103 protein-coding genes, 1 tRNA gene and 1 pseudogene (1 of these 105 running past the window's edge) are annotated in these 115,343 nt (G+C 34.1%); 55 read left to right on the top strand and 50 right to left on the bottom strand.

The annotated features are described in order from the left end of the window. On the top strand, window positions 1-497 hold the 3' end of the coding sequence (locus EGI22_RS18120) for a TonB-dependent receptor (protein ID WP_255069852.1). 1,936 nt of this gene lie to the left of the window's left edge; only the last 497 of its 2,433 coding nucleotides appear in the window; its start codon lies beyond the left edge, outside the window; it ends in the stop codon at window positions 495-497. A 70-nt stretch (window positions 498-567) separates the two neighbouring features. On the opposite strand, the gene EGI22_RS18115 is transcribed toward EGI22_RS18120, so the two are convergent. Genes EGI22_RS18115 through EGI22_RS18090 form a run of 6 tightly spaced genes read right to left on the bottom strand, consistent with a single transcriptional unit; the run spans window position 568 to window position 6,452 of the window. Beyond that, window positions 568-1,737, bottom strand: a complete 1,170-nt coding sequence (locus EGI22_RS18115; protein ID WP_255069850.1) for a PLP-dependent aspartate aminotransferase family protein — start codon at window positions 1,735-1,737, stop codon at window positions 568-570. Further along, the gene (locus EGI22_RS18110) at window positions 1,737-2,300 is read right to left on the bottom strand and encodes a 1-acyl-sn-glycerol-3-phosphate acyltransferase (protein ID WP_255069849.1); all 564 of its coding nucleotides are present in this window, start codon (window positions 2,298-2,300) and stop codon (window positions 1,737-1,739) included. Before EGI22_RS18110 ends, EGI22_RS18115 begins: the two co-directional genes overlap by 1 nt. A 2-nt stretch (window positions 2,301-2,302) precedes the next feature. Continuing rightward, window positions 2,303-3,433, bottom strand: coding sequence for a site-2 protease family protein (locus EGI22_RS18105; protein ID WP_255069848.1), 1,131 nt, complete (start codon window positions 3,431-3,433; stop codon window positions 2,303-2,305). Between the two features lies 1 nt (window position 3,434). Then, window positions 3,435-4,067, bottom strand: a complete 633-nt coding sequence (locus tag EGI22_RS18100) for an HAD family phosphatase (protein WP_255069847.1) — start codon at window positions 4,065-4,067, stop codon at window positions 3,435-3,437. Between the two features lie 2 nt (window positions 4,068-4,069). Further along, window positions 4,070-5,023 (bottom strand): acetyl-CoA carboxylase carboxyltransferase subunit alpha, encoded by a 954-nt coding sequence (locus tag EGI22_RS18095; RefSeq protein ID WP_255069846.1) that lies wholly within the window; start codon window positions 5,021-5,023, stop codon window positions 4,070-4,072. A gap of 10 nt (window positions 5,024-5,033) precedes the next feature. Next, entirely contained in the window at window positions 5,034-6,452 is a 1,419-nt protein-coding gene (locus EGI22_RS18090) for an MBL fold metallo-hydrolase RNA specificity domain-containing protein (protein WP_255069845.1), read from the bottom strand. Between the two features lie 232 nt (window positions 6,453-6,684). Between EGI22_RS18090 and dacB the strand changes: the two genes are divergently transcribed. The 4 genes from dacB (at window position 6,685) to EGI22_RS18070 (ending at window position 11,167) form a co-directional block, all read left to right on the top strand. Beyond that, window positions 6,685-8,085, top strand: coding sequence for a D-alanyl-D-alanine carboxypeptidase/D-alanyl-D-alanine-endopeptidase (gene dacB / locus EGI22_RS18085; RefSeq protein ID WP_255069844.1), 1,401 nt, complete (start codon window positions 6,685-6,687; stop codon window positions 8,083-8,085). A gap of 150 nt (window positions 8,086-8,235) precedes the next feature. Further along, the gene (locus tag EGI22_RS18080; RefSeq protein ID WP_255069843.1) at window positions 8,236-9,513 is read left to right on the top strand and encodes a pyridoxal phosphate-dependent aminotransferase family protein; all 1,278 of its coding nucleotides are present in this window, start codon (window positions 8,236-8,238) and stop codon (window positions 9,511-9,513) included. Between the two features lie 8 nt (window positions 9,514-9,521). Further along, window positions 9,522-10,322 (top strand): alpha/beta fold hydrolase, encoded by an 801-nt coding sequence (locus EGI22_RS18075; protein WP_255069842.1) that lies wholly within the window; start codon window positions 9,522-9,524, stop codon window positions 10,320-10,322. Window positions 10,323-10,351: 29 nt separating this feature from the next. Next, window positions 10,352-11,167 carry a hypothetical protein gene (locus EGI22_RS18070; RefSeq protein ID WP_255069841.1) on the top strand — a complete coding sequence of 272 codons (816 nt, stop codon included), beginning with the start codon at window positions 10,352-10,354 and terminating at the stop codon, window positions 11,165-11,167. On the opposite strand, the gene EGI22_RS18065 is transcribed toward EGI22_RS18070, so the two are convergent. Both EGI22_RS18065 and EGI22_RS18060 read right to left on the bottom strand, forming a co-directional pair. Then, a complete protein-coding gene (locus EGI22_RS18065; RefSeq protein WP_255069840.1) occupies window positions 11,141-11,332 on the bottom strand; it encodes a hypothetical protein in 192 nt (63 codons plus the stop codon). The genes EGI22_RS18070 and EGI22_RS18065 overlap by 27 nt on opposite strands. Before the next feature lie 2 nt (window positions 11,333-11,334). Next, window positions 11,335-11,571 (bottom strand): cytochrome b5 domain-containing protein, encoded by a 237-nt coding sequence (locus EGI22_RS18060; RefSeq protein ID WP_255069839.1) that lies wholly within the window; start codon window positions 11,569-11,571, stop codon window positions 11,335-11,337. A gap of 137 nt (window positions 11,572-11,708) precedes the next feature. Between EGI22_RS18060 and EGI22_RS18055 the strand changes: the two genes are divergently transcribed. The 6 genes from EGI22_RS18055 (at window position 11,709) to EGI22_RS18030 (ending at window position 19,032) form a co-directional block, all read left to right on the top strand. Further along, window positions 11,709-12,158 (top strand): hypothetical protein, encoded by a 450-nt coding sequence (locus EGI22_RS18055; protein ID WP_255069838.1) that lies wholly within the window; start codon window positions 11,709-11,711, stop codon window positions 12,156-12,158. A gap of 82 nt (window positions 12,159-12,240) precedes the next feature. Next, on the top strand, window positions 12,241-13,254 hold the full coding sequence (gene thiL, locus EGI22_RS18050) for a thiamine-phosphate kinase (protein WP_255069837.1): 1,014 nt from the start codon (window positions 12,241-12,243) through the stop codon (window positions 13,252-13,254). Further along, window positions 13,254-14,378: a C40 family peptidase gene (locus EGI22_RS18045; RefSeq protein ID WP_255069836.1), complete on the top strand. Its 1,125-nt coding sequence runs from the start codon at window positions 13,254-13,256 to the stop codon at window positions 14,376-14,378. Before thiL ends, EGI22_RS18045 begins: the two co-directional genes overlap by 1 nt. A gap of 63 nt (window positions 14,379-14,441) precedes the next feature. Then, window positions 14,442-17,426: a PVC-type heme-binding CxxCH protein gene (locus EGI22_RS18040; protein WP_255069835.1), complete on the top strand. Its 2,985-nt coding sequence runs from the start codon at window positions 14,442-14,444 to the stop codon at window positions 17,424-17,426. Beyond that, the gene (locus EGI22_RS18035; protein ID WP_255069834.1) at window positions 17,423-17,710 is read left to right on the top strand and encodes a SelT/SelW/SelH family protein; all 288 of its coding nucleotides are present in this window, start codon (window positions 17,423-17,425) and stop codon (window positions 17,708-17,710) included. The genes EGI22_RS18040 and EGI22_RS18035 overlap by 4 nt, the downstream gene beginning before the upstream one ends. Continuing rightward, a complete protein-coding gene (locus EGI22_RS18030; protein WP_255069833.1) occupies window positions 17,707-19,032 on the top strand; it encodes a chloride channel protein in 1,326 nt (441 codons plus the stop codon). The genes EGI22_RS18035 and EGI22_RS18030 overlap by 4 nt, the downstream gene beginning before the upstream one ends. On the opposite strand, the gene EGI22_RS18025 is transcribed toward EGI22_RS18030, so the two are convergent. Next, window positions 19,021-20,388: a cytochrome-c peroxidase gene (locus tag EGI22_RS18025; protein ID WP_255069832.1), complete on the bottom strand. Its 1,368-nt coding sequence runs from the start codon at window positions 20,386-20,388 to the stop codon at window positions 19,021-19,023. The genes EGI22_RS18030 and EGI22_RS18025 overlap by 12 nt on opposite strands. 85 nt (window positions 20,389-20,473) lie before the next feature. Further along, window positions 20,474-21,736, bottom strand: a complete 1,263-nt coding sequence (locus tag EGI22_RS18020) for an asparagine synthetase B (RefSeq protein WP_255069831.1) — start codon at window positions 21,734-21,736, stop codon at window positions 20,474-20,476. Between the two features lie 123 nt (window positions 21,737-21,859). On the opposite strand from EGI22_RS18020, the gene EGI22_RS18015 reads away from it, so the two are divergent. Both EGI22_RS18015 and EGI22_RS18010 read left to right on the top strand, forming a co-directional pair. Next, the gene (locus EGI22_RS18015; protein WP_255069830.1) at window positions 21,860-23,101 is read left to right on the top strand and encodes an ABC transporter permease; all 1,242 of its coding nucleotides are present in this window, start codon (window positions 21,860-21,862) and stop codon (window positions 23,099-23,101) included. Window positions 23,102-23,207: 106 nt separating this feature from the next. Continuing rightward, window positions 23,208-23,291: transfer RNA gene (locus EGI22_RS18010), tRNA-Leu, on the top strand. 652 nt (window positions 23,292-23,943) lie between these two features. Here the strand turns inward: EGI22_RS18010 and EGI22_RS18005 are convergent. After that, complete coding sequence (locus tag EGI22_RS18005) at window positions 23,944-24,744, bottom strand: MOSC domain-containing protein (RefSeq protein ID WP_255069829.1); 801 nt, start codon at window positions 24,742-24,744, stop codon at window positions 23,944-23,946. 45 nt (window positions 24,745-24,789) lie between these two features. Between EGI22_RS18005 and EGI22_RS18000 the strand changes: the two genes are divergently transcribed. Together EGI22_RS18000 and EGI22_RS17995 are read left to right on the top strand one after the other, a co-directional pair. Then, window positions 24,790-25,119 carry a tRNA-binding protein gene (locus tag EGI22_RS18000; protein WP_255069997.1) on the top strand — a complete coding sequence of 110 codons (330 nt, stop codon included), beginning with the start codon at window positions 24,790-24,792 and terminating at the stop codon, window positions 25,117-25,119. 159 nt (window positions 25,120-25,278) lie between these two features. Next, window positions 25,279-26,262 (top strand): pyruvate dehydrogenase complex E1 component subunit beta, encoded by a 984-nt coding sequence (locus tag EGI22_RS17995; RefSeq protein ID WP_255069828.1) that lies wholly within the window; start codon window positions 25,279-25,281, stop codon window positions 26,260-26,262. Between the two features lie 24 nt (window positions 26,263-26,286). On the opposite strand, the gene EGI22_RS17990 is transcribed toward EGI22_RS17995, so the two are convergent. Next, window positions 26,287-26,907, bottom strand: coding sequence for an inorganic pyrophosphatase (locus tag EGI22_RS17990; protein ID WP_255069827.1), 621 nt, complete (start codon window positions 26,905-26,907; stop codon window positions 26,287-26,289). Between the two features lie 258 nt (window positions 26,908-27,165). On the opposite strand from EGI22_RS17990, the gene EGI22_RS17985 reads away from it, so the two are divergent. The 3 genes from EGI22_RS17985 to EGI22_RS17975 all read left to right on the top strand — a co-directional run bounded on the left by EGI22_RS17985 (window position 27,166) and on the right by EGI22_RS17975 (window position 29,332). Further along, the gene (locus EGI22_RS17985) at window positions 27,166-27,510 is read left to right on the top strand and encodes a hypothetical protein (RefSeq protein ID WP_255069826.1); all 345 of its coding nucleotides are present in this window, start codon (window positions 27,166-27,168) and stop codon (window positions 27,508-27,510) included. Between the two features lie 84 nt (window positions 27,511-27,594). Continuing rightward, on the top strand, window positions 27,595-28,023 hold the full coding sequence (locus tag EGI22_RS17980; protein ID WP_255069825.1) for a thioredoxin fold domain-containing protein: 429 nt from the start codon (window positions 27,595-27,597) through the stop codon (window positions 28,021-28,023). 124 nt (window positions 28,024-28,147) lie between these two features. Then, a complete protein-coding gene (locus EGI22_RS17975; protein ID WP_255069824.1) occupies window positions 28,148-29,332 on the top strand; it encodes a thiolase family protein in 1,185 nt (394 codons plus the stop codon). Here the strand turns inward: EGI22_RS17975 and hisD are convergent. After that, window positions 29,321-30,583 carry a histidinol dehydrogenase gene (gene hisD, locus EGI22_RS17970; RefSeq protein ID WP_255069823.1) on the bottom strand — a complete coding sequence of 421 codons (1,263 nt, stop codon included), beginning with the start codon at window positions 30,581-30,583 and terminating at the stop codon, window positions 29,321-29,323. The two genes, EGI22_RS17975 and hisD, sit on opposite strands and share 12 nt — an antisense overlap. Before the next feature lie 2 nt (window positions 30,584-30,585). Further along, the gene (hisG, locus tag EGI22_RS17965) at window positions 30,586-31,443 is read right to left on the bottom strand and encodes an ATP phosphoribosyltransferase (protein ID WP_255069822.1); all 858 of its coding nucleotides are present in this window, start codon (window positions 31,441-31,443) and stop codon (window positions 30,586-30,588) included. 378 nt (window positions 31,444-31,821) lie between these two features. On the opposite strand from hisG, the gene EGI22_RS17960 reads away from it, so the two are divergent. Continuing rightward, window positions 31,822-33,453, top strand: a complete 1,632-nt coding sequence (locus tag EGI22_RS17960; protein WP_255069821.1) for a S8 family peptidase — start codon at window positions 31,822-31,824, stop codon at window positions 33,451-33,453. Between the two features lie 54 nt (window positions 33,454-33,507). On the opposite strand, the gene gldC is transcribed toward EGI22_RS17960, so the two are convergent. Together gldC and EGI22_RS17950 are read right to left on the bottom strand one after the other, a co-directional pair. After that, window positions 33,508-33,855, bottom strand: coding sequence for a gliding motility protein GldC (gene gldC, locus EGI22_RS17955; RefSeq protein ID WP_255069820.1), 348 nt, complete (start codon window positions 33,853-33,855; stop codon window positions 33,508-33,510). 30 nt (window positions 33,856-33,885) lie between these two features. Next, entirely contained in the window at window positions 33,886-34,602 is a 717-nt protein-coding gene (locus tag EGI22_RS17950; RefSeq protein WP_255069819.1) for a DUF4197 domain-containing protein, read from the bottom strand. Window positions 34,603-34,716: 114 nt separating this feature from the next. On the opposite strand from EGI22_RS17950, the gene EGI22_RS17945 reads away from it, so the two are divergent. The 4 genes from EGI22_RS17945 to EGI22_RS17930 are packed head-to-tail and all read left to right on the top strand — an operon-like array spanning window position 34,717 to window position 39,666. Next, window positions 34,717-35,967 (top strand): competence/damage-inducible protein A, encoded by a 1,251-nt coding sequence (locus EGI22_RS17945; protein ID WP_255069818.1) that lies wholly within the window; start codon window positions 34,717-34,719, stop codon window positions 35,965-35,967. 7 nt (window positions 35,968-35,974) lie between these two features. After that, window positions 35,975-37,228 (top strand): dihydrolipoamide acetyltransferase family protein, encoded by a 1,254-nt coding sequence (locus tag EGI22_RS17940; protein WP_255069817.1) that lies wholly within the window; start codon window positions 35,975-35,977, stop codon window positions 37,226-37,228. 5 nt (window positions 37,229-37,233) lie between these two features. After that, the gene (locus EGI22_RS17935) at window positions 37,234-38,664 is read left to right on the top strand and encodes an MBOAT family protein (RefSeq protein WP_255069816.1); all 1,431 of its coding nucleotides are present in this window, start codon (window positions 37,234-37,236) and stop codon (window positions 38,662-38,664) included. 3 nt (window positions 38,665-38,667) lie between these two features. Further along, window positions 38,668-39,666 (top strand): hypothetical protein, encoded by a 999-nt coding sequence (locus EGI22_RS17930; protein ID WP_255069815.1) that lies wholly within the window; start codon window positions 38,668-38,670, stop codon window positions 39,664-39,666. On the opposite strand, the gene EGI22_RS17925 is transcribed toward EGI22_RS17930, so the two are convergent. From EGI22_RS17925 to EGI22_RS17910, 4 genes are read right to left on the bottom strand one after another with little or no spacing between them, the layout of a single operon-like run. Continuing rightward, window positions 39,660-40,319 (bottom strand): DUF4159 domain-containing protein, encoded by a 660-nt coding sequence (locus tag EGI22_RS17925; protein ID WP_255069814.1) that lies wholly within the window; start codon window positions 40,317-40,319, stop codon window positions 39,660-39,662. The two genes, EGI22_RS17930 and EGI22_RS17925, sit on opposite strands and share 7 nt — an antisense overlap. Then, complete coding sequence (locus EGI22_RS17920; protein WP_255069813.1) at window positions 40,316-41,029, bottom strand: 16S rRNA (uracil(1498)-N(3))-methyltransferase; 714 nt, start codon at window positions 41,027-41,029, stop codon at window positions 40,316-40,318. Before EGI22_RS17920 ends, EGI22_RS17925 begins: the two co-directional genes overlap by 4 nt. Further along, entirely contained in the window at window positions 41,007-41,555 is a 549-nt protein-coding gene (locus EGI22_RS17915) for a hypothetical protein (RefSeq protein ID WP_310588186.1), read from the bottom strand. Before EGI22_RS17915 ends, EGI22_RS17920 begins: the two co-directional genes overlap by 23 nt. Further along, entirely contained in the window at window positions 41,552-43,744 is a 2,193-nt protein-coding gene (locus EGI22_RS17910) for a glutamine synthetase III (protein WP_255069812.1), read from the bottom strand. Before EGI22_RS17910 ends, EGI22_RS17915 begins: the two co-directional genes overlap by 4 nt. Window positions 43,745-44,102: 358 nt before the next feature. On the opposite strand from EGI22_RS17910, the gene EGI22_RS17905 reads away from it, so the two are divergent. From EGI22_RS17905 to mtaB, 3 genes are all read left to right on the top strand, one after another. Continuing rightward, the gene (locus EGI22_RS17905) at window positions 44,103-45,662 is read left to right on the top strand and encodes an LTA synthase family protein (protein ID WP_255069811.1); all 1,560 of its coding nucleotides are present in this window, start codon (window positions 44,103-44,105) and stop codon (window positions 45,660-45,662) included. A gap of 389 nt (window positions 45,663-46,051) precedes the next feature. Next, complete coding sequence (locus EGI22_RS17900; RefSeq protein WP_255069809.1) at window positions 46,052-47,077, top strand: glutamine synthetase beta-grasp domain-containing protein; 1,026 nt, start codon at window positions 46,052-46,054, stop codon at window positions 47,075-47,077. Window positions 47,078-47,222: 145 nt separating this feature from the next. Continuing rightward, a complete protein-coding gene (gene mtaB, locus EGI22_RS17895) occupies window positions 47,223-48,557 on the top strand; it encodes a tRNA (N(6)-L-threonylcarbamoyladenosine(37)-C(2))-methylthiotransferase MtaB (RefSeq protein ID WP_255069808.1) in 1,335 nt (444 codons plus the stop codon). Between the two features lie 84 nt (window positions 48,558-48,641). Here mtaB and EGI22_RS17890 read toward each other — a convergent pair whose 3' ends face one another. From EGI22_RS17890 to EGI22_RS17870, 5 genes are all read right to left on the bottom strand, one after another. After that, complete coding sequence (locus EGI22_RS17890; RefSeq protein ID WP_255069807.1) at window positions 48,642-49,883, bottom strand: ammonium transporter; 1,242 nt, start codon at window positions 49,881-49,883, stop codon at window positions 48,642-48,644. A 36-nt stretch (window positions 49,884-49,919) separates the two neighbouring features. After that, on the bottom strand, window positions 49,920-50,258 hold the full coding sequence (locus tag EGI22_RS17885) for a P-II family nitrogen regulator (RefSeq protein WP_255069806.1): 339 nt from the start codon (window positions 50,256-50,258) through the stop codon (window positions 49,920-49,922). A 751-nt stretch (window positions 50,259-51,009) separates the two neighbouring features. Then, complete coding sequence (locus EGI22_RS17880) at window positions 51,010-52,341, bottom strand: ammonium transporter (RefSeq protein ID WP_255069805.1); 1,332 nt, start codon at window positions 52,339-52,341, stop codon at window positions 51,010-51,012. Window positions 52,342-52,383: 42 nt separating this feature from the next. After that, window positions 52,384-53,550: a porin gene (locus tag EGI22_RS17875; RefSeq protein WP_255069804.1), complete on the bottom strand. Its 1,167-nt coding sequence runs from the start codon at window positions 53,548-53,550 to the stop codon at window positions 52,384-52,386. A 560-nt stretch (window positions 53,551-54,110) separates the two neighbouring features. After that, window positions 54,111-54,458, bottom strand: coding sequence for a 4Fe-4S dicluster domain-containing protein (locus tag EGI22_RS17870; RefSeq protein ID WP_255048090.1), 348 nt, complete (start codon window positions 54,456-54,458; stop codon window positions 54,111-54,113). Window positions 54,459-54,568: 110 nt separating this feature from the next. Between EGI22_RS17870 and EGI22_RS17865 the strand changes: the two genes are divergently transcribed. After that, window positions 54,569-55,594, top strand: coding sequence for an acyl-CoA reductase (locus tag EGI22_RS17865; RefSeq protein WP_255069803.1), 1,026 nt, complete (start codon window positions 54,569-54,571; stop codon window positions 55,592-55,594). Here EGI22_RS17865 and EGI22_RS17860 read toward each other — a convergent pair. Continuing rightward, the gene (locus tag EGI22_RS17860) at window positions 55,591-56,337 is read right to left on the bottom strand and encodes an esterase family protein (protein WP_255069802.1); all 747 of its coding nucleotides are present in this window, start codon (window positions 56,335-56,337) and stop codon (window positions 55,591-55,593) included. The genes EGI22_RS17865 and EGI22_RS17860 overlap by 4 nt on opposite strands. Window positions 56,338-56,487: 150 nt before the next feature. Here EGI22_RS17860 and EGI22_RS17855 point away from each other — a divergent pair, with 150 nt between their 5' ends. The 6 genes from EGI22_RS17855 to EGI22_RS17830 are packed head-to-tail and all read left to right on the top strand — an operon-like array spanning window position 56,488 to window position 62,585. Continuing rightward, window positions 56,488-57,201, top strand: a complete 714-nt coding sequence (locus EGI22_RS17855) for an alpha/beta hydrolase-fold protein (protein ID WP_255069801.1) — start codon at window positions 56,488-56,490, stop codon at window positions 57,199-57,201. 6 nt (window positions 57,202-57,207) lie between these two features. Next, the gene (locus tag EGI22_RS17850; protein ID WP_255069800.1) at window positions 57,208-58,215 is read left to right on the top strand and encodes a RimK family alpha-L-glutamate ligase; all 1,008 of its coding nucleotides are present in this window, start codon (window positions 57,208-57,210) and stop codon (window positions 58,213-58,215) included. Between the two features lies 1 nt (window position 58,216). Next, entirely contained in the window at window positions 58,217-59,314 is a 1,098-nt protein-coding gene (locus tag EGI22_RS17845; protein WP_255069798.1) for a carboxylate-amine ligase, read from the top strand. A 42-nt stretch (window positions 59,315-59,356) separates the two neighbouring features. Further along, on the top strand, window positions 59,357-60,187 hold the full coding sequence (locus EGI22_RS17840) for a type 1 glutamine amidotransferase (RefSeq protein WP_255069797.1): 831 nt from the start codon (window positions 59,357-59,359) through the stop codon (window positions 60,185-60,187). A 4-nt stretch (window positions 60,188-60,191) separates the two neighbouring features. After that, a complete protein-coding gene (locus EGI22_RS17835; protein ID WP_255069796.1) occupies window positions 60,192-61,391 on the top strand; it encodes a hypothetical protein in 1,200 nt (399 codons plus the stop codon). A 6-nt stretch (window positions 61,392-61,397) separates the two neighbouring features. Next, window positions 61,398-62,585 carry an aspartate aminotransferase family protein gene (locus EGI22_RS17830; protein WP_255069795.1) on the top strand — a complete coding sequence of 396 codons (1,188 nt, stop codon included), beginning with the start codon at window positions 61,398-61,400 and terminating at the stop codon, window positions 62,583-62,585. A 37-nt stretch (window positions 62,586-62,622) separates the two neighbouring features. Here the strand turns inward: EGI22_RS17830 and trxA are convergent, their stop codons facing one another. The 6 genes from trxA to ispG all read right to left on the bottom strand — a co-directional run bounded on the left by trxA (window position 62,623) and on the right by ispG (window position 67,054). Next, complete coding sequence (trxA, locus tag EGI22_RS17825; protein ID WP_255069794.1) at window positions 62,623-62,946, bottom strand: thioredoxin; 324 nt, start codon at window positions 62,944-62,946, stop codon at window positions 62,623-62,625. A 201-nt stretch (window positions 62,947-63,147) separates the two neighbouring features. Further along, window positions 63,148-64,059 (bottom strand): OmpA family protein, encoded by a 912-nt coding sequence (locus EGI22_RS17820; protein WP_255069793.1) that lies wholly within the window; start codon window positions 64,057-64,059, stop codon window positions 63,148-63,150. Between the two features lie 82 nt (window positions 64,060-64,141). Further along, window positions 64,142-64,549 (bottom strand): gamma-glutamylcyclotransferase, encoded by a 408-nt coding sequence (locus EGI22_RS17815; RefSeq protein ID WP_255069792.1) that lies wholly within the window; start codon window positions 64,547-64,549, stop codon window positions 64,142-64,144. 6 nt (window positions 64,550-64,555) lie between these two features. Further along, window positions 64,556-64,915 carry an MmcQ/YjbR family DNA-binding protein gene (locus EGI22_RS17810; protein WP_255069790.1) on the bottom strand — a complete coding sequence of 120 codons (360 nt, stop codon included), beginning with the start codon at window positions 64,913-64,915 and terminating at the stop codon, window positions 64,556-64,558. Next, the gene (locus EGI22_RS17805) at window positions 64,915-65,106 is read right to left on the bottom strand and encodes a DUF6728 family protein (protein WP_255069789.1); all 192 of its coding nucleotides are present in this window, start codon (window positions 65,104-65,106) and stop codon (window positions 64,915-64,917) included. The genes EGI22_RS17810 and EGI22_RS17805 overlap by 1 nt, the downstream gene beginning before the upstream one ends. Before the next feature lie 10 nt (window positions 65,107-65,116). Continuing rightward, window positions 65,117-67,054: a (E)-4-hydroxy-3-methylbut-2-enyl-diphosphate synthase gene (gene ispG / locus EGI22_RS17800; protein ID WP_255069788.1), complete on the bottom strand. Its 1,938-nt coding sequence runs from the start codon at window positions 67,052-67,054 to the stop codon at window positions 65,117-65,119. A gap of 122 nt (window positions 67,055-67,176) precedes the next feature. On the opposite strand from ispG, the gene EGI22_RS17795 reads away from it, so the two are divergent. From EGI22_RS17795 to EGI22_RS17785, 3 genes are all read left to right on the top strand, one after another. Then, window positions 67,177-67,800 carry a 7-carboxy-7-deazaguanine synthase QueE gene (locus EGI22_RS17795; RefSeq protein WP_255069787.1) on the top strand — a complete coding sequence of 208 codons (624 nt, stop codon included), beginning with the start codon at window positions 67,177-67,179 and terminating at the stop codon, window positions 67,798-67,800. A gap of 144 nt (window positions 67,801-67,944) precedes the next feature. Then, on the top strand, window positions 67,945-70,695 hold the full coding sequence (gene ppdK, locus EGI22_RS17790; RefSeq protein WP_255069786.1) for a pyruvate, phosphate dikinase: 2,751 nt from the start codon (window positions 67,945-67,947) through the stop codon (window positions 70,693-70,695). A gap of 63 nt (window positions 70,696-70,758) precedes the next feature. Then, a complete protein-coding gene (locus EGI22_RS17785) occupies window positions 70,759-71,253 on the top strand; it encodes a GNAT family N-acetyltransferase (RefSeq protein WP_255069785.1) in 495 nt (164 codons plus the stop codon). A gap of 17 nt (window positions 71,254-71,270) precedes the next feature. On the opposite strand, the gene EGI22_RS17780 is transcribed toward EGI22_RS17785, so the two are convergent. The 3 genes from EGI22_RS17780 to EGI22_RS17770 all read right to left on the bottom strand — a co-directional run bounded on the left by EGI22_RS17780 (window position 71,271) and on the right by EGI22_RS17770 (window position 74,362). Beyond that, entirely contained in the window at window positions 71,271-72,071 is an 801-nt protein-coding gene (locus EGI22_RS17780) for a hypothetical protein (protein ID WP_255069784.1), read from the bottom strand. Between the two features lie 141 nt (window positions 72,072-72,212). Beyond that, window positions 72,213-73,148, bottom strand: a complete 936-nt coding sequence (locus EGI22_RS17775; RefSeq protein ID WP_255069783.1) for an NAD(P)-dependent oxidoreductase — start codon at window positions 73,146-73,148, stop codon at window positions 72,213-72,215. After that, window positions 73,145-74,362, bottom strand: coding sequence for an RsmB/NOP family class I SAM-dependent RNA methyltransferase (locus tag EGI22_RS17770; protein WP_255069782.1), 1,218 nt, complete (start codon window positions 74,360-74,362; stop codon window positions 73,145-73,147). The genes EGI22_RS17775 and EGI22_RS17770 overlap by 4 nt, the downstream gene beginning before the upstream one ends. A 112-nt stretch (window positions 74,363-74,474) precedes the next feature. Here EGI22_RS17770 and EGI22_RS17765 point away from each other — a divergent pair, with 112 nt between their 5' ends. From EGI22_RS17765 to EGI22_RS24175, 7 genes are all read left to right on the top strand, one after another. Next, window positions 74,475-74,894, top strand: coding sequence for an Rrf2 family transcriptional regulator (locus EGI22_RS17765; protein WP_255069781.1), 420 nt, complete (start codon window positions 74,475-74,477; stop codon window positions 74,892-74,894). Beyond that, window positions 74,887-76,236, top strand: coding sequence for an aldehyde dehydrogenase family protein (locus EGI22_RS17760; protein WP_255069780.1), 1,350 nt, complete (start codon window positions 74,887-74,889; stop codon window positions 76,234-76,236). The genes EGI22_RS17765 and EGI22_RS17760 overlap by 8 nt, the downstream gene beginning before the upstream one ends. A 66-nt stretch (window positions 76,237-76,302) precedes the next feature. Further along, the gene (locus EGI22_RS17755; protein WP_255069779.1) at window positions 76,303-76,782 is read left to right on the top strand and encodes a hypothetical protein; all 480 of its coding nucleotides are present in this window, start codon (window positions 76,303-76,305) and stop codon (window positions 76,780-76,782) included. Window positions 76,783-76,841: 59 nt separating this feature from the next. Further along, window positions 76,842-78,266 (top strand): ATP-dependent RecD-like DNA helicase, encoded by a 1,425-nt coding sequence (locus EGI22_RS17750; protein ID WP_255069778.1) that lies wholly within the window; start codon window positions 76,842-76,844, stop codon window positions 78,264-78,266. Window positions 78,267-78,272: 6 nt separating this feature from the next. Next, window positions 78,273-79,361, top strand: a complete 1,089-nt coding sequence (gene corA / locus EGI22_RS17745) for a magnesium/cobalt transporter CorA (protein WP_255069777.1) — start codon at window positions 78,273-78,275, stop codon at window positions 79,359-79,361. A gap of 45 nt (window positions 79,362-79,406) precedes the next feature. Continuing rightward, window positions 79,407-79,628: a hypothetical protein gene (locus EGI22_RS17740; protein WP_255069776.1), complete on the top strand. Its 222-nt coding sequence runs from the start codon at window positions 79,407-79,409 to the stop codon at window positions 79,626-79,628. A 29-nt stretch (window positions 79,629-79,657) separates the two neighbouring features. Then, window positions 79,658-80,017, top strand: a complete 360-nt coding sequence (locus EGI22_RS24175; RefSeq protein WP_369010883.1) for a type II toxin-antitoxin system VapC family toxin — start codon at window positions 79,658-79,660, stop codon at window positions 80,015-80,017. On the opposite strand, the gene EGI22_RS17735 is transcribed toward EGI22_RS24175, so the two are convergent. The 4 genes from EGI22_RS17735 to dapA form a co-directional block, all read right to left on the bottom strand. Then, window positions 79,995-80,198: a heavy-metal-associated domain-containing protein gene (locus EGI22_RS17735; protein ID WP_255069775.1), complete on the bottom strand. Its 204-nt coding sequence runs from the start codon at window positions 80,196-80,198 to the stop codon at window positions 79,995-79,997. The genes EGI22_RS24175 and EGI22_RS17735 overlap by 23 nt on opposite strands. 654 nt (window positions 80,199-80,852) lie before the next feature. Continuing rightward, a complete protein-coding gene (locus EGI22_RS17730; protein WP_255069774.1) occupies window positions 80,853-83,207 on the bottom strand; it encodes a cation-translocating P-type ATPase in 2,355 nt (784 codons plus the stop codon). 192 nt (window positions 83,208-83,399) lie between these two features. Then, on the bottom strand, window positions 83,400-83,915 hold the full coding sequence (locus EGI22_RS17725) for a phosphatase PAP2 family protein (protein WP_255069773.1): 516 nt from the start codon (window positions 83,913-83,915) through the stop codon (window positions 83,400-83,402). A gap of 98 nt (window positions 83,916-84,013) precedes the next feature. Continuing rightward, the gene (gene dapA, locus EGI22_RS17720; RefSeq protein ID WP_255069772.1) at window positions 84,014-84,901 is read right to left on the bottom strand and encodes a 4-hydroxy-tetrahydrodipicolinate synthase; all 888 of its coding nucleotides are present in this window, start codon (window positions 84,899-84,901) and stop codon (window positions 84,014-84,016) included. 148 nt (window positions 84,902-85,049) lie between these two features. Here dapA and EGI22_RS17715 point away from each other — a divergent pair, with 148 nt between their 5' ends. Both EGI22_RS17715 and EGI22_RS17710 read left to right on the top strand, forming a co-directional pair. Then, a complete protein-coding gene (locus EGI22_RS17715; RefSeq protein ID WP_255069771.1) occupies window positions 85,050-85,691 on the top strand; it encodes a response regulator transcription factor in 642 nt (213 codons plus the stop codon). 63 nt (window positions 85,692-85,754) lie between these two features. Next, complete coding sequence (locus EGI22_RS17710; protein WP_255069770.1) at window positions 85,755-86,084, top strand: hypothetical protein; 330 nt, start codon at window positions 85,755-85,757, stop codon at window positions 86,082-86,084. Window positions 86,085-86,086: 2 nt separating this feature from the next. Here the strand turns inward: EGI22_RS17710 and EGI22_RS17705 are convergent, their stop codons facing one another. Further along, window positions 86,087-87,952 carry a tetratricopeptide repeat protein gene (locus EGI22_RS17705; RefSeq protein ID WP_255069769.1) on the bottom strand — a complete coding sequence of 622 codons (1,866 nt, stop codon included), beginning with the start codon at window positions 87,950-87,952 and terminating at the stop codon, window positions 86,087-86,089. 152 nt (window positions 87,953-88,104) lie between these two features. On the opposite strand from EGI22_RS17705, the gene EGI22_RS17700 reads away from it, so the two are divergent. Both EGI22_RS17700 and EGI22_RS17695 read left to right on the top strand, forming a co-directional pair. Then, window positions 88,105-89,382 carry a hypothetical protein gene (locus EGI22_RS17700; protein WP_255069768.1) on the top strand — a complete coding sequence of 426 codons (1,278 nt, stop codon included), beginning with the start codon at window positions 88,105-88,107 and terminating at the stop codon, window positions 89,380-89,382. Between the two features lie 12 nt (window positions 89,383-89,394). Next, window positions 89,395-89,718, top strand: coding sequence for a LytTR family DNA-binding domain-containing protein (locus EGI22_RS17695; protein WP_255069767.1), 324 nt, complete (start codon window positions 89,395-89,397; stop codon window positions 89,716-89,718). A gap of 73 nt (window positions 89,719-89,791) precedes the next feature. Here the strand turns inward: EGI22_RS17695 and ispF are convergent, their stop codons facing one another. Continuing rightward, window positions 89,792-90,271, bottom strand: coding sequence for a 2-C-methyl-D-erythritol 2,4-cyclodiphosphate synthase (gene ispF, locus EGI22_RS17690; protein WP_255069766.1), 480 nt, complete (start codon window positions 90,269-90,271; stop codon window positions 89,792-89,794). A 56-nt stretch (window positions 90,272-90,327) separates the two neighbouring features. Here ispF and EGI22_RS17685 point away from each other — a divergent pair, with 56 nt between their 5' ends. Together EGI22_RS17685 and EGI22_RS17680 are read left to right on the top strand one after the other, a co-directional pair. Further along, entirely contained in the window at window positions 90,328-91,563 is a 1,236-nt protein-coding gene (locus EGI22_RS17685; RefSeq protein WP_255069765.1) for a pitrilysin family protein, read from the top strand. A gap of 56 nt (window positions 91,564-91,619) precedes the next feature. Next, window positions 91,620-92,018: a hypothetical protein gene (locus EGI22_RS17680; RefSeq protein ID WP_255069764.1), complete on the top strand. Its 399-nt coding sequence runs from the start codon at window positions 91,620-91,622 to the stop codon at window positions 92,016-92,018. Window positions 92,019-92,082: 64 nt separating this feature from the next. On the opposite strand, the gene EGI22_RS17675 is transcribed toward EGI22_RS17680, so the two are convergent. After that, window positions 92,083-93,456: an alpha-L-fucosidase gene (locus EGI22_RS17675; protein ID WP_255069763.1), complete on the bottom strand. Its 1,374-nt coding sequence runs from the start codon at window positions 93,454-93,456 to the stop codon at window positions 92,083-92,085. Between the two features lie 125 nt (window positions 93,457-93,581). Here EGI22_RS17675 and EGI22_RS17670 point away from each other — a divergent pair, with 125 nt between their 5' ends. After that, on the top strand, window positions 93,582-94,706 hold the full coding sequence (locus EGI22_RS17670; RefSeq protein WP_255069761.1) for an endo-1,4-beta-xylanase: 1,125 nt from the start codon (window positions 93,582-93,584) through the stop codon (window positions 94,704-94,706). Between the two features lie 198 nt (window positions 94,707-94,904). Here the strand turns inward: EGI22_RS17670 and EGI22_RS17665 are convergent, their stop codons facing one another. From EGI22_RS17665 to EGI22_RS17655, 3 genes are read right to left on the bottom strand one after another with little or no spacing between them, the layout of a single operon-like run. Next, window positions 94,905-95,948 (bottom strand): N(4)-(beta-N-acetylglucosaminyl)-L-asparaginase, encoded by a 1,044-nt coding sequence (locus EGI22_RS17665; protein ID WP_255069760.1) that lies wholly within the window; start codon window positions 95,946-95,948, stop codon window positions 94,905-94,907. A 6-nt stretch (window positions 95,949-95,954) separates the two neighbouring features. Continuing rightward, window positions 95,955-97,376 carry a sulfatase gene (locus EGI22_RS17660; RefSeq protein WP_255069759.1) on the bottom strand — a complete coding sequence of 474 codons (1,422 nt, stop codon included), beginning with the start codon at window positions 97,374-97,376 and terminating at the stop codon, window positions 95,955-95,957. Further along, window positions 97,373-98,926 (bottom strand): sulfatase, encoded by a 1,554-nt coding sequence (locus tag EGI22_RS17655; RefSeq protein ID WP_255069758.1) that lies wholly within the window; start codon window positions 98,924-98,926, stop codon window positions 97,373-97,375. Before EGI22_RS17655 ends, EGI22_RS17660 begins: the two co-directional genes overlap by 4 nt. Before the next feature lie 167 nt (window positions 98,927-99,093). Here EGI22_RS17655 and gpmI point away from each other — a divergent pair, with 167 nt between their 5' ends. Beyond that, window positions 99,094-100,629 (top strand): 2,3-bisphosphoglycerate-independent phosphoglycerate mutase, encoded by a 1,536-nt coding sequence (gene gpmI / locus EGI22_RS17650; RefSeq protein ID WP_255069757.1) that lies wholly within the window; start codon window positions 99,094-99,096, stop codon window positions 100,627-100,629. Between the two features lie 58 nt (window positions 100,630-100,687). Here the strand turns inward: gpmI and EGI22_RS17645 are convergent, their stop codons facing one another. Both EGI22_RS17645 and EGI22_RS17640 read right to left on the bottom strand, forming a co-directional pair. Then, complete coding sequence (locus tag EGI22_RS17645; RefSeq protein ID WP_255069756.1) at window positions 100,688-101,431, bottom strand: hypothetical protein; 744 nt, start codon at window positions 101,429-101,431, stop codon at window positions 100,688-100,690. Window positions 101,432-101,582: 151 nt separating this feature from the next. Next, complete coding sequence (locus EGI22_RS17640; RefSeq protein WP_255069755.1) at window positions 101,583-102,488, bottom strand: prohibitin family protein; 906 nt, start codon at window positions 102,486-102,488, stop codon at window positions 101,583-101,585. 182 nt (window positions 102,489-102,670) lie between these two features. Here EGI22_RS17640 and EGI22_RS17635 point away from each other — a divergent pair, with 182 nt between their 5' ends. Then, window positions 102,671-104,686 carry a glycoside hydrolase family 127 protein gene (locus tag EGI22_RS17635; RefSeq protein ID WP_255069754.1) on the top strand — a complete coding sequence of 672 codons (2,016 nt, stop codon included), beginning with the start codon at window positions 102,671-102,673 and terminating at the stop codon, window positions 104,684-104,686. Between the two features lie 51 nt (window positions 104,687-104,737). Here EGI22_RS17635 and EGI22_RS17630 read toward each other — a convergent pair whose 3' ends face one another. Then, window positions 104,738-106,504: a RagB/SusD family nutrient uptake outer membrane protein gene (locus EGI22_RS17630; protein WP_255069753.1), complete on the bottom strand. Its 1,767-nt coding sequence runs from the start codon at window positions 106,502-106,504 to the stop codon at window positions 104,738-104,740. Between the two features lie 26 nt (window positions 106,505-106,530). Beyond that, the gene (locus tag EGI22_RS17625) at window positions 106,531-109,788 is read right to left on the bottom strand and encodes a TonB-dependent receptor (protein ID WP_255069752.1); all 3,258 of its coding nucleotides are present in this window, start codon (window positions 109,786-109,788) and stop codon (window positions 106,531-106,533) included. A gap of 162 nt (window positions 109,789-109,950) precedes the next feature. Between EGI22_RS17625 and EGI22_RS17620 the strand changes: the two genes are divergently transcribed. From EGI22_RS17620 to EGI22_RS17610, 3 genes are all read left to right on the top strand, one after another. Next, complete coding sequence (locus EGI22_RS17620) at window positions 109,951-111,633, top strand: GMC oxidoreductase (protein ID WP_255069751.1); 1,683 nt, start codon at window positions 109,951-109,953, stop codon at window positions 111,631-111,633. Further along, window positions 111,630-112,751, top strand: coding sequence for an FAD-binding oxidoreductase (locus tag EGI22_RS17615; RefSeq protein WP_255069750.1), 1,122 nt, complete (start codon window positions 111,630-111,632; stop codon window positions 112,749-112,751). Before EGI22_RS17620 ends, EGI22_RS17615 begins: the two co-directional genes overlap by 4 nt. A gap of 642 nt (window positions 112,752-113,393) precedes the next feature. After that, window positions 113,394-114,524: a hypothetical protein gene (locus tag EGI22_RS17610; protein WP_255069749.1), complete on the top strand. Its 1,131-nt coding sequence runs from the start codon at window positions 113,394-113,396 to the stop codon at window positions 114,522-114,524. A 255-nt stretch (window positions 114,525-114,779) separates the two neighbouring features. On the opposite strand, the pseudogene EGI22_RS17605 reads toward EGI22_RS17610, so the two are convergent. Beyond that, window positions 114,780-115,343 (bottom strand): annotated as a pseudogene (locus tag EGI22_RS17605) (hypothetical protein); the annotation flags it as partial.

Genomic DNA, 115,343 nt, shown 5'->3' with positions numbered 1-115,343 from the left:
TATTCAGTGGAACAGATGGTAAAATGATATCTAGTTCTTGGGACAACAGACATTTGATGAGTTTTGCGATGGGATATAAATTTAAGAAAAACTGGGAGTTAGGGCTCAAATTCAGATACCAAGGAGGTGCTCCCTACTCTCCTATCGACGAGACAACTTCAAAGCTTAATTATGTCACTCAAGGTGTTACTTTTTATGATTATTCAAGGCTAAATACCTTACGATTGGGAGCTTTTAATAGCAGTGATATAAGAATAGACAAAAAGATTAATTTCAAGAAAACTGCTCTGGATTTGTATATAGATGTAACCAACTGGTATTTGGCAAAATCTCCAGCTGTTCCAGAATTCACCTTAAAAAGAAACGAAAACAATACAGGTTTCCAAACTACAGATGGCTTGCCTTTAAAATCAGATGCATCAAATGGAGTTTCAGTAATAGTTAATGACCCATCAGCCTTGGTAACTCCAACGATAGGCTTCATTTGGGAATTTTAAGTTATCGATAAACAACAAAAAAGGCTAATGATCAACTCATTAGCCTTTTTTATAATTAAAATTTAATGTTTTAATTCGAACCTAAAATTGCTTGTGTAAAATCTTCAATTAGGTCATCGATATCTTCTAAACCAACAGAAACCCTCATACTTCCCTCAAATATTCCCAGTTTAATTTTATCTTCAACAGGCACTTTCGCATGGGTGGTTGTATTTGGATTTGTAATGGTAGTTCTGCTATCGCCTAGATTAGAAGTCAAAGAAGCGATTTTTATTAATTTTGTAAATTTCACCACTCTTTCAAAGCCACCTTCTAATTCAAAAGTTACCAAAGCTCCGCCCGCACTCATTTGTTTTTTTGCCAATTCGTACTGAGGATGAGATGGCAAAAACGGATAGTTAACTTTTTTTACTCCTTTTATAGATTCCAAAGCTATGGCCAACTTTTCGGCATTGCTACAATGTCTATCAAGTCTTAAGCCCAAAGTTTCTAAACCTTTTGTAAGCACCCAAGCATTAAATGGTGCTAAAGATGGACCGGTTTGACGACAGAAAAATCTTACTTTTTCTATCATTTCTTTGGTACCGACGATAATTCCACCCAAAACCCTGCCTTGGCCATCAAAAAATTTGGTGGCAGAATGCACTATCAAATTTGCTCCATATTGAGCAGGTGTTTGTAGCATTGGTGTAGCGAAACAATTATCTACAAAATATATCAAGTTATGCTTTTTGGCTATTTCTCCAATCATTTCCATATCCACCAATTCCAATCCAGGATTAGAAGGTGTTTCTAAGTAAATCATTTTTGTATTGGGCTGAATAGCTTTTTCCCAATCTTCTTTAGGAGCCGAGGCATCTATGTAAGTATGCGTTATTCCCCAATTTGGCAATATTTGCGTAATAACTTGGTGAGCAGAACCAAACAAAGCTTTTGAAGAAACGATATGGTCACCAGCAACTAAATGAGCTGCAAAGCCGGCAAAAACAGCCGCCATACCTGTAGCAGTAGCTATGCCTTCCTCAACTTCCTCTAACATACATACTTTATCAACAAACTCTTGTACTGTCGGATTTGAAAATCTTGAATAAATATTCCCTTCTAAAGTATTGTCAAATAAGTCTTTACCCATTTGTGCGTCTTCAAAACAAAAGCTGCTTGTCATATATAGAGGCGTAGAATGCTCTCTAAATTGCGTCTTTTCAGTCTGAATCCGAATGAGTTTGGTCTGTTTTTTCATTAAAAAATATCGTTTTTATAATTTTTTATCCATGATTTATTTGAGCCATTTATTTTTTCAAAATAGGGCACAAAATATTCTTTCATATCTTTTTTAAAATCCCCTGAAGGGTAAAAAGGTTCGGCAATTGTTACTACTTTCTCTTTTAAATCAAATCCTACTCTTAAGATGGGAATATGAGCACCATTGGCTATATAATAAAAGCCCGATTTAAGTTTTTCTACATCCTTCCTCGTTCCTTCTGGGGCTATTCCTACCAATATTCTTTCGTGAGAGTTTATTACAGCTACCTGACTTTCTACCATATTTAGTTTTTCGGATCTGTAAACAGGTGTGCCACCTAAGAACTTGAAAATAAAGCCAAAAGGCGGTTTGAATAATTCGGCCTTTCCTAAGTATCTAATTTGAATTCCCATAGCCGCACGAGCACTTATACCAATCAAGAAATCTTTCCAACTATTATGCGGAGCTACTGCCAAAATGGCTTTTTTGATAGTTGGATCAACTTTTCCCACTACTTTCCAGCCAAATACTTTAAAAAAAAACTTTAATAATATGTTCATCTTTAATTTATAGGATTAGGTGAAAAACATAAAATGAAAATCACAATAGCTAACCATCCCAAAACTATTCTAGTCATTCCTAAAGGTTTTGTGTCAAATGTAGCGGGATGATAAACACCTAGTATTCTGCCAATTAAAAATCCAAATGCTATGAATCCTGAATACCCAGTTAGTGAAGGAGTGATTTTTGAAAGTGTTAATTGAATAAAAATAACAGCAAGTGTTATAATCCAATTGTTGACTTTATTCTTAAAAATTCTTGAGAAACAAAGATAATTGAAATACACAAAAAATGCGAATTGTAGCAATAATGTGGCTTGCGTTTCAGAATAAGCCATTCCAAAATCTGACAATTTAAACATTCCTAGCCCTGAATAAGAAACTAACAATACCAAAAATGTAGGAGAAATGACATCAAAAGCCCTTTTGCCTATTAATGCGAACAATATGTGTCCACCATCTAATTGGCCAATTGGAAGTAAGTTTAATGCTGTAAATAATAAACCTAAAAATCCCGCCAAAATCAATGGGTAATGTGTAAGTTCATAAGGGTGTGGAATTAATTTTGGATCGGCAAAGGCACTCTCAAAAAAATTATATAACAAACTTTTTCCTAATGTAATAATCTCACCATTTGTTGCATAATTGTCGAGGAAGGCTCTGTAATTCCCTTGGAAATTCTTGTATTCTGGATGAATTCCATAAATATATTCATCGCTTGGTAAGTAATAAAATCCGCAAGCTAAAACTGTAGCTGCTACTACAAATCCTGCAAGAGGTCCAGCAATGCCAATATCAAAATAGTCATTTTTTGAATTTACTTGCTCTTTGATTTTTATAAATGCTCCAAATGTGCCGATGGATGTTAAAACCACAAACCAACCTGGAATATAATATGGCAGGGAAACTTCGATTTTTCTAATCTTTGCCATAAAATAATGGCCAAATTCATGGGTAGTTAAGAATCCTAGGAATGGAATAGAGTACCAAAACCCACGTTTAAACTCTGTCCAGCCCATTTCCTCCCATTGAAAAAAGAAGGACTTTCCAAATATCCATTCTGCACCAGCTAAAGTTGTTGTTATTAACGTAGCTATAAATAACAGTATATGAATATAAGGGGACTTTAACATATTAAAAGATATGATTTAAGATTTCAGTGAAACATTCAGGTGGATTTATTTTAATACAGTTTATTCTTAAGTCTTGAGCAGCAATGATATTCTCCTGATTATCGTCAATAAAAAGTACTTCTTCTGGTTTCAGATTTATTTCACTCAAGACTTTATCATATATTCTATAATCAGGTTTCCAAAGTCCCATTTTGTAGGATAAAAATGTTTCGGAAAACAGGTTTTGAAAGTTGTTTATTCCATGAGATTGTCTAAAATATTGCATACACTTTTCAATATGTATATTGTTAGTATTTGACAATAAATATATTGGATACTTGTATTTTAATTGCTCTAAAAATTCAATCCTATTTTTAGGTACATTAAGCAACAAAGCGTTCCAAGCCTTATCTATCTCTTGATCATTTAATGGATAACTCAAAACCTGTCTAATTACATCTCGAAATTCTTCATCGGAATAAAATCCAGATTCATATTTTCGAAAAACATCACTCTCTGCAAATAAAGCCTTGATTTTATTGGGAGATTTAAAAGTCAACTCCGCAAATGCTTCATAAGTTTTTTCTAAATCAATATTGATGATTACGTTACCAAAATCAAAAATTACAGCTTTAATAGTATCTTTTAGAACCATAATTATTCAACAACTACGCCCATCGAACAAAATTTATCTATCCTAGACGAAATTCTTTCTTGTGGACTCATTTTTTCTAGATTGGCTATTTCGGAAATAATTCTTTTTTTCAAAATTTCTGACATTTCATCCCATTTGAGATGAGCACCTCCTTGCGGTTCTGCTATTATTCCATCTACTAGTCCATTGTCACGCATATCTATTGCGGTTAGTTTAAGAGCTTCTGCTGCCTGTTCTTTAAACTCCCAAGTTCTCCAAAGGATGGTTGAGCAGTTTTCTGGTGAAATAACTGAATACCAAGAGTTTTCTAACATCAAAACTCTATCTCCTATCGCCATTCCAAGTGCTCCACCAGACGCACCTTCACCAATAATTATACATATTACAGGTACTTTTAAAATCATCATCTCTTTCAAGTTTCTAGCGATGGCCTCTCCTTGACCACGTTCTTCCGCTTCTAAACCTGGAAATGCTCCTGGAGTATCTATCAAAGTAACAATTGGAATGTTAAACTTTTCCGCCATTTTCATTAATCTTAAGGCTTTTCTATAGCCTTCAGGATTTGGCATTCCGAAGTTTCTGTGTTGTCTTTCCTTGGTTTTTCTTCCTTTTTGTTGTCCGATTACCATTACACTTACACCTTCTATTTGGGCCAAGCCGCCAACCACAGCCGGATCATCTCGAACCGTTCTATCACCGTGTAATTCGTGAAATTCAGAACAAATCCTTTCGATATAATCCAACGTATAAGGTCTATCTGGATGTCTTGAAAGTTGTACTCTTTGCCAACGTGTCAAGTTTTGAAAGGTTTCAACTCTTAGTGTATCAATAGCGGAGCTGAGATTCCTAACAGCATCAGAAACGTCCACATTGTTATCTAGGGCCAATTTTTTCATATCTTCAAGTTTGGCTTCAAGTTCGGCTATAGGCTTTTCGAATTCTAGCAAAGTTCTCATAGAAGTCTAATTATAATTCAAATGACTGGTTTTGTTCTGGTAATTCAATATTTGAGAATCCTCGATTGTTTAAAATTTCCTTAAAATTAAACATAGCTTCGACATCTCCATGAACTAAAAATATATTTTTCAATATATTTTTATCTTGGTTTTCTGCAAAGCTAATCAAATCGTTTAAATCTCCATGTCCACTAAAGACATCTATTTTTTTTATTTTGGCATTTACAGCCAGTTTTTTGTTTCTTATTTGCAAATCTTTTAAGTCTCCGGATAGTAATCTACCGCCTACTGAATCCTCTGTAGCATAACCAACCATCAAAATAGTGGCATAAGGATTCTCGATGTTTTTTTCTACATGATGCTCTACTCTCCCACCTTTTATCATTCCTGATGAGGAAATAATAATACAAGATTCGGTATGCAAAGATGCCGCCTTACTTTCTATGTCAGATTCTAAATAATGTAAATTTTCAAAATCAAAAAGCGAATCCGTTTCTTCAAAAAAATCCGTGGCTTCTTTATTTAAATGTTTCCTGTGTTTTTCATAAACCTTCGTACTTACCTTAGCTAAAGGACTATCTGTGAATACCTTAATAGGCTTAATGTCATAGTTTTGATAAAGTCGATTTAAGGTATAGAGTAAGCATTGGGTCCGTCCAACACTAAAGGAAGGCACTATTAACCTTCCAGTAATATCTATACAAGATTCTTGAATGACGTCTCTGAGCATTTCTTCAGGAGAGATTTTGTCGGTATGTTCTCGATTACCATACGTCGATTCCATCACTAAATAATCTACCTGAGGCATTGGCTTGGGATCTACTAATAAGGGGAAGTTTTTTCTACCTATATCTCCTGAAAAGCCGATTTTTTTCATCTGACCATTTTCCAATACTTCAACCACAATATGAGCAGCACCCAAAAGATGTCCAGCTGGGTAAAATGTCACATATCCATCATCTTTAAATCTAAACCTATGCCCAAATGCTAATGGAAGGAAACTATTTAAGGCTTCGTCTACCTGCTTTCTTAGATATAAACCTTGTGTTTCTATACTTTTCCACTTTTTAGATTTTTTGTGACTTTTTTCAATGTTCTTTACAATTCGAGAATTTAAAACTGCTGCATCATGTAGCAACAATTCTGTTAAATCCATGGTAGGAGAAGTACAAAGGACTTGCCCTTCAAAACCCGAAGAATATAAATTAGGAATTTGACCAGAGTGATCTATGTGAGCGTGAGTTAGAAATACAGTGTTTACTAAAGAGGCATCAAAAGGGAAATTTCCGTATTCTAATTTTTCATTTAGGTTTCTTGAACCATCTAGAGTTGTGCCACAATCTATGAGAATACGATAGTCATCCTCTAACTCTAAGAGAAACATACTACCCGTAACTTTTCTGGCAGCACCAAAAAATGTTAGCCTCATAAGAATCTTTTTATTATGGAAAATATATGTAAAAGGACTGCAAATATAGTATATTGAAAGGCTTTTATTTTAGAAATTGTGACGGAATTTTACATTTCGACTTACTGAAAGAGTATTTTTTAAAGGTTATATTTGATATTGTTAATTAATTTTGAATATTAAAACCTAATTACCAATATTTTATAATAATTTTCAAAATTCGAACTATACACCGATATTTATAATATTAAAGATGAAATTATTCTGTTTTATTTTTTTACAAATTACTTCTATTAATAGTCAATTGAATGAATTGATTACTAATTTTCTGGAGAAGCCTTCTGCTCAAAACATTAATGTTTCTATGAGTATTAGAGATATTGAAAGTAAAAATGAAGTTTATGCTTATCAATCCAAAATGGCACTTCCGCCTGCTTCTACTCTTAAGCTGTTAACAACAGGTACTTCAATAGATATTTTAGGGCCCAATTTTGAATTTAAAACGCTTATAGTAACGAATGGAAATATCCAAAATGGAATATTAAATGGTGATTTATTGATTATTCCTGAAGGAGATCCAAGTTTTGGCTCGCAAAGATTCAACCTAAATCCTACTGAGCAGATTGTGACCTTCTTGAAAGATAAAGGCATTCGTACAATAAATGGTAAAATTACTATTATAGGAAAAGATGAAAGAATTGTACCAAACGAATGGCTTGTTTCAGATATAGGTAATTATTATGGGGCGTTTCCGAGGCAGTTTAATTTTGGAGAAAACTTTTACACTGTTTATTTTAAAGGAGGAGATCAAATAGGTGACGCCTCAGAAATAAATAAAATAGTGCCTTTATCATCTAATTGGAAAATTAGGAATAATGTCAGAACAGGAGAGTCTGGAAGCGGGGATCAGGTAAATATTATTAACATGGCCCCTTCAGATGAAATTAGTTTAGAGGGAACAGTTCCACTAAAATCTAATAATTTCGGAGTAAAAGGGTCCATTCCAGAGCCTAAAAGTGTGTTTCTTGATATTTTGAAAAATGAGCTTTCTGGAAACAGTATAAATGTACTAGAAAATGTAATTTCTGAACCTTTAGGGAATGACACAATTGGTATAATTTTTTCTCCTAGTTTAGAGGAAATATCTCAGCACTGTAATTATCAGAGTGTTAATTTTTTTGCTGATGGAATGGCAAATTATATATTCACAAAACTTAAAGAGCCAAAGGAAAGTTTTGGGGATTTTATGAAAAGATATTGGAAAGCGAAAGGTTTAAATTTAGACAATTTTAATTTATACGACGGTAGCGGCCTCTCCACAATGAATACGATTTCAACCCAAACAATGACGGACTTTTTGTCAATAATGGTAAAAAGTAAGTATTTTGAATCTTTCTCAGAAACCATAGCTGTTGTAGGAAAGTCCGGAACTGTAAGATCGCTAGATCCTAAAGGTTTAACCAGGGGAAAAGTAGCGGCAAAGAGTGGCTCTATATCTGGTACAAGAAACTATGCTGGATACTTTAAAGGACAAGACGATAAGAAATATGCCTTTTGTGTTTTTGTAAATGGCATAAATGATACCGCTAAATTATTTTCCAGAGAATTACTGCAAAATTTAATATTCAAAATGATTGATTTAAATCAATTATAATTTTATTTGCCATCAAATATTGATGTTCCCAAATATAAAATTTTAACGGTAGAATATCTAAACCAATAATTTGATTTGGTGATGATTTCTATAATCTATTGTGTCCTTTTAACTATGCTCTCTCATATTTTCACCATAAAAAAGAAAACAATGGGAGTATCCATCTTCGACAAAATTTCAAAGGACATGGGTCCTTTAGGTGCCATTTCTCACTTTGGTCACCATTACTTTAGCTATCCTATTCTCGAAGGAGAGATTGGGCCACATATGACTTTCAATGGCAGGAAAGTCCTAAATTGGTCATTGAATAATTATTTGGGATTGTCCAACCATCCAGAAGTGAGGAAAGCCGACACTGAAGCGATTGAAAAATATGGTTTAAGTTATCCAATGGGCTCACGAATGATGAGTGCAAACTCTCATAATCATGAAAATTTTGAGGCACAATTGGCAGATTTTTCGGGAAACGAAGATGCATTTTTGATGAATTTTGGTTACCAGGGAATAATGTCAGTTATTGAAGCATTAGTAGATCATCGAGATGTAATTGTATATGATGGAGATTGTCATGCTTGTTTGATAGACGGGATACGCCTTCATAAGGCCAAAGGAGGTGCCTATTATCGGTTTAATCACAACGATATGGCAAGTTTAGATCTGAACCTTAGGAGGGCAACTAAACTTTCAAGTCAAAATGGAGGCGGTATATTGGTAATAACTGAAGGTGTTTTTGGGATGACAGGCCAAATCGGGAAAATTGATGAAATAGTTGAATTAAAGCAAAAATATGATTTTAAACTTTTGGTAGACGATGCTCATGGTTTTGGGGTTTTAGGTGAAAATGGAAAAGGGACGCCAGAACATTTTGGATGTCAGAACGAGGTAGACATTTATTTTGCCACTTTTACAAAAGCAATGTCTGCTATGGGAGCTTTTGTGGGTGCTGATGCAAATATTATAAAATTTCTTCGGTATAATGTTAGGTCTCAAATTTACGCTAAAGCATTACCAATGGGATATGTGATTGGTGGGATGAAACGCTTAGAGTTAATAAAATCCAATCCTGAATTTAGATTAAAACTTTGGGATATTGCGTCTCGGCTTCAAAACGGTTTGAAAGCTGAAGGTTTTAATCTAGAAACCACCAATAGCCATGTTACGCCGGTGTACTTTAACAAAGATTTTACTCAAAATGAAGTTGGCAATATGATAATTGATTTACGAGAAAATCTTAATATTTTTTGTTCGGTTGTAATTTATCCTGTTGTAAATAAGGGTGTTGTGATGCTTCGACTTATTCCTACTTCTATGCATACCCACGAAGAAGTGGATTACACCATTGAGGCATTTAAAAAAATAAGGGCAAAATTAGACGAGGGTGCCTACAATTTCGAAATTCCTCTAAAAAGTGAAATTTATTCAAATTAATATTAGATATGCCAATAATTGAACTTAAGAACGCTACGATAAATTATGTCGAGGAAGGTAAAGGCAAAGATACCATAGTTTTTTGCCATGGTTTATTGTGGAGCCACTGGATGTTTCATAATCAAATTTCCCATTTAAAATCCAAATACCGAGTTATTGCCTTTGATTTTAGGGGCCAAGGTAAATCTGTCGCTAAAGATAACAAATACGACATGGATACCCTTTTCGATGATGCAGTTGATATTATAGAAAAACTCTGTGATAAACCTGTGATTTTTGCAGGATTGTCTATGGGCGGTTATGTTGGGATTGCATTAGCTTCAAAACGACCTGACTTAGTTAAAAAGTTAATTCTGATGGAATCTACTACAGATGCTGAAACACCAGAAAGTATATCGAAGTACAAAATGCTGAACAATCTGGTGAAAACTGTGGGCTATTGGCCAGTTGAAAATTCTATTATGAGTATTATGTTTGGTAAGAATTTTATAAGCAATAAGGATAGAAAAGAAGATTATGCTTTCTTCTTAAAAAAACTGAAAGAAAACAACCGAAGTACCATAGTAAAAGCTACAGAAGGAGTTATTAACCGTAAATCAAGTGAAGATTATTTGCCAAATATTAAATGCAAAACACTGGTATTGGTTGGTAGTCAGGACGTTCCCTGCCCTGTTGAGAAATCTGAATTTTTAAGAGATAATATTAAAAATGCAAGATTAGAAATAATTGAAGGAGCTGGGCACACAGGAACACTGGAGGAACCTCAAAAATATAACAAAGCCATTTCTGATTTTATCGAAAATGATTGATATTTTTGAGCTGAATTATCCGTTTCTCTATGTTTTTGGAAAAAATCAAGATTCTTTTTAAGTATTTTAATCTATCAAGTTTAAATGTAGTTTTTGCAACAGTTGTCTGTTCAATTGCATTTTTCAAACTACCTGAAGGTTCTGAATTTACCGATTATAAATCAATCGCTCAATTGGCCATGGCTTGTTGGGCGATTTATATTTTAGATAGACTTTTAGACAATATTAAAGATGAAGTTCCTGAAACAGAAAGACATATTTTTCATAAGAATAATCAGTATACACTCCAAATTGTTTTTGTCTCACTTGTTCTTGTTTCTTTAATTATTTTATTTTTTCAGCCTAGGCAAATAATTTATTTTGGATTAATAGTTTCAGGTTTTGTAGTATTTTATTTTTTGGTGGTTTCGAGAAGATGGCCCTTGTCCAAAGAGTGGTTTATGCCAGCAATTTATACAGCAGCAGTGGTCGGAGTACCCTTTACTTTGAGTTCAAGCTTGAATCTCAGCTCTTGGTTATTAGGCTTTATGCTGTTTTTAGTAGTGATTCAAAACTCTCTTTCTTTTTCATATTTCGAATATGCAGAAAACCCTAAAAGTCAAAATATTTGTAAAAAAATGTCCTCTAATACAGTTAGGAAAATCATAAATTACACAGTTAGTATTAACCTTTTTATAGCGATTTATTTTTTTGGAAGTGAATTATATTATCCAAACAAATTAAGTTTTGTATTGGCAGCTATATCGCTTGTTACTTCCTTATTGGTTATTTTTGAAAAAAAGTTTAGAACCAACTATCGCTGGATTATTGATGGCTTACTATTTCTTCCCTTGATTATCTTTTAATTTTTGAAGTCCTCTTCTGTATAAAAAATAAAGTAAACCACTTATAGCCAACATTAAAAGAAAATAGGTGTCTGAAAAAGCTACTCCTTTATAAATAAATTGGTCAACCCAAATGACCAAGAAACCAATACTTCCAAATAATATAAGTGCGTCTAAAAGCTTCATATTTAGTCTTTTAATGTTCCAATAATCTTAAATTTTTCAAAAACTACTTCAGTATGAGGTGCATCATTCAATTCTTTAGTTAAATCTTGTCCTGCCCAGTGCTCATAATGTTTTCCTTTTTTCCAAAGTTTTGATGAACTAACATCATAAACATTTCCTCTGAATGCTACCCAAATTTCTGGTTTTTCTTGCCCATTTCTAAGAGATAACTGTCTTTTTGAAATTTCCTTTTGCTGCAATTTTTGAAAAATTAATTTCAAAAGTACCAATATTTCTAAATGAGAGACATATTTATCTAAAAAAAATATGTGGCATTTTTTTTGCCATATACAACGAATCAGAATATATTTACGTTTTATATAAAAACATATTTAAAATGAGCACAAAGATACTTTTATCTACTTTATTCAGCGTGGGATTATTAATTTTTAGCTCTTGCGGTACAAAAGTAGCCCCAGTTTCAGAAAGAATAGCGAAGATTTATACAGCCAGTTCTGTAAAAGAAAATGGCACTGAAGTTTTTAGTAAAGCAGGAACTTCAAATACAAAACCTGGATATGGAAGTTATAAGATGGACCTTTCTAAGCCTCCAACAGTAACAATTAGAGACGTAGATGGTGGAACATATACTGGAACATATTCTGTAACTGCCACTACATTGACAATTTCAGAATTGACTCCGCAACCAACTGGAACAGGTGGGGGTTTAAGCTTTGCGATTACTAGTCTTTCCGATACTGGTACAGATTTAATCCTTACTGCCAACCAAACTTATCCAAAAACAGGAAATACTACCAACATTTACACGCTGGTTTCGAGTAATTAAGATTTATTTTTTATAATATCAAGGTGTTTCTTTTAGAGACACCTTTTTTTGTTTTTAATAGCCAATATAGTAAATTTGTAACATGGAAAATGAAACTTTAGAGAGTCTTGGTGAATTTGGGTTAATTGATAGAATCAAGAACAACACAACTTTATATCACAATGAAACTATTTTAGGCATAGGCGATGACGCTGCAGTTATTGATAATGGAGATTCTTTTACTTTAGTTTCTACTGATTTATTGCTCGAAGGCGTACATTTTGACCTTACTTATACTCCTTTGAAGCATTTAGGATATAAAGCTGTAGCTGTAAATGTTTCAGATATTGCGGCAATGAATGGTGTGCCTTTGCAGATTACAGTTTCTATTGCCATTAGCAACCGATTCGGGTTGTCGGATATTGACGAAATATATGAAGGTATAAATGCCGCATGCGAGGCATATAACATTGATTTGGTAGGTGGCGACACTTCGTCAAGCCGATCTGGTTTAATAATTTCTGTAAGTGCTATTGGCAAGGTACAGAAAGATAAAATAGCCTACCGATCTGGTGCCAAAGCTAATGATATTGTGTGTGTAACCGGTGACCTTGGAGCTGCTTATATGGGTTTGCAGGTATTAGAAAGAGAAAAACAAGAGTTTTCCGCTAATCCAAACATGCAACCCAAAATTGAAGACAAATCTTATCTTGTAGGAAGACAATTGAGACCAGAAGGAAGAACGGATATTGTACATGATTTAAATGAAATCGGGGTGGTTCCAACCTCAATGATTGATATATCAGACGGCCTAGCTTCTGAAATTTTACATCTTTCCAAACATTCTCAAAAAGGCTTTACAGTTTTCTTCGAAAACATACCAATAGAAAACAGTACTTTGGAAACTAGCTCAGAGTTTAGTCTAAACCCAATAGCCAGCATAATAAGTGGTGGAGAAGACTATGAGCTATTGATGACAATTAGACAAGAAGACTTTGAAAAAATAAAAAAAATAGCTGAAATAACCCCAATAGGTTTTGTTACTGATGAAATCGAAAATTGGTTGGTTCTTAATTCTGGTGAAAAAACTAAAATAGTCGCTCAAGGCTGGAAATAATGAAAAAACTTTTACTGGTATTCATTTTTATATCAAAAATTCTTTTAGCTCAAGACGCAGAGGATATTGAAAAAGTAAAAAAGATATATGCTCCAGATAAGAGAACTAGCATTTTCGAAATTATTTATAAACCAGAAACAAACGTTTTATTGGGTAAAACTAATTTGCCTGATGCAAAAAAAGCACTGTTAGCCAAATTTCAAACTTTGTTTCCAACAGATTCAATTGAAATACTACCTTATTCAAATAGTACTTTTCAGCATAAAGCTATAGTTAATGTTTCAGTGGCTAACATGAGGGCAAATCCAGCCGAATCTGCAGAATTAGCCTCCCAAATGCTCTTGGGAATGCCTCTAACGGTCTTTGAAAAACAAAGAGGTTGGTATAGAGTTCAATCTCCAGACCATTATATTGGCTGGATAGATGGCTCCACAATGACCCAGTTTACAGATGAAAAACTTCAAGAATACTTAGAGGAACCCAAAGTAATATATACACAAAATTACGGTTTTGCTAAAAATGATACGGTAGACAATGCCTATCCTGTTCGTGACTTAAGTTTCGGTAATCTTTTGAGAATTATAAAGAAAGGCAAAAACTTCACACTGGTTCAATTTCCAGATAGTGTTAAGGGTTATGTTTCTTCTACAGATATAGAAAGTACCGAATCCTGGTTAGCTAATACCAATCAAAATGGAAACAAAGTAGCCGAAGGCGGATTTGGTTTTTTAGGTATTCCGTACCTTTGGGGAGGGACTTCTTTTAAAGGAGTAGATTGCTCAGGATTTACACGAATGACTTATCTTAAACAAGGTATTTTGTTACCAAGAGACGCCTCACAGCAGGCACTAAAAGGGAAACTTGTAAATACAGATAATGATTTTGAAAATTTACTTCCAGGCGATTTGCTTTTTTTCGGAAATACCCAAACTTTAAGGGTTTCCCATGTTGCTCTTTGGATTGGCAACAAATCTTTTATTCATTCATCAGGAATGGTGAGAATAAATAATTTTGACAAAAACTCGCCTTTATTTGACGAATACAATCTTAATCGATTACTTTTTGTAAAAAGGATTGATGCTGATGTAATGATGTTAGAAAACAAAAATCTATATAAATTTTAGTTTTAGATCTAATTTGTATTTAGATTTCAATAATATTCGACCTTAAATCTATAATTTAATTTTATGAAAAAACTCTCGGTTTTTCTATTTGTAGTTCTATGTTCTTTTCTTTCTGACCAAAAAGAGCCTATTTCGGCAGAAGAATATTCTAAATTAAGCGATGCCCAAAAACGAAGTGTAGAACATGCTCTTGATGGTATTGATTTACTTGATCCAGAACTTGAGATTAGCCTTTTTGCTTCGGAACCCATGATGACAAATCCGACCAACATGGACATAGATACCAAAGGAAGGGTTTGGATATGTGAAGCGTATAATTATCGCAATCAGTTAAATCCTAGAAATCCTTACAATATAAAAGGAGATAGAATTTTGATAATGGAGGATACAGATAATGATGGTAAAGCTGACAAGTCAAAAGTATTTTATCAAGGCGAGGATATCAACGCAGCTCTAGGAATTGCTGTTTTGGGAAATAAAGTTTACGTTTCATGTAGTCCTAATGTTTTTGTTTTTACGGATGAAAACGGTGATGATATCCCAGATAAAAAAGAGATTTTGTTTACTGGTATAGAAGGTGTGCAACATGACCACGGTATGCATGCTATCGTATTTGGTCCTGACGGCAAACTTTATTTTAATTTCGGAAATGCTGGTGAAAAAATCCTTTCTAAAGATAGGAAACCTTTTTATGATGATAATAACCAAGAAATCAATAACGAAGGGAAACCTTATCGGGAAGGAATGGTATTTAGAGCTGATGAAAATGGTCAAAATTTAGAAGCATTGGCATGGAACTTTAGAAATAACTATGAATTAGCTTTAGATAGTTTTGGGAAAATTTGGCAGTCAGACAATGACGATGACGGTAATCGTAGTACAAGAATAAACTATGTAATGGATTATGGCAATTATGGTTTCAAAGACGAAATGACAGGAGCGGATTGGCGTGTTAGACGAACAAATTTGGAGGATTCGGTATTTTACAGACACTGGCACTTAAATGATCCCGGAGTTGTACCTAACCTTTTGCAAACCTACGCAGGCTCGCCTACTGGTATAATATTTTATGAGGGTTCTCTTTTAAAAAAATACCAGAATCAAATAATCCATTGTGATGCTGGTCCTAACATAGTAAGAGCCTACCCTACTAAGAAAAATGGAGCTGGATTTTCGGCTTCAATTTTAAACATTTTAGATGGCTCAAAAAGAGACAAATGGTTTCGACCTTCTGACATTACTGTTGCTCCAGATGGATCGATTTTCGTTTCTGACTGGTATGATCCAGGTGTTGGGGGTCATGCTATGGGTGACTCCTTGCGTGGAAGAATTTATAGAGCTGCACCTAAAGGCTCAAAATATGCTAAGGTTAAAAACGATTTTAATACAGTTAATGGAGCTTTAGAGGCATTTCAAAGCCCCAATCAAGCAATTAGATATGTGGCCTATCAGACATTGAAACATTATGGAGAAAAAGCCGAATCTTCTTTGAAAGAATTATTGAAGAGTGAAAATGCAAATATGGCTGCAAGGGCATATTGGTTATTAGCTGATATAAATAGTATGTATGTCAATCACGCCTCAGAAAGCAGCAATGAAGATTTAAGAGTATTGTCTGTCAGAATGGCTAGGAAATTCTTCATAAACCCGTATGAATTTATGAAAGAAATGGCGAAAGACCCATCTTATCAGGTAAAAAGAGAAGTTGCCTTGGCAATTCATCATAAAAACTATTCTGATATTTGGACAAGTTTGGCTATGGATTATAAAGGTAATGATAGATGGTATTTAGAGGCTTTGGGGATTGGTGCAAACAGCGACTGGGACAATTGCTTACAACTTTTAAAAGGCAAAGCGGGGGAAAATTGGTTAAGTAAAGAACCTATCAAAGAATTGGTATGGAGAAGCCGTGGGTTACAGTCGATGGATTATTTAAGTCAAATTATTCAGAAAGAGCCAAATGCCACAAAAGCCAAATATTATAGAGCATTTGATTTTCAAAAAGGAGAAAATAAAAACAATGTTTTGCTAAAACTGGCAAAAACGCAAACTAGCCCTGATGAGAAAGTAATAATTTTTAAATTATTTGACCAAAAAACTATTCAAAACAACCCAGTTTTCAAATCTGACCTTCCAAAGCTATTGGGAGATATCAAGAATGATTTAGATTATATTGATTTAGTTGACAAATACAATGTTAAAACCGAATTTTCTAGGATACATAACTTAACTTTAAATTCAAAAGATAAGCAAATTGCAGACGAGGCAGCTCGTGTTTCTGTAAAAATATATGGAACTAAGGGCTTATTTGCTGAAAAGAGTAATTCCAATAATTTCTTAAAAGCAATTGATAAATATGGCAATGTAGACAATGAACTTATTGCTAAAGCTTTGATTGGCATTTATAAAAATAGCAAATACCCAGAAAACATTAGAGCTGCTGCAATGAATGAAATGGGTGGTTGGGTGTCAGAAGGAATTCTATGGGAAGAATTTAAAGCAAATAAGATTCCTAGCGAATATGTTGGAACAGCATTAAATATCCTTAAAAGGACATGGCACAGTGACATAAGAAATGAAGTAAATAAAATTATGGCAACCTCAGGAGGCATGACCATAAATATTGAGAAAGTTCTTTCTGATGGCGGAAATAGAACTTTAGGAAAAGAAGTTTTTACCACCTATTGTATTTCTTGCCATGTGGCCGAAAATCATGGGATAGATTTTGGCCCATCTTTAAGTCAAATTGGCAAAAAACTGAGCAAGCAAGGTTTGTTAAACGCCATTGTCAATCCAAGCGAAGGAATTGGTTTTGGCTATGAAACCAAGGAAATAACTATGAAAAATGGAGAGGTATTTCAAGGAATTGTGACTTCAAAAACCGAGATTGATTTAATGATTAAATATCCTGGTTTATCTAATATAAATATTCTAAAAATAAAGGAAATAGAAAAAGTAGAAGATAAAAAAGAATCATTAATGCCAAAGTTTGCTTTAAGTGAGACTGAATTGAAAAATTTAATTACTTATATGGAATCTTTAAAATGAAATACCATTTAACCATAGAATATTGCCCAAAATGTAATTGGATGCTTAGAGCAGCCTGGATGGCACAGGAGTTTCTTTCAACTTTTGATGGTGAATTGGAAATGGTAAGTCTGAAACCAAGTGAAAACGCTGGAAGTTTTTTGATATTTATAGACAAACAGATAGTTTTTGATAGAAAAAGCTATGGAGGATTTGCTGAACCGAAAGTATTAAAACAATTAATTAGAGATAAAATAGCTCCCGAAAAGAACTTGGGACATGCCGAAAAGAAAATAGATAAATGACGCCTTTTAATCAGACTGCAGTTTTTAAACTTTATTCTAGAAAAATTCCTCAAAGATTTATTTCTAGATTTTCAAATGACGGTATACCGCTTCTTGTTGGGTCCATAGTAGTTGGTTTAATGTCTGTATTATTTGAGCAGCTATTTTCATTTTCTGAATCTATTATATCTAAGATTTATCTTTATGACAGAAGAATGTTTTTTGTTTTAAGTCCTTTACTCTTTGTCCTGAGTTATTTTTTTGTAGCTAAAAATGCAAAATTCGCTAGTGGAAGTGGGATACCGCAAATGCTTGCTTCAATTGAAATATCTGATACACCAAGAAAAAAAAGTATTCAATATTTATTATCCCTAAAAATCATTTTAATCAAAATACTTTCAAGCATTTTGTTGCTTTTAGGTGGTGGAAGTATAGGAAGAGAAGGTCCAACATTACAAATTTCGGGATCTATTTTCTACTTAATTCATAAAATATTCCCTGGCTTAAAAAAAATAGATTTAAAAACTTTGTTGATTACAGGCGGTGCATCTGGTCTTAGTGCTGCATTTAATACACCTCTTGGAGGAATTGTTTATGTAGTTGAAGAATTAACAAAATCGCATATAAATAAATTAAAAACTCCGGTTTTTGCTGCCGTTATTATTGCTGGATTCACGACTCAATTTTTTACAGGTTCTTATTTATTCTTAGGTTTTCCAAAAACCGAACCACTTATTTTTAAATGGATAATTTTGGGAGTTATACTTTCGGCTTTAGGAGGTATTCTTGGAAGTTTATTTACCAATGCGATTCAATCATTAGCTGATTTAAGAAAATCATTTAAAAGTGGTTATACATTTGCGTTATTGATGGGTTTATTATTTGCAACTTTGCTATATTTTACCAATCAAAATACTATGGGTACTGGAAAGCACCTTATCAACGAAATCTTATTTGACCATCGTAAAACAACAGATTGGTTTACTTTTATTGGAAGGTTTTTTGGTAGTCTTCTCTCTTTTTCATCAGGCGGAGCAGGAGGTATATTTTCTACATCTTTGGCTTCTGGAGCATCTTTAGCTAGTTTTTTTCTGTCTTTTTTCGATATTCCTTTCGGTCAATACAATATCTTAATCTTAATGACCATGATAGCTTTTCTAACTGGAGTTACCAGAACCCCGTTTACTTCAGCAGTCTTAGTTTTAGAAATGACCGACAGACATTCTGCCATTTTCTTTTTTCTGATGGCAGCCTTAATAAGTCAATATGTGAGCGAGCATATACAACGTAAATCTTTCTACGAATTCAGAAAAGATCAGATTCTGGAAGATTTACAGTCCTAAATCAATTTTAGATTGTCTATCGTTATTAGGAAAAGCCAAGCCTGAAGGTAATTTTTTAGGCACATATCTATTTAAGTTACCATCATAAAGTGCATTTTTGATAAATGCTTCCAGAGCTTTTATTTCTGTTTGCGACAAATTCAAAGGTTTGAACTTCTCTGAAAGTTTATTGGCAGGCACTAATGAATTTTCTTTAACGCCTAAATTTTTGTAATTTAATACCTGCTCAATGGTAGTGAAACTAGAGCCATGACCATAGAAAGGAGAATCTTTAAGATTATACAATTGTGGCACTTTGAATTTATAAAAATCTGCTTCATTGCCAGTAAACCCTCCTCTGCCTTTTAGTTCAGGATTTACGGCTCCTATATTGTGTACTTCAGCATTACCATAGCTTCCATCTTTTAAATCTCCCATTCCTAAGGCATGAAATTCCATATTGGCAAGATTTGGTCCATTGTGACAGCTCGCACAATCACCTTTTCCAAAAAATACCTTTGCACCTTCTTTTTCTTGGTCAGTCATTGCATTTAAATTTCCTTTAAGCCATTGTTGAAATGGTGCTTGGTCAGCCATTAATGTTCTTTCATAGGCTGCAATTGCCAATGCTCCATTTACCTTTAATAAATTCTCATCAATTAAGGTTTCTTCCCCAAAAGCTTGCGTAAACATGCTCTTGTATTGGGGAATTGTATTCATCATAATTCTGTCTATGATTAGCCTATGAACATCTCTACCAGCTATAGCTTGCGTTTCTACTCCTTCATATCCCATTTTATTTACAGCTTTAGGTGTTCCAGCTGTCCATTTGGCATCTGTTCCAACATTTACTCCTTTCGAACCAAATTGCCCATTCCATAAAATATTACTTTGGTAAGCTATATTTAAAGCAGAAGGAGATTTTAAAGGTTGAACATCAATTTCACTAGATTTATAAGCTGTGTTCATCACTCTTTTTTCTCCAGCAGATCCAAAACCCAAACCACCTTCCCCAATTCCCTGAGGAAGACAGGCTTGGAAACCAGCTTTGGCATGATGGCAACTAGCACATGAATAAGTTTGGAATGACATTTCTTTTTTTGGATTTTGTCCTAAAGCTGTTTCGTGAAAAAGAAACTTGCCCAATTCCACTTTTGCAGGAGTTAGTGGATTTTTAGGGTCTTGGGGGATTTTACTTAATTCGGTACTTGTGGGTAAAATATAAAATTCTGAACCAATACCTTTTGATGAGATTACCAATAAATCCTCCAACTCTTTATCTACTCCTCCAAGAGTTGGTATATTATCTTTATTATTACAACTTATTATTAATGCAGAGAAACCTAATATTTGAAAATATTTGTATAATTTTTTCATTTACTTTTAACACGTTTATGGTATTAAAAGTACAAAAATTATACCATTAAAATTTGATTTTTAATAACTTATCCTACGGTATCAATCACGTTTTTAATTTTTTCTTTTTGGCCGCAGGAAATAAAACATTGTTAAGAATAAGTCTATAGCCCGCTGAGTTTGGGTGTAAGTTTAAATCTGTTGGTTCTTCGTTCACCATGTGTTGATAATCTTCCGGATCATGGCCTCCATAATAGGTCCAGAAGCCTTTTCCCGCTGTTCCATGAATGTACCTTGCTTCATTAGAAAGCCTATTTTCTGCAAGAATTAACACATCCGATTTTACGAATTGTTTCTTAAAAGCTGTGGTTTGGCCCATAAAACCCTTTATCAGATTCTGGTGATTTTGGGTAAGCATAGTAGGAACTGGATCGTATTTTGCTGAGAATTCAAAAAGTGTAAAATAATCATTTGATTCGTTCACCCCTCTTTCTTGAGGCTGATTATCAATATTAGAAAATTCAACTTCATATGGGTCTGATTCTAAGGTAAAGTCTTTAAAAGCAAAAGTATTGTCAAAATTCAATTTCTCGTTAGCTTTAGGATCTGATCCATCACCATCATAAACTGATTCAACTATATCAACACCTTGTGCAGCCATAGCAATCTCATACGTATCTGTGGCATTACACATTGCAAACATATAGCCACCACCCAAGACGAATTCGCTTATTTTCTTAGCAACTGCTCCTTTTAATTCTGAAGCTTTCGAAAATCCATATTTTTGTGCAATTGTTTCAACTTCTCTTTTTTGCTCTTGGTACCAAGATGAGCTTTTCATTCTAATAAATTTTCCATATTGCCCCGTAAAGTCTTCATGGTGCAAGTGCAGCCAATCATATTCAGGTAGTTTTCCAGACATAACTTCTTCATCATAAACTTTATCAAAACTTATCTCAGCATAGTTCAGAGCTAGAGTTACTGCGTCGTCCCATGGTTGGGCACTTTTTGGTGAGTATACTGCTATTTTTGGTGCTTTTTGCAGCTTAACATCATCCATGTTGACGTCTGGATTTTTAACCACTTTTATGATTGCACTAGCATCGGCTTCTGATATTACATCATAACTTATTCCTCTAATTACACATTCGTTTATAAAAGTTTGAGAAGCTGGAAACATAAAACTTCCACCCCTGTAGTTTAGGAGCCAGTCAATTTCTGTTTCATAGTTTTTTAAAACCCAAAATGCCAAACCATAAGCTTTCAAGTGGTTTTTTTGGACTTCATCCATCGGAATAAACACCTGATTTGCAAATAATCGACTAGAAAAGGTTAAAAAAATGATAAACGGCAAAATGGCTTTCTTCATTGGTTTGCTTAATTATTAGCGAATATTGAAATTTGCATTAAAAACAAAAATACTTTAAAATTATTGTTAATAACGTATTCAACAATATAGTATTCAAAAATTTTGCCATTAAAAAAAGTCAAGATGAATTTAAAAGAAAATATAGCGGAAGGTTTAAGGTCAATAAAAGGGAATTTGTTAAGAACCGTTTTGACTGCAGCAATTATAACCTTTGGTATTATGGCTTTAGTAGGAATTTTAACAGCTATTGAAGGTATGCAAGGTTCTGTAAATAAAAGCTTCGAAGGATTGGGTGTGAACACTTTCGATATAAAAGTAGAACAGAATAATGGACGAAGGAGAAGGGGAATAGTAAAAAAACAGCCTAAACCTATATATTTTCGACAAGCAATCGATTACAAAGAGAATTTTACAAAGAAAACAAATGCCATTGTAAGTATTTACACTTTTGCTGGTCAAAGCGAAACAATAAAATACGAAACAGAAAAGTCCAATCCGAATATAACTGTTTTAGGTGCTGACGAAAACTATCTTCCTCTAAAAGGATATAAATTGCAATCTGGTAGAAATATTACAGAAAATGACAGATTTTATTCAAATAAAATGGTTCTGATTGGAAATGAAATTGCTCAAAAGTTTTTTCCAAATGTAAGCCCTCTAGGGAAAAACATTACTTTGATGGGAGAAAAATTTAATATTGCTGGCGTTTTAGAGAAAAAGGGTAGTATAACTGGTGGAGACGATGATAGAGTTGCTATAATACCTTTGGAAGTTGCAAGAAACTTTGACCAAAAAGGCAGTTTTTCTTATGAAATTACCACATCTGTACCAGATGCGGTTGACTTGGATTATACTCTAGCTGAAGCAACATCGGTTATGAGGATAGTCAGAGGAGATAAGGTTTATGATGAAGATTCTTTTAAAATAGAAAGATCAGATGCTTTATTAAGTGATTTAAACGAAGTAACAGGTTATCTTAGAATTGGCGGTTTTGGCATATCTATAATAACACTCCTTGGTGCCTCAATAGCCTTAATGAATATTATGATGGTTTCTGTGACCGAGAGGACTAGAGAAATAGGTGTTAGAAAGGCTTTGGGAGCTTCTCCTAAAAAAATTAGATTGCAATTTTTAATTGAGGCGATAGTTATTTGTATTATAGGTGGATTGGCCGGAGTTATATTAGGAATCGGGGCAGGAAATTTGGTTTCCTATTTTATGACAGGAGGAGGGAGTTTTGTTGTGCCTTGGAATTGGATAACTTTAGGACTTGTGGTATGTATTGTTGTCGGTTTATTATCAGGTTATTACCCTGCATATAAAGCTTCCAAGCTAGATCCTATAGAGTCGTTGAGATATGAATAATCGGCCTTCTAATTCTATTTGATGCATTTTTTTTTTAAAAATTATTCAATAAAACTTGCTCACTAAGTTTTCATATTCTACTTTTGCAATCCCAACACGAATAGATGCCCGGATGGCGGAATTGGTAGACGCGTTGGTCTCAAACACCAATGAGGTTACACTCGTGCCGGTTCGACTCCGGCTCCGGGTACAAAGAGATTCTTAATTAATTTTAAGGGTCTTTTTTTTTGCCTAAAATTAAATCTAAAAACTAAAATCTTTCGGCAAATAAAAGTTCTTAATGAATATTCAATATCAATCAGTCGATTAAAATTGGAAGGTATAAGATTTTACGAAAATGATACGCTTGAGAAGCTATTTTTCTAGGATTAAATACAAAAAAAAAAGGACTGGAACAAAATGCTCCAGCCTTTCCCGCTACTAAATCCACACAACTTTTATCTTTAATATTTTTTATCTTTGTCAATTGCCGTCTTTAAGATTACTACCTCGATGATGACATTGCAAATGTAGCTCTTTTTTTTAGAATCAAAAAAAAAACTAAAATATTTTTTTTAAAATTTCGCAATAAAATAATTAGCTGTTCTTCAATAAATTGTTTTTAGCTTATATTTTATCTCGATATTTGCTTATAATTATTTGAAAATCAATTTATTGGTTTTTTGATTTTATTCTACATTGAAATTATAGTTTTTAGAAAAAAAATATTTGCAGTTAAATTAAATTGATATAAATCAATTTTGATTTTTCTAAAGTGTCAAATTTGAAGGTTTTTCTTGATTTTTATGGTTTCTGTTTTACCATTAGATAAAATTTTAGCATGAATGTATTATTCATTAACACTATATTGACCTAAGGTTTAATTTTTCCCCAACTTTTATTAAACCTGGCCGATACACAACTACATTTTGGCCAAAAAGTATTTTATTATTCATTTTTCGGATTTTTGATAGTGTTAAAAGAGGTTCTTTCCCTTTTTCTGAAGTTTTCTGATCTATAGTAATTACAATGCATCTAGCACAAGGTTTAACACCGCGTAAATGAACTTCACCAATATTAAAATCAAAAATATCATCTTCAAAAAATGGATTTACCCCTTTAATTACAATATTTGGTCGAAATCTATCCATTGGGATATGCTCATTGCAATGTTGGTTTAAATATTCCAAAGATTCTTCACTAACCATTAATATAGGATATCCATCAGATAAGCTCGTAATTTCCATACCAGTTTTTTGATATTTGGCATCAATTTTCCTAATACTATCTTCTGGCTGGAAAAAGAGCTTAATATTAGACTTTAAAAGGTCTGAAAAAAACTCATTTGCCTTATCACTTACTAATTGACCTTTAAGTGTATCATTCCAGATTTGAATATTTTCGAGTTTTTGAGTTTCTGGTATTAAAGGAATATTAATCGAATTTTTATTCTTTTTATCAGTAACAATTAAATATTCTAAGTTTATTTTTACCTCAAATCCAGACAATTCTGCAAAAGTCCTTTGTGTAAGAAATACATTGTTTTCATCTGTAAGCATCCATCTTCGATCATATTTTAGACCTGTTAAATCAACCTCAGATTGCGAAAGCGATATACCTCCCAAAGATTTTATTGGATAAATATGTAGTTCGGATATTTCCATTTTTTAATATATTTGAAAAATTGAAAATCAAACATAGTGATAATGATGGTAGAATGGAATGATTTTGAAAAAATTGATATCAGAGTTGGAACAATTATAGAAGCAAAAGTTTTTGAAAAAGCTAGAAAACCTGCCTATCAACTATTCATTGATTTTGGCAAATTTGGCATTTTGAAATCCTCAGCACAAATTACATTTCATTATTCTTTAGAAGAATTGATAAATAAACAAATAATAGCCGTAGTTAATTTTCCTCCCAAGCAAATAGCCAATTTTCTAAGTGAATGTTTGGTTTTAGGCATTTATGATGAAGACAATGAGGTAATCCTTTTAAAGCCAGACCTTAAAGCTCCAAATGGAAGTAAAATCGGATAAACACTTTTGAAGTTTTCTAATATTATTAAACATAATTTTGATATTTTTCAGAGGGAATCAAAGCAATAAATCAAATAGATTTCCGAAATTGAGAATAGCTTACTATTTTTGTACTGCATTTGGGGATATTGCCCAAAATAAAATCTTATAAAAGCCAAAATGAGAGAAATTCAATTTAGAGATGCTGTAAAAGAAGCGATGTCAGAAGAGATGCGTCGTGATGAGACTATATTTTTAATGGGTGAGGAAGTTGCCGAATATAACGGAGCTTATAAGGCAAGTCAAGGCATGCTTGATGAATTTGGTGCCAAAAGAGTTATTGATACGCCAATTGCCGAATTAGGTTTCGCAGGAATAGGCGTTGGTGCTGCAATCAATGGCTGCAGACCTATCATAGAGTTTATGACTTTTAACTTTTCTTTGGTAGCCATAGATCAGATAATAAATAGTGCTGCCAAAATTATGGCAATGTCTGCTGGTCAGTATTCATGTCCAATTGTATTCAGAGGACCAACTGGTAACGCTGGTCAGTTAGGAGCACAACATTCTCAGAATTTTGAGAATTGGTTCGCCAATACTCCTGGACTGAAAGTAGTGGTTCCATCTAGTCCATATGAGTGTAAAGGATTGTTGAAAGCATCTATTAGAGATAATGATCCCGTTATATTTATGGAGTCAGAGCAAATGTATGGCGATAAAGGAATGATACCAGATGGAGAATATATATTGCCATTGGGAAAAGCCAACATTATTCAAGAAGGAAAAGATGTAACGATTGTATCATTTGGAAAAATGATTCCGAGAGTTGTAATGCCAGCAATAGAAGAGCTTACAAAACAAGGTATCAGTGTTGAATTGATAGACTTAAGAACCGTTAGGCCTATTGATTATCAAACTGTTGTTGATTCTGTTAAGAAAACCAATAGATGTGTAGTAGTTGAAGAAGCTTGGCCGTTGGCAGCGATTTCATCTGAAATAACTTATCATTTACAAAGATATGCTTTTGATTATCTAGATGCTCCAGTTATCAGAGTTAACAACATGGATATTCCTTTGCACTACGCTCCTACTTTAATAGAAGCCACTCTTCCAAACGTAGCTCGTACTGTAGATGCTGTAAAGCAAGTTTTATATAAGAAATAAAAAAAGGAGCTTAAAGCTCCTTTTTTATTTTAATGGATTAAAAATCAAATCCCTATAATCTTCCATTGATTTTTTTATAACTTCTTTGGCCACTTCTCTGCCATAGTCGTAGGCTATTTCGCAATGTTGAGGTTCGCCAGGTAGATTTTTATAAGTTAAAAAATAATGCTTCAATCTTTCTATAACTCCCTCAGGCAGTTCTGACATGTCATTAAACTTACCATAAATCTGATCTCCCATTAACACTGCTACAATTTTATCATCAGCTTCGCCTTTATCTATAAAACAAAAACCGCCAATAGGTCTGGATTGTAATAATATATCACCATGAGAAATATGATGGCTCGAAAGTACACATATATCCAAGGGGTCGCCATCTCCTAACTCTATTTTTTCAGCTCCTTTGCTCCTCGCAAACTCTGCCACTTTATCTCCGCAATAAGTTTGAGGAATGAAACCATACAAAGTTGGAACTATATTCGAATATTTTTGAGGCCTATCAATTTTCAAAAAACCTGACTCTTTGTCTATTTCATATTTGATAGTGTCTGATGGGACTATTTCAATGAAAGTTGTGACAGTATCAGGAGCATCGCTACCTATTGAAATACCATGCCAAGGGTGTGCTTTATATACAGGTTTCATATCATTTTAAATTTTTACAAATATAAGCTTTGAATCTACCTTAACTAAAAAATAAAATAAAAACTTAAGAAAACTATTGCAACAGTTTCTGCGTTAAATGCGTATAAATGAAAAAATCACAAAAAGTTTTAGATTTAAATTAACTTTTGCACGATTTTAGTGTAATTTTTGAAAGAGATTAATTTAAGGGGCTTTAAAAAGAATGATTTCAGAACATATAATTGGCAAATAAAAAACAGTTTCTTATTAAAAAATACCATGAGCAAGCCTAAAGTACTTAAAGATTATTCAAAGCTAACAGATGAGATGCAAGAAAGGCTAAAATTATTTTATCCAAATGGGTTCTCTGAATTTCTAATTAGGTTTGTGGACCGTGAAGGCAAAAATGTAAGTGCATTACCTTATGAAACTGAGGATAAGTACTATATGATAAGAATGACCAATTTAGAGGCACAAAAAATCATCAAAGACGACACAGATTATGATGATGATGGAAACCTCAAAGATGACATCAAAGACGATTACGAAGATAAATATACCGATCTTGACACTATGAGGGTTGGATCTGGTAGAAAATCTGACGAAGACGAAGATTACGATTAATAGTTAACAAATTGTTAATTGAGATTTTTTATGTTTTATAATTATCAATTAACACGTTTCAATAGATGTAACCAATATTTTAAAATGAGAAATATTTTTTTAGTATTATTTTTATTTGTTTCAGTTGCTGGCTTTAGTCAAGAAGCTGGGATAATATTCGAGCATGATTCTTGGAATAAAGTGATTCAAAAGGCTAAAGCTGAGAATAAATTGATTTTTATGGATGCTTATACTAGCTGGTGCGGACCGTGTAAAGCTATGCAAGCTAGAGTTTTTCCTGACAAAAAGCTTGGGACATTTTTCAACGATAATTTCGTAAACGTAAAAGTGGATATGGAATCTGGTGAAGGTCCTGCTTTAGGTCTTAAATATCCTGTAAGAGGTTATCCAACACTGTTTTTTATAGATCCTAAATCTGGAAAAATTGTTAATCAGGCATTAGGTTATAAATCCCCTGAACAATTGTTGCAAATTGGGGAACAAACCCAAAGCAAGAAAAAAGGAACGATTTGATAGATTAAGTTTTAAAAGGAAAGAGTAAAGGAAACTTTGCTCTTTTTTTATGTCTTATTGTTAACCTAAGTAATTTTTATCTGGATTAATAGTATTTATCTTTGTCTATTAAATAAATAGAGAAATGGAAAATGTATTTATAATGGCTGCCAAAAGGACACCTATAGGTAGCTTTGGCGGAGTTTTCGCAAATACCTCTGCCGTAAATTTAGGAGCATCGGTTTTAAAAGATGCCATAGCGGAATCCAAAATTCCTTCGAGTGAGATAGACGAGCTTTTTTTTGGTTCGGTAATTCAAGCAAATTTAGGCCAAGCTCCTGCTACTCAAGTAGCATTAGGTGCAGGCGTGCCAAATTCTGTTCCGACTACTTTGATCAATAAAGTTTGTGCATCAGGAATGAAAGCTACTATGCTTGGTGCTCAAAGTATAGCATTAGGTCAAAATGAGGTAGTGGCAACTGGCGGAATGGAAAATATGTCTCAAATACCTTTTTATTTGGAAAAGGCTAGGTACGGTTATGGTTACGGAAACGGAGTTCTGATAGATGGATTGGCCAAAGATGGCCTTACAGATGTTTATCAAAATAAAGCAATGGGATGTTTTGCTGACGCTACAGCTTATAAATTTGAAATATCAAGAGAAGAACAAGACAGTTTTGCAATAAATTCCTATAAAAGAGCGGCTGAAAGTACTCAAAATGGAGATTTTGAAAGAGAAATTTCTCCTGTAGAAATAAAAGACAGAAAGGGAAATATTTCGGTAATAACTGAAGATGAGGAGTTTAAAAAAGTAAATTTTGATAAAATTCCAAGCCTAAAACCAGTATTTACAAAAGAAGGCACAGTGACTGCCGCAAATGCGTCGACTATAAATGATGGTGCTGCGGCTTTATTGTTAGCTTCTGAGAATTACATTGAAAAAAATAATTTAAGTCCGCTTGCTCGTATTGTATCTTTTGCTGATGGCTCAAGAGAACCTGAATGGTTTACTATAGCACCAATAATTGCAGCAGAAAAAGCGTTGAAAAATGCTAATCTGGATATTTCTGATATTGAATATTTTGAAATCAACGAAGCATTTGCTGTTGTGCCGATGGCCTTTGCAAAAAACTTCAAAATTGATTTTGATAAAATCAATATATTTGGAGGAGCAGTGGCAATCGGGCATCCATTGGGATGTTCGGGAGCTAGAATTATTGTTACGCTTTTAAATGTCCTAAGAACTAAAAAAGCGAAGTATGGAATGGCAGCTATATGCAATGGAGGCGGTGGTGCCAGTGCAATTATTATTGAAAACTTAGCTATTTAGTCTTAATGTTACAGCATTTTTGTGTGCTTGCAATTGCTCCGCTTCAGCCATTTTTTCAACTATCGGACCGATATTTAAAATACCTTCTTTGCTAATCTGCTGGAAGGTTATTTTTTTTACGAAACTGTCAACCGAAACTCCACTATAAGCTCTCGCAAAGCCATTAGTAGGTAATGTATGGTTTGTTCCTGAAGCATAATCGCCACAAGATTCAGGTGTGTAATCTCCCAAAAATATAGAACCAGCATTTATGATTTTTTCGGCAACTATTTCAGGACTTTCAATGGCTAAAATTAAGTGTTCTGCTGCATACTCGTTTAATATAAATATCGACTCATCTATATCTTTGACTAAGATTGCTTTTGAATTCTGCAAAGCTAAGGTAGCTACTTCTCTTCTTGGTAAAACCTCCAATTGTCTAATGATCTCTTCATTAGTCGCATCTATTATGGCTCTATCTGTCGAAACTAACAATACCTGACTATCAGGACCATGCTCAGCTTGAGAGAGTAAATCTGATGCTATAAATGCAGGATTGGAACGTTTATCTGCCAAAACTGCAACTTCAGATGGACCCGCAGGCATGTCTATGGCTATTCCGTACTGACTTACCAATTGTTTGGCTGAAGTAACATACTGATTTCCAGGACCAAAAATTTTGTAAACTTTAGGAACTGTTTCTGTTCCAAATGCCATAGCGGCAATCGCTTGGGCACCTCCTACTCTATATATTTCTGTAATTCCACATTTTTGAGCAGCATAATATATAGCAGGATTATTACTTGGCGAACATAAAACTACTTTAGAACATTGAGCTATCATGGCTGGAATTCCAAGCATCAAAACTGTTGAAAATAATGGTGCTGAACCTCCTGGAATATAAATTCCAACTTTTTCAATGCCAACGCTCTTTCTCCAACAAACAACCCCAGGCATAGTTTCTACCTTATTTTCCTCTATTTTTTGGGCAGAATGGAATTTGTAAATATTATCAAAAGCTTGATCAATTGCCGCTTTAAGTTCAGCATCAAGGCTTTCTACAGCCATCGAAACTTCAATTGAACTTACTTTGAAATTGTCGATTAAAATATTGTCAAATTCTAACGCGAATTTTCTAAGAGCCTCGTCTCCTCTATTTTTGACTTCTAGTAGAATTGGCCTAACTTTTTGCTCAATTTCCTCAAATTCTAGCGTAGGTCGTTGTAGTATATTAGAATAATCAGCTCTAGATGGGAATTCGAATATTTGCATTTTTAAAGAATCATTTTTTCTATAGGAATAACCAAAATACCTTGTGCACCAGCATTTCGCAATGCCTCTATTTTTTCCCAAAATTCATTTTCTTCTAAAACCGAATGTACTGAACTCCAACCTTCTATTGCCAAAGGCATCACAGTTGGGCTTTTCATTCCAGCTATTATTTTTATGATATCGTCTAACTTATCATTTGGAGCATTTAGTAATATGTACTTATTGTCTTGAGCTTTTTGAACGGCATTTATTCTAAATAATATTTTCTCCAGAATTTGCTTGTTTGTATCGCTTAGATTAGTATTTCCAATTAAAACCGCCTCAGATTTGAATATTTTTTGAACTTCTTTTAAACCATTACTCAAAAGTGTGCTTCCAGAACTTACAATATCGCAAACTGCGTCAGCCAATCCTATAGAAGGAGCTATTTCTACAGAACCACTTATTTCATGGATATTTGCTTTGATTCCGTTTTCTTCCAAATATCTGCCTAAAAGCATCGGATAGGAAGTAGCAATACTTTTATTTTGAAGGGATTCTGGACCATTATAATTATCCTCTCTCGGAACAGCTATTGAAAGTCTACATTTAGAAAAACCTAATCTTTTGATAAGATTTACTTTTTTTGCAGATTCTACTAGTACATTTTCACCCACAATTCCTAAATCTGCCACGCCATCTTCTACGTATCCTGGAATATCATCATCTCTCAGAAACAGAAATTCAGCATTAAAATTCGAAGATAGCGACTTCAATCTTCCTTTTCCCATTTCTAACTTTATCCCGCATTCTTTGAATAATTCTAAAGAATCTTCACTCAATCTCCCCGATTTCTGTATCGCTATACGTATATTTTGCATTATTACTACCCACAATATTTGATTGGCACAAAATTAGCTCACTTTTTTTTAAGAAATTAACATTAAATGATAATATTTTTTCAATAAATTTTGAAAATTCAATTTCTATAATTAGTTTTATAAAAAAATGTTATCCTAATAAAACGTTTGCCCAATGAAAGATTATAATTTAAACTACAACAAAGCCAAAACACCTTCATCTGTTATTAATTTTAAATGGTTTAAAATTTTCAATTTACTATTTATAATAGCTTTGGTATTCTTAGGCCTAATTAATTTGTAAAAATAATTCTACTTACGCTTTTTTTTAATTATTTATAGATAAAGAAGTTCTATTTAGAAATTTCTTTACTTATTTTTGAATAAATAAAAAAAGAGATGAAGCTTATTTTTAAAATCATTTTCATTGTATTCTTTGCCAGTTATCATTCAAGTTTTGGTCAAAATAGATATTTTGTATATTTAAAAGACAAAAACAATTCGGCTTTTTCTATATCCTCTCCAGAAAAATTTCTCTCCCCTCGTTCCTTACAAAGAAGGCAAAAACAAAGCATTCCAATTATATCTAGAGATTTACCTGTAAACATTGGTTATATTTCTCAAATACAAGATGCTGGGGCAAAAGTAATCAGGACTTCAAAATGGTTAAATGCAGTATTGATAGAATCTTCGCCAGAAATATTGACAAAAGTTTCTAAACTAAATTTTGTAAAAAGTGTAGATGGAAACCAAGATATTAGGGGAGCGAGGACAAAAAACGCTGAAAATGTAAATCTCAGTCTTAAAAAACTAGGCTCCGAAGTCGATTATAGTTATGGTAATTCAATGAACCAAATTCAACAATTGGGAGCTGATGAAATGCATAAAGATAATTATACAGGTGTAGGAATTTTGGTTGCGGTTTTTGACGCCGGTTTTGACAAATTGCCAAGTTTAGCTGCATTTTCTCATTTATTTTCTGAAAAAAAAATAGTTAAAACTTTTGATTTCGTTGATAACGATACGACGGTTTATGAATCGCATTGGCATGGAACGGCGGCTCTGAGTTGCATAGCGGCAAAATTGCCTGGCCAAATGATTGGAACTGCCCCAGATGCAAGCATTGCACTATTCAAAACTGAGGATGTAAATACAGAAACAAGAATTGAGGAAGTGTATTGGTTGTTTGCGGCTGAAATGGCAGATAGCTTAGGCGTGGATGTAATTAATTCATCATTAGGTTATTATGAGTTTGACAATCCAGCAACTAACTATAAATTTGAAGATTTGAATGGTGATAAAACCATCAGTGCTCAGGCAGCCGATTTTGCTGTTGCAACCGGAATAATAGTCGTAAATTCGGCTGGAAATGAAGGAGGAAACGGCTGGAATCATTTAGTTACTCCTTCTGATGCTGATTCTGTTCTGACAATTGCAGCTGTAGATGCAAATGGTTTAATTGTTGGGTTTAGTTCTCCAGGTCCCAATGCCAAAGGAAATATTAAGCCAGAACTATCAGCGAAAGGTTCTCAAACATCAGTTATTGTTTCCAATCCAAATGCCTCAACTTCATCAGGAACCTCTTTTTCATCTCCTTTAATTGCTGGCTTTGCCGCAAGTTTTAAACAAGCTTTTCCTGATTATTCTGCTATGAAAATTAGGGATATTTTGATAAAATCCGCCAGTCAATATGAAACCCCGGACAACAGGATGGGTTATGGAATACCAAATTACAAGAAAGCTTACCAGATTGCTTTGGAAGTTCTTGCAATTGAAAATACCGACCTGGAAACTATAATTTACCCCAATCCAATCGAAGGAAATCAACTACTAAATATAAAAATTGGAGGGGATATTATTGACAATAATAAAGAAATTAGGGTTTTTGATTCTTTTGGAAGAATTATTAATCAAAAATATCAAACTTTAGCAGTTTTGAATCAAAATATTAATAATTTACCTTCTGGAGTTTACATAATTAAATTTAGAGATTCGAATCAGAATAAATCTTTAAAACTCATTAAAAACTAAGATTTGGACATAAAAAAAACCTCAATAATGAGGTTTTTCTATAAGGTTGAATTTCTACTTTGTCTGTTCTTTTTCAGCTTGCTCTTTTAAATGTTTGGTCATTTTTTGGCCAGCTTCTTCAAGTATCTCAATTATTTTTGGATCTTGCGTAGAGTCTTTAAGCATTTGAGACAAATTACCTACTACGTCGATTGCAAAGTGGTTCATTTCGTCAACCGGCATATCTTTTGTCCAAAGGTTTATTCCTAATAAACCTTTGTGATAGTGATCCCAAACACTAATTGAGATAGCTTTACTTTCGTTTATACCCTCATTTGGGTTTTCGGTAGCGTCCCAGAAAATTTTCTCTGGCACTCTGTTTTCATCCAATTCTATCGTGAAATTTATCTCCGATTTTGTCATTTTTTATTCTAAATTTTCTAATAATTAATTTTACTGGTTACTTCCAAAAACTCTTTTCAATAATTCTGAGGTTCTGGCCATAGGGTTTTCTCTGATTTTTGCCTCTTCGTCAGCTACTAAAATAAACAAACCATCTATAGCCTTTTGTGTTGCGTAGCCTTTTAAGTCTGGGTTTACTTTAGACGTGAAAGGTATTTTATTGTAAACATTGGCTATGTCAGTATAATATTTAGTTGCTTGAGTATTCTCTAGAGATTTAACCATAAAAGGTTCAAAAGCTTGAATCAACTGAGGGGAAGTGGTTCTTCTCAAAAACTGAGTTGCAGCATCTTTTTCCCCTCTTAAAATATTAATAGCATCTCTAATAGTCAATTGTTTAATAGCGGAAATAAATATCGGTTTTGCTTGCACTGCTGCATTTTCTGCACCTCTGTTTAATGCCAAAACAAATTTATCTACTTCGCCACCAAGTCCAATATTTCTTAAAGCGGTTTCAACTTTTTGAACTTCAGGAGGAAAAGGAATTCTGATTTTTGGATTTTTAAAGTACCCATCTAAAGCTGAAGCCTTATCAGCACCTAAATTGATACCCACAGATAACGCTTCTTTTAAGCCTTGCCCGATTTCGTCCTCTGTTAAAGGGGCGTTAGACAAAACAGAATTTACGACATTTCCGAAATTTATTTTTTGGCCGCAAGAAGTTAGTCCTAAAAAAATGATACTTGCTAATAATAAGTGTTTTTTCATATTTGTATTTTTTGAAAATTGGATTTGTCCTTTTATTTTGAGAAATTCGGACGTATTTCTATTAAAACGCAAATTTAGTGATTTTGTAACAGTTTATTATAAACATTTTTATTAATGAAAATAATTTATGCCGAGGTAATAACGATAGGCGACGAGATTTTATACGGTCAAATAACAGACACCAATACGCAATGGATGTCGGAAAATCTTGATCAAATAGGCATAAAGACTTTAAGGAAAACTTCAATTGGTGACGATAAATCTGAGATTTTAAATATCTTAAAAGAAAGTTTAGAAAGAGTAGATATTGTATTGATTACGGGAGGTTTAGGCCCGACAAAAGATGATATTACTAAAACAACTTTGGCGGACTTTTTTGATGATAGTTTAGTGATTAATTCTCAAGCGGAAAGTTTTATTAAAGATTTCTTCGAAAAAAGGGGCCGACCATTTACTGAATTAAACAGACAACAAGCCGCAATTCCATCGAAATGTACCTATTTGCATAACGCAACGGGCACCGCTCCAGGCATGTGGTTTAATAAAGATGGGAAGATTATAGTTTCTATGCCTGGTGTGCCAGTAGAAATGAAATATCTGATGACAAACGAGGTGATACCTCGGCTAAAAGCCCAATTTGAATTGCCTGAAATAGTGCATAAGGTAATAAGAACCATAGGTTTAGGGGAGTCATTTTTAGCTGAAAAAATCGAAAATTGGGAAGATAATTTACCAAGTCATATAAAATTGGCTTATTTACCAAATTTTGGCCAAGTGAAATTGCGATTAACTGGCATAGGAAATGACCGAGAAATTCTAAAAAATGAAATTGAAGTAGAAGTAGAAAAACTTGTTCTATTGATTGAACAATTTATTTACAGTACAGAAAATGAAGAGATTGAAGAAGCTATTGGAAATATTCTGAAACATAGAAATGAAACTGTAAGTGTAGCCGAAAGTTGCACTGGAGGTTATTTGTCTCATCTTTTTACATCTATTGCTGGCAGTTCAGCTTATTTTATGGGTGGTGTTGTTAGTTATTCTAATGAAGCAAAAATGGAGGTTTTAAAGGTAAAACAAGAAACATTGACTAAATTTGGGGCTGTAAGTGAGCAAACAATAATAGAAATGGCAGAAGGTGTCAGGAAATTATTAGGAACTACTTACGGAATTGCAACGAGTGGTATAGCAGGTCCGGACGGAGGAACTCCTGAAAAACCTGTGGGAACTGTCTGGATTGCAGTAAGTAACGAACAACAAACTATAACAAAAAAGCTTCAATTGGGCAAAATCAGAATGGTTAACATTCAGTATAGTGCAAAAGCAGCTTTGGATTTTTTAAGAATATTAACCAAGGGTAAGTAAATATTTTATGGCAAAAGTGGAGATATTAATGCCTAGTATGGGCGAAAGTATTTTTGAATGTACGGTTTTAAAATGGTTAGTAAACGAAGGAGCCCAGGTTCAGGTAGACGATATGATACTTGAAGTAGCAACTGATAAAATTGATACCGAAATTGGGTCTTCGCATACTGGAATTATAACCAAATTTTTAGTAAAGGAAGGAGATGTAGCCTTGATAGGAAATCCAATTTGCGAAATTGAAACAGATAGTGACGTTGTGATTCAAAAAGTTGGTGAGAAAACTGAAGAAGATTATGCCAATCATTTAGAAAAAAGCTTTGAGGAGATAGTTTCAATGCCGAATCTTCTTTCAAGTTCAGCTTCTCGTTTTTATTCTCCTTTGGTACTCAATATTGCCAAAAAAGAAAATATTTCTCAAGCTGAATTAGACAATATTAAAGGAACAGGTTTTGAAAAAAGAGTAACTAAGGACGATATTTTAGATTTTATTAATTCTAAAAACACCCCTAAAAAATTCTTATCTGAAACTCCCGTTATCCAGCATGTGGGTGAAGACCAAATTGTAGAAATGGATCGTATGCGTAAGATGATATCCAAACGCATGGTTGAATCTAAGGCTATATCACCTCATGTTACAGTTTTTATGGAAGCAGACATGACTTCTACTGTAAACTGGCGATTAAAAATAAAGGAGAGCTTTATTAAGGAATTCAAAGAGAATCTTACTTTCACGCCTATCTTGATAGAAGCTGTAGTTTCTGCATTAAAAAAATATCCTGGTATAAATATTCAAGTAGAAGGCGAAAATATTATTTATAAAAAAGATATTAATATTGGAATGGCAGTGGCTTTGCCAAGTGGAAATTTGATTGTGCCAGTAATTCATCAAGCCGATAAATATTCTTTGAGTCAATTGGCCGTTAAAGTCAATGATTTAGCCAAAAGAGCTAGAAATAATCAGTTGAAACCCGAAGAGTTATTAGGTGGAACTTATACCATTACGAATATTGGGACATTTGGGAATCTAGCCGGAACGCCCATCATTATGCAGCCTCAAGTGGGTATTATGGCATTTGGGGTAATTAGAAAAATGCCTGCGGTAATTGAAACCCCTGATGGTGACCTTTTAGGAATTCGCCAGAAAATGGTAATTTCTCATTCTTTTGACCATAGAGTCATCGACGGCTCTCTAGGAGGATTATTCGTAAAAGAAGTTACAGATTTTTTAGAAAACTTTGATACAAAAAGAGTCCTAAACTAATCACTATGCTTTTCAATTCATTTGAGTTTTTACTATTTTTTCCAATTGTAACCTTTCTATATTTTGTAATTCCTTACAAATTGAGATGGGCGTTACTTTTGGTTGCAAGTTGCGTTTTTTATGCTTTTTTTAAGTGGGAATATATATTCATTCTACTTTTTACTATAGTAATCGATTATTTTGCTGGTATTTGGATAGACCAAAGCCAGGGAGTTAAGCGAAAATGGGCTTTGGCTATAAGTTTGGTAGCTAATATCGGCGTTTTAGCTTTGTTTAAATATTATTACTTCATTTTAGCAAACGTAAATTCAGTTACTTTTAGAATTAACGGAACACATTATGACCCTTTATGGCATTTTATTCTTCCCATAGGTCTTTCTTTTCATACTTTTCAGGCCATGAGTTACACCATAGAAGTGTACCGAGGCAACCAAAAAGTGGAACGAAACTTTGGAATATATGCATTGTATGTAATGTTTTACCCACAGTTGGTTGCAGGACCAATTGAACGACCTCAAAATGTTCTATATCAGTTTTATGAAAAGCATGAATTTGATATTGAGCGTGTTAAGTCTGGCCTGAGACTTATACTTTGGGGAATGTTCAAAAAAGTAGTGATAGCTGATAATCTAAGTGTTTTTGTAGATAAAGTGTATGGGGATTTGGGTCAATATCAAGGAGCTCCTTTGCTTATTGCAACGCTATTTTATTCTATCCAAATCTATTGTGATTTTTCTGGATATTCTGATATTGCCTTAGGTACTGCACGTACAATGGGCTTTAAATTAATGAAAAACTTTGACAGACCCTATTATGCAAAAAGCATATCTGAGTTTTGGAAAAGATGGCATATATCGCTTTCAACATGGTTTAGAGACTATTTGTATATTCCATTGGGAGGTAATCGAGTGAGTACTTCACGAAAATATTTCAACTTGTTTTTTGTTTTTATGGTAAGTGGTTTGTGGCATGGTGCCAGTTGGAACTTTGTAATATGGGGAGCTTTGCATGGATTTTACCAGATTATTGGGCAGTTAACTAAAAATGCCCAACAAAGGTTTTTTGGACTGTTTGGAAATAAATTGAGCAACATCCTACAAAATATCATAACAGTAGCTTTGGTTGTTTTTGCTTGGATATTTTTTAGGGCAACTAAGTTTTCTGATGCCAAATATGTAATTATGAATATGTTTGCCAAAAGCAGCCATAGTTTCAAGCAAATTGTGGATTTAATTGGCCTCAAAGACCTTTTGGTTGTACTAGTTGGAATGGTAATTTTGGAAACAGTTCAATATATGCAAAACACCAAAGACATGGGAGTTTGGGTGGAATCCAGACCTAGGTGGCAACGATACGGAATGTACTATTTCTTTTTATTCTTTTTATTGACTTTCGGTTATTTTGGCGAAGTACAGTTTATCTATTTCCAGTTTTAATTCATGACAAACAATTTCAAAATATTCATAAAAAAACTTTTTTTGTTTGGTCTTCCAATCTGGATATTGGCTATTAGTTATTTTATTTTTGACCCATTCCATGTTTTATATAATTATGAAGACTACGGAAGTAATTTTTTGAAAACTTACAATAGAAACAGAATAAGTACGCAGACATTTTTAAATAATAATCCAAAATTCAATTTTAAATCATTCATTTTTGGAAGTTCTAGGTCAAGTGCATTTTTAACTGAAGATTTTGGCAAAAATATTAATGATGCAAACCCATATCATTTTGATTCTTTCAATGACAATATCTCGGGAATCGCTGAAAAATTAGCGTTTATCGAGAAAAATGGAAATCAAATAAAAAATGCCATTGTATTAATAGATAATGACACTTTTAGTGAAAAATTTGACAAATCTGAATCCATTGTACATTTGAAAGACTATAGGTGGGATGATTCAACCAATTTCTTTCAATATCATTTGATCTTTTTCAAGTCTTTTTTCAAAAAACAATATTTTGTTTCCTTTTTCGATTTGAAGATATTTAAAACTTTCAGGCCTTATATGGATGAGTTTTTTAAGTTTAAATATTTTTATACAACTCCCAATAACAACTTTCTCTTTCCAGAAAATATAGCAAAAATCAATGCTGATTCTTTAAACTATTATAAATCTGACGAGTTTCCTAAAAGAACAAATTCGCCAATAATGTTGGAAGCTTCCATAAAGAAATATCATATTGAGAATTTGAAAAAAATTGCTGAGATTTTTAAAAGAAACAAAACGGACTACAAGATTATTATTGCTCCGCTGTATGACCAAAGAGATTATAACGCTTTGGATTTAGAAATCCTGAATATATATTTCGGAAAAAATAGGGTTTATAATTATTCAGGAAAGAATAAATATACCAATTATTTAGGAAATTATTACGAAGGCTCGCATTTCAAACCTTCGGTGGGAAAACAAATTCTTGAAGAAATATATCAATAATTTGTAAAGGCAAACTGTACCAAATTTGCTCCCATTTTTAGAGCTTCTTGTCTTGTACTTTCCGGGTCATTGTAAATGGATTGATCTTCCCATCCATTTCCTAAATCACATTCAAAAGTAAAAAAACATACCAATTTACCTTCATGTATTATTCCAAAACCTTGAGGTGGTTTATTGTCATGTTCGTGAATTTTTGGTAAACCTTTGTTAAATTGATATTTCTGGTGATAAATTGGATGAGAAAATGGAATCTCAACAAAATCGTGTTCAGGAAAAACTTTTTTCATTTCTCTTCTTGCAAACTGGTTTAGGCCATAGTTGTCATCAATATGCAAAAAACCTCCTGCTATCAAATAATTCCTAAGATTTTTAGCTTCTTGTTCTGAGAAAGTCACATTTCCATGACCAGTCATGTGCACAAATGGATACTGAAATAGTTTTTTATCACCTGGCTCAATTATATCTTCTTCAGGAAATATATTGGTCTTTAGGTTTTTATTACAAAAATTAATAAGATTAGGCAAAGAAGTTTTATTGGCATACCAATCTCCTCCTCCATTGTATTTCAACTTCGCAATTTTCAATGTGTACATTTGAGAAAATGCAAAATTGAAAGTAAATAAAGCTAAAAATGCGAATACTAATTTTCTCATAATTTTAAATTCAGGATACTTGCTGCCAATACTCCAGCTGTTTCTGTTCTTAATCTATTTTGTCCCAAAGTTATATTTTTAAAACCACTTTCTTTCGCCATTTGTATTTCAGATGTTGAAAAATCTCCTTCTGGTCCTATCAAAACCAATATTTTGTCTTTTATATCAAGTGAAATAATATCTTCTGCGTCATTTGCTAAATGAGCAATCACTTTTTGTTCAAATTCAGAATGTTTTTTCAAAAAATCAGAAAATAAAATTAATTCACTTAAAAAAGGCAAATAGGCTTTCAAAGATTGTTTCATCGCCGAAATGGCTATTTTTCGGAATCGCTCATTATTTATTTTCTTTGGATACGTATTTTGCGTTTTTAGGAAGAAAATTCCACTAACACCAATTTCAATAGACTTTTCAATAAAATATTCGATTCTATCTGCATTTTTTGTAGGACAAATAGCGATGTAGATTTCCCTTTTTGCTTTGTTATATTCTTTCTGTTCTTCTAATATCTCAAACTTGCAAGCTTTGGGATTAGGGTCTGATACAGCACATCTGTACCAGCCCCCTACTCCATCCGTTATTTGAATAATATCTCCCTGTTTTTTGCGAAGAACTTTAGCCACATGCATTGAGTCAGCCAAATCTAAACATCTATTCTTCTCAATATCAGGACAATAAAACAGAAAATCAATCTTCGTCTTCGAAACCATGCTTAAAGCTGTAGAGCGTCTTGTCTAATTTTACTGTTCCAGCATTGAAATTTTTAATGAAATCCTCAATTACCTCAACAGTAATTTCTTCAACATTCAATGCAATATCAAGCCCGATTCCATATTCAAAATCCAATTCTATCTCCACAAATTCTGAAACTTTTATAGTTTCTTCGTCTTCCATTTCCTCTATGAGCTCTTCTATCATTTGCTCAGCTTCTTCGTTTACTTTTACGCCTTCTACCCTTTCTTCAAACGGCACAAAATCCTTGTAAATTTTAACTACTTTTTTCTCAGCTTCTTCATAAAGTAAACTACTATGGTGAAGAGACAAGGTACTCAAAAGTGCATCATAAATCACTTCTTTTCCTTCGTGCATGCCCACAAACTGGAAATGTGCGAACTCGCTTTCATCATCAAAATCCTCCTCATCTTCTACCAGCACAAAACTCTGACCTTCATCTTCGCATTCCGCTTTCAATTGGTCAATCTCTTCTTGTTTAAAACCGTCGTTCATCATCATCATCTTATATATAAAAGTTCCCTATATTTGGTTAATGGCCAATCCTCATCGTCAATGATGAGCTCTAATTTATCAACACTTTTTCGAATTATATCAAAATATGTCTTGACATCGTTTGAATACATTTTTGCTCTTTCGGTAAGCTCTTCCGTATTATTCGCTTTCTTACGAGCATCCGTCATATCTTTAACATTTTTTGATATCACGTTTACATGTTTCGAAATATCTTTAATAATAGAAACAATCGGCTCAGCTTCATCTTTCATGTCCAAATCTATCAAAGCTTTTGCGGTTTGAACCAATCTGGTTTGATATTTAATTGCAGTAGAAACTACATGATTTTGAGCTAAATCTCCTATTACACGAGACTCAATCTGAATTTTCTTGATGTAATTCTCCAATCTAATTTCATAGCGTGCATGAAGTTCTCGTTGAGTCAACACCTTCATGGACTCAAAAAGTTCGATTGTTTGTTCAGAAATATAAGCTTTTAAGGCATCTGGTACATCTTTAATATTTGACAATCCTCTCTTTGCAGCTTCATCTTCCCATTCTTTAGAATAGCCATTGCCTTCAAACAAAATATCCTTTGATTCTTTGATGTATTTTTTCAGAATTTTCAAGATAATGCCTTCTTTTTTAGAAGGATCTCTTTCTCTTTCTAAATCATATTCTTTTCTGAAAGCTTCTAATTGCTTAGCTACAATGGTATTCAAAACCATCATTGGAGTAGCCGAATTAGCTGAGGACCCAACCGCTCTAAATTCGAATTTATTTCCTGTAAAAGCAAAAGGTGAAGTTCTGTTTCTGTCTGTGTTGTCAAGCAAAACAGAAGGAATTCTATTTAAACCTAATTTTATATAGGCATTTTCACCTTTTTCAATTTCAATTATTTCTTTGTTTTCAATATCCTCAAGTACCTTGGTCATTTGAGTGCCTAAAAATACTGAAATGATTGCAGGTGGAGCCTCATTTGCCCCAAGTCTATGTTCGTTTCCTGCAGTGGCCACAGTGGCTCTAAGCATGTCTGCATTCTCGTAAACTGCCTTTACGATGTTTACCAAAAATGTAACAAAACGCAAACTTTCTTTAGGTTTTGTACTTGGTCCCAATAGATTTACTCCTGTGTCTGTTTTAATAGACCAGTTATTGTGTTTTCCGCTTCCGTTTATGCCTGCGAATGGTTTTTCATGAAAAAGAACTTCGAAATTATGTTTCATGGCCGTTTTTTTCATTATATCCATCAAAAGAATATTATGATCGCAAGCCAAGTTTATTTCCTCAAATGTCGGTGCTACTTCAAATTGACCTGGAGCCACTTCATTATGACGGGTTCTTACTGGTATTCCAATTTTCAAAGCTTCAATCTCAAAATCCACCATAAAGGCATTGATTCTTGGTGGAATCGACCCAAAGTAATGGTCTTCAAGCTGTTGACCCTTGGCAGGCGAATGACCAAATACTGATCTCCCGCACATTATCAAATCAGGGCGAGAAGAATAAAGTGCTTTATCTACCAAGAAATACTCTTGTTCAATACCACAAGTTGCTGTTACTTTTTCAACATTTCTGTCAAAAATATTGGCAACTGCAGTTGCTGCTTTGTCTAAAACAATCGTAGAGTTTAACAATGGCGTTTTAGCATCTAAAAGCTCTCCTGTGTATGAAAAATAGATGCTAGGAATACATAAAGTACCCGTACCAGAACTATTGTAGCTTATAAATGCTGGTGAGTTAGGGTCCCAAACGGTATATCCTCTGGCCTCAAAAGTCTCTCTGATTCCCCCGTTTGGAAGAGACGAAGCATCTGATTCTTGCTGAACCAATGCACTACCCTTGAATTTCTCGATGGCGTGACCGTCAAACGAAATATCAAAAAAAGCATCATGTTTTTCGGCAGTTCCGCCGGTCAATGGTTGGAACCAGTGGGTATAGTGCGTGGCACCTTTTGAAATGGCCCATGATTTCATAGCCGAAGCTACTTCGTCTGCCACATTGCCTTCAATATTATCTCCAGTCCTTATAGCGTTTGAAACTTTTTTATAGGCATCTGGTGAAAGTAGGGTTTTCATAGCCTCGTCTGTAAAGGTGTGAATGCCATAAAAATCAGTTACTTTGCCTTCCGGAATGTTGATTTTTGGAATCGTGCGATTTTGTGCTACATCAATCGCTTTCCATCTAAGTTCGGACATATTTTAAGAAAAATGGTTTGTTGTAATTATATTTGAGGCAAAATAAGCATTTGTTTTTTTCTTTTTAAATTAAATCGTAAAATATATGAGAGAAAGGTTAAGGTTCATGTTAATATATTTTTCTTTTTGGACCATTTATTTTTTGGCAGCCAGGATAATTTTTCTTTCCTATCATATAGAAGATTCAAAAAACCTTACCCTTGAGACTGTTTTTGGGATTTTTTGGCATGGATTCAAAATGGATTTGTCTATGGCTGGCTACCTGTGTATATTTCCTTTTTTATGGGTTACTTTTTCAAATTTCATTAATAAAAGTCTATTTCAAAACACCATTTTTTCATACACTTTTATATTAACAATGATCATAACTTTAATAATCGTTGTCGATTTAGAAGTTTATAATATTTGGTCTTTTAGATTAGACGCAACCCCTTTAGCCTATCTTAAAACACCAAAAGAAGCTTGGGCTTCTGTGAAAAGTTCTCCTGTTATACCATTGTTGATAAGTTTTATTCTATTACTAATTGTTGCCAGTTACATTGTTTACAGAATAATTGCTAATAAAATCTATGATTGGAAGTATATCAAAAACTTTCCATTTTTAATTTATGGTCTACTAATGGTAGCAGTATTAATTATTCCAATTCGAGGCGGATTTGGGATAGCTCCTATGAACCACAGTTCAGTTTATTTTTCGAAGAATAATTTTGCCAATATTTCGGCATTAAATTCCCCTTGGAATTTCTTTAGCTCTTTACTTCACAATTCTTCAAACAAAGTCAATCCTTATACCTATCTTCCAAAAGATGATTTAGACAAAACAGTTGAAAATCTATATAAAAGTGAATTGCCAAAGAAATATGTCCTTAACAATCCAAAGCCTAATGTTTTAATAATTATATGGGAAAGTTTCACTAAAAAAGCTGTGGATCAGAATCACAATAATGTAGAAATTACTCCTTATTTTAATAAATTAAAGAATGAAGGGATTTATTTTTCTAACCTCTATGCTATGGGTGATAGAACAGATAAAGCCATAACGAGCATATTAAGTGGATATCCAACTCAACCGACTGAATCAATTATTAAATTACCTACCAAATCAGCTTCATTGCCTGTCTTGAGTAGAACCTTCAGCGAAAATGGATTTTCTACTCAATTTTATTATGGTGGTGATACGGATTTTGCAAATATCAAATCTTACCTTTTTTCTTCAAATTATGAGAAAATAGTAGATATGAATGATTTTCCAGATGAATTGGTAACTTCAAAATGGGGTGTACATGATGAATTTATTTTTGATAAATTTTTAGAAGATCATAAAGGCAGTTCTCAAAAACCGTTCTTTGCAACACTATTAACATTAAGTAGTCACGAACCTTTCGAAACTCCAAGAGAAACTAAAATAACGGGTCAAAACACTGTAGATTTATATTTAAACTCTCTGAATTATTCAGACGAAAGTTTTGGAAAGTTTATAGAAAAAGCTAAAACTACAGATTGGTGGAAAAATACCTTAATTATAGTTGTAGGCGATCATGGGCACAAATTGCCAGAAACCGGTAAGAGACTGGATAATTTTAAAATACCGATGCTTTGGACAGGCGGAGCAGTAAAAAACAATTTCGTTTATGAAGCTATTTCATCGCAAATCGATATTCCTTCTTCACTACTTGGTCAATTAAAAATCAATGCAGCTGATTTTGTCTGGAGCAAAGATTTGTTTAAAACCAATGTGAAACCTTGGGCATTTTTTGTTTTCAATAATGGTTTTGGTTATGTGAAGCCTAACAAAGAAATATTATTTGATAATGTTGGCAAACAATTAATGTTGCATTCTGAATTAGAAAAAACGAGTGATTTAATGGAAGGAAAAGCCTTACAACAGAAGTCATATCAAGATTTTCTAAATCGTTGAAGTTTTCCATATTATAATAAGGTTGTTTTTGAATAAAGAATAAAAATTAATTTGAAGCCTTTTATGAATGAGGTTGAAAAGTTTAATTATTTCCAAAAACTAGTTTAAAAATCAACTTATTTCAATTAAAAAATAGAAAATTCTTAAAATACTACTTAAAAATCAAGCTTTTTGGCTTACAAAAAGTATTTATTTTCGAAAAAATAGTTGAAATACTAATTTTCAAAATTTCAAATCTTAATATTTCTATAAATAGTTGTATTTTTCGAATAAAATAGAATAAAACGGTCATTTTTTTTTCAAAAGAGAAATAATATTTTGGATATCCTGATATATTTGTAACATAATTCTTTAAGAAAAACAGAATCAATAAAAAATTACTACAAAAAATGGCAAAAGCGAAATTAGAGTACATTTGGCTAGACGGTTACAAACCAACTCAAAGCCTAAGAAGCAAAACCAAAATAGAAAACGATTTCTCTGGAAAATTAGAAGACTGTGATATGTGGTCTTTTGATGGTTCATCTACTGAGCAAGCTCCAGGTGGCTCATCTGACTGTCAGTTGAAGCCAGTTTATATCTGTAAAGATCCTGAGCGTTCTTTATTAGGTACACCTGCTTATTTAGTAATGTGTGAAGTTTTAGATTCTAATGGAGATCCTCATGAATCAAATGGCCGTGCTACTATTGAAGATGATGACAATGATTTCTGGTTTGGATTCGAACAAGAGTATTTCTTATATGATTGTGATACAAATTTACCATTAGGATTCCCAGAAAACGGTTATCCTCGTCCTCAAGGACCATACTACTGCTCAGTTGGAGCAAAAAATGCCTACGGTCGTCATATTATCGAAGAGCATTTAGAGTGGTGTCTTCAAGCTGGATTGAACGTTGAAGGTATCAATGCTGAAGTTGCTGCAGGACAGTGGGAATTCCAATGTTTTGCGAAAGGTGCAGCTCAAGCTGGAGACGAAATCTGGGTAGCTAGATATTTATTAGAAAGAACTTGTGAGAAATATAACGTTTGGGTGAACTATCACTGTAAGCCACTTGGCGACACAGACTGGAATGGATCTGGTATGCATGCTAACTTCTCAAATACAGCCCTTAGAACTGCTGGAAACAAAGAAGTTTATGATATTATCTGTCAATCATTTGCTCCTTTTGTAAAAGAACACATTGCAGTTTATGGTGCTGATAATCACTTAAGATTAACTGGAAAACATGAAACTCAATCTATCGACCAATTCTCTTATGGAGTTTCTGACCGTGGAGCTTCTATTCGAATTCCAATCGCTGCAGTGCAGAAAGGATGGAAAGGATGGTTAGAAGATCGTCGTCCAAACTCTGCAGCTGATCCTTACAAAGTAGCTGCTAGAATTATCAAAACTGTAAAAACTGCTAAATTATAATTTAGAGTACTTTAGCTATACTATACAAAGCCCCCAAAACTTTTGTTCTGGGGGCTTTTTGTTTGTAATTTTGTGAAATTTTTCTTCAAAATCTCATTTTTTACTTTTTGCTAATTAAAGTCTAAGTAGCGAAAGGTGTTTTAATATGAAAAAAGTCGCTTTTTATACTTTAGGTTGCAAACTTAATTTCTCCGAAACTTCTACTATTTCTCGAACTTTTGAGGAGAAGGGATTTCGTAAAGTTGGGTTTCAAGATACGCCAGACGTGTTTATTATTAACACTTGTTCAGTTACAGAAAATGCTGATAAAAAGTGTAAAAAAATCGTAAAAGAAGCACAAAAAATTAACCCAAACGGTTATGTGGCAATAATAGGTTGTTACGCCCAACTTAAACCACAAGAAATAGCAGAAATAGAAGGTGTGGATGCAGTTTTGGGTGCTGCTGAAAAATTTAGACTTCATGAGATTATTGGGACTTTTGAGAAACAAGCCTCTCATGTCTTTCCTCAAAATAAAGTTTTTGCCACTTCAATAAACGTTGATTTAGATTATCATACTTCTTTTTCTTTAAATGATCGTACTCGGACTTTCCTGAAAGTGCAGGATGGATGCGATTACCCCTGCTCCTACTGCACCATACCATTGGCAAGAGGAGCCAGTCGGTCTGACACTATCGAAAATATCGTTAAAGCTGCAAATGAAATTGCTGCAAATGATGTAAAAGAAATCGTATTGACAGGTGTAAATATTGGTGATTTCGGACTTATAAAAGGCCAAAGAAAGGAGACTTTTTTGGATTTATTAAAAGCATTGGATAATGTGGAAGGTATTGAAAGGTTCAGGATATCTAGCATAGAACCTAATTTGCTTACTAACGAAATTATTGAGTTCGTGTCAACTTCTAAGCGATTTGTTCCTCATTTTCATATTCCGTTGCAGTCTGGCTCAAATAAGGTCTTAGGATTGATGAAAAGACGCTATAAAAGAGAATTGTACCAAGAAAGAGTCAGTAAGATAAAAGAAATAATGCCTGACTGTTGTATAGGTGTTGATGTTATAGTTGGTCATCCTGGTGAAACTGATGATGAGTTTTTGACAACCTATAATTTCTTAAATGAACTTGATATTAGCTATTTGCATGTTTTTACATATTCTGAAAGAGAAAATACAGAAGCTTTAAAAATTAGGCCAATTGTAGCTCAGAACAAAAGGGCAGAACGATCGAGAATGCTTCACATATTATCAGAGAAAAAACGAAGAGCCTTTTATGAGCAGAATTTAGAAAAAACTGGCTTAGTTCTTTTCGAATCAGAAGAAAATGAAGGCTTTATGAACGGTTTTACTGAAAATTATATAAAAGTGGTAGCTAAATACGATCCACTATTGATAAATGACATGAAAACAGTGAGGCTAATAAATATCAATTCAGATATGCAGGTTGAAATAGAAGAAATCGAAACTTTTGAACACCACCAATAAGATGGATATCAGATTTGCTTATTTAATTAAAACTAAAAAACCTCAGCTTTCGCTGAGGTTTTTGTAATTATAGGTTTAGGTCATTTAGATGTTATTATAAATAGTCTCACCATGCTCATAAATATCAAGTCCTTCTTCTTGAACTCTATCGGATTCTCTTAAGCCAATAGTCAATTGAACTGCTTTGAATAATACAAAAGAAGTTACAACAACCCAGCCCATTGTAGAGAATACACCGATTGCTTGAACTCCCAACTGAGCAAATCCGCCACCATTGATTAAACCACCTTCTGTTGCGAAAACTCCAACTAAAAGTGTTCCTAATGCACCACAAACTCCATGTACTGAAATTGCTCCAACAGGATCATCAATTTTTAAGAATTTCTCAATAAATTCTAAAGCGAAAACTAAAACAACACCACAAATTACACCTATGATAACGGCACTGCCTGCAGAAACTGCTGCACAACCAGCAGTAATTCCAACAAGTCCAGCCAACGCACCGTTTAGAGTAACTGAAAGTGATGGTTTTTTGTATCTAAACCAAGAGATTATCATTGAAGCAACAGCACCTGCTGCTGCAGCAAGATTTGTTGTAACAAAAATATGAGAAACAGCAATTGCATTATCTTTACCTACGGCTGCTAATTGAGATCCTGGATTAAATCCAAACCAGCCTAACCAAAGAATGAATACCCCTAAAGTTCCCAAAACTAAATTATGGCCAGGAATAGCTACAGGCTTTCCTTTTATAAATTTACCAACTCTTGGGCCAACTAAGTAAGCACCTACAAGTGCAGCCCAACCACCCACTGAGTGTACAACAGTCGATCCAGCAAAGTCAATAAATCCCATTTCTGATAACCATCCACCACCCCAAGTCCAGTGTCCTGAAACTGGGTAGATTATTAAAGTAATAAATACACTGTATACTAGATATGCCGCAAATTTTGTTCTTTCTGCCATAGCTCCAGAAACTATAGTTGCGGCTGTTGCTGCAAATACTGTTTGGAACATAAGTGTAGTATAAGGAGGAAGCCCATCCATTGTATCATCACCAAAAAACAAGGTCACTTTGCCCATCATACCTGACATATCCTCTCCAAACATGATACTGTAGCCTATAAACCAGAAAGCTAATGAGCCAACAGCATAGTCCAGCAAGTTTTTCATTAAAATATTAGCTCCATTTTTTGCTCTTGTAAAGCCCACCTCAACTAAAGCGAAACCCGCTTGCATAAACATAACCAAACAGGTGGCTATTAATACCCACAAACTGTTAATAGAATTGGTTATTTCTGTTATCGATGTCGAAATTTCTTCCATATTGTTATAATTTTCTTTGGTTTAATTATTAATTTATTAGTTAAGAGCAGCAGCTCCTTCTTCAGATGTTCTTATTTTAATTGCTTTTTCAACATCTGAAATGAATATTTTTCCATCTCCGATTTCTCCTGTGTGACCAGCTGAAATTATTGACTTAATTGCTTTATCAACATTTTGATCTTGACAATAGAAACTAATTAATATTCTCTCAATTATGCTGGTGTTGTAAAGCATGCCATGGTATGAACGCTCTTCTACAACTTTACCTTGACCTCTCACTTCCCAATAAGTTAAGAAGTCGATTCCTCCTTCATGCAGTGCTTCTTGAACCGCATTAAACTTGGATTTTCTAATAATTGCTTCAACTCTTTTCATAAAAAATAAATCTTTGTTTAAAAGGTAAATAATACTTAAATGAATAAAATTTGACAGTAAGTAAATATAAAAAAAATACAAAAAAAATATCTACTGACTTTTAATTTCCATTACTAAATATTTAGAAAGTATCTAATTATTTAGATTGGAAGATTGACATACAAAAAAAATACTTTTTTGGTTAATATCAAAATATTATTGCGATTAATTTAAAAATAATCTTTTAAAATTTTGATTATTTTAAATTTTCAAAATTATATATAATTATAGATATACATAATATTAGAATAGTTATATTTTAATGTATTTAGTACAATTGTTTCATTTTTTAAAAAAAATATTCAATTTATGAAACCTATTTTTAGTGTATTTTAAAAATTTACACGACAAGTAGTGAATTCTTTAAGAAATATTCTAAATATTTTACTTTTTATTAGAAATGTCTATCCCTGGGGTATTTTCGAAATTTTGGATATAACACAAGTTGTTTTTTCAAATAGATTTATAGAAATAATACAATTAATTTTTTTCTAGCAAGCCTTGCTTAAAAAAATATTCGGGAGTATTTAGTATAAAGAAATTTCACTAATCGGAAGTAAAAAAAACAATTTATGTTGGATGTAATTGCAATAATGGAATTAACTATTTTGGAGTTAATATAAAAAGAAAATACCCATCAAGAGACGGGTATTTTGCTATTGGAGTACAACAAAACCACAATAAATTGTGATTTTTTTGCAAATATAATATTTTATGCTTCTAATAATTGCTCATCATGTTGACTAACATCTAAGCCTAATAATTCGTCTCTCTCCGAAACCCTCATTGGAACTAAGATATCCGTTAATTTCAAAATAATGAAAGACATAATAAAAGCAAATGCTGAAACCAATACAAGTGCTACCAAATGCTTAATGAACAAAGTAGCATCTCCAAAAAATAAACCTTGATCGGTCACAGCACTGTTAACTGCTGATGAAGCAAAAACGCCTGTAAAAACCATACCAACCATACCGCCAACTCCATGACAAGGAAAAACGTCAAGCGTATCGTCTAAGGCTGTTTTGGTTTTATAATGTGCTAAAAAGTTTGATATTATTGAAGCCACAACACCGATAACTAATGCATGAGGAATTGTTACAAATCCCGCAGCTGGCGTAATGGCAACTAGGCCGACAACAACACCAATACAAAATCCAAGAGCAGAAACTTTTTTACCTCGTGCTGCATCAAACAAAACCCAAGCTATACCTGCCGCACCTGCCGCAGTATTTGTAGTTGAGAATGCCAATGCTGCCAGTGGATTAGCACCTAATGCTGAGCCAGCATTGAAACCAAACCAACCAAACCATAACAATCCAGTGCCTAGTAAAACATAAGGGATATTAGCTGGCGGAAGAAAACTTCCCTCTACATGTGACCTACGACGTTTTAAATAAATAGCTCCAGCAAGTGCCGCCCAACCAGCCGACATGTGAACTACTGTTCCTCCAGCAAAATCCAATACACCCATTTCGAATAGAAATCCACCCGAAGCCCAAGTCATATGAGCCAATGGAGCATAAATAAAAATGCTAAAAAGAATCATAAATACAACATACGACTTGAAATTGATACGTTCTGCCATTGAGCCAGTTACTAATGCAGGAGTAATCACAGCAAATTTCAGCTGAAAGAATGCAAATACTATTGCTGGTATAGTTCCCCATGGCTCAGCATCTAATACGCCTTTCATCATAAAATGTGTAAATGGATTTCCTACAAATCCCCCGATACTTTCTCCAAAAGCTAAGCTATAGCCTACTACCACCCAAACGATGGAAATAACACCCATAGCAATAAAACTTTGAAGCATTGTAGAAATAACGTTTTTTGTATTTACCATGCCGCCATAAAAATACGCTAAGCCTGGCGTCATAATCAGTACAAGAGCAGAAGCTACTAGCATCCATGCTGTATCGCCACTATCTATTCCTTCTGTAATAATAGCACCAGGGATCGAAGGAAAAACCAAGGCTAGGACTGTTACCGCTGCCAATATTGCAATTGGGGCATACGCGGGTTTAATTGCTGTTTCGCTCATAAATTTATATTGTTATTTGTTGTACAAAAGAAAAGAATACGATTAGAAATAGAATATCAAAGCAGCTCCCAATGTTGATTGAGATTTCTTTGTCAATGCTCCGGCTTTATCGTAAAGTTGGAAAGTGCCAGCCTCATTCTTATAAGAATCAAATCTGTATTCTGGCTTTAATTTTAAGTTTGGAGATACATCATAATTTCCTGTAATAGTTATTCCGGTTGTTGAAACACCAGCACCATCAGCATCTACTAAATATATTCCACCATCTTTATTGCTGAAATACTCAAGACGTGTTCCTATAGCAAATTTCTCAGAAACATAACCATTTAAGTACAAAGCAGCTCCACCCCAAGTTCCAGTATTGTTTTTACCAGTTACAGCATTTACACCTACTAAAAACTTCTCAGTTACTTGGAAAGAAGTAGTTAAATCATACCATGAAACTACATTTTTCTCATCAACACCTTCGTCAGATCCGAAGTAGTTTAAATAAACACTCCAGTTTTCTACAGGATTAAATGAAACTTGTGCTTGAAAGCCTTTTGATTTGTTATTATCATCTTTGCTATCAAGACCATTTGTTAAACCCAACATAAATGCGAAATTGTCAGTTGGAGCAACATCTAGCTTTACACCTGTATGATAGAATGGTCCATTACCAAACATATTTGATAGAGAGTAGTTGAAGTTTGCGGGAGCATCAATAACTTCATAACCTACGTTTGTACCATACTGTCCACCAGTAAGTGAAATTTTATCTGTCATTGCCCAAGTCATGTATGCTTGTTTGATTGCAAGGCCTGTTGTTCCAAACTGAGAACCCATTGGACTTAAAGCATTTCCATAATTTCCTAAATCTCCGTGATTACCAAAAGTAAGGTCAATTACTCCTGTCACTTTATCTGTAGTATAAGTAGTTTTCAGCTGAGCCAAACCTACTTGAAAGTTGTTAGCTTTCTGATCAAAAATTCTTTCGAATCCTGATGCCCCTAAATTAGATTGAACCCCATTAAAGTTTGCAAAATAGTAAGTATCAACATACCCGCTGAAACTTAAAGGATTTGGCTTTTCGTCTTCAACAGCGGGAGTTTCGACTTTAGCTTTCTCATCTTTAGCTTTTTCACTTTTACTTGGCTTTGTTGGGTTTTCAGCAGCAGAAACGTTTAACATTACTGCAAGGCTAAAAATTGTAAAATACACTTTCTTCATAATTTTCTTTGGTTTGATTAAAAAATTCTTATGTTATATTTTTCAACAAACTTCTATCAAAAAAATACATTTGTCAAATAAATAGGTTTAAAAAATTACATATTTCTTTAAAAAAAATATATATTCTTTGAATAGTACTATAAAAATAAGCTAAAAACTAGATTTTTTTTAAATTTAGATAAAAGTGACATAAATTTTGCCATATCCTTTTTTTGCAAAATATTATTCTGATTATATATATCTATCCATACTTATTTTGCTGATGCCCTTGCTTTTATGAATCTAAAGGAGTTTAAAAGTTGTCTTTTGGGCAATATTTTAGATATTGAATAGTACAATTTTGATTTTACAGTAAAATATAACGAATTGTCTAAAGATATAAGAGAGAATCTATAAGCTAAATTGTAAAGTCGAGGATAAACCCTAGTGAAGAAAGCCTTTTTGGATATTAAAAAAATGCTTTTGGAAAGGGTAGGATGGTAAAAGTATTAATTGGAAACTTAGTTTTATAAAATAAGAAAAAAAAAAAACCGCAATGTTTGATTGCGGTTTTAATAAAATTATTCTCCGTGAAGCCAGGCTTTCTTGGCTTGTAGTGTTTCTAAATCTTCCACATTGTCAGGGTCCGGTACGCAGCAGTCTACTGGACATACCGCAGCACACTGAGGTTCCTCATGAAAACCCGTACATTCTGTGCACTTATCAGATACTATATAGTAAAACTCATCAGATACAGGTTTCATATTGGCGGTGCCTTTAATAATGGTACCGTCGCCGAAGTCTACCTCAGACAATTTGGTTCCACCTCCATAAGTCCACTCAATACCACCTTCGTAAATTGCAGTATTAGGACATTCTGGTTCACAAGCTCCGCAGTTTATACACTCGTCTGTTATTATTATTGCCATTTGAGAAAATCTTATGTTTTTAAACTTAATACAAATATAATTCTTCAAAGTTTTACATCCTTTGTATTTTTGTTCTGAATTTGAACATTGGGTATTTTTTTATAAAAATAATGAAATTAGAAGACAGAATAGTACTATTTAGTGAGCTTGGAAACAGATTAAATAAAAAGAAGGCTTCAGAAGAGTTTTTGTCGGTGTTGTCGTATGCAAAATCTAAAAACGGTTGGTTTACTTTAGACAATTTAATAAAGTCTATTGAAAGTGTTATTAATCATTATTTGAACAATGATAAAATACTTGAATTTGTCAAATCTTATAATTCCGATATTTTCACGCCCAAATCGCCAAAAAAAGTTGGAATTGTGGCTGCAGGAAATATCCCATTGGTCGGAATTCAGGATTTGATTCATGTGATTTTGATGGGACATATTGCTATTTATAAAGCAAGTACACAAGACGAAGTATTGATTAGATATTTATTAAAGGAGATGATTGTGATAAATCCTGAAATCGAAAAATATTTAATCTTAGCGGATAGATTGAATGATTCTGATGCTTTTATAGCTACAGGAAGCGACAACACTTCTAGATATTTTGATTATTACTTTGCTTCTAAACCTCATATTATTAGAAAAAATCGAACCTCGGTTGCTATTTTATCGGGAAATGAATCCAAAATTCAATTATCTAATCTAGGAAATGATATTTTCTCTTATTTTGGATTGGGATGTAGAAATGTAGCTAAGCTATTTGTGCCTCGTGGTTATGACTTTACAACTTTCTTCGAATCTGTTGAATATTGGAACACAATTTTGATGCATTCAAAATACAACAATAACTATGATTACATGAAGTCTATCTATTTGGTAAATAGAGTAGAGCATTTAGACAATGGTTTTTTACTGCTAAAAGAAGATACAGCTCTCTCCTCTCCTATTTCTACTTTGTTTTTTGAATATTATGATGATGTCGAAAGCTTAAAGTCAATCTTAGGCTTACATAAAGACCAAATCCAGGTAATCGTTTCGGATTTACAAGAGATAAATAAAGCGTATGGTTTCGGTCTAAGTCAATCACCAGGATTGGCAGACTATGCTGACGATATTGATACAATTGAATTTCTAACTAAAATTTAATTTTTCAAAAACCACTCTAAGAAATTTGGAAATACCTTTTTCCACGTTCCAAAATTATGTTCGCCACCTTTGACCTCTACATAAGTTATATCTTCATCAGAATAATTCTTCTTTCTTAATTCAGAAATCAAATCCAAAGTGTCTTCTATAGCATCAATAATTCCGTTATTGTTTCTATCTGCAGTTTCATCATTTGTGCCACATTCAAACCAAAACTTCAGTCCTTTTTTATGTTCAGAATTTCTGATTTTGTTATGCATTATTCTATCTATATCATCTTGATATCCATCTTCATAGGCTTTATCTCTCCACCAAAATGAACCACTAAAAACACCAACTTTTGAAAACAAATGTGGATTCTCCCATGCAATGTCAATAGCCGACAAACCTCCTAAAGAAAACCCACAAAATCCTGTTTTTGAAAAATTTACTATGATTGGATAATTATTTCTGAGAGAAATGAGTAATTCAGAAACTATAAAATTCATATATGCTGTGGCTAAACTCCCTCGGCCTTTGTAGTCAGGGATATTGGAGGTGCCATACTCTTTGAGACGATTTTCATTGGTATGGATTCCTACAAAGACAAAAGCCTCTCCTCCATTTTGATAATGATTCCTTGCCAATGTTTCCAATTCAAGCTGCTCATAATCCTGACCGTCGTTCATTAATAGAGTTGGAACGCTTTCTATAAAGTAACTAGAACTTGGAATAATTAAATCATAAACAACGTCTCTTTTCAAGAAAACAGACGAAATTTTATTGTTTTTTAAAATATGGTATTTCTGCTTGTCCAATTATTATACTGAGTTTATTCAAAAAAAACTGTAGCTTTCTTTTGATTAATAAAAAATAATTTTGATTTTGAATCCAAAATGCAAATTTAACAAACTATGCAAGAACGCCACGTAAATTTTTACTCACATATTTTAGGCAGATCATTAGATTTATTTGTGACCGGTCACTGGGGTTTTCCAATTTTAATGTTTCCAACGTCGATGGGCTCTGCAAATCAAAATCGTGACATGGGACTGTTGAATAGCGTTTCAGGATTTATAAATGAAGGAAAAATCAAAGTTTATAATATTGGGACAATTGACTTCGAAACTTTTTATGGAAAAAATATCAGCCCACATGATAGAGCCTACAATTATGAATTGTATACAAGATTTTTAGCAGACGAATTAATTCCTGAAATCCAAAAAGAGAACAGTGTACATAGAATCGGTTTGGCAGGCTGTAGTTTTGGTGCATATCATGCTATAAATTTCGCCTTTAAAAAACCTGATTTAGCTGCTTTTGTTGTAGGAATGAGTGGTTCATATGATATCCGTAGTTTTATGGAAGGGTATTATGATGACAATGTATATTTTAATAATCCTGTAGATTTTGTTCCAAACGTGGAATCTTGGAAGTACAATCACCTGAAAGTAGTTTTAGGAACTTCGGATTGGGATATTTGCAGAAACGAAACATTTAGATTTTCTCAAATTTTAAATAATAAAAGCATAGGACATTGGTACGATGAAAAAAAATGGGCTAGCCATGATTGGCCGCTTTGGAACATGGCTTTTCCTGAGTATCTTTCTGGTATCTTTAATCAATAAACAAAAATGAAAAAAATAGGAATACTTTTTGGTATGGAAAACACCTTTCCATGGGCATTTATAGATAGAGTAAATCAAAAAACTGGAGGAAGGGATATCATTGCTGAACCAGTTTTGATTGACAAAGCCGAACAAGGTGTAGCTTCTGAATATGCAGTTATTATAGACAGAATTTCGCAGGATGTTCCATTTTATAGGGCTTTTTTGAAAAATGCTGCACTATGCGGTACAGCCGTCATCAATAACCCCTTTTGGTGGAGTGCTGACGAGAAATACTTCAACAATTGTTTAGCAGTAAAAATGGGAATACCAGTACCCCATACTGTTCTTTTGCCGTCTAAAGAAAGACCAGATGATACAGGTGATCAGTCTTTTCGAAATTTAAAAATGCCTTTGGATTGGCAATATATGTTTGATAGAATAGGTTTTCCAGCATACATGAAGCCGCACTCTGGTGGGGGTTGGAAAAGTGTATATCGCGTAGACAGTCCTGATGATTTATGGCAAAAGCACAACGAAACAGGGCAACTGGTCATGATGCTTCAGGAAGAAATTATCTTCACAGATTATTATAGATGCTATTGTATAGGAGGCAAATATGTACATGTTATGCCTTATGAACCTCTAAATCCTCATCATTTGCGATATGCCACCCAGCCTAAAACCCAAGGTGAAGAGCATAAAAAACTTATGGCAACTATTACCGATTATGTTTTAAGGTTAAACCAAGCTTTAGGATATGATTTTAATACAGTAGAATTTGCCGTAAGAGATGGAATTCCATATGCAATAGATTTCTGTAACCCTGCTCCTGATGCAGATATAAATTCTGTAGGAACAGAAAACTTCGAATGGGTTGTTGAAAATGCCGCAAATTTTGCAATCGAAAAGGCTCAATCTGTAAAAATGGGACAAGATAATTGTACTTGGGGTAGTTTTATTTCAAATGCTTCAGCGGTAAAGCCTTCAGAAAGTGTAGTTAAAAAGAGTGTAAAAGCCAAAAAGACCAAATAAAATGGGATTGTTTACCCTTGGAATTGAAGAAGAATTCCAGACCATTGACCCTGAAACCCGAGAACTAAAATCGCACATGTCGAAGATAGTAGAAGGTGGCAAAACGATACTTCAAGAGCGGATTAAGCAGGAAATGCATCAAGCTGTGGTTGAAGTTGGTACTAATATCTGTCATAATATTCAAGAGGCCAGAGAGGAAGTCACTTATTTGAGACGGATGCTATTGGATTTGGCTACAAAGCAAAATTTGCATATTGCTGCAGCAGGAACGCATCCATTTTCTGATTGGCAACATCAACTTATCACCGAAGATGATAGATATAATAAGCTTATCGACGAAATGCGGGATGTGGCTCGAGGGAATCTAATTTTTGGCTTGCATGTGCATGTTGGAATTGAAGATCGAGATGACGCTATAAAAATTATGAATCAGGCAAGGTATTTTTTGCCTCACATTTTTGCTTTATCTGTAAATTCTCCTTTTTGGTGTGGACGAAATACTGGTTTTCATAGTTACAGAGCCAAAGTTTTTGACAAATTTCCGAGAACTGGTATTCCTGAACATTTTGAATCAGCTGCCGAATACGATTCCTATTTGAATCTTTTAATAAAAACTGGCTGCATAGATAATGGAAAGAAAATTTGGTGGGATTTAAGGCTACATCCGTTTTTTCCGACTATTGAATTTAGAATTTGTGACGTACCCATGCGGGTTGACGAAACCATTTGTTTAGCTGCCATTATGCAAGCATTAATTGCTAAATTGTATAAATTAAGGCAACAAAACTTGAGTTTTCGACCTTATCCGAGATACTTAGTAAGTGAAAACAAATGGCGGGCCGCTAGATATGGTATTGGGGCAAATTTGATAGATTTTGGAAAAGAAAAAGAAGTAACTTATCGCGAATTAGCCGATGAACTTTTAGATTTCATAAAAGAAACAGCCGAGGAATTAGGCTCTATGGATGAAGTAAACTACGTCTACGAAATCTTGAAAAATGGCACAGGTGCGGATAGACAGCTAAAAGTGTATGAAGACACTAACGATTTCAACGCTGTGGTAGATTACATAGTAAATGAAACAAAATTCGGACTTTAAGTAGAATTGTGCGAAATTTGCAATTCATCTTCAAACCAAAGAATGTTAGAATTTAGAATAGCGATATTAGATTTATACGATGATGTGCCCAATGAAGGTATGCGTTGTATTAAGAGTATTGTTCAGCAGTTTTTAATTTCAAAAGGAATAATTGAAAGCAATTATTCTATTTTTAATATTAGAAAAGGCCAAGAATTACCAGTACTAGAAAAATTTGATGCGTATATTTCTACTGGTGGCCCTGGAAGTCCATTGATTGAAGGCCATGATTGGGAGAAAAACTATTTTGGCTTTATTAATGAATTAATAAATTACAATAAGAAGAATGAAATCAAAAAGCCGCTTTTTGCGATTTGCCACTCGTTTCAGTTGCTTTTTCAGTATTTTGAATTTGGCGTAATTAATAAACGAAAATCTACCTCATTTGGCGTAATGCCAATCCATAAATTAGAGCCAGCAATGCATGAGAGTGTATTCTTTGGACTTGATGAACCTTTTTGGGCAGTAGATTCTCGTGACTATCAAGCGATTATGCCAGATAAGAAAAAAATAAAAGCTTCAGGAGCAAAAATACTTTGTATTGAAAAATATCGCCCCCATATTCCTTTAGAAAGGGCAATAATGGCCATAAGATTTACGCCGGAAATAATTGGGACGCAGTTTCACCCTGAAGCTGACGCAGAAGGAATGCACCGATATTTTAAAACTGAAGAAAAACGAAATGCTGTTATAGCAAGTTATGGTGAGTTAAAATACCGTAACATGATTAAGCATCTTGAAGATCCAGACAAGATAATGCTTACAGAATCAGTAGTATTGCCAAATTTTCTGGAACATGCCTTCCAAGGAAAATTCGCTTTAATTAACAAATAAAAAGATGGTAACCGAACCTAGAGAATATTTTAATACTTCGTTTTCTGAAGAAAAATATCGAAACCTTTTAGCTGATATTGAGAAAGATTTTCCTTTCGCACTTGATTTTAGAGTTGCAGAATCGCCTATTTTTGTTAATAAAGAGCTGAAAATTAAAATATTAGATGCGTGTAATGGCATTATTGATGTAATTAGAAAGGAAGATTTTTTAGAAAAAACACAAAGGGCTATTCCAAATAATCATTTGATTCCCAATGAAAACAAAAGACCTAATTGCCTGGCTATAGATTTTGCAGTTACAGAAAACCAAGACGGAGAGTATGAGCCACAATTGATTGAACTACAGGGATTTCCGTCTCTATTTGCGTATCAATCTTATTTAGCAAGCAAATACAAGAAACATTTTGATGTTCAGAAAGGGTTCAGTGAGTTTTTTAACAGGCTTAATACTATGACATATATGCAAGAAATGCAAAATTTCTTGTTAGAAGACTCTCATCCGAAAAACGTTGTATTGTTAGAAGTAGCTCCTGAAAAACAGAAAACAAGACTGGACTTTGCAATTTCAAAGAAATTTTGGGGAATAGATGCAGTTTGTGTAAGCAATATAAAAAAATCAGGTAAGGATTTGTATTATGAAGCTGATGGGAAGAAAATTGGGATTGAAAGAATCTTTAATAGATTGATATTTGATGATTTGGATAGAAATTATCCAGATTTAAAATTAAACTTTGACTTAAAAGCAGAACATAGTGCTACTTGGGTTTCACATCCAAACTGGTTCTATCGAGTTTCTAAGTTTAGTCTCCCACTTTTTAAGTCGAAGTATATTCCAGAATCCTCATATCTTTCAGATTTGAAAGAAATTCCAGAGGATTTAGAAAATTACGTTTTGAAACCACTTTTTTCTTTTGCGGGAACTGGGGTTAAAATTGATGTTACTAAAAAAGATTTGGAAGAAATAAAAGATCCCGAAAATTTCTTATTGCAAAAGAAAATCGAATATAATCCTTGTATAAAAGATATTAACGGAGAAAAAATAAAATGCGAAATAAGGATGCTTTATATTTGGCCAGAAAATGCAAGTTATCCTAAATTAATGACTAATTTGGCTAGACTAAGTCGTGGAAAAATGATAGGTGTGGATTTTAACAAGAACTTCGATTGGGTAGGTGGCAGTTGTGCATTTTTCGAAACAAACTAATAATCAGTGGATAATAGACAACTTTTTCTTCAAAACCTTGCCCAAACCTCTGATAGTCCGCTGGCATTAGAATTTACCTATGCCGAAGGAAGTTTTTTGTTTGATAAACATCAGAAGCCATATTTGGATTTGATTTCTGGTATATCAGTGAGCAATGTAGGTCATCGCCATCCAAAAGTCGTAGCTGCCATAAAAAACCAGGTAGATTCATACTTACATCAAATGGTCTATGGTGAATACATCCAGAGCCCACAGGTGAAATTAGCCTCTGCCTTAGTCGATTCATTTTCAAAACTAAATACACTTTCAGGAGCAAAAATTGATAATGTATATTTTACTAATTCGGGGACTGAGGCAGTTGAAGGTGCTTTAAAATTGGCAAAAAGATATACAGGAAAAACGGAAATTATAGCTATAAAAAACTCTTATCATGGCTCAACGCATGGAGCACTTTCTTTGGGAGAGGAGCAATTTAAGAGAGGTTTTAGACCTCTATTACCTGGCATAAAGAAAATTGAGAGAAACAATCTGAATGACATAATTAAAGTCAATAAAAATACTGCCGCAGTTATCATAGAACCCATTGGTGCCGAAAGTGGAATTTTAGAAACAAACTTAGACTTTATCCAAAAATTAGCACAAAGATGTCAGGAACACGGTACTCTTCTGATTTTTGATGAAATACAAACGGGTTTTGGTCGAACTGGGAAATTTTGGGCTGCCGAACATTTTGGATTTTTACCAGATATTATGCTCTCAGCAAAAGGCATGGGAGGCGGAATGCCTATAGGTGCATTTATGGCTCCTCAGCATATTATGGCAGTGTTTAAGGAAAATCCAATTCTAGGTCATATTACTACATTTGGAGGTCATCCAGTGAGTTGTGCCGCGTCATTAGCCACTTTAGAAATTATCAGGGACGAAATAGATTTAGTATCAATTGAAGTTAAAGGAAAACAAATCAAGAAAATATTCGAAAAACATCCTTTGGTGAAATCAGTAAGAGGAAAAGGCTTAATGTTAGCTGCTCAGTTCGAGAATTTTGAGATATTGAAAACTACAATTGATGGTTTTATCGAAAAAGGATTGATTACCGATTGGTTTTTGTACTGTGATAATGCCATGAGGATATCACCACCATTGAATATTTCCGAAGAGGAAATTGCTTTTGTAGAAAGTGTGGTTTTGGGATAAAAAAATAGCCCCAAATCAAATTTGAGGCTAATTTTACTTATAAAGCTGCTTCTAATTTTTGAGCTAAAATATGCTTTGGCACTGCACCAACTATTTTGTCCACCATTTCTCCTTTTTTGAAAATCATTAAAGTAGGAATAGAACGTATACCTAAAGATGAAGGAGTAATGCTATTTGCATCTACGTCCATCTTACCCACAACTGCTTTGTCTAAATATTCTCCCGCTAATTCTTCTACAGTTGGTCCTATCATTTTACAAGGTCCACACCATTCTGCCCAAAAGTCCACTAAAACTGGTATTTCTGAATTTATTATATCTTTAAAGTTTGAATCGTTGATTTCAATTGCGTTAGCTGCCATTATTTTCTAAAAATTTTGGTAATTTAATAATTTATAAACCTAAAACGTACGAACAGTTTTAAATAGTTCCTGCATTTGATTTATAAATTTGAATTTATTCTTAAGAGTAAAAAAAAAGTACTTATATCATTATTTAACACTGATATTAAAAAAAAATGAGCCACTTAAAAGTTAAGTGGCTCATTTTTGAATTTTAAATTCTTATTTCATATTATCAGGATTCAACAAATCATAGAATTGATCTAATTTTGGCATCAAAATTATTCTTGTTCTACGGTTAATCGAGCGACCCTCCGAAGTATCATTAGAAGTCAAAGAATTATGCTCTCCTCTTCCAGCAGCAATTAATCTATTTGGATCTACACCAAACTTAGTTTGTAAAGTTCTAACTACTGAAGTGGCACGTTTTACGCTCAAATCCCAGTTGTCGTCTATACAATCAGTGCTAATTTTAACATTGTCAGTGTAACCTTCAACCATCATTTCCAAATCTGGTCTTGATTGTAAAAGTTTCGCTACTTTCTCTAAAACATTGTAGGCTTTTGGAGATATTTTATAGCTACCAGATGTAAATAACATTTTATCTGATAAATTGACCATAACAACCGTTTTGTCCACTTTTACTTCAATATCTGTATCATCCAAACCTTCGTTAAGAACAGATTTCAGGTTTACAGCTAGAGCCAAGTTCATAGAATCAGCCTTTGATTTAGCTGCTTGAAGTAATCCGATGTACTTATCTTTTTTCTCTAATTGAGAAAGTGTACGATTAATATTCTCATTTGCAGTCTGATTTAAAACAGTCAAACCTCCAACCTGCTGCATTTGAGTATCTCTTACTCTTTGTAGGTCGGTAATTTGAGCTCTTAAATCCTTCATTTGCTCTTCTCTTGAAGCTTGAGCAGCTTTGGCAGCAGCTTCTGCCCTTTCTTTTTCTTGCTCACAAGTAACTAGCTTGTTTTTGAAATCATTCACCATCTCTCCTCTTCTTTCTAAATCTGCTTTAGTAGCGGTTAGCTCAGTTTGAAGTCCAGCAAATTTTTTCTTTGAAACGCAAGATGAAAACGCAATTGTTGCTGCAAATACAATAATCACTCTTTTGGAAATACCCATAATATTATAATTTGATGTTTAAGGTGTTTAATCTATATACAAAAGTACATTTTTTAATAAAATCAAGCAAAATTTATTAATATTACTTATTAATAAATTGTCCATTAATTAAATATTTTAATTTATGAATAGGCTTATTATAAAAATAGATATTACAATTGAGCCTTTTATTGGAATCCATAAGAAAACAATCCCACAATTCTCTTGTATACAAAGACTTATACTTGTCATTTGGGAAATATTCCTCGTATTCATCTAACAATTCAAATACAATTTCAGGAGTTTTTACCCTAAAAACTTCACCCCAAACCTTGGATTTTTCATCACTTAAATCAGGTATGAACCCAGGATAATAATCGACCAAAAATAGTTTTCCGTAGGTGTAAGCCTCCCCCATAAATGTTAAATTCTTCTCCAATTCATTTTTAAATGGGTTTTCTGGAAACTTTCTCATTAAAGTACCATAAACAAAAAGATAAATTTCTTCCATTTTTTTTCACTCAAAACCTTCTAAATCTGCTTGCAGTTTCTTCGTAAGTCCTTTTTTTACTAACTCATAAGATTCAGAAATTAATTCACGTACTAAATCATTTTTGGTTGTAAAATCTATAAATAAATTGTTCCAGTGAACTTTATTCATGTGATATGCACCTACAATATTATTATTTCGTGCTCTTAAATCTATGTTTTTCTCCGGCGTATTCTTAACGCTCAAAACTAGGTTTTCAGTATCAAGAGGAAGTAAAAGAAACATTTTGCCCATTACTTTGAAAACCACTGTTGTAGGACCAAAGGTCATTTCTTCAGTAACACCTTTGAAGCTTAAGCAGTAATTTCGAATGTCCTCGATGTTCATTATCTAGTAGAATATCTGTAGATTATTACAATCAGTGCTATTAGTCCCATAATGATGGAAATTTTATTAATGCCATGCATCATTCTAAGGTTAGAACTTGTTGGGTATTTTCCTTCTGTATCTTTTTTAAATACTCTAACAAAATAGTCAAATACAGGTCCTATTTTTAAAATTGAAAGTAATCTTTCCATTGTATTTTTATTATAATTCTATTGCTTCTTTTTCTATCCATTTGCCATCTTCTTTGATGAGATTAATTAACTCATCTACAGCATTTTGTGAATTAATAGATCGCTTTACCACTTCCTGTCCTCGATATAGCGAAATTTTATCTTTTCCTATACCAACATAGCCATAATCGGCGTCTGCCATCTCTCCTGGGCCATTAACTATGCAACCCATTATTCCTATCTTTACTCCTTTTAGGTGGTCGGTGCGTTTTCTGATTAAGGCAGTTGTCTCTTGCAGGTCAAATAAAGTTCGTCCGCACGAGGGGCATGAAATATATTCAGTTTTTGAAATCCTTGTTCTTGCGGCCTGTAAAATACCAAACGCCAAACTATTCAATTCCTTATAATTATTATCTCCTGAGATCATGATTCCATCTCCAAAACCGTCTACAAACAATCCTCCTAAATCAGTAGAAGCAAATAATTGAGCATCTTCTAAACTGAAATTTGGATATTTATTTGCCAAAATCACAGGGTTTTTTATCTCATTTTCCTCTAAAACTTGAAAAGCTTTTCTTAAATCTAAATATGGATTTGGTCTATCGGACCTTAAAAGTATAACAAAATTTGATTGATTTTTTAATGTATTTAAGACAAAAGTATCGATTTCCCAAGTATTTATTTTTAGAAAATTTAAATTATCATGAAATATTTGGACTTCAACTAATTGATTTATAGCAAATAGTGGAAATTTATTTATTTTATCTGAATGATTATTCCATATTTCTGCATCTAATATTTCTTTCAAGCCATTCGGAAGCATAAAAGTTATAGGATCCTTTCCTGAATAAATATAGTCTACTCCTAAATCATTCATTTTCCATTTGTCTGGAAGAGGCAAATAATAATGCCCTATTTCCTTCAAATCTTCTACTTTTATATCTTTTTCGTTTGAAAAATCGGCAATAACTCTTGGTACATTCTGTTGTCCAATATTTCCTATTTCCTGAGTAATTCTTCTTTTGTATGAAAAAGGATCAAAACTAATTTGCTCAACCTCTGAAATTGTATAATTTTCAGAATTTGGAAGATATCTGTCGATTAATTTTCTAGCGACTGGCGACTCAAACTCTGGATCTTCGGTCAAACTAACTCTAACTGTATCGCCCAGACCATCTTCAAGCAAAGTACCAATACCCATGGAAGATTTTATACGACCATCTTCTCCTTCTCCGGCTTCTGTAACACCTAAATGTAAAGGATAAGGCTTCAGGCCTTCGTCTGACAATCGTTTGGCAAGTAATCTATAGGCCTGAACCATCACTTGCGGATTTGATGATTTCATAGAAAGCACTACATTGAAATAATTTTCGTCTTCACAGATTTTTAAAAATTCAAGTGCAGATTCCACCATTCCCATTGGTGTGTCACCATATCTACTCAAAATTCTATCTGAAAGGGACCCATGGTTTGTTCCAATCCGCATTGCGGTCCCATATTCTTTACAAATTTTAATTAATGGCAAAAAACGTTCTCTTATTCGTTCTAACTCAAGTCCATAACTTTGGTCTGAATAATCAATAACTTCAAATCGTTTTTTATCTGCATAATTTCCAGGGTTAATTCTAACTTTTTCAACAATCCTTGCTGCTAATTCGGCAGCATTTGGTGTAAAATGTATGTCAGCAACCAAAGGCGTTTCATATCCAGCCGCCCTAAGTCCATTTTTAATATTCTCTAAATTTTGAGCTTCTTTTACACTTGGTGCTGTGATTCTGACAATCTCACAACCGCTATTTATCATTCTTATTGCCTGATCTATAGAACCCTGTGTATCCATAGTATCTACTGTGGTCATTGATTGCACACGGATTGGAAAATCTGACCCGAGTCCAAGAGAGCCGACTTGAATTTGGTTTGTAATTCTCCGAGAATATTGCGTTAAGGATTGTCCGAAAGGAGATTTCATTAAAATGCTGCTATTTTTTTGTACAAAAGTAAACTTAAAAATCTTTTTGTGATTACAAAAACACAATTTGATTCTCATTCATAACACTTAAGAATGTTTTTCTGTTTAATTTTGCCATTGAAATGCAGAAAAATAATATAGATTTAACGGAAAAGCTACCAGTAATGGAAGCTTTTTATACTATTCAAGGTGAAGGTTTTCACAGTGGCAAAGCCGCGTATTTTATCCGTTTAGGCGGATGCGATGTGGGTTGTGTTTGGTGTGATGTAAAGGAGTCATGGGATTCTGAAGTCCATCCAAAAAACACCATTGAAGAAATCGTAAACTCTGCAAAAAATAATCCCGCGGATTTGATTGTAATAACAGGTGGTGAGCCTTTAATGTACAATTTGGACAATCTCACAAAGGCATTGAAAAACAACAACTTAAAGACAAATGTCGAAACTTCTGGTGCTCATCCACTAAGTGGAGACTGGGATTGGATCTGTTTTTCTCCAAAAAAATTCAAGGAGCCATTGCCTGAATTCTATGCTTCTGCAAACGAGTTGAAAGTCATTGTTTTCAATAAATCTGATTTTGCTTTTGCAGAAAAACACGCAAAAAAAGTCAATAAAGATTGCATATTGTATCTGCAACCAGAGTGGGACAAAAGAGATCAAATGATGCCTCTGATTGTTGATTTTATCAAAGAAAATCCAAAATGGAGAATAAGTATCCAAACTCACAAATATTTAGATATTCCATAATTACTTCTTTTTGCATTTAACTACCTGACTAAAGTCATCATTTTTCTTGACTTAAGCGTTTACTTTATGAAGGTGGATATGTTAGAATTGTATATAAATAACATGAGCATTTATTTGAAAAAATGCTCTAAACATTATAATACAATGGAAACATCTGATATTAAGTATGTATATTTCTTCGGTGGTGGAAAGGCCGATGGAAACGAATCAATGAAAAATCTTTTGGGTGGAAAAGGTGCAAACCTTGCCGAAATGGCTGGACACCCGAATTTAAAACTTCCAGTTCCTCCCGGATTTACTGTTACCACTGAAGTTTGCACTTATTTTTATGCAAATGGCAAGAAATACCCTGATATCTTAAAAAAACAAATTGGTGATGCCCTGTCTGAAATGGAAACATTGACGGGCAAAAAATTTGGTGATTTGCAAAATCCACTTTTAGTTTCGGTTCGTTCGGGAGCTCGTAAAAGCATGCCTGGAATGATGGAAACTGTGCTAAATGTTGGTTTGAATGACCAAACAATAAAAGGAGTTATAGCCCAAAGTGGCGATGAAAGATTTGCCTACGATGCCTACAGAAGGTTAATTATGATGTATGCCGACGTGGTAATGGAAAAAGGAGGTGGACTGGAAGTAAAACATAGTAAAGGAATTCGGAAGATTTTAGATGAAAAACTAGAGGCTATCAAACACGCTCACGGATATGCTAGTGATACTGATTTAACAGTAGAAGAATTGAAAGCATTGGTGGCAGATTATAAAAAAACTGTAAAAAAAGTACTTGGAATCGAATTCCCTGAGGATCCTGAAGAACAACTTTGGGGAGGAATGGGGGCAGTTTTCAGTAGTTGGATGGGTAAAAGGGCCATAGAATACCGAAGAATAGAACGAATACCAGAAGAATGGGGCACAGCAGTAAACGTTCAAGCCATGGTTTTTGGAAATTTAGGTAATGATTCCTGTACTGGAGTGGCTTTTACAAGAAACCCTGGTACTGGCGAAAATAAATTTTATGGAGAATTTCTGGTTAATGCTCAAGGAGAAGACGTAGTGGCCGGAATAAGGACTCCAGCTCCCGTAAATGAATATTCAAAAAATGCTCAGAGTCAGCAATTTGAATCTTTAGAAAAACTGATGCCAGTGCAGTATAAAGAGCTTTTTGAATATCAAAGTAGACTCGAAAGTCATTACCATGATATGCAAGATATAGAGTTTACGATAGAAAGAGGCAAATTGTATATGCTACAATGCAGAGTAGGAAAAAGAAACGGAGTAGCTGCTGTTAGAATGGCAACCGAGATGAATAAATCAGGCTTAATAGATGGAAAAGAGGCTATTATGAGAGTAAATCCAAACCAATTGATTGAGCTATTGCTGCCGATGTTAGATCCTACAATAGAAAAGATATCTACTATTATAGCCAAAGGACTACCAGCTGGTCCAGGAGGAGCTAAAGGCAGGGTGGTATTTTCATCAGAAGATGCTGTTGAATGGGCCTCTAAAGGCGAAAAGGTAATTTTGGTAAGAGAAGAAACCTCACCTGAAGATGTTGATGGAATGCATAAAGCTCAGGCTATTTTGACAACCAAAGGAGGAATGACCTCTCATGCAGCACTTGTGGCTCGTGGCTGGGGAAAATGCTGCATAGTAGGTTGCGGTGATTTAGAAATTAATACAGAAGCCAAAACCTTCAAAACCAAAAATGGTACACATATAAAAGAAGGTGATTGGATAAGTTTGAACGGCACAAAAGGTAATGTTTATGAAGGCAGCATGCCTTTGGTTGATATTGATATTGACAAAAATGAAGCTTATCGAGACTTAATGCTCCTGGTTGATAAATATAAAACCATTGGTGTTAGAGCCAATGCTGAAACACCAAACGATGCTATACATGCTTATAAATTTGGAGCTGAAGGTATCGGATTGTTTAGAACCGAACACATGTTTTATGGAGAAGGAAGCGAGCAGCCTTTGTTTTTACTTCGTAAAATGATAGTGAGCACCACAGAAGCTGAAAGAAGAGAGGCATTAGATGAACTTTTTGTGTTTGTTAAAAAAGACGTAAAAGAGACCCTAGAAGTAATGGACGGTCACCCAGTAACAATCAGATTACTTGATCCGCCGTTGCATGAGTTTGTACCTCATGATAGAGAAAAACTTTCTCAATTGGGTAAAGAATTGGGCATAAGAATGAGTGTTTTGCATCGAAGAGTTTTGGCTCTGCACGAAAACAACCCAATGCTCGGCCACAGAGGTGTTAGGCTTGGCGTAAGTTTTCCTGAAATTACTGAGATGCAAATCAAAGCAATTTTTGAAGCTACAGCGGAGCTTTTGGAAGAAGGCAAAAAACCTTTCCCAGAGATAATGATTCCTGTGACGTGTACAGTAAACGAACTTACTAATCAAAAAGAAATAGTCGATAGAGTGTATGAAGAGGTTTGTCAAAAACACCATATGAGTAAAATTCCATATTTGTATGGAACGATGATAGAGATACCAAGAGCTGCTCTTATGGCAGAAACTATGGCAACTGCGGCAGATTTCTTTAGTTTTGGCACCAATGATCTTACCCAAATGGGCTTTGGATTTAGTAGAGATGATATTGGAGGATTTTTGCCTAAATACCTTGATTTGAAGATTTTACCTGATGATCCATTTGTAACAATCGACCAAGAAGGAATAGGAGAATTGATAAAATTTGGTACCGAAAGAGGTAGAAAAACCAAACCAAACCTTAAAGTCGGTATATGTGGTGAACATGGCGGCGATCCCGAAAGTGTGAAATTCTGTCACAGGGTTGGAATGAATTATGTGAGTTGCTCCCCTTTCAGAGTTCCAATAGCTAGATTGGCAGCTGCACAAGCCGCTTTGGAATTTCCTCGAGGAAATTAATTATTTGTTTAAATTTTAAAATGCACCAGATATTGTTAATATTTGGGGTATTTTTTTTTGAAAATGGAATTAAGAAAAGCAAATAAAGACGAAATAAGTATAATTCAAGATATAGCCTATATAACTTGGCCAGTTGCATATGGGGATATTTTAAGCCAAGAAAAAATAGATTATATGTTAGGGATGATGTATTCTACAGAAGCCTTGACAGAACAAATGGACAATGGTCATATATTCTTGATTATTAATGAGAATAATAAAGATTTAGGTTTTGTTTCTTTTGAAAATAATTATTCAAAAAGCTCCAAGACCAAGATTCAAAAAATATATATATTGCCAGAAGCTCAAGGCAAAGGCGTTGGTCGGTTATTAATAAATGAAGCAGAAAAACTTAGCAAAGATATAGGCAACACCATGCTTTTTTTAAATGTAAACAGACATAATAAAGCCCAGTTTATGTATCAAAAACTGGGCTTTGAAATATCAAAATCTGAAGATGTAGATATTGGGAACGGATTTTTTATGAATGATTATGTGATGGAAAAGGTGATCGAATAGGGATAATGTTCCTATTTTTAACAGCCTTGGTTGCCAAAAAAGAAAATCAATTCTTGAGCAACTGGTTCACCAAGAGCATTTCTAGCTGGATTCCATTTTCCGGGTGAATTGTTAAGTAATTTCAACAATTTATCGTCTAATGTTTTTAGTTTTGATTCATTATCTATTTTGAGATTTGCGATTTCGCCATCTTCCTTAACTACAAAACTAATTCTACCAGAGCCTATTTTATCTTTCTTAATATTCTGGGTTTCTGATACCGTATTTTTCCTTATGAAATCTATAAACGCCTCTTTTCCAAGACTGTATTCAGCTACTTTTTCAGGTACTATCGTTAGATAATGAGTCAAAAGTCTTGTTACATTTTTGCCAGTATTCGGATTTTCCTTTTTGATGAGAATTTTCAGCAAAACATTGTCTTGATAATCAAGAGATTTTAAAAGCTTTATTTGAGATTCGTTTAGACTATTATTTTCTGCATCTTCACTTTTGAAAGGCAACATATCCTCCTTCAATTTTGCTATTGAAGTTGAAGAAATATTCTCAGAACTTTCGTTGGCTATTTTCGAAAAAGTATCTAAAAAAGTAGTTGGGTTCGATAATTTATCTTTTGAAACGGTCAATTTAAATCTTGACTCTACATTGTAATATATGGCATTGTCTAAAGTCTTAAAAAGATATTTATCAAAAAAGACGGAGTTTTGAGGATTTTGAGGATTTAAATCAAAATTTTGGGTTGAATTCCATTTTTTGTAAGTAAAAGCCGAAATGCTTATAAATGCTATTAAAGTGCTAAAAATGATAATGTTCTTTTTCATATTTTATTATTTATATCCAAATGTATTCTCTCAAATTGAGAAACTATATTTTTAAATGTAAAATAATGTAAAAGAGATGTAAAACGTTGTTTTTAGCAGATATACACTGTTTTTTAGAAGGTATTTCTAAGATTTTTTCTTTTATTTCAAGTTTAAAAATCTAGCGATTTTGTCTTTTAAAACAGTATTTATTCTATTGTAAGACTCAAAAGTCCAGCCAGCGATATGCGGCGTAAGAATTACATTGTCTTGGTTTTTTAAATAATCAAAGGAGATTTTTTGATCCTCCGAAAGTTTATTTAATTTTTCGTTTTCCAATACGTCCAAACATGCACCTTTAACTTTACCTGATTTTAGAGCATCAACCAAATCTTTCTGTACAACCAACTCTCCTCTCGCCACATTACAGAAATAAATATTCTTCTCAAACCGTTCAAAAAATGTTTGGTCAAACATTTTGTTGGTTTCTGTTGTCAACGGAATATGTATACTTAAAATATCTGCATCTCTATAAATTTCGTTCATGGTTGATTCAGTAACAAATTGATTACCAAATCCATACCTGTATTTATCGTAAGCTAAAATTCTACAACCAAAAGCAATTAGTCGACTTGCGGTAGCTTCTCCGTTATTTCCATAGCCTATTATTCCGACAGTTTTACCAAACAATTCTTCTCCCCTATTTTCTTCCCTTTTCCAAAGGCTGTTTTTTATTTCAGTATTGCTTTTCAAAATATTATTGAAAAGACAAAGAAGCATACCTATTAGATGTTCAGCCACAGCAATTCTGTTTCCTTCGTTTGCCGCAAAAATCTCAATGTTTCTTTTTTTGCAGGCTTCAATATCTATTAAATCTAGACCAGCTCCTGCTCTGCCAATAAACCTTAATTTTGGTGCGTTTTGTAGGAAATTTTCATCTATAAAAAACTTACTCCTGATTATAAGCCCTTCATAGTCAGCTACTTTTTCCAAAACATCAGATTGAGCGATATTAGGAAAATAATCTACTTCAAGGCCTAATTCTTCGGGCATGTGCACAATAGACTCGTGCATTTCATCTACAATTAATACTTTCATTCTCTCTCTATCAATGCCATATAAAACCCGTCAAATCCGTCTTTAGCGGGTGATAACTTCTTTTCAGTAACGAGTTTATACTCAGGATTATTTGATAAAAACTTCTCTACTTGTTTTTCGTTTTCTGAAGGTAAAATCGAGCAAGTTGCGTAAACCATTTTACCACCATGTTTTAATATTTTCGAATAATTTTCTAAAATATTGGCTTGTACAGCTTGAATTTCAGTTAAAAATTCCTCTTTTAGCTTCCATTTTGCATCTGGATTTCTTTTCAATACGCCCAAACCCGAACAAGGAACATCCAATAATAATCTATCGGCAGTTTCTTTTAGTCGCTTTATAGTTTTTGACTCAATTAATCTTGTTTCAATATTACTCAGGCCATTTCTTTTTGCTCTGGATTTTAACTCTACAAGTTTATGTTCTTCCACATCAAGTGCAATAATCCTACCTTTATTGTTCATAATATTGGCCATGTGGAGGGTTTTTCCACCTGCACCAGCACACGCGTCTATTACACGTTGTTCTGGTTGAATATCCAAAAGCACAGAAATCATCTGAGAACCAGCATCTTGCACTTCAAAAAAACCTTTCCTGAACTCTTCCAATGAAAAAACATTCATCCTTTTTACCAATCTGAGGGCACTTTCAACGCCTTCAACCTCTGCAACTTCAACATCTTTTGTTTTTAAAAGAGCAATTAATTCAGTTTTAGAAATTTTTGTAGTATTTACACGTAGATATACTTCCGCTTGTTGGCTTAAAGCTTCTAATTCCTTATCCCAATTTTCTCCTATTTCTTTAGATATATAAGCATCCATCCAATCAGGCACCGAATAAAAAACTTTTCTGTCTTTTTCTGCCTCTTGTTTTTTTGCTAATATGCTTTCTGCATCTATTTTTTCAAATAGTGGACTATTGCTAATATCGTAACCTTTGATTATCAGCCAAATGCCGATGATTTCTCTGTAAGTTCCAGCCCTTTGGTTATCAACATCATCTCGACCTGCCAAAAAATTCACTAAACGCCAATTACGGACAATCTCATACGTATTTTCGGCTATAAAACCTCTATCTCTTGAGCCCCATTTTGGGTTAGATTTTAAAATACCGGCTATTGCTTTGTCAGCTTTTCTATTTTCAATAAATATCTCCACCAAAGCTTTTTCGACAGCTTCTATCAATGGAGGAAATAATTTCACTACTTTTATCATTCTAAAAATTTTCACAAAAATACCGATAATAAGCTGTTTTATTTTGCTTAAATTCAAAAAATGATTTTGAAGCCTCTGATTTCACACTTAAATTTGTTAAAACATAAACCCTATGATTTCTAAAAAAGCCAAATATGCATTTAAAGCACTAACGCGTCTTGCTGAAGGTTTTGAGACACATAAGCCTTTGTTAATAAGTGAGATATCAGAAAAAGAAAATATTCCAAAGAAATTTCTGGAAGCTATATTGTTGGAATTGAGAAACAATGGAATTTTACAAAGCCAAAAAGGAAAAGGTGGCGGATATTTGTTAAGAACTGAACCTAAAGATGTGAGTTTAGCAAAAATAATAAGGATAATAGATGGTCCAATTGCACCGGTTCTTTGTGTATCTTTGAACTTTTACGGCAAATGTGACGATTGCAACAGTGAAGAAAAATGTAAAATTAGGCCTTTTATGACGCAGCTACGAGACGCCAACCTTGCAGTTTATGAAAATACTACATTAAAAGATCTTTTAGATAATGTTTGAAAGCAAAAATCCAGTAAATGGAGAAATAATTGCCAGATTCGAAAAAAATGAGCACCCAGAAAAAACAATTAAATCAGCTGAATTGGCTTTTTTAGATTGGAGCAATACTTCATTAGCAGAAAGAATAAAACTTATTGAAAATTTAGCTGATGTTTTAGAAAACAAAAAAGTAGAATTTGCAAAAGATGTAAGTCTTGAAATGGGCAAAAGATATAAAGATGCTATTGCCGAAATTGAAAAATGTGCAAAAACTGCTAAATATTATGGAACTGCTGTAGAGGATATGTTGGAACCTAAAAAAGTCAATAATTATGCCCACAAAGCATATTATCGCTCTGAACCTACCGGCGGAATATTTGCGATAATGCCTTGGAATTTTCCTTTTTGGCAGGTGATGAGATTTGCTATTCCGACCATATTAAGTGGAAATGTCGTTTTACTTAAACACGCTCCGAACGTCTTTATTTCTGCGGATAACATCAAAAATGCATTTGAATTGGCAGGATTCCCAAAAGGAGTTTTTAGTTTATTAAATATTGATATTGACCAAGTTGAAGACGTTATATCACATAATTTCATCAAAGGAGTAACTTTAACTGGAAGTAATATTGCAGGTTCTTCTGTGGGTGCTTTGGCAGGAAAACACCTTAAAAAGTCAGTTTTGGAATTAGGAGGTTCTGACCCATTTATAGTTTTGAAAGATGCTGATATTAAAGAAGCAGCCTTTTGGGCGGTTAAATCACGTTTTCAAAATGCTGGACAAACCTGCATAGCTGCCAAAAGATGGATAGTCGAAGAAGAAGTTTACGATGTATTTATGCTTGAAATATTGACCTTGATAAGTAATATTTCTACGGGAGATCCTTTTGATGATTCTATGACTTATGGACCAATGGCAAGGCTGGAATTGGCGGAAAAAGTAGAATGCCAATTGGCTGATTTAGAGCATTTAGGTGCTACTCCAATAGTTAAAGGAAAACGAAATGGATGTTTTTTCAGCCCTTCGCTTTATCAACTTTCAAAAGAAATTTCAGTACAATTTGTAGAGGAATTATTTGGTCCGGTTGCTTGTATCATCAAAGCTGAAAATGAATTGGAAGCCATTGAAATTGCCAATGAGACCTGTTTTGGCTTGGGAGCGAGTATTTGGACGCAGGAAATTGAAAAAGGAGAGATTTTGATGCAGCAGTTAAAAGCAGGATCTGTTTTCCTCAATTCTATGGTTAAATCTGATGTGAGTATGCCATTTGGAGGAATTGGAAACTCAGGATATGGACGTGAACTAGGCGTATATGGACTACAGGAATTTTGTAATGTCAAATCATATATTATTGAAAAATAACTATATTTGAAAAACTAAGTTTGTATTAAACTCTAAAATATTAATAATTAAACCTCTAACAAAATTATGGAGAATCTTAGACCGACCTTTTTGACTGTGCTGTGTGTGCTCACATTTTTAGGAAGTGCGTTTGGAATATACAGTGCAATAACAAATTACACTGCAGCTGGTATGGCTACAGGTATCACGCAAGATGCTTTAGAAGAAGCCAAAGATCAAATGGACGAAGCTGCAAAAGACGAAAAATCAGCTGAATTGGTAGGAAAAATAATGGATTCGGTTTCTGCTGATATTTCAGAAGATAAAATTAAAAACAATGCTATTGCAAGTGGCATCGCTAATTTGTTGACTTTAGTTGGTGCAATATTAATGTGGGGTTTAGATAAAAAAGGTTTTTACCTATATGTTTTAGGAGTGATAGTAGCAGTTGTAGCTCCATTAATGATTTATGATGGTTTTCTTGGATTTATTGGCAGTGGAATGATAGCCTTTATGGGAATAATATTTTCTGTTTTATATTTTCTTAATGTAAAACACATGAGATAAACTCAATATAAAACAATCAAAAAAAAGCCTATTTGATAGGCTTTTTTTATTTCTAAAAAATGGCTAAAATTCTTTCTTTTTCTGAATTATTAAGTGAAAACTTTAAACATACGCCAACTGTTGGCCAAAAACGGCTTTTTAGTTTATTGGAGCAGTTTATTTTAGAAGAAGATGAAAGAACTGCTTTTGTGTTAAAAGGGTATGCGGGTACTGGAAAAACCACAATCCTAAGCACATTTATTAAAGTTTTGCCTCAATTTGGCTGGAAATATGCCTTGCTCGCTCCGACTGGCAGAGCCGCAAAAGTTATGAGCAATTACACAGGTTCTAAAGCTCAAACAATTCACAGAAAAATATATAAACAAAAAGAAGATGGAGCCTCTGGAAATTTACTATTCGAGCTCCAACCCAACAAAGAAGAAGGGACGATTTACATAGTAGATGAAGCCTCGATGATTTCTGACACGCGTGAGTTTGGGAGCCACGGACTTCTACATGATTTAGTGAACTTTGTATTTGATGGTACAGAAAACAAGCTATTATTGCTTGGAGATGTGGCTCAGTTGCCTCCTGTAGGTATGTCTTTGAGTCCAGCATTGGATGTGGATCATATTGAGAACTTCTACCATACTAAGGTTTTTACCACTACTTTAAAAGATGTAATGCGACAAGAAGCCAATTCTGGAATTCTCGAAAATGCAACGCTTTTAAGAAATCAATTGGATAATGAAAAACCTGAAATTCAGATGATAACCAGAGGTTTTAGGGATATTTTCAAAATGACAGGCGAAAAACTTGAAGATGGTATAAGGTATGCCTACGATAAATACGGCGTTGAAAATACCATAATCTTGACACGGTCAAATCGCAATGCGGTTTTATATAACAGATTGATTAGAAACCAGATAAATTATTCTGACTCTGAACTTGACGTAGGTGATATATTGATGGTGGTAAAAAACAATTACTCGGTTTTGGGTGAAGATTCGGAAGCGGGATTTATTGCTAATGGAGAGTTTGCGACAGTAAAACGAATGGGCAGAGAAGAAGAAATGCATGGTTTCCGTTTTCAGAACGTAACGCTTCAACTGGTAGATTATCCTGACGAACAGCCTTTTGAGACTTTGATATTTTTGGATACATTGTATTCTAATTCGCCAAGTCTTAGTCAAGAAGAAAACAAGAAACTATACGAGAGCGTTTTGCAAGACTATTATTGGGTAAAATCGAAAGCAGATCGCAAGAAAAGAATGCGAGAAGACAAATATATGAACGCCTTGCAGGTGAAGTTTGCATACGCTCTAACTTGCCACAAAGCCCAAGGAGGGCAATGGGATGCTGTTTTTATTGACGCATTGTATTTGCCCAATAACGAAATTGACGCTGAAATAGTCCGATGGCTTTACACAGCGATTACAAGAGGTATTCGTGAAGTTTTTTTCGTAAATTTCCAACCTGCTTTTTTCTTAGAAAATAAAACATAAGCTAAAATGTCGAAATTAAAATCAAAAAATAGGCCTAAATTCCCCAAGCATGAGGTTTTTTCATCGGCCGGAACGAATCATTATATTGGCAAAGAGATTCTAGGTAAAAGTGAAGTTCGGCTTTTAGAGTATAATGAAGAGGCGGTTTTGATAACTGAAAATATTGACGTAGATAGGATAAAAAGCTATTTTACCGAAGGTAAAAACCATTGGGTAGACATGGAGGGAATTCATAATATCCAAGTAGTAGATAAAATTGGGCAAACTTTTAGCCTCCATCCGCTAATAATTGAGGACATATTAAATACGACCCAAAAACCCAAATTGGATTTTTTCGAAAAGCAGAATCTCTTATTTCTAATATTGAAGGTTCCTAGAAAAAATGAACAATCTCAAGATATTGAAACAGAACATGTAGCTATTATTTTAGGCGACGGATTTATTTTGACGTTTCAAGAACTGGACAATACAAATGTTTTTTCTCCAATTTTAGAAAGACTAAATAGGGCTTATAGTAAAACCAAAAAGAATAAATTAGATTATTTATTATACTCCTTTATCGATATTGTAGTAGATAATTTTTATTTAGTACTGGCCAATACCGAAGAACAAATTGAGCATCTTGGAGATCAAATATTATTAAATGCACAATCCATTCATCAAAATCAATTGTTCTATTTAAAGCGTGAAATTTCTTATCTAAAAAAAGCCTTGTACCCTTTACGAGAGATTGTAAATCAGCTGATTAGAGATGAAAACAATAGAATAACACCTGAGACTAAAGTTTACCTTAGAGACGTTCACGATCATGTAATAGAAAACTTGGACACAATAGAAACATTCAGAGACGAAATTGAAAATTTACTATCCAACTATCATTCGCAATTGAGCAACAGGATGAACTCCGTGATGAAAACCCTGACTGTTTTTACCGCTATTTTTATGCCACTAACCTTCATCGCGGGCCTTTACGGCATGAATTTTAGAAATATGCCAGAGCTACAAATGCAAAACGGTTATTTCTTCACTTTGGGAGCTATGTTTCTAATAGCCATTGCCTTATGGATATATTTTCAATGGAAGAAGTATATTTGAGATAAATTCTAAATTTTTTTTAGTTTTGTTAAAAGTATTTGGAATATGACTAAAATAATATTGAAAGAAGATATCGGAAAAATTAAGTTAAAAGCTTTGATGGATTTTTTAAAAAAAGAAGACATTGAAGCTAAAATTGAAGTTGATTCCACTAAAATTCAAAAGATAAAAAGCAAAGATGGATTCCCAATTACTATTGGTTTGTGGAATGACTATGAAATAGATGGTTCAACTCTACGCAAAAAGGCTTGGAATCTGAAATTATGATTTTATTTGATACCAATATTCTAATCTAGATTTACAGAAGCAATCAATATATAACAAAAATTGCTAAAAATATAGGGTCAGATAATTTTGCCATTTCTGATGTAACAATTGCGGAATTACTTTATGGTGCACGCAATCAACAAGAATTAAAAACATTAAGAAAGGATTTGAATAATATAAATTCGATTCGAATAAACGAATTAATTTCCGAATTATCTATTCAACTTATCGATAAATATTCATTATCCCATAATTTAAACCTCCCAGATAGTTTAATTGCGGCAACTTCCATTTTAAATGAAATGGAGTTCTTTACCCTAAACATAAAGGATTTTAAATTTATTGAAGGAATTAAACTTTATCAATTCACCCCACCTCCTCAGCATTAAAACCAATTCTTTTCAGTTTATTGATAATCTCCGAAGGAGAAACTGAAGTGTTTGAAACTTCAAGAATTTTTGCGGGATTATCAGTGTCAACTTTCCAAGCGTCTGATCCTACTAGGGTGTCTAGTGTATTTTTAACTTTTGCTATGCAATTCTGACAATTAATATTTGATTTGAATTTCATTTTGTTTGTTGTTTTATTTCGAATACCTATTTTAATTGGAACACAGATGACACAGATTAGACATGATTTTCACTATAATAATTTGAGCCACGGCTTTAAGGACTTTGCTAAATTTGCGTCATCAAAGATTTAAATTTGATAAAAAATCTGTGTTGATCTGTTCAATCCGTGTTATCTGTGTTCTAAATTAACATATTATTTTTTTTTAATTTTAATCTTAATTCCCACGTACGAAGGAAATATCCATCGCACAGCGAGATTTTTTATGGAACACAGATGACACTTATTAGACATGATTTTCACTGATATAATTTGAGCCACGGCTTTAAGGACTTTGCTAAATTTACGTCATCTAAGATTTAAATTTGATAAAAAATCTGTGATCATCTGTTCAATCCGTGTTATCTGTGTTCTAAATTAACCTATTATTTTTTTTAATTTTAATCTTAATTCCCTCGTACGAAGGAAATATCCAACGCACAGTGAGATTTTTTATGGAACACAGATGACACAGATTAGACATGATTTTCACTGATATAATTTAAGCTACGGCCTTAAGAATTTTGCTAAATCTGCGTCATCTAAGATTTAAATTTGATAAAAAATCTGTGTTGATCTGTTCAATCCGTGTTATCTGTGTTCTAAATTAATCAATTATATTTTTTTAAATTTTAACCTTAAACTATTGCTTACTACAGTTATTGAACTCATGGCCATGGCTGCACTGGCTACCATAGGTTGCATCATAAAGCCCAAACTGTAAAACAATGCTCCTGAGGCAACAGGAATAGCCAAAACATTGTAAAAGAATGCCCAAAACAAATTTTGGTTTATTACAGCACTCGTATTTTTTGACAAAGTAATGGCTTTTTTTACTCTTGACAAATCATGCCCCAAAATCGTAATGTCAGCTATCTCTTTCGCTACGTCTGAGCCATCGCTCATAGCTATCGAAACATCAGCTGAGGTAAATGCTACGGTGTCGTTTATACCGTCGCCCACCATTCCCACTACTTTACCTTCTGTTTTTAATTTGTCAATATATTCTGCTTTTTGTTCAGGAAGTAAATCTCCTATAAAATGCTTAATATTTAAAGATTTGGCTAGTTTTTCAACAGCTTTACTATTATCACCTGACAATAAATGTATTTCAATACCACTGTTTTGGATTTCCAAAATATCCTTTTCAATACCCGGTTTTAAATCATCACCAATCTCTATAATTGAAAGCAAAGACGTAGAATTGGCAAAAAGTACAATTGAATTTCCATTTTCTGTTATTTTCGCTAAATCCTTTTCTTGTTTTTGATTTAAAAGGATTTTGTTTTCTTTTAGCCAAGCGATATTTCCTACAAAATAGTTCTCATTTTCAAAGGTCGTTTTTAATCCTTTTCCCGGGAAATTTTCGGTTTTTCCTAAAACTATATTTGTTTTCAAATTATAATACTTAACAATAGCTTGAGCCAAAGGATGTGTTGAATTTTGTTCGATCGCTACCAAAATTTCTTTTTCATCGGAATATTCTATTTCGCTTAACACCAAAGGTTTACCTTGAGTAATGGTACCGGTTTTATCCAATGTCAAATCACTTACTTTTCCGGCTCTTTCGAGGGATTCAGCATTTTTTATCAGGATTCCATTTTGTGCTCCTTTGCCTATGCCCACCATGAGAGCTGTGGGAGTTGCCAAACCCATAGCACAAGGACATGCCACTACCAAAACCGTGATAAAAGTCAAAATAGCCATGTTCTGGTTACCAAAAGCAAAATACCAGACCAAAAAGCTCAAAATAGCTACGCCAATTACCAGAGGCACAAATACCTTTGATATTTTATCTACTTTTTTTTGTATTGGAGCTTTAGTTGAAAGTGCAGTCTCTACTTTCTCAATAATACTTGCCAAGTAAGTTTCTGAAAATATTTTAGAGGTTTCAAAGTCTAAGACACCTTCTATATTTATCGTTCCTGCAAATACAGTATCTCCTACCGACTTGGTCTTTGGTAAAGGTTCTCCAGTGATCATGCTCTCATTTACACTCGATTCGCCTTTTATAATTATACCATCCAAAGGTATTTTTTCACCTGCCAAAACTCTTACAATCTCTTTGTTTTCAACTTCTTCTATTTCTTTTTCACTGACCTCTCCATCTTTAATTACTCTAACACTTTTGGCATTGAGATCCATTAATTTTTTGATACCATCTGAGGCCCTGTTTTTTGCGGTGTCTTCGAGATATTTACCCAAAAGCACAAAAAATACAACTATTCCGGCAGACTCAAAGTATATCTGAGCATGTTGATGTTGATGCAGCAAATCGGGGAATAAAATATTAACAACACTAAAAATATAGGCAACGCCAATACTTAATGCTACCAAAGTGTCCATATTGGAGTCAAATTTATTGAGTCTTTGCCATGCATTAACAAAAAAATGTCTGCCAAAATAAAATACCAAAGGCGTACTCAAAGCCCACATGATATATTGTCCTGGTTTCCAATCCATAAAAAACATACCAATAGCAAAAAGCGGCAATGCGAAAATACCCGATAATATCAAATCACGTTTTTGAATCTTGAATTTTTCTTCATTGACTTTATCGAAATTTTTATCCAGAACCAATTCAAAACCTATTTCAGCTAAACTACTTTTGAATTCCTCAGGATTTGTGAGGGCAGGTAAATATTCAGCAGTCACCGAATGATTGGGATAGTTGGCAGAAGAAGAAATTACGCCATCGACGTATTTTAGGATCGTTTCGGCACTGTTTGCACAGGAAGCACAGCTATAGCCCAAAACTTTAAAAGTTTTTCTGGTAGTTTCAACCACAATTTCGTTGAATTTTAATAGTTCAATTGCTTCTGGAAGAACTTCGGAAAGATCATCCGAAAAAATTCTAAGTCCATCTTTTTCAAGTTTTAAATTTTCCTTAGTAAAAAACGGCAGATGCTGAAGTTTTTCTAGTTCAGTTTTTTTTACATCCTCTTCAAACTCAATAAAATAGCTTTTCATTATTATTTTTTGTGATAAACCATTTTTGATTTACTCACAATTTAGAAGACCTCGTGTAAACAAAAAAGGCAGCAAAACATATAAAGTTAGGCCTTTGATCAGGAAAAAGAAAAAACCTGCCCAGCCGAGCTTTTTTAAATAGCTGATTATTTTTTCCTTTTTTACCATCTTATGTTGAAACAATTAAAATACCTAAAAAGTTGTAGTATTTACCTTCCTTTTGCGGTATTCATTGACTAACAACCTGTTAAGCTGTCGAGAAAGATATGCAGAACCTGCCCCTATCACCGCCCCTGCCAAAACATCAGACGGATAATGTGCTCCTAAATGTAAACGCGAATAAGCAATTCCGCTAGCATAAATTGCCGAAGGTGCGATTACATACCATTTTGGATAACTCAATGATAATGACGTTGCAGCAGAAAAAGCTAAAGCAGTACTTCCTGATGGAAACGATCCGTCGGTTACCACTTCATAATTTTGAATTACTGGATATGTAACATACGGTCGGGGTCTATTTACAGCTTTTTTTAGGATATAGGCTACGCCATAGGTTCCAAAAGTAGCCACGGCGGCATTATATCCTTCTTTTTTAATGCTAGCGTCTTTTTTTAAATATCCAACAGCTAAAAGTGTCAAAGGTGTGCCCATTGCCACAAAATCAGAAGTGTTCGTAAGAAACTGCATTTGCGGATCATACGAGGCCATACGATTTAGGTTAATTTTTCGTAAAGCCCTAAAATCAAAATTTTGGCCAAAACCTTGTTGAAAAACTAGTAAAAAAAATATTGCTTTGAGTATTTTCATCAATTTAAGAATCCCTCTTTTTTCATAGATTCAATCAATTGTGATTTCAGACCATCTGTGGCTTTTACCAATGGTAATCTTACTCTACCATCACATATTCCACGGATTTCGCAAACCATTTTGATGCCAACAGGATTAGATTCGACGTACAATAAGGTGTCAAAATCTAAGAAACGTTCTTGAATTTTCGAGGCCGTTTTGAAGTCACCTTCTAAAGCCGCATGTGTCATTTCTGCAAATTCTTTTGGAAAGCCATTGGCAATCACTGAAATAACACCTCTGTAACCCAAACTGATTTGTGGTGTTACTAAATTATCATCGCCAGAAACCAAAAGAAAATCGCTTGGTAGTTTTTTAGATAACTCAAGTGCTATTTCCATACTACAAGACGCATCTTTTAAACCAATAATATTTGGATGCTTACAAAGCTCCAAAATCGTGCTCACATTCATGGAAGTCACTGTTCTTCCAGGCACATTGTACAATATTATAGGAAGTGGAGAAGCATCCGCTATCGCCGTAAAATGGGCAATGATACCAGCTTGAGAAGGTTTTACATAATATGGACAAACTGAAAGAATAGCCACAACACCTGACAAGTCATTGTTTTTCAGTCTGTTTATAACATCTGCAGTATTGTTTGACCCGATACCATAAACTATAGGTAGATTTTTTGAATTGTTCTTTTTTACAAAATCCAAAATCGCAAGTTTTTCATCTGGTGTAGTAGTGGCCGATTCGCCAGTTGTACCGTTAACTACCAAATAATCCGTGCCATTTTCCGAATTAAAATCTATCAGCTTTTTTAATCCAGCAAAATCTATTGTGTTATCTTCATTAAAAGGGGTTATCAATGCCACCCCTACTCCTTTAAGGCGATGTTCCATCCGTTATATTTTTTTGCAAAAATAAGGATTTTTTTAAAACGATAGTGAAGAATAGTTTTTAAGGCTGTTGATTGTACAAATTTGTTGAAAGTATTAAATATATTTGTTGAGAAAGTGAAAATTTGAGCGAAAAATCAATAAAACCCAAATGTCAGAAAACTTAAAAATCCTAATTGTAGAAGACCATAAAATTTTATGTGAAAGTTTGGCACTGTTGGTAGGAACTATTGACGGAGTAGAGGTTATTGGAAAAACAGCGAATGGAAGAGATGCTCTATTATTTTTGGAAAAACAGCAACCTGATATTATCATGACGGACATTGGAATGCCCATAATGAATGGTATTGAATTAACCATAAAAGTGAAGGCAGGCTATCCAAAAATTAAGATTTTAGTTCTTTCGGTATCAGAAGAAGGTGAAACAATTAAGGACGCTCTTCGTGCAGGAGCCAATGGCTACATATTTAAAAGTGCTGAAAAAGAGGAGCTTGAGACGGCAATAAGAAATTTGGCCATTGGGAAAAGGTACTACAATGACCTCGCAATGGATAAATTGGCCGAAATCCAGACCGAAGAAATGGCTGACGAACTGCCTAAAGTGGAGCTTTCGCAAAGAGAAATAGAGGTTTTAAAACTCATTGTTGCTGAAATGTCAGGAACTGAAATTGCCGAAAAACTTTTCATTAGCCCGAGTACTGTAGAAACACACCGAAAACATTTGTTCCAAAAAATCGGCGTAAATTCATCAGTAGGACTCGTGAAATTTGCCATAAAGTTTGGAATTATTTAAAAATCCTCAAATTTGGGGATTGACTCAGAAAAGCAGTTTAATCAATTTTGTATAAAAAAATGTATGAAAGCAATGAAAAATGAGTATTACTATTTACAATTAGAAGGAGATTATTATTATGGCCAAGGTGATAAAAAAATCACTTTTTTAATCAACAATAAAGTGTTCCAAACGTCCAAGAGCAATGTTATTTATGTAACGGAAAAAGACAAGCAGGGAAATTTTACCTTTTTAATGAAATTTACGAAATATGAATTGGCAAGAATGACTAAAGCAACAAATGTCATATTTGATATAAGACCAGGGTTTGGAACAGAGTTTGTAAAACCTAAAAATCCATATCCACCTTCAACAATATCTATCAGACAGGCGGTTAGGGTTTTTCGTGGATAAAATTAAGCAGGTACATGAATTTTTATTTGTGTACCTGCTTCCGGTTTTGAATCTATTTTTAAAGTGCCATTTATTGCCTCTATTCTATTTTTAACGTTTTTCAAACCGTTGCCCGACACTTCTTGGATGGAAAATCCTTTTCCATTGTCAGATATAATTAATTCAGCAATATTAGTAGTTTCGGATAAAGAAATTTTTACTTTTGAAGCCTCTGAATGCTTTATAATATTGTTTATTAATTCCATGCAAACACTATAAAGGTTAAATTCGATCTTCGTATCAAACCTTTGATTTGTTGTATTTTCAAATTCGATTTTAAGGTTTCCAGCTCTATTTATTTTTTCGAAAACATTCTGCAAAGTACCCGCCAAACCTAAGGTTTCTAATTCCTCTGGTAGAATGTTATGCGAAATGTTCCTAACTTCCCGATAGGCATTGCTCATCATTTCCTGAACACCTTTGTAAATGTGCTTTTCTGAATCGTTAAAACCTTGGGTATTAATAGCACTCAAACTCATTTTTAAGGCTGATAATAAACTACTTAAATTATCATGTAATTCGCTTGCTACTCTTTTTCTTTCAATATTCTGACCTTTAAAGAGAGCTTGACTTATTTCTTCATTTTTTCTAATCAAAACTCTATTTGCTTCTGCTATTTCTGAGGTTCGTTCTTCAATTTTTGTTTCTAAATTCTTATTCATTTTTTTCAATTGTAAACGATTGAAAATCAAAAAGCTAGCAATCAATATCACTAATAGCGAAATAGAAATAAAGAGGTTTCTATTTCTATGTAAAATAAGATTCTCATTATCTTTTTTTAACAATTCTACTTTTTGGCTACTAATCTGGGCCTCTTTAAGCGTATTGTCATATTCCAGTTTTAAGGAATTTATTCTCTTTTCAAAATCTTCTTGATTAAGACTATCTTTGAGGGCAATATACTTTTCAAAAAAGCTTAAAGCCAAATTCTTGTTTTTCAGAGCTTTATGATTTTTAAATAACAAAAAATTGGCTTTTGAAATAATCTCTGGAGAATTACTAATACTTCCGTGATTCAATGCCTCTTCTGCATTTTTAATAGACTTTTTAAACTGATTTTCTAAAAAAAGCACTTCTGAAATATCTACTTTAAGATTTCCTAAGGAATATTGATGATTTTCTGATTTATGAAGATTTAAACTCTTGTCAAAAAGAAGCAAGGCTTCTTCATTTTTATTTTGTTTGGAGAGTGCTAATGCCAAATTATGATAGGATAGGCCTTGAAAATGAGCGTCATTCATAACAGATGACAATTCTAATGCTTTTCTATAATTGGATTCGGCCTCTTTTAATTCCTTTAATTCTAAAAATAAGTTTCCTAAAGCAGTAAGATTGGCAAATTGCTCAAATTGATCCTTAAATTTTATAGAATTTATGTACGCTTTAAAAATTAAATCCTTGGCCTTTTCATACTGTTTTAGACTTAAGTAGGATTCGCCTAAAACCCTTTCGATCGGATATGAAAGTTCAGGTCTTTTGTTTTTTTCGGCCAACATAAGAGCTTGGTAATTTATCTCGATTGCCTTAAAAACCAAACCTTTTGTATTGTAAGCAAAAGCCAAAGATGAATAAAGGCCGATTTCGCTACCCAGCCATTTGTTTTTTTTAGCAATATTTATTGATTTTTCTATAAAATAAATACTCGAATCAAGATTTGTATTTGCGTAATAATCTATAAAGTATTTTGAATTTACTAAAAAAAACAAAGAATCATTTTTCTCAATTTCGGGCAATAGCACTCTCAAGCTATCAATTGTCTTTTTTGATTGAGCTAAAATTTGAGTATTCCAAAATGAAAATACCAAAAAAAACAAAATTTTAACCTTCACAATATTTGAATTTGGTAATGATAATACTGAGAACCTAATAATATCCCCTAATTTAAGGATGCCAAATCCCTAATAAGAAGGATTTTCTAAGATTTAAGGCTTATGCAATTTTGTAATATTATTTCGATTACAAAACAAAATTGTATTAAATCATGAAAAAAATTATTTATTTCTTAACAATGTTATTTCTATCGATGGGTGTCTTTGCTCAGAGTTTTGAAATCACGCCAAATAGTTCGAGCTTAAATTCCACCACGGGAAATAATAGCTTAATCAGATCAAATGATATAAATATCGGAATTTCAGGCAGACGATTTAGAGGAACTTTAGCTGCTCCAACTACGCCTTTGCTAAATGATTATTTATTTTCATTAAATGGTGGTGGAAATTATACCTCATCTAATCATTCAGATCAAGCTTCTATTAGGTTTCAAGCCACCGAAAATTGGGGATTTTCAAATAATGGCACAAAAATTTCATTTTGGAACACACCAAACGGATCGTTCAGTTTAAATGAAAGAATGGTTATTAATCATGATGGAAATGTAGGAGTGGGAATCTCGAGCCCAAGTTCACTTTTTCATTTACATGAAAAACAAGCTTCTACCGTTGCTAATTTCCAAATAACAAATCCCGACGCTGGAACTACCGCAAGTGACGGCCTAAACCTTAGCTTAAACTACAATAGTTTATTCTTTCCTAAATCTGCTCAAATCATGAACAGAGAAAACGGGGAATTACAGTTTGGTGCAAATAATACGGTACATTTAGCAATGACTCCTACTGGAAATATTAGAATAGGAGCTTTAATACCACAAAGCGGCAAAATGGTAATTGAAGGAAATAGCTCCTGCTGTGCAGGCAGTCCTTCATCTACCCTAACATTACATGAAAGTGAAGCTGTAGATGGCTCAAGACTTAGATTCACTAATGTTAACTCTACTCAAACTAGCAGATTTTGGGATATTTACGGTTATTCTGCTGGTTCAGGAAGTGATGCGAATGCAACAATGACCTTTTATTATGGTGGAACAGGTCAAAACACTTTAAATCTTAAAGGTGATGGAAAAGTGGGAATAGGAACAAGCTCACCTGGGGCTACATTGGAAGTTAATGGATTTACCAAATTAGGTTCGGATGCACCTAAAATCAAAGTAAAAAAACTTATTGGCACCACAGCTTCCACTCAAGGAGGAAGTGTTACTATTGCACATGGAGTTACTTCCTCTAAAATCATATCAATCAGTGCTTTGGTTAGATTCAACGGTTCTGCTGCAGATGCTTGGGTAGGCAATGGTTATACTGGAGCTCCTGGTTTTGAGTTTTCCTATTTGTATGATGGAAGTTTTGTATATATAGTTAATACTTCTGGAAACAGTACTAGTATATTAAGTAAAGATATTAAAGTAGTTATCACTTACGAAGAGTAAAAAACATAAGCTATGGAAACCATAAAATACATAGAGAACTGCCCGCAAGTGCATGTGGGCAGTAGAAAATACCTCGCTCCGAATGAGATTTTACACCTAGAATCAGACTTAAATTATACCCAAATTCTTATGTCTAATGGCAAGAAAATACTGAGTTCTACTACACTCAAAATCATCGAAAATCGGTTGTTGCCATTCAAGAATTTTGTAAGAATCAACCGCCAGAGTATAGTAAATATTGATTTGGTGGTGAGGATTGAGAATAATACCTGTGTTCTTCCCAATCAAATCAAAATAGCTTTTTCAAGAAGAAAAGGGAAATTGTTTTTTGGCTGAGAATAGCCTAAGGAATAAAAAAAAGCAGCATTTCCCATATCGAAATGCTGCTTTTAAATATAATGAATCCACATCAATCCTTATAAACCAGACAAACCGCATGAGCCTCTAAACCTTCTTTATTACCCACAAATCCCATGGTTTCGGATGTAGTGGCTTTGATGGAGACATCGCCTGGCTCAATGTTGCAACAATTAGCTATAGCGATTTTCATTTCAGGAATGTACTTACCGATTTTGGGTTCTTCTAAAATAAGCGTGCTATCAATGTTACCAATTTTGTAACCCTTGTCCCCTATCATTTCTGTTACTTTGGTCAAAAAAACTTTGCTATCCATTCCTCTCCATTGCGGATCGGTGTTTTTGAAATGTTTGCCAATATCTCCAAGAGAAAGTGCACCCAATAAGGCATCGCATATAGCATGAAGTAGCACATCGGCATCAGAATGTCCCATAGAACCCACATTATGAGGTATTTTAATACCACCCAAGCTCAACTCATATCCTTCTGCCAACTGATGCACATCGTAGCCATGCCCTATTCTGAATTTCATTTTGTGTTTTTTTATCGTAAAATTAGGTATAAATTTACACCAAATAAAAGCATTTAATGATTCAATACCAATATTTCGAACTTAACAACGGCCTTAAAGTTTACGTACATGAAGATAAAACTAGCCCAATTGCAGCCTTTAACATTTGTTATAACGTAGGCTCACGGGACGAAAACCCTAATAAAACTGGCTTTGCACACTTGTTTGAGCATTTGATGTTTGGAGGTTCCAAAAATATTCCATCCTATGATGAGCCTCTTCAGAAAGTGGGAGGTGAAAACAATGCTTTTACTTCGCCAGATATAACAAATTATTATATTACACTGCCAGTCGAAAACCTAGAAACCGCCTTTTGGCTAGAATCAGATCGAATGTTGAGTTTGTCATTTGACCCAAAGGTTTTAGAAGTACAGCGTAGTGTAGTTATTGAAGAGTTTAAGCAAAGATATCTCAATCAACCTTACGGCGATGTTTGGTTAAAATTACGACCCGTAGCATATTCGGCTCATCCGTACCAATGGGCAACGATTGGCAAGGAAATCAGTCATATAGAAAACGCAACCATGCAAGATGTCAAAGATTTCTTTTACAGCCATTACCTACCTAATAATGCCACTTTGGTAGTTGGTGGAAATGTGAGTGTGTCGCAAATTGAAAAATTAGCAAAAAAATGGTTTGGAGATATCCCAGCCGGAAAAATAGCTCAGAGGAATTTACCAAAAGAGCCTTTACAATCTCTTGAACGAAGGTTAGAAACTACAGCAAAAGTTCCTTTAAATGCTATCTATAAGGCCTTCCACATGCCTGGTCGATACGAAAATGGCTTTTATGAGGCAGATTTATTGGGAGATGTTTTAGGAAGGGGAAAATCGGCCCGTTTTCATCAAAAATTGGTAAAAGAGCATAAATTATTTAACAATATTTCCGCTTACGTAACGAGTTCTTTAGATCCAGGATTACTGGTGGTAAGTGGTAATTTAAATCAAAATGTGAATTTCACAGAAGCTGAAGCAGCCATTGGTGAAGTTTTGGATGAAATTAAAAATACCGATATCTCTGATATTGAGCTAGATAAAGTAAAAAACCAAGCTTATTCTACTATTGCGTTTGGAGAAGTAGAATTGTTGAATAGAGTGATGAACATTGCTTTTGCGGCCAACGCTGGAGATGTAAACTATTGCAACCAAGACAAAGAAAAGATTCAGAACGTAAGTAAAGAAAATATTCTTACTCAAGCCAAAGAAATATTGAAAAATGAAAATTGTAATACTTTGATTTATGCTGCCGAATAAGGCATGTTTTTTGTAGATATTATTAAAAGATAATTGGCTTAGTAATACCCATAAAAATGAATACAAGCTTCCATGCTGTAATGAAGAAAAAATCTGACAAAGAATTAATTTCTTTGGTTTTTGTAAATAGTAAAGATTACCAAAAAGAGGCTGTAGAAGCAGCTCAATTAGAGCTTAAAACGCGAAATGTCAGTTTAGTTCGAAAAGAAGAAATCATAACTGATGCAATTGAAGAGGCAGAATTTTATGAAAAAAAAGCGGAATTGAAGCTCTCATTGGGATGGAAAATCCTTTGCTTTTTTCTTCCTGGTTTTATAACCATTTTGATCATCATTATAGATTTTAGTCAAGGCTATGACAAGCGTTCAATGCAAGCCATGACTTGGACAGCTTGGGGTGTTACTTTTTATTTTTCTTTGGGATTTATAGGTTTTTTATTAGACTTAAATTGGTAAACTTTGATTGGCTTAGACTTGGTATTATTTTTCGATAAATCCGCTTAAATAAAGAGCTTTGGGCTCATTTAGCCCCTCCTTCAATTTTGTAAACCCAAGCATAATCACAAGGAATTGACTTTGGATTTACATTTGGAGATTTTATTACAACTTCTCCATTTTTAAACTTCCAACTAACTTTTCCATCAAATCCAATCATTTCTATATCAGAAGGTTGTGCAATATTTGGAATTTTTATTTCATCTTTCCAATCCGTGACAATCAAGTATAAATCATTTCCTTTTGTTGTGAAATAATTCTTGTTTTCGTCCGAACTTTTTGTCCATTTCCTGGTACCATATATCGCTTCTCCATTTACTTTTAACCAAGTTCCAATCTCATTTAATCTCTCTTGCATAATTACCGGAATCGTACCATCTGCCGCAGGACCAATATTTAACAAAAGATTGCCCCCTTTCGATACGATATCGATTAATTGATGAACCAATTGCTCGCCGGTTTGGTATTTTTCTAAGTTTTCATTTCTATTATATCCAAACGAATCTCCCATGCCGCGACACTCCTCCCAAGGTCTGGCAAATCCATTTAGTTTTTCCGAATTATCATCTCCTCCGTGCCCATATTCTGATGTTAGAAAACTCCCGTGTTTGGCTTTGGTATCATTGCCCCATCGGTCGTTCACGACAATATTATTTTTAACTGGAGATTCGTTGTAAAGCCACGCTAAAAACTCCTCACTTTTCCAGTCTTTGGCTTTATGATCCCATTCGCCATCCGTCCAAAGAATATCTGGCTGATAGTTACTAACCAAATCACGCATCTGAGGCAGCATGTGTTCGTCTACATAACGCTTTAAATCAGTCTTATAGGTTGGATTGTACCACTCATATAAAGAATAGTAATAGCCCATTTTTAGGTTTCTTTCTTTAACAGCCTTGCCTAAATCTCCCACCAAATCTCTATTGGGTCCAATGTCCACAGCGTTCCAATTCCAAGATTCCTTGCTTGGCCACAAGGTAAATCCTTCATGGTGTTTGGATGTTAAGACCACATATTTCGCCCCTGCATTTTCAAATATTTTTGCCCAAACATCAGGTTGAAATAGCTCAGCTTTGAAATCTTTCGCAAATTCTTGATAGGTTTTATTCCCGAAGTTTTTTTGATGAAAATCCGTAAACTCTTTATGAATTTTAAGTTTTGGGGTAAATAGTCTTTGCCAATACCATTCCGCATAACCGCTTCCAAAGCCATCCGCATTGGAGTTTGTGGCCCATGCTGGCACAGAATAAACGCCCCAGTGTATAAATATTCCAAATTTTGCATCTTCAAACCAAGTGGGTGTTTGTCTCTTGTCTAGACTTTCCCAATTTGCTTGATATTGAGCTTGAAGATTTACTGAAAAAGTTAAAATAAGGAAGTAAAGAGCTAGTTTTTTCATTAAATTTTAGATTTGTATTTTAAAAATGATAGATATCTACCTTTTTAAATTGCTGTCCTTTTTATTTAAATTGATTCTTAAAAATAACATTTTTCTCCTATTTTTACAAAAAATATTCAACCAAAATGCGATTAATAACTATTGTTTTTTTCTTAAGTTCAACTGTTGCTTTTTCTCAAGAAAAACTTTCCCTAAAAAGTAAATTTGCCAATGATTTTAAAATTGGAGCAGCGGTAAATCCTGCCATTGTAAATGGACAAAATAAAATATCGCAGGACATTGTTATTGAACACTTTAATAGCATTACGGTAGAAAATGTAATGAAAACCGAAGTTGTAAATCCAAAACCAGGTGAATACGATTGGACTGCTGCTGACGAATATGTGGCTTTTGGAAAAAAACACAATATGTTTGTGATTGGGCACACTTTGGTTTGGCATAATCAAACGCCCGATTGGTTTTTCTTTGATGAAAAAGGAAATAAAAAACCGAAAGATGCAGTAAAACAGAGATTGCATGATCATATCAAAACTGTGGCTGGGAGATATTCAGGTAAGGTACAAGCATGGGATGTAGTAAACGAGGTGATTGACGATGATGGAACTTACAGATCAACCAAATGGGTTGAAGGTGTCGGTGGCGGAGACGAATTGGTGAGGTTGTCTTTTAAATATGCAGCACAATATGCCCCAAATACTGAATTGTACTACAACGATTTTAATGCTTGGAGGCCAGAAAAAGTAAAAGGCATAGTGCGTTTGGTGAAAATGCTTAAGAAAGAAGGAATTAGGATTGATGGTGTTGGCATACAAGGGCACTGGGGTTTAAATTACCCTAATAATCAATACATAAAAGATGCGATAGACGCTTATGCGGCCTGTGGCGTAAAAGTTATGATTACAGAGCTAGATGTAGATGTGCTTCCTGTTACGCGTGAAGGACAGATAATAGGTCAGGCTTTTTTGCATAAGCAGTTTCAGAATGAAGAATTTAAAGAATATCTCGACCCTTATCAAAACGGTTTACCTGCAGATATTCTACAACAACTATCTGATCGTTACAAAGAATTGTTTGAGATTTTTTATAGCAAAAAAGATAAAATAGACCGAGTAACACTTTGGGGTGTTCAAGACCAAATGTCTTGGAAAAACGGCTATCCTATTCCCGGCCGTACCAATTATCCATTGCTTTGGGATAGAGAAGGTAAGGCTAAACCTGTTTTGGATGTGTTATTGAAGTCAGAATTTTGATTTTTTTAACCTCCCCTGGACAATCTCCAGAAGAGAGGGAGGATTATCACTTAACCTCACCCCAACCCTCTCCACAGGAGAGGGAGGGAAATCACTTAATCTCATTGCGGACCCTCTTCAAAGGAGATTGTCTGTTTTACCTCACCCCGGCCCTCTCCAAAGGAGAGGGAGTTTTAGGATGTCGGTTATTTTTTGGCTTTAGTTAAAATAACTTTTGGCTTTTATAACTTTTCCGTTTCCTGGAGCGGTAGTTACCGAAAAAACAAAACCTGGGTTTATAGCAAAAGCACCGTACTCACCATATTTGTTTAAAGCAATAAAACCTACTTGGAATTCTTCTTTTGCTTTTTTAGGATTAATTTTCACTAATCTTTCTATGGCCATTTTGCAAGCCATTTCTGGAGATTTACCTTGACGCATAAACTCCACTACCAAATGTGAACCCGCAATTCTTACTACTTCTTCGCCTTGACCAGAGGATGTGCAAGCACCAACTTCGTTGTCTACATATAATCCAGCACCAATAATTGGTGAATCCCCTACTCTGCCACGCATTTTAAAACCCATTCCAGAAGTAGTACAAGCACCTGAAAGATTCCCAGAATTGTCCAAAGCCAACAATGCCATGGTATCATGATTGAAGTCTCCATTCTCTAACATTTGTGGAGCAAACGGTCCGCTTCCTTTCTGAAATGCTTTGTTTTGCTGCAATTCAATATTCTTAACTGGCTTGTATTCAGATTTTTTTAGCCAATTGTCGTACGCTTTTTGTGCATCTTTTGACAATACATCGGGTTCTGCCACAAATCCTTTTTCTATCGCAAATTGTCTTGCTCCATCACCTACCAAAAGCACATGCGGCGTATCTTCCATTACTTTTCTAGCCACTGATATTGGATGTTTGATATTTTCCATAAAAGCCACCCCACCACAATTCATCTTGTCATCCATTATACTTGCGTCTAATGTAACTCGCCCTTCTCTGTCTGGATTTCCACCCAAACCTACACAGCAGTTTATGGTATCTTCAATATTGTTGGCTCCTTTTTCAACTGCATCCAATGCTCTTCCATTTGTGTTTTTCAAAACCTCCATTGCAGCCTCATTTACTGGAATCCCACTATCCCAAGTAGATATTACAATTGGTTTTTTCTTCACCTTTGGTGCCGCAAAACTCTTCGAAAATGACATTGTAGCTAAGCCTAAAAGGCTTCTATTCAAAAACTTTCTTCTGTTATTCATTTTTTATTAATTATCAATTCTTCCAATTTCTCTTCTATTTTTTCCTTCTTTTTGGGTCAATGCATCGCCCAAATCTTCTCTTGCATTGTCCGCAATTTCATTTAATTGTTTTGTAATTTCCGGATAGTCAAACATTAGATTATACCTTTCGCCCGGGTCTCTTCTTAAATCATACAATCCTCCGGCAAAACTATGATTTTCATTGGCACCTCCAGGCATTCCGTCTTTTCCAGGTGAAAAACCCTCATAAGTACGACCAGGATGTGGAAATACCAATTTCCAATCGCCGTGTCTTACTGCTTCCAAATTATTTCTACGGTAATAATACAAAAAAGTTTCGCGTGGTTTAGCATCTGTTTTCCCATTTAAAACCTCCATTAAACTCAAACCATCTATTCGTCTTTTGGGCATTTTTGCCCCTGTAGCATCTACTATTGTGGGCAAAATATCGATAGCTGATGAAAGACTACTACTCACCAATCCACTAGGAATTTTTCCTTTCCACGACATCAAACATGGCACTTTTTGTCCTCCATCGTAGGTTGAGCCTTTGCCTTCTCTCAAGCCTCCTGTGGAGCCAGCATGATTGCCATAATTAAACCATGGTCCATTATCACTTGTTACAATTACTAAGGTATTTTCATCTAATTTTAGTTTTTTCAAAGTCTCTCTAACCTGTCCTAAACTCCAGTCAATTTCCATAATCACATCGCCATAAAGACCTTGTTTTGATTTTCCTTTAAACTTTGACGAAACACCCAAAGGCACATGTGGCATAGGATGAGCCAAATAAACAAAGAAAGGTTGATCTTTTTTTCTGGTAATAAAATCTACAGTTTTCTCTGTAAACCATGTCGTAAACTGGGTATTGTCAGGGTTAGTTTCAATGGTTTCTAAATTTTGGATCAATGGTAAAGCTGGATAATAATTCTTGTTTACGGGATGATTAGGCCACATATCATGAGAATATGGAATCCCGAAAAACTCATCAAAACCGTGATTTGTTGGTAAAAATTTAGGTAAATGACCCAAATGCCATTTTCCATAAGCCGCGGTGGCATATCCCTGATCTTTTAGTAATTCAGCGATGGTTTCTTCGTCAGAATTTATGCCAATCTTTGAAGTATGATCTATGGCTCCACTAAAACCCAATCTGTTTGGGTAGCAACCTGTTAAAAGTCCTGCTCTTGAGGCTGTACAAACTGCCTGTGGAGAATAAAACTGTGTAAAAGAGATACCTTCAGCCGCCATTTGGTCAAAATTTGGCGTGGTATAACCCTGTGCTCCGTATCTTGCAATATCCCCATAACCCATATCGTCTATGTAAATCAGAACTATGTTGGGTTTGGTAACTTTTGATTTATTAAAACTCATTGCCAATAGACCAAAAAGTGCGATTGCAAGAATTAGAAAGTGTTTGTTTTTCATATATCAATACCGTTTTCTTTTAAAATATTTCTAATTTCAGGTTGATTATCAAAGTCTTCATAAAACTCTTTTTGGTTTATTAATTCCTTTTTCAAAACCTCGATTCTCTTTTTGTATTTCTTGTTCGAGATTAAGTTATTGTTCTCTTTCGGGTCATTCTTTAAATCATAAAATTCCCAGCCAGGATGATATTTCATAGTACTTCGCTCTGTTGCAAGTCTATTTTGACCATAAAACAAAGCTAATTTATATCTGTCTGTTCTTATACCCAAATGTGCCGGACGCTCAGGTTCATTACTCCAATATCTATAATAAATGCTTTTCCTCCAATTTTCAGTGCTTGAATTCTTCAAATTATCTCTAAAACTTTTGCCTTGAAAACTCTCCGGAGCCTTTATTCCGGCAAAATCTAATAACAATGGAGCAAAATCTATATTCATAATTAAATCAGAATTGATACTGCCAGGTTTTATTTCTTTGGGATACGAAATTACAAAAGGCATCCTAAGGGATTCTTCATAAATAAATCGCTTATCAAAAAAGCCATGTTCGCCTAAAAAATAACCTTGATCGCTAGTATAAATTACTATTGTGTTTTCGGCAAGATTATTTTTCTCCAAATAGTCTAAAATTTTGCCAATATTCTCATCAATTGTAGCTGCAGCACGCAAATAATCCTTTAAAAATTCTTGATAAATCTTTATTCTTGCCTCTTCTTTACTTAAACCTGACAAAGTAAACTTATCACCTGGATAAGTATAACCTTTTAATTTTTCGAATCGTTTCCCAAGTAACTCCAGAGGCCAACCATCGTGCGTCCTTCCCGTAAAATTTGCACCAGTATCTAGCAAATTTTGAGGAATAGGCAATATCACATCTTTTAAAAAGTCTTTCTGCCTAGCTGGATAATCAAAGGGTTCGTGCGTAGCTTTAAAATGCGTACATAGAAAAAACGGCTGCGATTTATCTCTTTTATCTAACCAGTCCAAAGACAAATCTGTGATAACATCATCACAATACCCATTGATAACCTTTTCACCTTCTTTTCCTAAATCAAAATCCCCTTTTTTTATCATTAATGGATTGTGATATCTTCCTTGACCTGGCAAAATTGTATAATCGCCAAAACCCATCGGTTCGGCATTGAGATGCCATTTGCCAAAAAGTGCGGTTTTATAGCCATTTTCTTGTAATATTTTGGCAACTGTTATTTTTTCAGTTTCAAGTGAGCCACTTAAATCATAAACATTGTTTTTATGACTCATCTGGCCTGTTAAAATAGAAGCTCGACTTGGTGTGCAAATTGAATTGGTACAAAATACGTTTTGGAGTAATGCTCCATTGGCTGCCAATCTTTTAATGTTTTCGTTTTTTACATAATCTTTCAAAATCCCTCCATACAAGCCCCAAGCTTGTGAGGTATGATCGTCGGACATTATATAGATTATATTTGGCTTATTTTGAGCAAAAATAGGCAATTGCAAAAAAAATGAAATTGCGAAAAACCAAGATTTGGTATTTAAACATTTCAGAAAGAAGATCTCTTTCATTTTTTAATTTATTTAAAATAAAATCCCAAATTAATAATATTTTTTATTAAAGTAAATTATTCTGTTCACTTAATTGTTTTTTAATAGAATTAAACAAGATGGAATGCTTAAGCAAGCATAATATTTTTTGTAATTTTGTAATTGATTTTAACCAAAACACTAATATTTTGAACAAGAAAGTAATTTTAGCGATACTTGATGGTTGGGGAATACCAAAACCAGGTGAAGAGTGGAGATCAGCGATAGACGCTGCCAATGTGCCTTATTTTAGACATTTGATGGCGACTTATCCTAACAGTAAATTGGAAGCATGCGGTAGAGCTGTGGGTCTGCCAAATGGTCAAATGGGAAATTCTGAAGTGGGTCATACCAATTTGGGAGCAGGAAGAGTGGTTTTTCAAGAATTGGAAAAAATAAATGTAGCAGTAGAAGATGGTTTGCTAGCCAAAGAGCAAGTTTTGGTTGATGCCATAGCCTATGCAAAAGAAAATAATAAGAAATTCCATTTGATTGGCCTATGTTCGGATGGTGGTGTGCATTCACACATTGACCATTTGAAGGGATTATGTCATATCGTAGCTGATGGTGGCGTAAAAGACGTTTTTGTCCATGCTTTTATGGATGGCCGCGACTGTGACCCAAAATCTGGAAAGGCGTTTATTGAAGATTTACAAAATACATTGACACAAACTGGAGGCAAAATCGCTTCTTTGACAGGAAGATATTTTGCGATGGATCGTGACAAAAGATGGGATAGAGTAAAATTGGCCTATGATGCCATGGTAAAAGGAATTGGTGAAAGCACTATTTCTATTGATGAACTGTTGCCTACTATCCAAAATTCTTATGATGCAGATATTACTGACGAGTTTCTGAAACCAATTGTAATTACTGAAAATGGTAGTCCGGTTGGAAATATAGAATCTGGAGATGTTGTAATGTGCTTTAATTTCAGAACTGACCGCGGTAGAGAAATTACCGAAGTTTTGACACAGAAGGATTTTCCTGAGCAAGACATGAAGGCCTTGGATTTGTACTATATAACATTGACAAATTATGATGATACTTTCAAAAATGTGAAAGTGATTTATGACAAAGACAATTTGAACAATACGCTAGGTGAGGTTTTGGAAAAAGCGGGCAAAAAACAAATAAGAACAGCTGAAACAGAGAAATATCCGCATGTTACTTTCTTTTTCTCAGGTGGAAGAGAAACGCCTTTCGAAGGTGAATCTAGATTGCTTTCTCCATCTCCGAAAGATGTGGCCACGTATGATATGAAACCAGAAATGTCTGCGAATGATTTAGCTGACAATTTGGTTCCTGAATTGATCAAAGAAGATGTTGATTTTGTTTGTCTAAATTTCGCAAATCCAGACATGGTTGGGCATACTGGTGTTTTCTCGGCAGTTGTAAAAGCTGTTGAAACAGTTGATGCATGTCTAAAAAGAGTAGTAGAAGCTGGCCTAGAGCATGGATATACCACTTTGGTAATAGCAGACCATGGAAATTCTGATTATATGCTAAACGACGATAAATCAGTAAATACTGCTCACTCGCTTAATTTGGTACCGTTTATTGTGGTAGATAATGCATATTCTGGCCAACCAAAAGATGGAAAGCTGGGAGATATTGCACCTACTATTTTGAATATTATGGGAATAGATATTCCTGAAGAAATGACGGGTAATGTACTGATTTAAAGTATTCTAAATTTCTATTAAAAAAACTCTAATCTTAATGTTTAGAGTTTTTTTTGTTTTAAATCCCATTTTTAGAATTAATATATCTTACAATTTCAATAAGTTCTCCAGGTTCTTTCAGCGAAAGTTTATTCTTCTTGGCATAAGCTTTTGCAATTTCTTCATCTTGTCCAAAAATCTTAAAGTTTTTACCTACTCGTTGCATTTTCTCATGAAAATTGATGTAATAGTAAACTTTCTTTTTAAAATGACCTTCATATCCATCCCCATTGGCTTCATATCCTGTTATTACTCCATCTGAGGTTTTTCCTACATAATCACAGACATATTGACAAAACAACTCAGTTTCTCCTTCAACTAATTTTTCGTAATAAATATTACCCGCAGCCGCATATTGATTATTTACTTTTTTGAAAACATGACCATTGATTTCAAACTCAAAAGGCTTGATTTCAACAGCTTCTTTATCATTGGCATAGGTAAATAGAACCATATTTTTTACCAAATCGTACGCTATTACGCCATAAGCAGCGTTAGCATTATCCGTTAAAATTACTCTCCCTTTATACCAGCCATTTTGAAAATAAGGCGTACCTTGATAAACAAACTCTAGCTCATTTTGTACACTTTGTTTTAAGGAAGTATTGTTATATTTAGAAACTAGGACCGTGTCTTTCCCTCTAACTTCTATCCTGCTGCCAGTTGCAGCCGTAGTGACATTTTCGATAACAAATTGATAAGGAGCACTTTGAGAAAATGCTGAACAAAAGGAAGTCAATAGAATAAGTAATGTTTTTTTCATGCTATTTTCTATTTTTAATAAATGAAATTAGTGAATTTTAATTTAATATTCTAGAGTTAGCAAAGTTCTTATTTATAAATCTAAAAAAAAAACCGAACTTTTTCAGAGTTCGGTTTTATCTAACATCGTCTAATTCTTCTAGTTTACTAAATCAATTGGTATTCAAAAGTACCTGAGAACCTTTTCCATTACCCATAATCACTATTTTAGCATTTGGAGAAGCTGCCAATTCTTTCTGTGCTTTGATTTGCTCATATTGCAATTGTCTGTCTGTCAAAGTCGAAGTGATAATTCTTTGATAATCAGCAATACCTTGGGCTTCTACTCTTTTTCTTTCGGCTTCTTGGGTCTCTTTTTGCAATACGAACTGCATTTTTTGAGCGTCCTGTTCTGCATTTATTTTTGATTCAATGGTTTTCTTAACAGACTCTGGAAGTGTAATATTTCTTACTAAAAGCTGCTCTAAAACTATTCCTCTGCCCTTAAAATCTTTTTCGATAGCGTTGAAGATTTTCAATTGAAATTCATCCCTTTTAGACGAATACAATGCCACTGCGTCATAGTTGGCGGATATATCTCTAATTCTTGTTCTAGAAAGTGGCCTTACGATTACATCCACATAGTTGACACCTATGGCTTTATAAATATTGGGAGCTTCAATTGGGATAATTCTGAATAAAACCGTTAGGTCTATTGTAACCTCTAAACCGTCTGCAGAAAGGACTTTTATAGCATCATCTCCAGATTTTGTTCCCTCATCGTTAACACCAGACATAGTATAATTTTGAGTTTTTAAGTCCATTTCAGTCACATCTACTAAAGGATTTACAAAGTTAAGACCACTATTTAGTGTTTTCTTGTTTACGTTTCCAAACAAAGACTGAACCCCTACTTTACCCGCATCTACCTGCACAATGCATTTCAATGCTAAACCAACCAAAATTACAATTATCCCTAAAATTCTGATTAAACCTGAGTTGGCTGCTAGCGGGCTGTTTGTTTGCCTTAGGTTATAGGCAGCAAATACCAATACAATTCCGATTAAAATTATTATCATTTTATTATTAAATTTTTGTACCTCTAATTTAGGCCTTTTATTAGCTTAATCAAGCTAAAACTTTACAAAAGGCCGTTTTCTTAGATGGTTCCTTGGAATTTGCTTTTGAAAAAAATTAGGTAATAAGGCGAATTTAATTGCAAAAACTTTAATTTTAGGAAAATTAACACCTTAAATTAAGCATGAAAAAAATAGCACTCATTTTTGCTTTTACTGTTTCTTGTGTAGGGCTTTATGCACAAAATTTTTACCCTTATCAAGCCATTTCGTTTAATAAAGTACATCTGAACGACAATTTTTGGTTGCCGAAAATTGAAATAAATAGAACGGAGACTATTCCTTGGGCATTTTATCAATCAAAAATTACAGGAAGAATCAAAAACTTTGAACAAGCTGCTGCTGGCGAAGGTCAATTATGCGGTATTTATCCCTTTGATGATTCTGACGTTTACAAAATAATAGAAGGTGCATCGTATTCATTACAAGTAAAATACGATCCAGTTTTAGATAAATATGTGGATTCGCTTATTAGCGTAATTGCCGCTGCTCAAGAGCCAGACGGCTATTTGTTCACGGCCCGAACCATGGGTGATAAACACGAATGGATTGGTACAGAAAGATATCAGAACGAACATTTGCTTAGTCATGAATTGTACAATATGGGACATTTTTATGAAGCTGCTTGTGCTCACTATTTAGCGACAGGCAAGAAAAATATGTTGAACATTGGCATAAAAAACGCAAACCACCTTTTAACCGTTTTTGGACCAGGAAAAAAATCTGTAGCTCCTGGACATCAGGTCATTGAGATTGGTTTGGTGAAAATGTATTTGGCAACTGGCGAAAAGAAATACTTAGATTTATCCCAGTTTTTTATAGAATGCAGAGGTCAAAGAAAATACGACAAAAAGCCTGGAGACAAAGATGCTTCTGTATGGGACACTGGTGAATATTGGCAAGACCATGTGCCTGCCATCCAACAAACTGAAGCAATAGGCCATGCCGTAAGAGCAACCTATTTGTATTCAGGGATGGCTGATGTGGCGGCTTTAACACAAAATCAAGCTTATATCAATGCCATTCATAAAATATGGGATAATGCCGCAGGCAAAAAGACCTATATAACTGGAGGAATTGGCTCCGCAGGCGGATGGGAAGGATTTGGTCCAGCGTATCAATTACCTAATGAGTCGGCATATTGTGAAACCTGTGCTGGCATTGGAAATGTATTTTGGAACCACCGCATGTTTATGCTTACGGGAGAGGCAAAATACATGGATATGGTGGAAAGGACGCTCTACAATGGCATTTTGGGAGGTATTGGCCTAGACGGCAAGACTTTCTATTATGCAAATCCAATGGAATATACACTAAAAGATGGCAAACTTAGTGGCGAAAACAAGCGTTCACCTTGGTTTAAATGCTCCTGCTGTCCATCCAACATTTGTCGATTTATGCCTTCTATTCCGGGATATATATATGCTAAAAAAGACAAAGACTTATATGTTAATCTTTACATAGGAAGCGAAACCTCTTTTGAAATAGATACTAAAAACAAAATTAGTTTAAAACAAACCAGCAATATGCCTTGGGAAGGAACAGTAAATGTAGAGATAGGCACCTACAATAAAAAAGGAAGCAGTTTTGCTTTGAAATTAAGAGTGCCAGGTTGGGCGAATGGCAATATTTTTCCGACAGATTTGTACGGATTACATGAAATTCAAGAAATGGGCAATATTATAAAAATCAATGGAGAGTCTACTGATTTAGCAAAATATAAAGATGGGTATTTTACTATAGACAGAATTTGGAAAAATGGCGATAAAGTGGAAATTGACTTTCCGATGGAAACGCAACAGGTATATTCAAACCCAAACATTACAAGCAATCAAAATCTGATTGCTGTACAAAATGGGCCAATAATGTATTGTGCTGAGTTTGTTGATAATGAAGGTAAAACGTCTAACATTCTCTTAAATCAGCGGAATATTTTTAGCAAAAAGTTTGAGCCGAATTTGCTCAATGGTGTTTTGACTTTATCTACAAATGGTAAAGTGGTTAATTTCAATGAAAATGATATTTCAACCTTAAACATGACTATCAAACTGATTCCTTATTACGCTAGATCAAACAGAGGAAGTGGAGAGATGAAGTTGTGGTTTCCAACAAAAATTACAGGAATTGAGATGAAACATTAAAAAAAAACCTGAGCGAAAATCACTCAGGTTTCTTTAAAATCTAATTAATAATTAATATCCAGGATTCTGCACTAAAGTTGGTTTTCCATCTTTTTGAGAATTCAAAATCTCGTCCTGAGGTAAAGGGAAATAAATATTCTTGCTAGTAAAAGTTTTTCCAGACATATAACCTCTCTTATTAAACACTCTTCCTGAAGGTTCTTTACCAGGCAAAGCTTCTTCTGCGGCATATTTGTTTAATACTTTTTCTGCTATACCCCAACGTACCAAGTCAAAGAATCGGTGGCCTTCCATTGCAAACTCAAGTCTTTGCTCCATACGCGTTGCATTTCGAGCGAAGTCAGCACCTTTCGATGCAAATGTGCCTGTAGGGTAAGGTTTTATAACATAATTAACTGTTGGATCTTGGACAGTTCCTTTTTGGGCTCTTTCTCTAAGCATGTTTACATAACCTTCTGCCGCGGCCAAATTTCCAAGCTCGATTTCACACTCTGCCAACCAAAGTATAACATGAGACATTTTCAATAATCTGTAATTATTGTTTGTGTTTCTCTTACTAGTTGAGTGTGTTGAACTACTCTCCTCAGCCAAATAATACATCCATTTTTTGCCAGTGTAAGGTCCAGCATATACTTGGTCTCTTATCCAAGTTGAGCCTGGCATTCCGCCCCAGTCCAAAAAGTTTACACCTCTTCTGCCCACTGTCCAGTCTAATCTTGGATCTACCGGTATACTCTTGTCAAGCGTAAATGCAGTACCAGCACTTATGCCTTGGTCATTTGGCAAGTCTACTTTGTTGTAAGTATCTTCTGTTCCGTCTGCTGCGTTTCCTATTAAAGGAAGACCATCTTCTGATGTTTTGAAGGCATTTACCAAATTATGTGATGGTTGATAAAAACCACAACATCCCCTTCCTGGTGCAGTAGACGAATAAGGCCAATTAAGGTTATCCCCAGCATTTCCATTATTTCCTGTGGTTCCATCATTCACAGAAAACTGCACCTCAAATATAGATTCAACATTGTTTGTAGTTACACTTCTATAATTATCGTGGTAATTGGCTACAAGTTTTTTACCTGAGTTATTGTAGACATCCTCTAAAAGTGCTTTTGCCTCCGACCATTTTTTCTGAAATATTTTAGTCTTAGCCAGATAGGTTTTTGCTGCCCATTTGGTGGCACGTCCTTTTTGAGCTTGTACAGCTGGCAATGTACTTGCTGCGAATTCTAAATCAGCTTCTATTTTTGGCCAGATATCTTCCGTATTAGGTATTTTAGTAGAACTAGGATCAGAACCAACATAAATTTTATCATCTATATAAGGTACATTTCCCCACATTTTTTTAGCTTCAAAATGATAATGGGCTCTCAAAAAACGAGCCTCTGCTATTACTTGAGCTTTTTCGGCCTCAGACATATCTTTTACATCAGGACTTCCCACTATTTGAATAACTTCGTTTGCACGGGCCACGCCATCATAAGAATGCCACCATTTTCCAAGGAAGTAAGTATTGTCAGCAAGCCAGTTGTATTGTTCAATAAAAGACTGCTCTGGCTGGTCTCCAGCATCAGTTCCTTTTACGGCATCATCTGAACTAATACCCCCAAACACATAGTTAGAAATAGTTGACTGACGCCCTGTGTTGCCTGCTCCTACTCCATCCAAGAGCGAGTAAGCACCTATCAATAAGGCATTGACACCATTTTTTGTAGAAAGTTGAGCAATAGATGCCCTACCCTGCGGCTTTAAATCGAAAAAGCTATCAGAGCAAGAAAAGCTGATAAAAACAGCTACCGATAGTATGATTAATTTCTTCATTATTTTTAATATTTTTAGCATTTTAATTAAAACCCAAGTCTTACACCTACCAAATACGACTTTGCTACAGGGTAAGCTCCTTCGTCTATTCCCATGTGAATATCTTGGTTGTCATTGCCCGATGTCCTCAAATTAATATCTGGATCAAGACCTGTATATTTCGTTAAAGTCATTATATTCTGACCTTGAACATAGATCTGAGCAGAACCCATTTTTGCTTTTTTCATTATTTCCGTAGGAATGGTATAAGTTAGCTGAACATTTTTCAATCTTAAATAAGAACCATCTTCTAAGAAATAAGAGGAGATTTGCTGACTGGTTGCATCTCCTGAATTTAATCTTGGAAGCTTTGCTACATCGCCTTGTTGTTTCCAAGAGTCATACAACATCTCTTTAGATCTATTGCCTTGGAAAGTATTGAAATCTGTCCAATATCTCACATAGTTAAATATTTCATTTCCATGAACACCTTGACCAAACATGGTCAAGTCAAAGTTTTTGTAACCTAAGTTGACATTTATACCATATGTAAAGTCTGGGTGAGGGTTACCGATGATAGTTCTGTCTGCTGCAGTAATTATTCCATCGCCATTGATATCCCTAAACTTAAATGTTCCTGCTCTGGTATAAGAACCAAACTTAGGAGCTGCTGCGGCTTCAGCATCATCTTTAATAACTCCATCCACAAAATACCCATAATAGCTCGCTATTGGTAGACCAGCTTTGGTTGCTGAAATAGCTGGAAGACGGGTTGTAAAACCGAAAATCGTAGCGTTGGGATCATCATTTAATTTAATAACCTTGTTTTTATAATGACCAATACTTAAACCTACTTGGTATCTAAAATCACCTACTTTGTCTCTATAGTTTATGCCAAGGTCAATGCCCTTGTTTTGTACTTCGCCAATATTAGTAAAAGGAATAGAGCCTGTTCCAGCAGTTCTTGGTATTGCAATCTGCGTTAACATATCTGAGGTAACCCTATTGTAAAGATCCAAAACTAATTCCATCTTATTATCTAGCATAACCGCATCCAAACCAATGTTTGTAGATGTAGTTGTCTCCCATTTTCCGTTGGTATTGCCAAACTGAACTAAGTCAAATCCACCAACAATAGATGAACCCGTACCATTGATATCATAGGCATTATTTGAGGGATCTGCCGCGTAAAGAGTATAGGCATTGTATACGTTAGGAATCAATTGATTACCTGTTTTACCCCATCCAAATCTTACTTTCAAGTCGTTTACAAATTTCACATTTTTCATAAAATCTAGCTCAGAAATACGTGCACCTACCGAAAATGCTGGAAATACTCCATATCTGTTGGCCTCAGAGAATCGAGAAGAACCGTCTCTACGAAGTGTAAAGTCTGCCAAATAGGTATCTTTATAGCCGTAATTAACCTTTCCAAATTGCGAAAACAAGGCACTTCTTATAGCTCCATCTCCGGCATTGGCTAGTCCAGCTGCTGAGCCTGAATTTAGATAACGGTAGTCTAAGTCATCAAAAGAAAAACTACTTCTACTAGCCGAAAATCCTACTGAATAGGTTGTTACGGACTCAGTTCCTACTAAAACATTTAGCTCATGCAAGCCTGAGGTTTTCGAATAATTTAGTGTATTAAACCAAGTAGCAGATTTATCATAATTATTGATAACGTTTAAACTATTTGCATTTCTCGCCTCAGCAGCTTCAATATCTCTGTGAAAATACTCCGATCGATTATATTGGTTAAATTCCAAACCATAACTGGTACGAGCTTTAAGGCCTTTCATTATTTGAAATTCAGCGAAAACATTACCAAAAACATGTGAACCTTTGGTAAGATTATCTTTTTCACGATATAGTCTCGCTAAAGGATTAGGAGCATTTCCAAGGTTTACACCTTTACTACCGGCAAAACCATTATAGGGTGAAGTATTGGTTCCTCCCAAAGCCACTGGACCTCCAGTTATATCAAAAACTGGAATAATTGGATGAACTCGTATAGCGAACATGATAGGGTTTGACTCATTATTATTGGTAATCCCTTGTCTTTCATCATAACTGAAGGTGAAATTTTCGCCTATAGTCAAAAAGTTTTTCTTAAACTCAGTATTTGCCCTTACCGAATACCTATTATACTTTGTATATTTCAAAATTCCATCTTGGGTAAAATAATTGGCCGAGATAGCATATTTACCTGAATTTGAACCACCTGTAGCTCCAATTTGATAATTAGAGATAGGTGCTGGATCAAATATGGCGTCTTGCCAGTCAGTTCCCTGCTTGTTAGCTTTAGTAATATTAAAAGCTGTTTTTCCAAGATTTGGATCTGCTATATCATTGGTATAGGTGTAGTTTGAAGGCAAGGCTCCGTAAACATTTGGATAGATATAATCAGCGATAGTTTGTTCACCGTTTGGACCAAATTTGTATTGAACTGATGGAGAAATTACCGAAGGGTTTTTTCCGGCACCTATATCTGCTTGATACAGATATGAACCTAGTTCTTCGGTGTTCAACAAATTTAACATTTTACCTGGTCTTTGTGTTCCTGTGTAATAATCAAACGAGATAGTTGGCTCACCAGCTTTTCCTTTTTTGGTAGTGATGATTACAACCCCATTGGCAGCTCTTGCACCGTATATAGAGGCAGCTGATGCATCTTTCAATACCTGCATAGATTCAATATCGTTCGGATTCAATTGATTCAAAGTACCCTGTGTAGGTACTCCGTCAATTACATAAAGCGGGCTATTGTTGTTTACTGATCCAAATCCCCTGATACGAACCATCGTTCCGCCTCCAGGAGAGTTATCATTTCCTACTACAACTCCTGCCGCTCTTCCTTGAAGCATTTGTGTAACACTAGCAGCAGGGGTAGCAGTTAATTCTTTGGCATTTACTACTGTAACGGCTCCTGTTATGTCTTTTTTACGTTGAGAAGCATAGCCAGTTACTACAACTTCACTCAGTGACTTAGCGTCTAATTCTAAACTTACGTCTACAACAGATCTGGTACCAACAGTCTCGTCTACTGACAAGAAACCGATAGAAGAAAAAGAAAGCACACTTGAATTCGATGGGGCTTCAATAGCATAAGACCCATTAGCGTCGGTAGTAGTACCTTGTGAAGTACCTTTAATCAAAACAGTTACTCCGGGTATTCCATCACCGTTGCCGGCCTCTGAGACTTTTCCTGAGATTTTTCTTTGGGCATAGGCCGAACTAGCGGTAATGAGTAAACCCATTACAATAATTAACCTTCCAAAATGTCGAAAGAGGAGTTTTTTTTGCATGTCAATTAAGGTTTGATAGTTTTTAAAAAAAATTAAAAAATTATAATTTTGCTAAATATAATTATAAACAATCCGTATTTTTATTAAATTATATTAAAAAATTATTACTAATATTTGCAGTCTTAAAAATGTTATATTTAAATTCAAAAAAAAGTACAAAATTTGAAAAATTCATTTGATGCAATCGTCGTAGGTTCGGGTATATCAGGAGGTTACGCCGCTATGGAGCTGACCAAAAAAGGGCTGAAAGTTTTAATGATTGAGCGGGGTCGAACAGTAGAACATATCGTGGATTACACAACTGCCACCAAAAACCCTTGGGAATTTGAGCACAGAGGCAAATCTTCTTTGGAAGTGCTAAAAGAATATCCCAAAACCTCAAGAGTGTATAATAAGATAAATGAATTCTCTTCGCATTTTTATACGCCCGACGCCCAATATCCTTATGCCGAAGACAAGCGGTTTGACTGGATTCGTGGCTACCAATTGGGAGGAAAATCGTTGATTTGGGGAAGGATTGCCCTTCGTATGTCTGACGTGGATTTTGAAGCCAATGCAAAAGAAGGAATAGCGACCGATTGGCCTATAAGATATAAAGACATCCAAACTTGGTACGACTACGTGGAGAAATTTGTCGGGGTCTCTGGCAATGTTGACAAAATCCCGCATCTGCCGGATGGCGTGTTTCAACCACCTATGGCTTTTTCGTGTGTGGAGCAGCATTTTAAGGAACAAATAAAAGGCAAAAAACAAGGAATTAACGTAATCCATGCCCGCCAAACACATCTCACGGCTCCTACTGAAGAGCAAACTGCCATAGGCCGTGCAAGCTGCCAATACAGAAATATGTGCAGCAGAGGTTGTCCTTACGGTGCGTATTTCAGTACACAGTCTGCTACTTTGCCAGTGGCCAAACTAACCAATAATCTAAGTATCTTGACCAACGCTAACGTAAAAGAAGTGGTTTATGACGAAAAAACACAAAAAGCCTCGGGCGTAAGTGTAATAGATAGTATCACCAACGAAGAGACCACTTATACTGCCAAAATAATATTTCTAAATGCCTCAACTTTGGGTTCTACACAAATATTGATGAATTCAAAATCGAGCCGATTTCCGAACGGCATGGGAAATGACAGCGGTGTTTTGGGACATTATCTTATGGACCACCACTTTGGAGCGGGTGCTGTGGCCGAAGTGGAAGGTTTTGAGGACCACATAGAATTTGGTCGTAGACCCAATGGTTTTTATGTGCCCCGTTACCGAAATATCGGCTCAGACAAGCGAGATTACCTGCGGGGATTTGGCTATGAGGGAGAATCTAAAAGACATAAAAACAATGATCCTGATGCATTTGGGGCCGATTTTAAAAACTCATACACCAAGTTTGGGCCTTGGAAAATCGAACTTTCGGCATTTGCCGAGACCTTGCCTTATGAAGACAACAAGGTGTATTTGTCTGAAACCGAAAAAGACAAATGGGGTCTGCCCCTACTCGTAATGTCTGCTGAATACAAAGAAAACGAAACCAAAATGCGTGTGGATATGAAAAATGACGCCGCCGAAATGTTTGAGCTGGCAGGTTTTAAAAACATCAAACCTTATGACGAAATCCGTGGGTTTGGAAGGTGTATACACGAAATGGGCACCGCCCGCATGGGACACACCGATAAAGATTCCGTTCTCAACAAAAACAACCAAGTTTGGGGTGTTCCCAATGTATTTGTGACGGATGGTGCCTGCATGACCTCTTCCTCTGCCGTAAATCCCTCCCTGACTTATATGGCTCTTACGGCCAGAGCGGCTAACTTTGCAGTAGAAGAACTCAAAAAACAAAATTTATGATGCTCAGCTATTGGGAACAGGACCTTTTCAAACCGAAATACGATTACCTCATCATTGGTTCGGGCTTTTCGGGGCTTTGGATGGCGTATTTATTGAAAATGAAAAAGCCAAATGCCCATATCGGGATTTTAGAAAAAGGTACTTTACCCTCAGGAGCAAGTACCAAAAACGCCGGTTTTGCTTGTTTTGGTAGTCCGTCGGAGTTGTTAGAAAATGTAAAAACAATAGGTTGGGACAAAACCCTGGAACTTACCGAAAAAAGATACCAAGGCATACAATTGATCAAGGCACATTTTGGAACCGAGATTGACTACAATCCTTGCGGAGCTACAGAATTGTTTTCTGAGGAAGGTTTTTTCAAGGAAAACTTGGAGCAATTGGATCTTTTGAATCAAAACCTTAGGGACATTGTAAATGCTGAAAGCCACTTCAAAGAAGACAAAAATATCATTCTGAATAGTAATTTTAGAGGGTTTGAAAATGCCATAAGTAATGCCGCCGAAGCCTCCATCCATTCTGGGAAATTGTTTTATGCCTTATATAAAAAACTGGTAAGCCTGGACGTAAAGTTCTTTTTTGGTACCGAGGTGGAACACATAGAAACCGAAAGTGCCATAGCCGAAGTAAAAACCAAAAACTTGGGAGATTTCCAAGCACAGCATGTATGTATATGTACCAATGCTTTTACCAACACTTTCCTACCCAGCCAAAATATAAAACCAGGCCGCGGACAGGTATTGATCACGCAGCCGATTGAAAACCTTCCCTTTAACAGCACTTTTCATTTCGAAAAAGGCTATTTCTATTTCAAAAACGTGGGCAAGAGGGTATTGTTTGGCGGCGGCCGAAACCTTGACATTGCAGGTGAAACCACCACAGCAGAAGGCACAACAGAGCTCATTCAAAATCAATTGATAAAATACCTGAAAGAAAACATCTTGCCCGATACAAACTTCGAAATAGCCACCATTTGGAGTGGCGTAATGGCCTTTAATGAATCTCATACCCCCATTTCCGAAATCCTAAAGCCCAACTTATCCGCCAACGTATGCATGAACGGCATGGGCGTAGCCCTAGCTCCTTTTTTGGCTGAGGAATTGGTGGGGAGGATGGGGTGAGATGGGGAATGGAATTTATGTAAATAAGAAAAATGAATCCAATTGAAAGTCATTAATTAGTATTTGCAAATTAGTTTTTTAATAAAAAAAACAATTAAATAGTCTATGAAAAGAAAAAATATTTTCAAATTGAATGCTTCAGATCTCAACTATCAAACTCAGAGGAAATCGTTTTCTTTTTTATTGTTTCCATAATGATTAGAATTTAGAAAGTAACTAAAGGAATGAAGGCTAAAAACAGGAAAAAAAATATTTTTTCTTATTTTTATTGAAAAATTCTATTTTGGAATACCTGATATTTTAAATATTTGAAATGGTTTAATAGAACTTTCAAACTTTTTTAAAATCTAAAATGAATGTAATGTAAAAGTGTATAGCAATCTAAAAAGCAAATATTTTAAGGGTAAGGACACATTTACCATAAAGTGGAAAATTTTAATAAGCATTTGATTTCTAATAATCATATACAAAAAAACTAACTATTTTAAGTTACTGTAGTAAATTCAAGCTTTTAAATAAGCCCAAAAATAATCATACTAAAAGATGGTGATGAAAAAACTTTCTTTCCACAAGCAAAAAAAATCAGTGATTTGTATCACTTCCTTCAAAAGTGCTTTTTAATCTAATACTAAAATGGTGCAAATGTATAAAGAAAAAGTGCAATTAAAATTTAAAAAAATGAAATATAAACTCGAAGAAATTGAAGAAAAACAAGAAGGGCCGAATCCCAAAAAGCTAATTGTTTGGATAATTATTGTTTTAATTTTCTCTTTATTGAGTCCAATTTTATTCACGCAGTTTACAAGTTTTATAGATTTTTCTAAGGCAGCGAATATTGGAGATTCAATTGCGATTATGAATCCTTTTATTACAATTATAAGTGTCATTTTGACTTTTTTTGCTTTCAAAATCCAGTTTGATGCGAACATTAAGCAATTACAAATTTTTAACACACAATTAAAAAATAATGAAATTATTAAAAAAAATAAAAATTTTGAATTACAATCCGAAAATCTTGATATGCTTATTTTTGATTTAAATGAATTTATTGATGATACTAATATTAAAATAAAGTTAATTAATGAATTTACAAAATATAATGAACTTGAAATATTCATATTTAAACCAATCTCAAGAACATCTTTATTCAAATTAAAAAATATTTTTCAAAACGACAGAAAACTTGTTTACCAATATTTAAAAAATTTATACAAAGAAGAAAATGATAACTTAGAATGGATTAAAAATTATAGTAAATTATATGCCACTATAGGGTCAATACCAGACTATTTTAATGACATTTATAATAGAAGTGATTTGTTTGCGGAAAAAATAAATATTTTTTTTAAATATTTTCAAAACGAAAGCAGAGCTTTATATCAAAATGCTTCTATTCAATTTAATAATAGAAATGAAATGCAAAATAGTATAGAATTGAAGACCGTTTTGAATGATTTTCTATCCAAATATAAGAAAATAGTAGAAAAACCAAGTAGTTTAAAAAACAACAATGATATTTTTTTAATTCATGAAATTTTTTCTAATTTATTTATTGATCTTTCAACATTAGATTACGAACTAAAATTAGGTTTATCTGAATATTTAATACGAATAAATAATTTAATTGTTGAAGTAAATATGAAAAGAAATGAGATTTCTAAATTTAAAGAAAACTTGAAAAATGAAATAAAAGAATTATATATTGGCAAAAAATCTCATGTTAAAGAACTGGAGCGTTTAAAATTATGGCTTATTTATTCCAAAACGCTATAAATGTTAAAAAAAATGTGGTATTCCAATTCTTTATTATTTCTGAAAACGTTTGTGTAGCAAGCCATTTTTATGGTAAATTTTCTATAATAATTTATTGATATATCAGTTCAACGATGGTTCCACCATCGTTGGGGTAGCAGGCAAGTTTTAATTGCTAATTTTTCTTGAGTTTGACACCATTTTGAGTTAAGTAATTGATAATAAGGCACAGTATTGTCCAATCGGCTCTCTACAAACCATTATTTTGGTGGATTTTTAGATTTTAAACTTTTCTTGTGTTTGGATTGGTAAGATTGGTTTTAGACCCATTTTATTTAGGATGAGTTTTTCGTTTTCTGATGGCATCGATCTCAAGTAAGATTTTTTCCCATTGTTATCTATCAGACTTACTTGCATTTTGTCTAATGCTTCTCTTAGCAATTTTTCTGTAATCACATTTTTGTCACGATTTATTTTTTGTAGCACGAAGTTTTGAATGGCGAAGGCTATGTAACAAAGGCAAATATGGCCCTCTATTCGTTGGTCTGTCCAATGAAACATTGGCCTGGTTTCAAGGTGGGATTTGAAGGTTCTAAAGCTGTGTTCTATTTTAAATAGTTGTTTATATTGATCTAAGACATCGCTTACTGGCAGCGTTTGATTATTGGTGCTTATGGCTAAAAAACCATCATACCGCTCAGCCGCAGCTATTTTTTCTTCATTCAGACTATATTTACTATTTTCTTGTGCTTTTAAAAAGAACCTAGCTGCTTTACTGTTGATTTTAGATGGGTTTTTGAGTAGATTATGTGCTTGCTCCAATTTCTCTTCTCTATCTTG

This window comes from Lacihabitans sp. LS3-19 (genome assembly GCF_024343575.1).
Lineage (GTDB): Bacteria > Bacteroidota > Bacteroidia > Cytophagales > Spirosomataceae > Leadbetterella.
Note: the sequence above shows the minus strand (reverse complement) of the source record. Positions and strands in the feature narration are given on the sequence as shown.

Bases quoted from the DNA above. Each gene is read 5' to 3' on its own strand.
- EGI22_RS17890 (WP_255069807.1), bottom strand. From the start codon at position 49,883: ATGGAAGAAATTTCGACATCGATAACAGAAATAACCAATTCTATTAAC.
- EGI22_RS17625 (WP_255069752.1), bottom strand. From the start codon at position 109,788: ATGCAAAAAAAACTCCTCTTTCGACATTTTGGAAGGTTAATTATTGTA.
- EGI22_RS18005 (WP_255069829.1), bottom strand. From the start codon at position 24,744: ATGGAAATATCCGAACTACATATTTATCCAATAAAATCTTTGGGAGGT.
- EGI22_RS17930 (WP_255069815.1), top strand. From the start codon at position 38,668: ATGACAAACAATTTCAAAATATTCATAAAAAAACTTTTTTTGTTTGGT.
- EGI22_RS17700 (WP_255069768.1), top strand. From the start codon at position 88,105: ATGAAAAAAATTATTTATTTCTTAACAATGTTATTTCTATCGATGGGT.
- EGI22_RS17885 (WP_255069806.1), bottom strand. From the start codon at position 50,258: ATGAAAAGAGTTGAAGCAATTATTAGAAAATCCAAGTTTAATGCGGTT.
- EGI22_RS17685 (WP_255069765.1), top strand. From the start codon at position 90,328: ATGATTCAATACCAATATTTCGAACTTAACAACGGCCTTAAAGTTTAC.
- ispF (WP_255069766.1), bottom strand. From the start codon at position 90,271: ATGAAATTCAGAATAGGGCATGGCTACGATGTGCATCAGTTGGCAGAA.
- EGI22_RS18015 (WP_255069830.1), top strand. From the start codon at position 21,860: ATGAATTTAAAAGAAAATATAGCGGAAGGTTTAAGGTCAATAAAAGGG.
- EGI22_RS18070 (WP_255069841.1), top strand. From the start codon at position 10,352: ATGTTTTTGGAAAAAATCAAGATTCTTTTTAAGTATTTTAATCTATCA.
- hisG (WP_255069822.1), bottom strand. From the start codon at position 31,443: ATGCAAAATATACGTATAGCGATACAGAAATCGGGGAGATTGAGTGAA.
- EGI22_RS18000 (WP_255069997.1), top strand. From the start codon at position 24,790: ATGGTAGAATGGAATGATTTTGAAAAAATTGATATCAGAGTTGGAACA.
- EGI22_RS17850 (WP_255069800.1), top strand. From the start codon at position 57,208: ATGAAAAAAATAGGAATACTTTTTGGTATGGAAAACACCTTTCCATGG.
- EGI22_RS17925 (WP_255069814.1), bottom strand. From the start codon at position 40,319: ATGAGAAAATTAGTATTCGCATTTTTAGCTTTATTTACTTTCAATTTT.
- EGI22_RS17775 (WP_255069783.1), bottom strand. From the start codon at position 73,148: ATGAAAGTATTAATTGTAGATGAAATGCACGAGTCTATTGTGCACATG.
- EGI22_RS18110 (WP_255069849.1), bottom strand. From the start codon at position 2,300: ATGAACATATTATTAAAGTTTTTTTTTAAAGTATTTGGCTGGAAAGTA.
- EGI22_RS17815 (WP_255069792.1), bottom strand. From the start codon at position 64,549: ATGGAAGAAATTTATCTTTTTGTTTATGGTACTTTAATGAGAAAGTTT.
- EGI22_RS17945 (WP_255069818.1), top strand. From the start codon at position 34,717: ATGAAAATAATTTATGCCGAGGTAATAACGATAGGCGACGAGATTTTA.
- EGI22_RS17840 (WP_255069797.1), top strand. From the start codon at position 59,357: ATGTTAGAATTTAGAATAGCGATATTAGATTTATACGATGATGTGCCC.
- EGI22_RS17820 (WP_255069793.1), bottom strand. From the start codon at position 64,059: ATGGGTATTTCCAAAAGAGTGATTATTGTATTTGCAGCAACAATTGCG.
- corA (WP_255069777.1), top strand. From the start codon at position 78,273: ATGTCGAAATTAAAATCAAAAAATAGGCCTAAATTCCCCAAGCATGAG.
- EGI22_RS17670 (WP_255069761.1), top strand. From the start codon at position 93,582: ATGCGATTAATAACTATTGTTTTTTTCTTAAGTTCAACTGTTGCTTTT.
- trxA (WP_255069794.1), bottom strand. From the start codon at position 62,946: ATGGCAGCTAACGCAATTGAAATCAACGATTCAAACTTTAAAGATATA.
- EGI22_RS17665 (WP_255069760.1), bottom strand. From the start codon at position 95,948: ATGAATAACAGAAGAAAGTTTTTGAATAGAAGCCTTTTAGGCTTAGCT.
- EGI22_RS17785 (WP_255069785.1), top strand. From the start codon at position 70,759: ATGGAATTAAGAAAAGCAAATAAAGACGAAATAAGTATAATTCAAGAT.
- EGI22_RS17990 (WP_255069827.1), bottom strand. From the start codon at position 26,907: ATGAAACCTGTATATAAAGCACACCCTTGGCATGGTATTTCAATAGGT.
- EGI22_RS17985 (WP_255069826.1), top strand. From the start codon at position 27,166: ATGAGCAAGCCTAAAGTACTTAAAGATTATTCAAAGCTAACAGATGAG.
- EGI22_RS18025 (WP_255069832.1), bottom strand. From the start codon at position 20,388: ATGAAAAAATTATACAAATATTTTCAAATATTAGGTTTCTCTGCATTA.
- EGI22_RS17905 (WP_255069811.1), top strand. From the start codon at position 44,103: ATGATCATAACTTTAATAATCGTTGTCGATTTAGAAGTTTATAATATT.
- EGI22_RS17845 (WP_255069798.1), top strand. From the start codon at position 58,217: ATGGGATTGTTTACCCTTGGAATTGAAGAAGAATTCCAGACCATTGAC.
- EGI22_RS17635 (WP_255069754.1), top strand. From the start codon at position 102,671: ATGAAAAAAATAGCACTCATTTTTGCTTTTACTGTTTCTTGTGTAGGG.
- EGI22_RS17655 (WP_255069758.1), bottom strand. From the start codon at position 98,926: ATGAAAGAGATCTTCTTTCTGAAATGTTTAAATACCAAATCTTGGTTT.
- EGI22_RS18020 (WP_255069831.1), bottom strand. From the start codon at position 21,736: ATGAAGAAAGCCATTTTGCCGTTTATCATTTTTTTAACCTTTTCTAGT.
- EGI22_RS17870 (WP_255048090.1), bottom strand. From the start codon at position 54,458: ATGGCAATAATAATAACAGACGAGTGTATAAACTGCGGAGCTTGTGAA.
- EGI22_RS17855 (WP_255069801.1), top strand. From the start codon at position 56,488: ATGCAAGAACGCCACGTAAATTTTTACTCACATATTTTAGGCAGATCA.
- EGI22_RS18080 (WP_255069843.1), top strand. From the start codon at position 8,236: ATGGGAGTATCCATCTTCGACAAAATTTCAAAGGACATGGGTCCTTTA.
- EGI22_RS17740 (WP_255069776.1), top strand. From the start codon at position 79,407: ATGACTAAAATAATATTGAAAGAAGATATCGGAAAAATTAAGTTAAAA.
- gldC (WP_255069820.1), bottom strand. From the start codon at position 33,855: ATGACAAAATCGGAGATAAATTTCACGATAGAATTGGATGAAAACAGA.
- EGI22_RS17770 (WP_255069782.1), bottom strand. From the start codon at position 74,362: ATGATAAAAGTAGTGAAATTATTTCCTCCATTGATAGAAGCTGTCGAA.
- EGI22_RS17660 (WP_255069759.1), bottom strand. From the start codon at position 97,376: ATGAAAAACAAACACTTTCTAATTCTTGCAATCGCACTTTTTGGTCTA.
- EGI22_RS18090 (WP_255069845.1), bottom strand. From the start codon at position 6,452: ATGAGGCTAACATTTTTTGGTGCTGCCAGAAAAGTTACGGGTAGTATG.
- EGI22_RS17940 (WP_255069817.1), top strand. From the start codon at position 35,975: ATGGCAAAAGTGGAGATATTAATGCCTAGTATGGGCGAAAGTATTTTT.
- EGI22_RS17810 (WP_255069790.1), bottom strand. From the start codon at position 64,915: ATGAACATCGAGGACATTCGAAATTACTGCTTAAGCTTCAAAGGTGTT.
- EGI22_RS17630 (WP_255069753.1), bottom strand. From the start codon at position 106,504: ATGAAGAAATTAATCATACTATCGGTAGCTGTTTTTATCAGCTTTTCT.
- EGI22_RS17680 (WP_255069764.1), top strand. From the start codon at position 91,620: ATGAATACAAGCTTCCATGCTGTAATGAAGAAAAAATCTGACAAAGAA.
- EGI22_RS17935 (WP_255069816.1), top strand. From the start codon at position 37,234: ATGCTTTTCAATTCATTTGAGTTTTTACTATTTTTTCCAATTGTAACC.
- EGI22_RS17865 (WP_255069803.1), top strand. From the start codon at position 54,569: ATGAAATTAGAAGACAGAATAGTACTATTTAGTGAGCTTGGAAACAGA.
- EGI22_RS17805 (WP_255069789.1), bottom strand. From the start codon at position 65,106: ATGGAAAGATTACTTTCAATTTTAAAAATAGGACCTGTATTTGACTAT.
- dacB (WP_255069844.1), top strand. From the start codon at position 6,685: ATGAAATTATTCTGTTTTATTTTTTTACAAATTACTTCTATTAATAGT.
- EGI22_RS17780 (WP_255069784.1), bottom strand. From the start codon at position 72,071: ATGAAAAAGAACATTATCATTTTTAGCACTTTAATAGCATTTATAAGC.
- EGI22_RS18100 (WP_255069847.1), bottom strand. From the start codon at position 4,067: ATGGTTCTAAAAGATACTATTAAAGCTGTAATTTTTGATTTTGGTAAC.
- EGI22_RS17645 (WP_255069756.1), bottom strand. From the start codon at position 101,431: ATGAAAAAAACATTACTTATTCTATTGACTTCCTTTTGTTCAGCATTT.
- EGI22_RS17900 (WP_255069809.1), top strand. From the start codon at position 46,052: ATGGCAAAAGCGAAATTAGAGTACATTTGGCTAGACGGTTACAAACCA.
- EGI22_RS18040 (WP_255069835.1), top strand. From the start codon at position 14,442: ATGAAAAAACTCTCGGTTTTTCTATTTGTAGTTCTATGTTCTTTTCTT.
- EGI22_RS18035 (WP_255069834.1), top strand. From the start codon at position 17,423: ATGAAATACCATTTAACCATAGAATATTGCCCAAAATGTAATTGGATG.
- EGI22_RS17975 (WP_255069824.1), top strand. From the start codon at position 28,148: ATGGAAAATGTATTTATAATGGCTGCCAAAAGGACACCTATAGGTAGC.
- EGI22_RS17610 (WP_255069749.1), top strand. From the start codon at position 113,394: ATGTATAAAGAAAAAGTGCAATTAAAATTTAAAAAAATGAAATATAAA.
- EGI22_RS18115 (WP_255069850.1), bottom strand. From the start codon at position 1,737: ATGAAAAAACAGACCAAACTCATTCGGATTCAGACTGAAAAGACGCAA.
- EGI22_RS17920 (WP_255069813.1), bottom strand. From the start codon at position 41,029: ATGGTTTCGAAGACGAAGATTGATTTTCTGTTTTATTGTCCTGATATT.
- ispG (WP_255069788.1), bottom strand. From the start codon at position 67,054: ATGAAATCTCCTTTCGGACAATCCTTAACGCAATATTCTCGGAGAATT.
- mtaB (WP_255069808.1), top strand. From the start codon at position 47,223: ATGAAAAAAGTCGCTTTTTATACTTTAGGTTGCAAACTTAATTTCTCC.
- EGI22_RS17795 (WP_255069787.1), top strand. From the start codon at position 67,177: ATGCAGAAAAATAATATAGATTTAACGGAAAAGCTACCAGTAATGGAA.
- EGI22_RS17675 (WP_255069763.1), bottom strand. From the start codon at position 93,456: ATGAAAAAACTAGCTCTTTACTTCCTTATTTTAACTTTTTCAGTAAAT.
- EGI22_RS18045 (WP_255069836.1), top strand. From the start codon at position 13,254: ATGAAAAAACTTTTACTGGTATTCATTTTTATATCAAAAATTCTTTTA.
- EGI22_RS17730 (WP_255069774.1), bottom strand. From the start codon at position 83,207: ATGAAAAGCTATTTTATTGAGTTTGAAGAGGATGTAAAAAAAACTGAA.
- EGI22_RS17995 (WP_255069828.1), top strand. From the start codon at position 25,279: ATGAGAGAAATTCAATTTAGAGATGCTGTAAAAGAAGCGATGTCAGAA.
- EGI22_RS17725 (WP_255069773.1), bottom strand. From the start codon at position 83,915: ATGGCCTCGTATGATCCGCAAATGCAGTTTCTTACGAACACTTCTGAT.
- EGI22_RS18030 (WP_255069833.1), top strand. From the start codon at position 17,707: ATGACGCCTTTTAATCAGACTGCAGTTTTTAAACTTTATTCTAGAAAA.
- EGI22_RS17615 (WP_255069750.1), top strand. From the start codon at position 111,630: ATGATGCTCAGCTATTGGGAACAGGACCTTTTCAAACCGAAATACGAT.
- EGI22_RS18105 (WP_255069848.1), bottom strand. From the start codon at position 3,433: ATGTTAAAGTCCCCTTATATTCATATACTGTTATTTATAGCTACGTTA.
- EGI22_RS17980 (WP_255069825.1), top strand. From the start codon at position 27,595: ATGAGAAATATTTTTTTAGTATTATTTTTATTTGTTTCAGTTGCTGGC.
- thiL (WP_255069837.1), top strand. From the start codon at position 12,241: ATGGAAAATGAAACTTTAGAGAGTCTTGGTGAATTTGGGTTAATTGAT.
- EGI22_RS17875 (WP_255069804.1), bottom strand. From the start codon at position 53,550: ATGAAGAAAGTGTATTTTACAATTTTTAGCCTTGCAGTAATGTTAAAC.
- hisD (WP_255069823.1), bottom strand. From the start codon at position 30,583: ATGCAAATATTCGAATTCCCATCTAGAGCTGATTATTCTAATATACTA.
- EGI22_RS17760 (WP_255069780.1), top strand. From the start codon at position 74,887: ATGTTTGAAAGCAAAAATCCAGTAAATGGAGAAATAATTGCCAGATTC.
- EGI22_RS18075 (WP_255069842.1), top strand. From the start codon at position 9,522: ATGCCAATAATTGAACTTAAGAACGCTACGATAAATTATGTCGAGGAA.
- EGI22_RS18065 (WP_255069840.1), bottom strand. From the start codon at position 11,332: ATGAAGCTTTTAGACGCACTTATATTATTTGGAAGTATTGGTTTCTTG.
- EGI22_RS17735 (WP_255069775.1), bottom strand. From the start codon at position 80,198: ATGAAATTCAAATCAAATATTAATTGTCAGAATTGCATAGCAAAAGTT.
- EGI22_RS17755 (WP_255069779.1), top strand. From the start codon at position 76,303: ATGGAGAATCTTAGACCGACCTTTTTGACTGTGCTGTGTGTGCTCACA.
- EGI22_RS17915 (WP_310588186.1), bottom strand. From the start codon at position 41,555: ATGATGATGATGAACGACGGTTTTAAACAAGAAGAGATTGACCAATTG.
- ppdK (WP_255069786.1), top strand. From the start codon at position 67,945: ATGGAAACATCTGATATTAAGTATGTATATTTCTTCGGTGGTGGAAAG.
- EGI22_RS17835 (WP_255069796.1), top strand. From the start codon at position 60,192: ATGGTAACCGAACCTAGAGAATATTTTAATACTTCGTTTTCTGAAGAA.
- EGI22_RS17750 (WP_255069778.1), top strand. From the start codon at position 76,842: ATGGCTAAAATTCTTTCTTTTTCTGAATTATTAAGTGAAAACTTTAAA.
- EGI22_RS17880 (WP_255069805.1), bottom strand. From the start codon at position 52,341: ATGAGCGAAACAGCAATTAAACCCGCGTATGCCCCAATTGCAATATTG.
- EGI22_RS18095 (WP_255069846.1), bottom strand. From the start codon at position 5,023: ATGAGAACTTTGCTAGAATTCGAAAAGCCTATAGCCGAACTTGAAGCC.
- EGI22_RS17910 (WP_255069812.1), bottom strand. From the start codon at position 43,744: ATGTCCGAACTTAGATGGAAAGCGATTGATGTAGCACAAAATCGCACG.
- EGI22_RS17640 (WP_255069755.1), bottom strand. From the start codon at position 102,488: ATGATAATAATTTTAATCGGAATTGTATTGGTATTTGCTGCCTATAAC.
- EGI22_RS17950 (WP_255069819.1), bottom strand. From the start codon at position 34,602: ATGAAAAAACACTTATTATTAGCAAGTATCATTTTTTTAGGACTAACT.
- EGI22_RS17710 (WP_255069770.1), top strand. From the start codon at position 85,755: ATGAAAGCAATGAAAAATGAGTATTACTATTTACAATTAGAAGGAGAT.
- EGI22_RS17960 (WP_255069821.1), top strand. From the start codon at position 31,822: ATGAAGCTTATTTTTAAAATCATTTTCATTGTATTCTTTGCCAGTTAT.
- dapA (WP_255069772.1), bottom strand. From the start codon at position 84,901: ATGGAACATCGCCTTAAAGGAGTAGGGGTGGCATTGATAACCCCTTTT.
- EGI22_RS17765 (WP_255069781.1), top strand. From the start codon at position 74,475: ATGATTTCTAAAAAAGCCAAATATGCATTTAAAGCACTAACGCGTCTT.
- EGI22_RS17715 (WP_255069771.1), top strand. From the start codon at position 85,050: ATGTCAGAAAACTTAAAAATCCTAATTGTAGAAGACCATAAAATTTTA.
- EGI22_RS17695 (WP_255069767.1), top strand. From the start codon at position 89,395: ATGGAAACCATAAAATACATAGAGAACTGCCCGCAAGTGCATGTGGGC.
- EGI22_RS18055 (WP_255069838.1), top strand. From the start codon at position 11,709: ATGAGCACAAAGATACTTTTATCTACTTTATTCAGCGTGGGATTATTA.